Source organism: Actinoplanes subtropicus (genome assembly GCF_000721705.1).
Taxonomy (GTDB): Bacteria; Actinomycetota; Actinomycetes; order Mycobacteriales; family Micromonosporaceae; genus Actinoplanes; species Actinoplanes subtropicus.
The window spans coordinates 113496-226839 of the sequence record NZ_JOJL01000042.1 but is presented as its reverse complement, the minus strand read 5'-3'; the positions used below and the strand labels follow the sequence as shown (position 1 = coordinate 226839).

Sequence of the window (113344 nt, the reverse complement as noted above, 5' to 3'; positions counted from 1 at the left end):
GCAGAAACGGTCGGGGGTGAAACACCGCGCGCCCGTCCGGCGTGGCGAAGGTGAGCGCCGGCCGGGTGCCGTCCTCGTTCACCCGCAGCGCCTGGCTGACCCCGTCGTTGCGATACCGGATCGGATTGCGCGCCTCGGCATCGAGCGGGAACGGCCACTGCACCGGGCCCTCGGCAAGCCGGTCGTAAGTGACCCCGCGCAGGTCATAGCCGGTCTGCGGGTTCCAGAACTGTTTGATCTCCTCGAGGATCTCCTCGGCCGTCTCGTACTGGAACTGCTCCGCGTAACCCATCTCGGCGGCGACCAGCGCGATCAGCTTCCAGTCCGGGAGCGCCTCGCCGGGCGGATCGACCGCCGGGTGCACGAGCGTCAGATTCCGCTCAGAATTGATCATCACGCCGTCGACCTCGGACCACATCGCCGCCGGCAGCACCACATCGGCGTACGCGTTGGTCTCGGTCTCGCCGAAGGCGTCCTGCGTGATGACCAACTCGGCGGCCTCCAGGCCGGCGATCACCGTGCGCCGGTTGCCGACCGACGCGACCGGGTTGGTGCAGATGATCCAGCAGGCCTTGATCTCGCCGGCCGCCATCCGCTCGAACATCTCGACCGTGCCCTTGCCGACCTCGGTGCGCAGCGCGCCGGCCGGCAGCCCCCAGGCGTTCTCCACGAACTCGCGATCGGCCGGGACCAGAACCGATCGCTGCCCGGGCAGGCCGGGACCCATGTAACCCATCTCCCGGCCGCCCATCGCGTTCGGCTGGCCGGTCAGCGACAGCGGCCCGCTGCCGGTGCGGCAGATCGCGCCGGTCGCGAGGTGCAGATTGCAGACCGCGTTCGTGTTCCAGGTGCCGTGCGTGCTTTGGTTCAGCCCCATCGTCCAGAGCGTCACCCAGTTGCCGGCCGCACCGATCCACTCCGCGGCCCGCCGGATGTCCTCCGCCGGCAACCCGGTCAGCTCCGCGACCCGGTCCGGCGGGTAGTCGGCCAGGAAATCGGGCATCGCCGGCCAGCCCGAGGTGTACGCGGCGATGAACTCCTCGTCGATGTCGCCGTTCGCGACCAGCAGGTGCAGCAGGCCGTTGAGCAGCGCCAGATCGGTCCCCGGCCGGATCGGCAGGAACAGGTCGGCCTTGTCGGCGGTCGCGCTGCGCCGGGGGTCGACAACGATCAGTTTCGCTCCCGCCTTGACCCGATCCATCATCCGCAGAAACAGGATCGGGTGGCAGTCGGCCATGTTCGCGCCGATCACGAAGAACACGTCGGCGTGGTCGAGGTCGTCGTAGGAGCCGGGCGGCCCGTCGGCGCCGAGCGACAGTTTGTAGCCGGTACCGGCGCTCGCCATGCACAGCCGGGAGTTCGACTCGATCTGATTCGTTCCGATGAAGCCCTTGGCGAGCTTGTTGGCCAGGTACTGCGCCTCGAGCGTCATCTGGCCCGACACGTACAGCGCCACGGCGTCCGGCCCGTGCTCGTCGACGATCGTCCGCAGTCGCCGGCCGGCGAGGCCGATCGCTTCGAGCACCCCGACGGGCGTCGGCGCGCCTTCCCGCTCGTGCCGGATCAGCGCCGTTTCCAGCCGGCCCGGCGCGGACAACATCTCCGCGCTGGTCGCGCCCTTGGTGCACAGCCGTCCCGCGTTGGCCGGATGATCACGATCGCCGCGCGCCTTGACCGCCACCCGCCGCCCGTCGGCCCGGCGCTCGACGTCCAGCACCATGCCGCAGCCCACGCCGCAGTACCCACAGACGGTCCTGACCCGCGCGGCCACCTTGTTCACCACACCCACGACGCTATGCGGGGGCGGTTTCGCGGCCGTCAATCTTCTGTGCGCGAGGCGTTACCCGGCTCTCACCAACGGCCGCCGCCGATTGTGATCGCCTGGCGCGACTGAGTCATGCTTACTACGTGAGGTTGATTCTGAACGTTCTGTGGTTCATCTTCGGCAGCGGCTTCCTGCTCGCGATCGCGTACGGGCTCGCCGCTCTGATCTGTTTCGTGCTCATCGTGACCATTCCGTTCGGCATTGCCTCGCTGCGCCTGGCGGTGTACTCACTGTGGCCGTTCGGCCGCACGGTGGTCTCCCGCCCGGGCGCGGGGGTCGCCTCCGGCATCGGCAACATCCTCTGGGTGGTCGTGGCCGGCTGGTGGCTGGCGCTCACCCACCTCGTGACCGGTATCGCCCAGTGCCTGACGATCATCGGCATCCCGTTCGGCATCGCCAACTTCAAGCTGGTCCCGGTGGCGTTCTGGCCGCTGGGGCGGGAAATCGTCGACCTCGAGTAGGCCGCCATCCGGGCCGGCCTCGGCAAACGGGAGGACGTCATGGAAATCACCGGCATCTTCACGGCCATCATCGTCGGCCTCATCATCGGGGCGCTGGGCCGCCTCGTGCTCCCCGGCAAACAGAAGATCGGCTTCTGGCTGACCCTCCTGATCGGTGTCGTGGCGGCCCTGATCGGCACGTTCATCGCCGCCGCCTTCGGCGTCGCCAAGACCCCCGGTGTCGACTGGATCGAACTGATCCTGCAGGTGGCGCTCGCGGCCGGCGGCGTCGCGATCGCCGAGGGCGTGATGCGGGGCCGTCGTCCCTGATCCAGGCGGGCATGTTACGGCGTGCGGGAGATTTTCCCGTACGCCGTGACGCCGTCACCAACCGCAGCCGATGCCGTCCAGCAGCGTCCCGCCTCGGAACGCCGCGCCATGGAACGCCGCGCCATGGAACGCCGCGCCACGGAACGGCGCGTCATGACCTCCGCGTAACCGACTAGATTGCTTTTGTCGTCGGCATGAGCGTTTCAGCCCACCTTTGCGCGAGAGCCGTACCGGTGCGGCGCCCGCCGACTATCCAGGTGGGGCGCTGACCGATCTCGATCGCCTCGGCCGACCGTGACGCGGCCGATCGAGTGGTCCACTTGCGACCCGGCCGTGAACGGTCACGAGCGTTCCCGACCGGTCGACCACATCGAACGGAGCGCATCCGATCGGGTACCGATGGTGACCGTCCGTGAGCGCCGATCGAAGGTGAGCGCGGCACCCTCATGGTGCGCAAAGGAGACGATGTGCAAAGCTGCGCGCTACATCCGCAGTTCTCATTGTCCGGAGGCCCTTCATGGCTTCGTTTCTTTCTTTGGTCGCCGGGGTCGTGATCGGCCTGGTCGGCGGCTGGTTCCTGCGTGGCATGCGCACCGGCTCGACGCGGCCGGCCGACTCCAGCACCCCCGCCACCACCACCGAGACCCCCGCGGTCCCCACCGCCACCACGTCCGCCCCCGAGGCGACGATGGATGAGTCGCCGGCGGAGACCACGTCTGCTGCCGACGCCCACACGACAGCAGAAGCCGAGCCGGTCGCCGAGGCCGAGCCGACCCTCGACGAGGCGGAGGCTGAGCCGGTGGCCGAGCCGGTCGTCGTGGCGGAGGCCGAGCCCGTTGCCGTGGTCGCCGAGCCCGAACCGGTCGCCGCGATCGCGGAGCCCGAGCCGGTGTCCACCGCGCCCAGCCAGTGGCGGCCGCCGAGGCCGAGCCAGTGGCGGCCGCCGAGCCCGAGCCAGTGGCGGCCGCCGAGCCCGCGGCCGTCGCCGCCGCTGCGCCCGCCTCGGCCGTGGCCACCGCGACCAAGGGCGACAACCTCACGAAGATCGCCGGCATCGGCCCCAAGATGGCCACGGCCCTGGCCGCCGCCGGGATCACCACCTACCGGCAGCTCGCCGACTCCGACGAGACCGCGCTCCGTGCGGCCCTCGCCGGCGCCGGCGTTCGCGCGGCGCCCAGCATCGCGACCTGGCCGGAGCGGGCCAAGCAGCTGGTCGACGCCACCGCCTGAGCCACCGCGCCCCACCCCGGCCCGGGCTGCCACCGGTTCCACGGCGGCCCGGGTCGACCACTTTCGGGTTTCGAATGATCTCGAACGAGTGGTTTTCCGGGAGTTGGCAGCCGCTACAGGGCGGCGACCGCCTCGGCCACCTTCGCCCGCAGGTCCTCGGGCAACGGCGCGTACCCGAGCTGCGTCGCGGCTTCCTGCCCGGCGGGGCTCGACGCGTACGTCAGGAAGCTTTTGACCAGGGCCGGTGTCCCGGTCTTGCAGACGATCTCGTAGGTGACCAGAACGATCGGGTACGCCTCGGCCGAGACCGCCTTGTAGTCGATCGCGAGTTGCAGGTCGCCGCCGGTGCCGGTGATGCGGGCGGAACCGATCATCCGGCCCGCCGCCTCGTCGGTCAGCGCGGTGAAGGTGCCGGCGCCGGTGCCCACGGCCGCGATCGGCAGGTTATGGAAGCGCGCGTAGGACGCCTCGACGTAACCGATCGCACCGTCCGAGCGTTCGATCGTCGAGACGACCTGGTTGCTGCCCTTCTCGGCGAGCCCGCTCGACGCCTTCCACGTGCTGCCCGAGCCGTAACTCCAGTCCTGGCCGGCGGTCCCGGCGAGGAACTTGGTGAAGTTGTCGGTGGTGCCGGAGCTGTCCGAGCGGTGCACGGTTCTGATCGGCGTGGCCGGTAGGGCGATGCCGGGGTTGTCGCGCTTGATCCCCGGATCGTTCCAGGCCGCGATCCGGCCGTCGAAGATGCGCGCGATCGTGTCCGGTTGCAGGCGCAGCGAGGAGACGCCGGCGACGTTGTAGGCGAGCGCGATCGGCCCGACCACCATCGGCAGGTGGATCGCCGCGCCCTTGCAGCGCGCCGCCACCTTCGGCTGGTCGGCGGCCGACACCGGCGAGTCGCTGCCCGCGAAGTCGCCGGTTCTGCCGATGAACGCGGCCACTCCCGCTCCCGACCCGATGCTGGAGTACGAGACGGTCGCGTCGGCGCAGCTCACCTGGTAGTTCTTGATCCAGGCGCTGACGGCGTTGGCCTGGGCGGACGACCCCTGCCCGGTGACCTCTCCGGAGGCGCAGGAGATCGGCTGGGCGATCGGAGTCGACGGCGTGCCCGAGCATGCGCCGATCAGCAGGGCCGGCGCGATCAGTCCAACTATCCGAAGTCGCACGACTCTCCCAGAACGCGTCATCGGTACTCCGCGAAACGCTTGCGCACCGCGAGCGGCATCAGCAGGATGACCAGCCCCATCACGACCAGCGGAAGGACCGCCCAGCCCCGCATCAGCACCGACACGTCGTGCATGGACTGATCGAAGGCGCTCTTGCGGGCGTCCGCGATCTGCCCGACCGCCGCGTCGTAGTAGGAGAAGTCGAAGGCCGCGTCGCCGCGCCGGATTCCGGTCAACGCCCCGATCGCGTCGTCGTTCCGGCCCGCGGCCGCGAGCCCGATGATCTTCTGGTGGTCGCGGACGTACGCCTGCCAGCGCGTGATCACCTGATCGGTCTGGTACGGGCTGACAGCCGGTCCCCCGGCCACCGCCGGCAGCGGCGTGTCGCAACCGCCCCCGGTGAGGCAGGCCGACTTGCGCTTGAAGTCGTCGTCGTAGAAGGGCAGGTTCGAACTGATCAGGTAGCGACTCGTGTCGGCCGCCGCGTCATAACTGATCGCCCGCGCCTGGGACAGCCGCAGGAACGGGGTGAGGCTCTCCGACCGGGCCGATCCCAATCGCTCACCCTGGAGCAGGAGCACGGCGATCGCCGGCAGCACCAGAGCGATCGTCAGCACGGTCGCCGTGAGCAGCGCCGGGTTGAGGACCCGGCGGAACCGGCGGGCGAGCCACACCTGCAGGGCGAGGAGCAGGACCAGCAACGCGCCGCCGAGCGCGATCGCGAGTGTCACCGCCCAGACTTCCGTCGCTTGCTTCTCGGCGTACGCCCGGGAAAGCCTTTCCTCGCTAGCGGAGCGAAGCGATTGTGCCGCCGGCAGCAGGCCGAGGTGCATGGTGTTGGTCGCCTGGGTGTAGTAGCCCTGCGCCGAGTCCCCGGCGGTGAGCGTCTGCCAGACCCGCTCGCGGTAGACCGCCAGTTGGTCGAGCAGCGTCAGCACGGTGTCCGTGTCGGCCGAACTGGCCAGCGACTTCTGCAGATCGGCGTCGACCTGCCGGCTGCGCGCCTGGTACGTGCCGAGCGCGTCGATCTGGCTGCCGGCGAGCGCGTCGTTTCCGGCGGTGAGCACCAGGCGCGCGACCTGGGCGTCCATGTCGCTGAGGGCGAAGTAGAGATCGGCGGCGGTCGCGGCCTGCGGCGCGGCCTGGTCCCCGATGATCCGGATCTGGTCCTGCACGCGCGCCATGAGCAGGCTCAGGCTCGCGAGCAGCGTGGCGGCGGTGAGGACGGTGGCCGCGACCCAGAGGCGCAGCCGGGCGGGAGTCTCGGGCTGAACGGCCCGGCGAGCCATGGTTCGCGTCGCCTCGATAACTGCGGGCACGCCGTCACGGTAATGCACACCCGCAATTCCGGAATCGGCGGGAGATCCAATTCCGTATCGTTAACCGGGCGGCAATTTGTCGTTCAGTTAATGGACATCGACGTGCGGAGTCGCTGGTGCGGGACGCCGGCCGCGGTGAGCTGTTCGGCGAGCAATGGTGGCGGATTGTGCACGAATACCGCCACCTGATGGTCGTCGCCGAGATCGCACGCGGCGGCCACCGAACCGACATTGATCGGATCCAACTCCGGGACATCGGTCAGATCGAGGATCAGGCGCAGCGGCCGCACCCGCCGAACCGTGTGCACCAGGACCTGCCGCAGCTCGACCGCCTTGTCCAGGCCGACGACGCCGTGCGGAGCGATCACGACGCTCCCGTCGGCACTCGTCCGCACTTCCAGCACAGAGCCGCGCATCGGATCACCCTTCGCTACCGTGCGTTCAGCCGCCGGACCACCTTACGACGCGAATCATCCCCCGGGAAGGAGGTGTGTCGTTCGCGGTCCCAGAAAACTGAGACCTCCTCCTTACCGGGGAGTCTTGCACGAAGATGGGTTGGTCGCCGCTCGTGACTCACGAGAATGGCGCGGTACGCATGCACCTGACCGGAGTGTGATCATGACGCTCGAAGCCGAACCCGCCGCACAGGCCGACCTGTCGGCGTACGTGCTGAACCTGCTCGACGACCATCTGGCAGCGATGCGCGACATACGGGAACGGCTCCGCACCGGCGGACGGGTCAGTCCGGGCGGCCGGCGCGCGATCGCACTGGACAGCGTCGAGGCGGCGCGACATTACGCCGATCGGATGACCCGGGCGCTGAGCGCTCCGCAGCTCACGCTGGGCCAGCCGTACGTGGAGCACGAGCACCCGATGCTCTGAACCGCTCGAATTCGTGCACCAGGATCGCGAAGAGGTCGGAGTCGCGCCAGCCGTCCCGGATCAGGACGGTCTCCCGCATCCGGCCCTCGTGCGTCATTCCGATCTTGGTGAGGACCCGGGCCGAGGCGACGTTGCGCGGGTCGCAGGTGGCGTAGACGCGGTGCAGGCCGTGCTCCTCGAAGGCGATCCGCAACAGCTCACGGGCGGTGGCCGTGGCCAGTCCCCGCCCCCAGGCGCGCGGGTGGATGCCGTAGCCGATCTCGCCCTGGCCGCTCCCGCGGAGGTGCAGGTCGCCCACGCCGATCACGCCGGGGCCGGCGAGGACCACGTGGGGGAAGCTGGTCTGCGGCCGCTGGTGCCACAGCCGGGCGGCCTCCCGTACGTACGCCTGGGTCTCGGCCTCGGTGTTGGGTCCCCAGTCCTGGTAGCGGCAGGAGTCGAGCCGGCGCGCCCAGTCGTGCACGGCCGGCCAGTCCTCGTACTCGAGCGGCCGCAAGGTGATCCCCACCGATCCGATCCTGCCACTTTCGCTCAGAACGGGATCTCCAACATGGCCCGGTACGTCGGCGGATCGATCGCGACGGCGGCCACGGCCACGGTGTACGCGACGGCGATCGCGAACCACAAGGCGGCCGGGGCGCCGGCCGCCGGGCGTCCCGATCGGCGATCCCGCTGGCGCTGACGGCCCTGGGCACGGTCGTGGTCGCCGTGCTGCTCGGCCGGCACCGGCCGGTTCGGACCGACGCGGGGATCGGCGCGGCCGCGCACGCGCACACGCTTTGCGGTCACCACCCCGAGCGATTGACCGACCAGCGGTGCCCCGGCGAAGGTGACGGCGGCGGCCGGGCCGGTGAGTCCCGGCCGCCGGGCGGATCGGTACCTTCGGAGGGGGTGTGCGCATGGTGGAGACGGGGTTCGCCGACGAGGCCGGGCCGCTTCGGCGGGAGATTCTGGCGCACTGCTATCGGATGCTCGGGTCGGCGGCCGACGCCGAGGACGCGGTCCAGGAGACCTACCTGCGGGCGTGGCGCGGATTCGATCGGTTCGAGCGCCGGGCGTCGATGCGGACGTGGCTGCACCAGATCGCCACGAACGTCTGCCTGCGCTCGCTCGAACAGCGCGAGCGACGCTTCCTGCCCGCCGCGCTGGACGGCCCGGAATCCGACTGGCACTCCCCCGCCCGGCCGGCGCCGGCCGGGACGCCCTGGCTGGGACCGCTTCCGATCGATCCGGCGGAGGCGGCCGGCACGCACGAGCAGGTCCGGCTCGCCTTCGTCGCCGCGCTGCAGCATCTCCCGGCCCGGCAGCGAGCGGTTCTGATCCTGCGGGACGTCGCCGACCTGCCGGCCGACGAGGTGGCGACCGTGCTCGACACCACGACGGTGGCGGTGAACAGCGCGCTGCTGCGCGCCCGCGAGCGGATGTCGCGGGAGGCGCCCGACCCGGCCGAGATGAGCGAGCCCACCACGCCGGAGATGCAGAACCGGCTGCTGCGGTACGTCGACGCGTGGACCCGCGCCGACGTGGGCGCCCTCGCGGCGGTGCTCCGGGAGGACGTCACCCTGGAGATGCCGCCGCACGCCACCTGGTTCGCCGGGCGCGATTCGGTGCTCGGCTTCCTCGGCACGCACGTGCTGCTCGAACCGGGCTTGTTCGCGATGCACCCGGTCACGCCGCAGGCCAACGGCCAGCCCACGTACGCGCTGTATGTGCACGACGAGGCGCACGCGCTGCAGGTGCTCGATCTCGCCGACGGTGGCGTCCGGAGGATCCACGTCTTCCTGCAGCCCGCGCTCTTCCCGATGTTCGGGCTGCCGGTGAATCGGGGCGCCGGCCGGGATCTCCATAGCTGAACCCGACGCATGGAGGAACCGATGACAGCAATGACGGGAAGGTCCGTGGTGGTGGTCGGCGGCGGCCGCGGCCTCGGGCTGGGCGTGTCGAGAGCGGCGAGCGACGCGGGCGCGCACGTGACGGTCGTGTCCCGCTCGCCGGTGACCGGATTCGCGCACGAACGGGGCGACGCCGCGGACGAGGCGTTCGCCGACAAGGTGCTGGCCGCCCACCGGCCGGACCTGCTGGTGATCACGGCGGGGGCGGTCCCGGTGATGGGGCCGCTCAACGAGCACACCTGGGAGACGTTCTCGACCAACTGGCAGGCCGACGTGCGGATCGTCTTTGGCTGGTTGCGAGCGGTGTTGCGGCTGCCGCTCGCGGCCGGGTCGCGGGTGATCGTGTTCGGCAGCGGGGCCGAACTGCGCGGCTCACCGCTCAGCGGCGGCTACGCGGGGGCGAAGGCGACCGTCCGGCTGATCACGGGCTACGCGGCGGGCGACGCCCGGGAGCTCGGCATCACGATGACGACGGTGCTGCCGGTCGTCACGCCCGGCACGGTGATCGGCAACACCGCGATCCGGGCGTACGGCGGAACCCCCGGTCCCTCGCCGCTGACACCGCAGCTCGCCGGCGACCGCATCGTCCGCCTGGCGCAGGAACCGGCCATGGCGGCCGCGTACGTCCTGAACGGGGAAGGGCTGACTCCGCTCGACAAGTAGCGGTGCGCCGCCGCCGGCCAGGTCCTCGGTCGCGGGCCGGCGGCCGGTCATCGCCAGGACCAGCGCGGTGTCCACCGCCCACATCATGTCAAGCCGAGCGGTCGTGAGCGGCGACATCACCCGGTCGCGGCCGGCGTGCCGAACGTGAGACGGCGTCTCACCGGCCGCCGTCGCCGGTCGGATCATGGACTTGTGCTTCTGCGATCGCCGAGCCCGCCCGTTTACTTGTGGAGTCAAGGAACGCCCCGCCCAGGGGGGAACGAGGCGGCAACGGCCGAAGGCGACATCCGGGGTCAATCGTATTTCGACGAGTAACGATTCTGACACGGGTCTGGAAATTGGCTGTGAAACCAGTACCGTCGCGGGGCGCTCACCAACGCATAACGGGATGGGATTCATAGTGTCGATCAACGAGCAGCTTCCGCCGCAGCCTGGCCAGAACTTCAACTACGGGGCTCCGCCGCCCCCGATGGCCCCTCAGCCGCAGGGCCGCAGCGGCCTGGCTGTCGCCGGATTCATCCTCGCCTTCTTCGTTCCGGCGGTCGGGTTCATCCTCAGCCTGATCGCGATCTTCAAGACCGGCGCGGGCAAGGCGAAGGGTCGTGGCCTGGCGGTCGCCGGCGTCATCATCTCGGTGGTCATCATGGCCGGCATCATCATCGGCATCGCGACTCTCGCGAACTCGACCGTCGCCGACCCCGGCTGCACCGACGGCAAGGCCGCGATCATCAACAACTCGACCAACGTCGACGCCGCCTCGCTGCAGAAGACCATCGACGAGCTGAACGCGGCCGCCGCCAAGGCCAAGCACGACGACGTCAAGGTCGCCGTGCAGGCGATGGCCAACGACTACAAGCAGATGCTGACCGCGGTGAAGACCGGCAACGTCCCGCCCGGCCTGATGGACCAGATCACCAAGGACGGCAACAAGCTGGACTCGCTCTGCACCATCGGCAGCTGACCAGACAAGCGCAATGGCAGCACCGGCGAGCGCCGGTGCTGCCATTTTCGATCCGGTTCGATCAGCTGAGCTCGGCGAAGAACGCGCGGACGTCGTTCGCGTACGCCTCCGGCTGTTCCGCGGAGAGGAAGTTTCCGCCGGCCGGAAGCTCCGTCCAGTGCGTGACCGGGGTGTCCCGCTCGGCGAAGCGGCGGACCGTGATGTCCGTGACGCCGAGCGCCACGCCCAGCGGGACCTGGGACTTCTCCTTGGGCGCCCAGGCCGACGGGTCGTGCGCCACCTCCCAGTAGACGTTCGCCGACGAGCCGGCGGTCGCGGTGAACCAGTAGAGGCTCACGTTGGTGAGCAGCAGGTCGCGATCGAACGGGACCGACGGATCGGTCCACTCCACGAACTTCTCGGCGATCCAGGCCAGCTGGCCGGCCGGTGAGTCGGTGAGGCCGAACGCGAGCGTCTGCGGCCGGGTGACTGGATCGCGTTGAAGCCCATCTTGTCGTCGCGGAACTCCTGCAACCGCCGCAGCCGCTCCTGCTCGGCCTCGGTCAGCCCGTCGAAGTCGCCCGGGTCGCCGGACGGGACCGTGATGTGGCCGTTCACGTGCACGCCGATGACGCTTTTCGGCGCCTGGCGGCCCATCTCGACCGCGATCCCGGCGCCGCCGCCGGTGCCCTGCACGCCGTAGCGGTCGTAGCCGAGCCGGCCCATCAGCTCGTTGAGCGCGGCGGCGCTGCGCGCCGTGTTCCAGCCGGCCGAGGTCAGCGGGCCGGAGAAGACCATCCCCGGGTTGCTGACCAGCACCAGGTGGAAGTGGTCGCGAAGGGCCTCGACGACCGGCAGATAGAGCGCGAACGACCCGGGCCAGTCGTGACTGATCAGCAGCGGGGTCGCGGCGGGGTCGGCCGAGCGGACATGCGCGAAGTGGATCGTCTGCCCGTCGAGCTCGGTCAGGAACTGCGGCAGCTCGTTGAGCCGCGCCTCGGCCGCCCGCCAGTCGAACTCGCGCCCCCAGTACTCGGCGAGGTCGCGCAGGTAGGCGACCGGGACGCCGCGCCGCCAGCCCTGACCCGGGATCTCGGCACCCCACCGCGTGCGGGACAGCCGGTGGCGGAGGTCGTCGACGTCGGCCTGGGGAATCTCGATGCGGAACTCGCGGATCATCGTCTCGCCTCTCTCGTCGAACGGAACGGAATGCTTCGTTCCGTCTTTCACTGTACCAGAGCGGAACGATCCGTTCCACTGTTAATCTGAGCCGCATGACGAGCAGCTCGGGCCGCGCCCGCCAGGCCGCGCGCAACGACGAGACGATCCTGCGAGCCGCCCATGAGGTGTTCCTCGAGGACCACCGGGCCCCGATCTCCGCGGTCGCCGAGCGGGCCGGCGTGGGTATCAGCGCGCTCTACCGGCGCTACGCCGGCAAGGAGGACCTGCTGCGCACGCTCTGCCACGACGGCCTGCGGCGGTTCATCGCGGAGGCGGAGCAGGCCCAGCAGCAACCCGACGACTGGACGGCGTTCGAGACCTTCGTCCGCGGGGTGGTCCACGCCGATGTGCACTCGCTCACCGTCCACCTGGCCGGCACGTTCGCGCCCAGCGAGGAGATGAACGCGGACGCGATCCGGGCCAACCAGCTGGCCATGGCGCTTTTCGAGCGAGCCCGGCCGCTGCTGCGCCCGGGCGCCGTCCCCGCCGACATGACCATGCTGCTGGAGATGTGCGCGGCCGTCCGCGTTCCCGACCCGGACCGCACGAGCGAGCTGCGCGTCCGCTACGTCGACGTCCTCCTGGATGGCATGCGCGCCGGCGACGAGTTACCCGGCCCGGCCCCCACCGTCGAGGAGCTGAGCTGGCGCTGGAACCGGTAGACCTCAGCCGCGCCACAGCGGCGGGGTGATAGAACGCCGACCATGCGCATCCTCTTCGTCGCCGCTCCCCTGCAGGGCCACCTGCTGCCGTTGGTCCCGCTCGCCGCGGCCTGTCGCGACGCCGGGCACGACGTGCTCCTCGCCGCCGGCGGTTTCCCGGTCGACGTGCTCGGGTTGCGCACCGCCGACATCGGCGCCGGCTTCAGCCTGCCGCGCGCCGCGATCCGGGTGGCGCTGCGCCGGCCGGGTCTCGCCCGCGCCGAGATGCGCGGGGAGGCCGGCCTGGGCATGGCCGGCGAGCTGTTCGGCCGGGCGAACCTGACGCTGGTCGAGCCGTTGCGGGCGCTCGCCGAGCGGGAACGACCGGATCTGATCGTCTTCGAGTCGCTCGCGGAGGCCGGGGCGATCGTTGCCGGTCGCCTGTCGATCCCGTCGGTGTTGCAGGAGAACACACTGTGGCCGGCCACCGAGTTGTTCCGCGCGGTGCGCACCAGTTCGGTGATGGCCAAGATGGACATTCCCAACCCCGAACTGACCATTTCGTGTACGCCGGGGAGTCTGCGCGGCGGGCCGCTGCCGGGAGCGTCGCCGATGCGCCCGGTGCCGTTCTCCGGCGGCGGCCCGGTGCCCGGCTGGTTGCGCGAGCCCGGGTCGAGGCCACGGGTCCTGGTCAGCCGCAGCACTCTGAACGGCCCGAACGACGGCGATCCGGGACCGGCCGTGATCGCCGCGGCGGCCGCGGTGGACGCCGAGTTCGTGCTGGTCCGGCCGGCCACGACCCGCACGCTGCCGCCGAATGTGCGGGCGGTGGATCGCGTACCGCTGAACGAGGTCCTGCCGTTTGCCTCGGCCTTCGTGCACCATGCGGGCGCCGGGAGTGTGCTCGGCGGCCTGGCCGCCGGCGTGCCCCAGCTGGCCACGAGGGGCGCGGGCGATCGCCGCTACAACGCCGAGATGCTGGCCCGCCGCGGCGCGGGCCTTGCGGCCGACGCCAAAGCGATCACCGCCGCCGACCTGACCCGTCTGCTGAGCGACGAGCGCCTGACGGCCGCGGCGCGCGAGGTCGCGGCCGAGATCGCCGGCCTGCCCGCGCCGGAGACGCTCGTCCCGGCCCTGGAAAAACTGGTCGGCTCCTGAGATCCGGCCCGGCGTTTCAGGAGACGAAGATGCAGAACGGGTGGCCGGCCGGGTCGGCGTAGACGCGCAGCGGCTCGTCCGGATCGGTGCTGCGGTCGTAAACCATCTTGGCGCCGAGGGCGAGGGCCCGCTCGTGCTGGGCGTCCAGTTCGGAAACGCTCTCCACCGTGGTGTCCAGGTGCAGCTGCATCGGCACGGTGTCGTCCGGCCAGGTGGTCGGAATCAGCCGGTCCACCTGCTGGAAGGCCAGCTGCGGGCCGCCCTGCGGGTTCTGCAGGACCAGCCAGTCCGTGCCGCGCTCGTCGGGGTCGCCGGCGGCCGGCGGCTCGTCGCCGGGGCGGTACTGCAGACCGAACAGCTTGCGGTAGAACTCGGCGAGCTCCCGGATGTTGGTGCCGTCCAGGACCACCTGAAGAATCATCGGGTATCGCGTCATATGCCTCAGCAAACCACGACCCGGTTCCGTCCGCTCTCCTTGGCGCGGTACAGGGCGTGGTCGGCGCGGGCCAGCATCTGATCGAGGGTGGCGTCGGCCGGGTCGAGCTGGGTGAGGCCGACGCTGATCGTGACCGGCAGCGGCCCGGCCGCGGTCGGGATCGGGGTGTCCGCGACCGCTCGGCGCATCCGCTCGGCGAGCTCCGGCGCGGCGCCGTCGTGATCCGGCAGGACCACCGCGAACTCCTCGCCGCCGTACCGGCCGAGCACGTCCGAGTGCCGGACGCTCGCGCGGACCCGGGCGGCCACCGCACGGATGACCTCGTCGCCCACCCCATGACCGTACGTGTCGTTGACGCTCTTGAACTTGTCGATGTCGAGCATCACGGCGGCGAGGTCGCGGGAGCCCCGGGCGGCGGTGGAGACCAGCGCGGTGGCGATCGCGTAGAAGTGCCGGCGGTTGTGCTGGCCGGTGAGCTCGTCCGTGGTGGCCAGCTCCTGGACGCGACTGAACAGGCAGGCGTTCAGGTAGGCGCTCATGCCCTGGGTGGCGAGCGAGGAAGCGATCTGAATCGCGCTCTCGTTGAACGAGTCCGCGCCGAGGACGACCACGCCGCTGCGCCCGTCGCGGTGGTCGAGCGGCACCACCAGGAGCCGCTGGCTGCGCAGTTCGCCGATGTTCTCGGCGGGGATCACGGTCGGCTCCAGCACCGGCGGCAGCGCCACCGGGAACGGCCCGCCGACCGCGGCCGGATTCGCCTTGCCGGTCACCTCGAGCACCGTCGACCCGTCGGCGCCCAGCAGGCACCCGGCGGCCGCGTCCAACTGCGACGCGAGCATGCCGAAGAGCGTGCTCAGCAGCCGCGCCGGGTCGTGGATGCCGCTCAGTTCGGCCAGCGATGCGCGCAGCATCTCGGCGAACGCCTGCTGCTGCTGGGCCGCCGCGACCGCGAGGTGCAGCTGCGCGGCCCGAGCGGTCTCGAGCGAGACGGCGACATGACTGGTCACGCCGATCAGAACCTCGACATCGTCCTCGGTGAAGATGCCGCGGGCCATCCGGCTGTCCAGGTAGACGACGCCGAGGGTGTTCCCCTTGAACTGAACCGGAACGACCATGATGCTGCGCAGCCCGTGCACGACCGCGCTCCGCGAGCCCAGCGCGGCGCCCTGCTCGGTTCCGGTCAGCACCAGCGCCTCCCCGCCGGCGGCCACCCGCCGCACCAGCGTCGCGCCGTACGCGGTCGTCGCCTCGAGATCGGTCCCGCCGGCGCCGCGCCCGGCGAAATGCACCGGCTCCCCCGCCTCGTCGAGCAGGAAGAACAGCGCCCGCTCGGCGCCCAGGATGCGCAACATCTCGTCGAGCGCGACCCGGGCCAGCTCCTGCGGGTCGAGGACGGTGGCCGCGGCCGCGCCGACCTGCTGCAACGCCTCCAGGCGACGGTTGCGCGGCGCGTCCGAGCGGCCCACCACCGTACGCCGGTTGGTCGCCGCGCCCTCCTCGGCGCCGAACTCGGTGCGGGCCTGCCGGCGCCGGGACTCCCACCCGTGGACGTTCGCCAGCGACAGCGCGATCCGCGCCTGGCGATCGGATTCGTTCATCAGCCCGAGGGCCCGGAACGACCGCGCCCGGAACCGGGCGACCTCGAAGTGCACCAACGGCGCGTCGACCGCCCGCGCGATGTGTTCCGCCTTGTCGCTCCATTCGATCGCCTTGCGCGGCTCGCCGACCAGTTGGGCGAGAGCCGCCTCACCGATCAGGTAGGCGGCATCGAGCAGCGGCGAGCTCTTGCGTACCCGGCGCAGCTCGGCCACCGCCTCCCGGGCGGCCTGGATCCGGGCCGGCCGCTCCTGATCGGTCGCCATCCGCAGTCGCGCCATGCAGGCGTGCGACTGGTACGCGAAGAACCACTTGTGCTGCGTCATCATGCCGCGCGGGCGCAGCCCGAGCCCGCGGAACTCGGCGGCGATCGCCTCGAACGGCTCGCCGAACTCACCCTGCTCGATCGCCGCGCAGGCGGCCGCGACCAGCATGTTCGCCCTCTGCATGGGGGTGCCCTTGCCGGGCGGCAGGGCGGCGCGCAGCTCGGCCAGCGCGGCGGCGGCCTCCCCCGGCCGGCCCTGCATCGCCGGGATCATCACCGAGAGCATGCCGAACGAGGTGCCGAGCACGAGCTTGGGGTCGCCGAGCCGGCGGAGCCCGCGCTCGTACTCGGCCTGCGCCTCGACGGCGTAGCCGCGCAGGAGCAGCCGGAGGCCGACCGTGGCGTGGCCGGGAATGAGCTGGGCCGGGCCGAACCAGCGCGCGTCCCGGTTGATGGTCTCCTCCCAGGCGCTGCCGTCGTCGAAGCCGCCGAACAGCCACGCGCAGCCGCGCATCCACTCCACGTACGCCACCAGCGCCGGGTCACCGAGCTCGTGCGCGACCACGGCAGCGCGCTCGAGGCAACGACCGGCGGCGCCGCGCAGCTTCACCACGGCGGCGACGTAACCGATCAGCGCATAGACGCGCACGTACTCGGGGCACGGGCCGAGCCGGTTCACCGCGTACATCGCGCGCATCGCGAGCACGCCCGCCTCCCGCAGGCGAAAGCCGACCCCGGCCGCGTAACCGCCGGCGTCCAGGGCGGCGGCCAGGGTGGCGAGGTCGTCCCGCCGCCGGCCCTTCGCTGTCCCGGAACCCCATCCGGTACGTCGCACGGCGCCCCCGGCGAGCCCGGCGCCGATCGTGGAGGCGAGCAGGGCGATCGGCTTGCCCGGCAACGGCCGGCCCAGCTCGGCGAGCGCCCTCGCGGTCGCCGCCAGGGCGTTCTCCACGTCCCAGAGCGTGTGGTGCAGCTCGATCTCGGTGATGAGCAGTTGCGCGCGGGTCCGGCGGTCGGTCTCGGCGGCGAGGGCCCGCTCGATGGTGGCGGCCGCCTCGGCGTACCGGGACGCGCGCAGGTAGGCGAGCGCGAGCGGGTGCAGCACGGCCGTGGCCGGGGCGGGGTCGCCCTCCAGGGCGTCCTCGAGGTAACCGGCGGCCTCGGCCGGGGCCATGTCCGCCAGGGCGCGCAGGCCGGCGGCCAGCGCGCTGCGGCGGCGCTTGCCGGCCGGCACCTCGTCGCCGGCCCGCCGGTGGTGCCGGGCCACGGCGTACAGGTGATCGGGGTCCCGCAACGGCCCGGGCAGGCCGTCCAGAGCGTCCGCGATCGAGGCGTGCAGACGGCGCAGCCGCTGCTCGCCGACCCCGTCGAGCAGCGACTCGCGCAGCAGCGGGTGCAGGAAGACGTACCAGCCGCCGGGCCGCGCCTCGACGATCCGGCGCTCGACGGCGGCGCCGACCGCGGCCACCACCCGGTCGGCCGAACCGCCCGCGGCGATCAGCGTCTCGGTGCGGAAGCGCGGCCCCGCCACCGCGGCGGCGACCAGGAAGTCGCGATCGGCGCCGGCCAGGGTGGCCAGCCGGGAGGCGAGCAGCGCGCGCACGTCGTCGGCGGCCGGCAGCGCGTCGGCGCCGGCCACGTCGACGTACCACGCGCTCCACAGCGGGGTGAGCAGCCCGGCATCGAGCAGCTGCAGCAGGTACGCGACGACCGCGAGCGGCGAGCCGTCGGTACGCCCGGCCACGTGCCCGACCAGCTCGGCCCCGACGGTCGCGCCCGGCAGCCGGGAGGCGATCAGCTCCTCGACGGCGGCCGGCTCGAGCGGCGCGCAGTCGAGCTCGAGGTCGGCGTGCACGGCGTTCGGCGTGCCCGCGTCGTCCCGCTCGGTCAGCAGCACCAGCAGCGGCAGGCGCGGCAGATCGGGCGCCAGCCGGGCCAGCACCGCGCGGCTGCCCGCGTCGAGCCAGTGCGCGTCGTCGCAGAGCAGCATCAGTCCACTGTGGGCCCTGGCCAGCTCGGCCAGGAACGTGGCGACCGCCGGGAACAGGTGGTCGTCCCGGGGCTCGCCGGCGCCCGCCTCGCCGACCAGCGCCTCCAGCCGCGGGCTGAGCCGGGCGGCCAGCGCCGGGCCGGCGATCGTGGCGGCCGCCCGGACCAGCCGCTCGGCCTCGGCCCGGTCCGGGCCGTCGAGCAGCCCGACCGCCTGCAGGTAGCCGTCGATCGCGACACGCAGCGCGGCCAGCGGCAGCGCCTCGTCCTCGACACAGGCGGCGCGCAGCACCGGCACGCCGGCGGCGAGCGCGGCGGCCTCCTCGGCCAGCCGGGTGCGCCCGGAACCGGCCGGTCCACGAAGGACGACGATGCCGCCGTGCCCGCCGTGCGCCCGCCGCCAGCGCTCGGCGAGCCGGTCGCGCTCTTCGTCGCGCCCGCACAGCGGCCAGCCCGACGCCTTCGCCGCCCCGCCGGCGCCGCCCGGCAGGGCCGCCAGCAGCGCGGCGGCGTCCGGGTAGCGGTCGTCCGGGTCCTTGGCGAGCAGCCGGGTCACGACCGCGGCCACGGCCGGGTCGAGGCCGGGACAAAGCTCGATCAGATCCGGTACGGGCGCGGTCAGGTGCAGCCGCAGCAGCTCGCCGACGTCCTCGGCCTCGAACGGCAGGCGCCCGGTCAGGCACTCGAAGAGCACGACGCCGAGCGAGTACAGATCCGAGCGGCCGTCGACCGGGCGCTTGAGCATCCCGGACTGCTCGGGCGAGGTGTAGAGGAAGGTGCCGACCGCCCGGTCGTCGTCGTCCGGCTCCGCCCCGAGCAGCGCGAGACCGAAGTCGATCAGTTTGGCCTGGTGCCCGGCCGGCATCATGATGTTCCCCGGCTTCACGTCCCGGTGGACCAGGCCGACCCGGTGGGCGGCGGCCAGGCCGCGGCCGAGTTGGCCGGCCAGTTCGACGACCCGCTCCGCGGGGAGCGGACCGCGCGCCAGGGTGTCGGCCAGCGAGCCGCCGGGCAGGTATTCGAGGACCATGGCGGGCGCGCCGCCGAACCGGCCGGCGGCGTGGATGAGCGGCACGCCCGGGTCGTCGATGCAGGCGAGCAGCGCCGCCTCACGCTGGAAGGCGATGAGCAGGCCGGGATCGTCGGCGCTCTCCGCGATCGGCCGTTTCAGCGCGTACGTGCCGGCACCCCGCCGGGCCCGGTGCACGGTGGTGAACGCGCCCCGGCCCAGTTCGTCCTCCACCACGAGACCGGTCAGGTCCGCCGCCCGGCGCACGCTGTCCTCGTCACTCACTGGCACCCACTCCGCAGCTATCGGTTCGTAGCTACTGATCGGCAACCGTCGCGCGAAGTTGACCCGATATGTCAGGCACCACGTGCCCACGACAGCCGAACGGCGCCAACCCGCTCAGCAACGGCCGGAAGCTGCCGAACGGGCAGATGGGAGACATCCGGCGTGGCGGGGGCAGGAGCATGACACTGGTACGACGATTGCGGCTGGGCGCGCGCCTGGGCGCCTGTTTCACGCTGGTCCTCGTTCTGCTCGGCGTCGTGGTCGCGGTCGGCGCGATCGCCCTGCAGCGGCAGTCCGACACGGCCGGCGAGGTGCGTGACCTGCAGACCCTGCGCGGCCAGGTGGACCAGCAGAAGTACTACGACGGCGACATCTCCGGCTGGCAGGTCGCGTACGCCTGGGACGTCTACCGCCTCAGCCCGCAGAAGGCGGTCGACTCGAGCTCGGACAACCGCAAGGGCTTCCTCGCCGACGCGGAACTGCTCAAGAAACTCCTCACCGATACCCGGACCGACCTCATGACCGGCGCGGAGAAGGCCATCTTCGCCCGGCTCCAGCAGAGCTGGGCGTCGTTCTTCGACTACGACACCCGGATCGCCGCCGCCTTCGCCCAGGGCCAGGTCAGCAAGGGCAACGATCTCATCCTCGGCCCCAGTTACGACGTCTACTTCAAGATCGTCAACGACACGCAGGCGCTGGTCGACTCGGTCACCGCCCGGGCCGAGAAGGCGACCAGGGACGCGCAGAGCTCGGCCGCGACCGCACGCGACTGGATGCTGATCGCCTTCGCGGTGGCGGTGCTGGCCGCGATCGCCCTGACCCTGGTCGTCACCCGCAGCGTGGTGCGTCCCGCCGGCCGGGTCATCCAGGCGCTGCAAGGCATCGCCGGCGGCGACCTGGCCGTACGCCTGGGCGACACCGCGAACGACGAGATCGCCGACATGGCGCGCGCGGTGGACACCGCCGCCGCGGGGGTCCGCGAGGCGATGACCGAGATCAGCGACGAGGCCCGGGAGCTGTCCGCCGCCGCGGACACCATGTACCGGGTCAGCGGGCAGATCGACGGGGCGGTCAACAACGCGTACACCCAGGCGGATCTGGTCGCCGGCACGGCCGGCGGCGTCTCCGGCAACGTGCAGACGGTCGCGGCCGGCGCCGAACAGATGGGCGCCTCGATCTCCGAGATCTCCCGCAACGCCGCCGAGGCCGCCGGGGTCGCCTCCAGCGCGGTCACCGCCGCCCGCGACACCAGCGCCACCATCAACCGGCTCGGCGAGTCGTCCGCCCAGATCGGCACGGTGGTCACGACCATCCAGGCGATCGCGGCGCAGACCAACCTGCTCGCCCTGAACGCCACCATCGAGGCGGCGCGGGCCGGCGAGCTCGGCAAGGGCTTCGCGGTCGTGGCCAGCGAGGTGAAGGACCTTGCCCAGGAAACCGCGCGCGCCACCGAGGAGATCGCCCAGCGCATCCAGTCGATCCAGCAGGAGACCGGCGAGGCGGTCACCGCGATCGACGGGATCAGCCAGATCATCGAGCAGATCAGCGACTACCAGACCACGATCGCCTCGGCGGTCGAGGAGCAGAGCGCGACCACGGCCGAGATGAACCGCGGCGTCACCGAGGCGGCCGACGGCGCGAGCGAGATCGCTCAGGGCATCTCGTCGGTGGCGCAGAGCACGGCGAGCAGCCGCGACGCGGTCGGCGAGGCCACCCGCGCGGCCGGCGACGTGCACGACCTGGCCGGCCGGTTGCGAACGGCGGTGGAGCGCTTCCGGCTCTGACGCCGCCGCTCCCATCCCGCAGATCCGATATTCCTATCACGCCGCTAGGAATGATATGCTCGCGGCCCGTACCGGACCACCGCGAGGCGCCCCGTGACCACCCTGACCGAACAGGCCGCCGAGCAGCTGATCGCCGCCGGTGCCTTCGCCCCCGCCCCGCCCGGCTTCGTCGGCGCCGCGGTCGACGTGCCCGCGCCGCGACCGCTCACCCGCCACCCGCTCCGGCACGGCTTCCTGAAGGCCGGCTCGGCCGGGCCGGCGATCGTGAGCGGTCCGCCCTCCCCCGGCCTCGCGGTCTGCCTCGACCGGATGACCGACGACCTGCGCGCCGCCCGCCCGCTGATCGCCCCGCCCGGCGACCGGTTCTCTCCCGAGGCGGGCATCCGGGTCGGGCTCGAGGCGGGCCTGCCGGGCGGCGGCGTGCTCGGGCTCCGCCGCCGGTGGCGGCTGGCGCACCGCCTGGCCCCGGTCCTGGCCGCCGCCTTCGCGAACGCTCCGGCGCCGGGCTGGCGCAGCACCCGCCAGGCGAGCCGGCGAAACCTGCCGGTGGTTCCGCCCGGCGATCCGCGTTCGGCCTGGCTCGGGTACGCGATGAGCACCCCGGCGCCGGCCGGCCTGTCCCTTCGCGACCGCTTCCGCGCCGGCGACGCCCCCACGGCCGCGCAGCTGGCCGCCCACCTGGACGCCCTGCGCCCACCGGTGGCCGCCCGCGGTCACCTGGAGCTCGACGTGGCCGACGCCCAGCCGGGCGACGGGTGGCGTCTGCCGATCGCTCTGGCCGCCACCCTGCTGGACGACCCGCAGGCCGCCGAGGAGGCCGAGACCGCCACCGCCCACCTGTCCGCCGAGCCCGGCCTGTGGGAGCGGGCCGCCCGGGACGCCCTCACCGACCCGGTGCTGGCCGCCGTCGCCCGCGACTGCTTCCTGTCCGCCTACGCCGCGCTCGCTCGCCAGGGCGCGAGCCGGTCGCTGCGGGACGCGCTGGCCGACTACACCGAGCGCTACGTGCTGCGCGCCCGCACCCCGGCCGACGACATCCTCGACCGCTTGACCGCGCGCCCCTGACGCTCGCCGGCGCCGGTGCGCACCGTTGGGGCGGATGGCAGTCGGTGCGTTATTTGTTCGCGGCGACCACCAGCCCGGCCAGTGCGTCCGCGGTGAACGGGCTGCCCGGGAACATGGCCATCCGGGAGAGCGGGAAGCCCATTGCCATCTGGAGCGTCGCCGGGTCCAGGGTCATCCCGGCCGCCATGCCGCCGCCCTCGGTGGGCATCCTGGTGAACACCTCCATGAGCAGCTCGGCGCCGCGCGGGTCGGCCAGCCACTCGGCGAGCGTGGAGTCGGCGCTCAGCGGGTGGCGGGCCTCGTCGCCGGCGACCTCGACAGCCGTCGTGGCGCGGATGTCGCGCGACGAGGCGCCGACCTCGATCGTGTACGTGCCGTCCTCGACCACCCAGCGCTGGAGCACGACGTCCCAGTAGGCCAGATCCGATCGGTCGGCGTGCAGCACGACCTCGGCGGTCTCGCCCGCGCGGATCTCGACGCCGGCGAAGGCCTTCAGCTCGCGCGGGGCCCGCCGGACCCGGGAGGACGGCAGGCTCACGTACGCCTGGACCACCTCGCGGCCGTCCCGCGGGCCGGTGTTGGTCACCCGGAGGCGGATGTCGACGCCCGTCTCGGTCGCGGTGGCGGTCGCCTCCCCGTACGAGAACGTGGTGTAGGAAAGGCCGAAGCCGAACGGGTACGCGACCTCCTGCCGGCGCGCATCGAAGCCGCGATAGCCGACGTGGATGCCCTCGCCGTAGCGGACGTGCCCGGCCTCGCCCGGGAAGTCCAGATAGGACGGGTGGTCCTCGAGCCGCAGCGGGATCGTCTCGGTCAGCCGGCCGGAGGGGTTGACCCGGCCGAAGAGGACGTCGGCGACGGCGCTGCCGCCGGCCTGGCCGAGCAGCCAGCCCTCCAGGAGGGCGCCCACGTCGCGGTCCCACGGCGTGGTGAGCACGACCCCGCCGTTGGCCAGGACCACGACCGTGCGCGGGTTGGCCGCCGCGACGGCCGCGATCAGTTTCCGCTGGTCGGCGGGGAGGTCGAGGCTCTCCCGGTCGGATCCCTCGGTCTCCTGCTCGGTGCCGGCGAAGACGACCGCCGCATCGCTGCCCTGGGCCAGTTCCACCGCCTCGGCCGGGTCGGCGGTGAACCGGACCCGGCCGGGGGCCGACTCCGCGATCGCGGTCAGCGCGTCGTCGAGGCGGGTCGGGGTCATCTGCGAGCTGCCGCCGCCCTGGTAGCGCGGGGTCCGGGCGAGCTCGCCGACGACCGCGATCGTCCCGCCGGGGTCGAGCGGCAGCAGATCACCCTCGTTCTTGAGCAGGACGATGCCACGCGCCGCGATCTCCCGGGCCAGGGCGTGGTGCCGATCGGCGTCGTAGCCGTCGGTCCGGCCCACCGCGGTCGTCTTCGCCACGAGCGAGCGAACCCGATCGGCGGACCGCGCGAGCGCATCGGCCGGGAGGCGCCCGTCGCCGACCGCCTCGACCAGGGCCCGGTCGCCGGTCGGGTCCGGCCCCGGCATGGTCAGGTCGAGACCGGCCCGGACCGCCTCGACCCGATCGACGACGGCGCCCCAGTCGGAGACGACCAGGCCCTCGAAGCCCCACTCGTCGCGCAGCACCTCGGTCAGCAGCCACCGGTTCTGGCTGGCGTACACCCCGTTGACCCGGTTGTAGGAGCACATCACCGTCCACGGCTGAGCGGTCGTGACCACCCGCTGGAAGGCACGCAGATACAGCTCGCGCAGCGACCGCTCGTCGACGTCGGCGCTGACCCGCATGCGATCGGTCTCCTGCGAGTTGACCGCGAAGTGCTTGAGCGACGCGCCGACCCCGCCGCTCTGCAGCCCCCGCACCCAGGCGGCCCCGAGCACCCCGGCGACCAGCGGGTCCTCGCTGAAGTACTCGAAATTCCGCCCGCCCAGCGGTGTCCGCTTGAGGTTGATGCCGGGGCCGAGCAACACCTGGACGCCCATCGCCCGGCACTCCTCGGCGAGCGCCTCGCCCATCCGGCGCAGCAGGTCGGGGTCCCAGGTCGAGCCGGACGCCACGGCCGGCGGGAAGCACGTCGCCGGCTGACCGGCGAGCAGGTCCTCGGAGTCCGGCACCCGCAGGCGTACGCCGTGCGGCCCATCGGTCAGCGTGATCGCCGGGACGTCGCCGGCGGCCGTGCTCGCCCAGAAGTCGCTGCCGCTCGTGATGGCGGCCTGATCGTTCAGTTCCATGTCCGGCTTCCCTTTCAGCGGACGGACCGGCGCTCGCCCCGGCGCCTTACTGAGTACCTAGTAGGTGCTAGCTTCTGCAACATAGGCTGGCCCGGGTCCCCGGGCAAGACGCGATCCGCCGGGAAGGAGCATCGACCGTGATCCAGCCCTACCGCCGGTCGCGTCCACGCCTGCCCGCCGCCGAGCGACGCCGGCAGATCGTCGACGTGACCACCCGGCTGATCGCCGAGCGCGGGTTCTGGGGCCTGTCGATGCAGGACGTCGCGGACGGCTGCGGGCTGACCGTGCCCGGCCTGCTGCACCACGTCGGGTCGAAGGACGGGCTGCTGCTCGCCGTGCTCGACCACCGCGACGAACAGGACACCCGCGCGCTGCTCGCCGAGATCGCCGGCGCGGCGACGGTGTCGCCCCGCGAGATCTGCTCGGCACTGGTCCGGCGCAATGCCGGACAACCCGAGATCGTACGGCTGTTCGCCGTACTCGAGGCGGAATCGCTCACCCCCGATCACCCCGCGCACGACTACTTCGAGGCGCGGCAGCGGCGCACGCTCGAAGCGCTCACGGCGGTGCTCAAGGAGCGCACCCCCGAGCCGGAGGCCCTCGCCGTGCGGATCGTCGCGGTGATGGACGGTCTGCAGATCCAGTGGCTGCGCAACCCGGGCGAGATCGATCTGATCGCGCAGTGGGAGGCGTCCGCGGCGGTGCTCTTCGCGGGCGTCGGCTGATCCGCCCGCCATCTGGCGGGGAGATTCCGCCGGATGGCGCTCGGCCGCGGTCAACGGCCGGTTACATGCTGGTGACAGCGGTCACATCGCGATCACCTGGAGGCCCCCGTGACGACCACCCTGCCCCCGCCGCCGTTCGACCCCGAGCTCGGGGCGGCGCTCACCGCCCTCGCCGATCTGATCCCGCCCTCGCTCGACGGCGACCTGCTGACCGCCATGCGGTCCGGCTCGGCGCTGGCCGTGCCGACCGAGGAGGAGCTGAGCCGGGGCGGAACCTTCCGGGTCGAGGAGCGGACCGTGCCGGGCCTCGGCGACGACCCCGACATCACCCTGCTCATCTGCACGCCGGCGGCGCCGACCGGCACGCTCGGCTGTGTCTACCACACGCACGGCGGCGGCATGGTGCTCGGCGACCGCCGGCTCGGGGTGGTCGAGATGCTCGACTGGGCGGAACAGTTCGATCTGGTCGTCGTCTCGGTCGAATACCGCCTCGCGCCGGAGACGCCGCATCCGGGACCGATCGACGACTGCTACGCCGGGCTGCTCTGGACCGCCGAGCACGCCGACGAGCTCGGGTTCGATCGATCACGGATGATCGTGGCCGGGGGCAGCGCGGGTGGCGGGCTGACGGCCGCGCTCGCCCTGCGCGCTCGCGATCAGAACGGACCGGAGCTGCTCGGGCAGATGCTGATCTACCCGATGCTGGACGATCGCAACGACACCCCGTCCGCCCGGCAGATGGCCGGACTGGGCGTCTGGGACCGCAACGCGAACGAGTTCGGCTGGACCGCGCTGCTCGGCGACGCCCGCGGCGGCCCGGACGTCTCGCCCTACGCCGCACCGGCCCGCGCGACCGACCTCGGTGGCCTGCCGCCGGCCTTCATCGACGTCGGCTCGGCCGAGACGTTCCGCGACGAGGACGTGGCCTACGCGAGCCGCATCTGGCAGGCCGGCGGCCGCGCGGAACTGCACGTCTGGCCGGGCGGATTCCACGGGTTCGACGGCCTGGCGCCGACCGCGCAGCTGAGCCACGACGCCCGCGAGGCCCGGGTACGCTGGCTCAACCGCCTGTTCAACGGCTGATTCCCGGGGGCGACGTGAAAGATCTCGCGGTGCGGCTGGCGGCGCTCGACGCGGACGCCGGGGCCGCGCTGCGGGTGATCGCCTACTTCGACGGCCTCGTGGAGAACAAGGCCGGACTGCAAGCGATCGTACGCGGGGCGGCCGTGCTCGCCGGTTGCCCCGCGCGCCTCGACGACCGATCGCGCCGCGTCCACGTCCGCGTCGACCCGGCCGGTCACGCGGCGCCCGACCCGTCGGCCGCGGACGAGCGCTGGATGCGCACCCCGGTGGTCCCGGACGCCTCGGCCACCCTCTGGCTGGAGCGGATCGGCGAGCCCGGCCCGGTCGAGGCGATGATTCTGGAGCGCGCCGCGGGCGCGGCCCGCGCGGTCCTCGACCGCACGCGCGGCCGTGCGCCCGCCGCGGACCCGGCGCTGGCCGAGCTGATCGTCGACGCGTCGGCTCCCGCGGAGGTACGTCGCCAGGCGGCCACGTCGATGCGGCTGAGCGAATCCGATCGTTTCCGCGCCGTCGCCCTGCCGTCCGGCCCGCGGGTGCTCCCGGCCGAGACCACCCCCGAGACCGCCGGCCGCGCCGGGGTCGGTCCCGCGGTCGGGCCGCTCGACCTGCCGGCCTCCTATGCCGCCGCGCGGGTGGCGCTGCGGTTCGCCGCGGACGGCACGGCCGAGGACCCGGGGCCGCAGGTCGTGCGCCACGAGGATCTGGGCGGGCTGGCGCTGCTCGCCGACCTGCCCGAGTCGGCGGAGATGCCCGACCTGCGCGCGCTCGAGCACGCCGCGGCGGCCGGGCCCTGGGTGCTGTCCACGCTGCACGCCTTCGCGGAGGCGAGCAGCCTGCGCGCGGCGGCGACCGCGCTGCGCCTGCACCACTCGAGCTTTCAGGACCGGATCACCCAGGCCGAGCATCTGCTGGGCTGGCCGATCCGCGACCCGCACGGCCGGCTGCGGCTGCAGCTGGCGCTGGCCCTGCGGCGACTCCGCCGCCATCCGCCGGTCTAGGGCCTGTCCTGCTGGTCACGGGGGAGCGAGTCGAGGACCAGGTGGTGGCTGGCGTCGGCCGCGAAGCGGTCGCATCCCGGTGTTGGATGTGGCCGTTTCGCGGACGCCGTCAGGCGCCGCCTGGGCCACGCCGCAGCCCCGCGTGACCGGCAGGACAGGCCCTCGGGCTCAGCGGCGGAGGTCGTGGCGGCGGTGGGTGGCCTTCTCGACCAGGGCGGCGGGCAGGGCTCGCCGGAGAGCGAACACGATCGGCGCGTTGCTGCCCACGGCGTACAGCTGCCTGGGTTTGCCGGTCTCGATCGCTCGGACGATGGTGGCGGCCACGCGATCGGCGGAGACGCCGGAGCGCTCGTTGCGATCGAGAGCGCTCAGCATCGTCTCGAAGTCCCGGCGATGGGGCGAGTCGGCCGCGATGTGTTTGGTGCGGCGCTGGCTGATCCCGGTGTTGATGGAACCGGGTTCGACCGTGGTCAGCCAGACGCCGAACGGCGACAACTCGTGGCGGGCGGCGTTGCTGAAGCCCTTGAGCGCGGCCTTCGCGGCGACGTAGGACGACCGGTACGACAGCGGGAACGAGGCGAGCATCGATCCGACCATGACGATCCGGCCGTAGCCGCGCTCGCGCATCCCGGGGATCGCCAGCTGGGCCAGCCGCACCGGGCCGAAGACGTTCACCTGGAACAGCCGGCGCAGGTCGTCCGGCGGCAGCTCCTCGAACGGTCCGGAATGGCTCTCGCCGGCGTTGTTGACCAGCACGTCCACGGCGGCCAGGCGATCGGCGAGCGCCTCGATCGATCGCTCGTCGGCGAGGTCGAGCGCCAGGTATTCGACGTCGTCCAACGGGTCGGTCAGCTTCGCCGGGGCGCGGCAGGTGCCCAGCACCCGATACCCGCGGGCGGCGAGCGCGGCGGCGGTGGACCGCCCGATGCCCGAGGAAGCTCCGGTGACCAACGCCGTCCTGTTCATCGATGCACCTTAGCGGGTCCGCTACCTGGGTGGACTTGACATCTCGATGCTCTTGACAACAAGACGTGATTGACTGCATCTAAGGCATATGCACGCAACGCGGCGTGGCCACCCCGTCATCGGACGGCCCGCCCGGCGGCTTCCGGGGATCGGCACGAGATGGGGAGCAACGATGCGTATCAGCGACATACTCCGCGTCAAGGGCAACAAGGTCGTTACCGTGACACCCGGGTCCGACGTGACCCGGCTCCTGGCGCTCCTGGCCGAGCACCGGATCGGTGCGGTGGTCGTGTCGGCGGACGGATCGCGGGTGGACGGGATCGTCAGTGAGCGCGACGTGGTGCGGGCGCTCGCCGCACGCGGCGCGGTCGTGCTGAGCGAGCCGGTCACCGCGATCTACACCGCTCAGGTCCGATCGGTCTCGCCGGACGCCGCCGTCGACGACGTCGAGCGGCTGATGACCGAACATCGGTTCCGGCACGTCCCGGTGATCGAGGACGGGGCGCTGCGCGGCCTGGTCAGCATCGGCGACGTGGTCAAGCACCGGATCGACGAGCTGGAGCACGAGCGCAGCAGCCTCGAGGGCTACATCACCGGCGAGCGCATCTGATCGGTCGCGATCACCGCCGGCGAGGCTTTCGCTCGCCGGCGGTGATCGCGCCAGAGATCGGAGTACATGCGCACGCGATATTTGCTACCGTGTCGGGCAGGTCATGAGTGTCAGCGCACAGCCCCGGCTTGCTGACCGGCAACCCTTGCGTTCGCGATGGGGTGCCCCGGGTGAGGACCGGGCCGGCGTCGATCGACGCGGGCAAGCGCGGACCCGGCCGGGTCCTCGACCCACGCGGAGGCTCAATCATGTCCGTTGCCGTGCACACCGATGATGACCTGGCCGTGATCGGCGCCGGGTTCGTCCACCTCGACTACGCGGCGACCGCGCCGTGCGTACGCGCCGCCGCCGACGCGGTCAATGCGCTGCTGCCCAGCTACGGCAGCGTCCACCGGGGCACCGGCCCGCGGTCGCAGACCTCCACCCTCGAGTACGAGCGGGCCCGCGACGTGCTCGCCGACTTCCTCGGCTGCCATCCCGGCGACCAGGTCGTCTTCACCCGCAACACCACCGACGCGCTGAACCTGCTGGCCCGGGCGCTGCCGCCGGGCACCACCACGGTCGTCTTCGACGGCGAGCACCACGCGAACCTGCTGCCCTGGCCGAACGCTCTGCGCCTGCCCGCGCCGTCCTCCCCGGACGAGGCGGTGACGGCGGCCGACCGTGCGCTGCGTAACCTGCGCGGCCCGGTGTTGCTGACGGTCACCGGCGCGAGCAACGTGACCGGCGAGGTGTGGCCGATCGCCCGGCTGGCCGAGGTCGCCCATCGGCACGGCGCCCGGATCGCGGTCGACGCCGCTCAACTCGCCCCGCACGTGCCGATCTCCGTGGCCGAGATCGGCGCCGACTACGTGGCGCTCTCCGGGCACAAGCTCTATGCGCCGTTCGGCTCGGGTGTGCTCGCCGGGCGCGCCGACTGGCTCGACGCGGCCGAGCCCTACCTGGCCGGCGGCGGCGCGAGCGCGGCGGTCGGCGATCGGATCGGCGACGTGCGCTGGGCGACCGGCCCGGCGCGGCACGAGGGTGGCACGCCCAACCTGCTCGGCGCGGTGTCGCTCGCCGCGGTGTGCTCGGCGTTGGCCGAAGCCGACCGTTCCGCCCTGCGCGCGCACGAACAGGAACTGCTCGCGCAACTCCGGGCGGGCTTGCGGCGGGTGCCGGGCGTGACCGAGGTGTCGCTCTTCGGCGCGCACAGCGAGCGGGTGGGCATCGTCTCGGTGACCCTGACCGGTCGCGACCCGTCGGAGGTGGCCACCCGGCTGGCCGACGACCACGGCATCGGGGTGCGGGCGGGCAAGTTCTGCGCCCATCCGCTCGTGCGGCGGCTCACCGCCGAGGCCGGCGACGCGGGTTGCGCGGGCGGCCTGCTGCGGGTCAGCTTCGGCCTGGGCACCACGGCGGCCGACATCGACTGCCTGCTGGCGGCGCTCGGATCGGTCTGACCGTGGCGGCGGTCACCCGGGGAATCGCTCAGGTCGCGGCACGATCGTCCGACCTTGACGCTTACCCCTGGCCGAACCGAACCGCAGGACACGCCGTTGACTCGTACGTCAGCCCCAACTCGCGCAAGAATCGTCCACCGGAGTATCGCCGCCGGTCTCGCCGCCGCAGTCCTCTGCGCCGGCCTGACCGGTTGCGGCAGCCTGAAGGAGATAACCAGCAGTAGCAAGCCGCTGCTCGACGGCGGATCCACCAGCACGCCGAGCGCCTCGCCTTCGCCGGCCGCGACGGCGATCGTCCAGCCGGCCGTGCTGCCCACCCGGGCCAGCGGTCCCTTGGACACCGGAACGGTCACTCACCGCCTCACCCAAGGCAACTTCTCGGTCCGGCTGACCTATTGGACGGCCGACAACGCCAAGCTCTACACCGCCGGATCGCTCAAGACGATCAATGTCGCCGCCCATGTCGAGGACGCCGACAGCACCCACCGGGTGGCCGTCAGCACCTTCCAGGTGACCCAGGACGACGGCACCAAGCGGGTGATCGTGAGCACCGACACCGGCAAGTTCGACGTCACCCCGCCGTATCCGTACAACACCGTGGTGACGCTGCCGGCAGCGACGACCGGAGCGACGAAGCTCACGCTGACGATCCGGCTCGATCTCCTCGTGGAGACCGCCCCGAAGTCGAACAGCTACTACCGCTCGACCGCTCTGGACACCCTGACCCTGCCGCTGCTGACGAATGGTGCCACTCCGTGACCGAGACGAGCCCCGGCCTGCGCCGGGCGACCGACCGCCAGATCCTGCTGCCGCGCAGCACCAAAGCCGGACCGCTGGCACTGCCGCAATTCGCCGACCTGGACGCCGTCGAGACCATCTCCGGCCAGCTCGCCCTGGCCGCGAGCACGGCCGCCGCGCCCCGGCACGCCACGATCAGTTGCATCATCCCCTGCTACAACGAGCAGGACACGATCGCCGAGGTGCTCAAAAGCATCCTCGCGCAGACCCGGCTGCCGGACGTCATCCACGTCATCATCAACAACACCGACGACGACACCCCCGAGATCGCCCGTACGTTCGCGGGCCCGCACCGGCGGGTCGTGAAGGGCGAGGAGTTCGTCACCACCGTCCACGTCCACGACATGGGCGTGAACCCCGACAAGAAAGTCGGCGCGCTCAACTACGGCTACTTCCTGTCCCGCGGCTTCGACTACATCCTCGGCGTCGACGGCGACACCACGCTCGCCCGGGACACCGTCGAACGGCTCGAGCTGGAGATGACCGACGACCCGCGGATCGGCGGGCTCAGCGCCATCTACAGCATCGACAAGAGCCGGTTCAAAGGTTTGATGGCCCGGTTCCTGATCGCCGGCCAGCGGGCCCAGTTCGCCGCCTTCAACATGGACAACCTGCTGCGCGGCCGCAACATGGCGGTGCTCGGCGGCCAGTGCAGCCTGTTCAACATGCGCGCCCTCGAAACCGTCATGATCCGTCACCACCAGCAGGCGCCGTGGGTCCGCGACAGCGAGGTCGAGGACAGCAAGCTGTCCCTGCAGATCAAGGACGCCGGATTCAGCACGAAGATCAGCGCCACCGCTCGGGCGTACGTGGGCCCGATGACCAACCTTCGCGCCCTGCACGGCCAGCAGGTCAAGTGGAACTTCGGCGCGATCGACCTGTTCTGGCCCGGCCAGCGCGGCGACAACAAGGGCCAGCCGCTGCACCCGAACCTGCGGCTGCGCTGGTACGAGAACATCTCGATGGCGTTCAACATCGCGTCCCGGCTCGGCTTCATGCTGCTGCTGATCGCGGCGCTGTCCATCCACGCCTTCGTGTTCAACCCGATCTGGCTGATCCCGCCGGCCGTGGCGATGCTGCTCAACCTGCGCCTCGCGCTCGCGATGAAGGACACCAGCGCCTCGGACATCCTGTACGCGGCCCTGGCCGTCCCCGCCGAGCTGTACATGTTCATCCGGATGGGCCACTTCGTATCGGCGTGGACCCAGTTCCTGGCCCAGTCGGACAAGGACAACTGGGCCGCCCAGGCGAACGCCGAGAAGGGCAAGGGCTCCGCGTACGTGATGCCGCTGGTGGTACTGGTCGCCGTGATGGGCGGGGCGATCTACGCGTGGAGCCAGCAGAGCGTCGGCGTGCAGTCGGCGATCCTGTCGCTCGGCTGGCCGGTGCTGTACCTGGCCACCATCGCGCAGACCGTCTTCATGCTGCGCAAGCTGGTGCGTCGGCACCGCGGTTTCCGCGTCTGACCCCGGCGGCCCCGGCCGGTCATTGTCGATCGGCCGGGGCGGCCAGGGCGGAGATGTCGATGCGGTGGACGCGATCGCCGGCGATCGCCAGCAGGACGGCGCCGGCACCGCTGAGGGCGCGCGGCTCGACACCGAGCTCGATCACGTCCAGGACACGCGTCGTACGCAGGTCGAAGATCCTGATCGTCTGATCGGGGTGTGGACGGAGTGCCAACTCGGCACCAGCTCGTGCAGCCGCGCGTAGACCAGGGACAGCGCCTCCCCCGCCAGCGCCGACGCCATCACCGCGTGCCGCAGCCGGAAGACCACTACTCCGTCCGCCGAGTGATCGCGCCAGACCAGCAGGCGGCAACCGCGCAACGCCTCGTGCGTCGCAACGGGATCGAGCGCCGCGATCACCTCGATCGGCGCCCCGTCGCCGCCGGTGTGGGCCAGCGCCACCAGCACCCGCCGCGCCACGCCGCGCGGCACCGCCAACTCGATCGCCGTGTCGAGGTCGCTCGGGACGATCGGCGGTTTCCGTTGCCACCGCGCGTGGAGCGACGCCGCGGTCGCCTCGGCCGGCGCCCAGCGGTTCAGGATCTGCGCCGCGAACAGCGTCGCGTGCAGGAACGATCCGGGGTCGAAGGCGGTCACCAAGTCCCACCGCAGCGCGAAAGTGTCCGCGTCGGCGAACCGCGGATCCTCCGTGAGCAGGTCGTCGAGCAGCCCCCGCGCGTCGTCCGGGGCGTCGACCAGCCGCACGATCCGGGCCTGGCGGGCCAGCTCGGTACCGCCGGCGACCGCCTGCGGATGGTTCAGGCCGATCAGAAGCGCCAGTTCCGGCCGACGTTCTCCCGGATCATCGGCAGCAGCACCTCGGCGATCAGCCGATCGGGCCGCGCCGCCTGATCCACCCCGTCGACCACGACGGTGAACGCGTTCGCCCGCTCCCCGATCTGCCGGGCCAGCGCCGCCGCGACGATCACAGTGAGCACGGAAGCGACCGTCAACGACGACGTCGCGGTGCAGGACTCGCTCTACACGGTCGGCCGCCGGGGCGTGGCCGGCAACTTCTTCATCATCAAGGCGGTCGGCGCGGCCGCGGAACGCGGCGCCGAGCTCGACGAACTGCTCAGAATCGGTCGCAAGGTGAACGACGTGACCCGCACGAGGTCGCCATCCGGGTGTTCTAGCGGATTCCGGTCCAAGACCTGAGCGTTTCCGTTCCGCGCCTTTACCGTACGAGCTCCGGATGAGCCCCCGGCGTGCCGGGGCCGCCGGCTGCATGCGACAGCCCCGACCCCGGCCCCCGGGCGGGCCCGGCCCAAGACCTCCTAAAGGACCGGATACACCGCGGTCGACGCCCTCGGCACCAGGCGACCCGGTAGCGCGTGGCGTCCGTGGGCCGGTTCCCCGTTGATGGCGGCGAGCAGCAACTCGGCGGCGGTTCGGCCGATGCCCTCGAGGTCCATGTCGATGCTGGTCAGGGCGGGGCGGCAGCCGTCGACCATGACGTCCCAGTTGTCGAAACCGATCAGGGCGATGTCGGCCGGGACGCGGCGGCCGGCCTCCTGCAGCGCCTCGGCCAGGCCGCGGGCGATCTGGTCGCTGCCGCAGAAGACGGCGTCGACCGGTGCCTCGGTGGAGAGCAGGATGCCGGCGGCCTGGCGGCCCCACGCCTCGCTCCACTCGCCGAACAGGATCGGGGCGACCGGCTCCAGGCCTGCCGAAGCAAGCGTTTGCATGGTGGCCGAGGCCCGGACCGTGGCCGAGTGGTGGTGCTCGGGACCGGTCACGTGGGCTATCCGGCGGCGGCCGATCGCGAGCAGGTGGTCGATCGCCCGGCGGGCGCCGTCGGCCTCGTCCGGCACCACCGAGCAGTCCGCCGGATCGGTCGAGCTGATGAACGCGTAGACGACCGGGACGGGCAGCGACGGCCCGATCGGATGGCGCGCCTGGGTGCGGCGGCCGGTCACGATGATGCCGTCGACCTGGCGGCCCAGCAGCGTACGCAGGTAGTACTGCTCGCGGATCGGGTCGTCGCGGGCGTCGCAGAGGAACACCGAGACCTGGCCGGCGCCGAGGGCGTCCTCCGCGCCGATCAGCAGCGGGATGCTGAACCGGCCGATACTGTCGGTAGTGATCATGCCTACCGTGTACGTGCGGCCGGCCTGCAGGCTGCGCGCGGCCGCGTTGGCCACGAAACCCAGCTGCTCGGCCGCCTCCTGCACGCGCTGCCGGGTCTCCGGGCGCAGCGCTCCCCGCCCGTTCAGAGCCTTCGAGGCCGTCCCCGGGGAAACTCCGGCAAGGGCCGCCACCTCACTGATGGTCGCGGCGCGGTCGATGGTTCCCAGCGTTTCCTCCCCGTTTCCCAAACTTGGCCATCAGACCGTAACTCCCCCCTTGACATGGGCGCAAGCGTCTCCCTAGCGTCTAGGCAATCGTTTTCCTTCCGTTTCTTCGTCCTCGGAAACCAAGGGGTACCGAATATGACCCTCTCCGGCCGGATGTGGCGCGGCCTGGGCGCCGTCGCCGCCCTCTCGCTCGCCGTCGGCGTGACCGCCTGTTCGAACAACGACTCCTCCTCGTCGTCGAAGGCCGGCGGTTCCAGTCAAGGCACCTACACCATCTGGGACCCGTACCCGCAGTTCGACGACAGCTCGGACTGGGTGAAGCTGCTGCAGAAGTGCGGCACCGACGCCGGGGTCACGGTCAAGCGCACCGGCTTCGACACCACCGACCTGACCAACAAGGCGCTGCTCGCCGCGCAGCAGGGCAACTCCCCTGACGTGCTGATCGTCGACAACCCGGTCGTCTCCACGCTCGCCGAGGCCGGCGTGCTCACCACCACCGACGACACCAAGATCGACACCTCGGCGGTCGAGCCCAACCTGCTCGCAGCCGGGCAGCTCGACGGTAAGACGTACGGCATTCCGATCGGCGCCAACACGCTCGCGCTGTACTACAACAAGAAGGTGCTCGACGGCGCGAAGGTCGATCCGGCCACGGTCAAGGACTGGGCGTCACTGACCGCCGCGCTGCAGAAGGTGAAGGCGGCCGGCAAGAAGGGCATCACGTTCTCGGCGATCGGCACCGAGGAGGGCTCGTTCCAGTTCCTGCCTTGGTTCTGGGGCTCGGGCGCGAACCTGACCCAGCTCGACTCGGCGCAGGGCGTCGCCTCGCTGCAGCTGTGGACCGACTGGCTGAAGAAGGGCTACGCGCCCAACTCGGTGCTCAACAACACGCAGACCACCAGCTGGCAGGAGTTCGCGACCGGCGACTTCGCGTTCAGCGAGAACGGCACCTGGCAGCTGGCCAATGCGAAGAAGACCGGTTTCGAGTACGGGATCATCCCGATCCCGTCGCAGGCCGGCGGCACCGCACCGGCTCCCACCGGCGGCGAGTTCGTGACCGCCCCGGTGCAGAACGACAAGGCCCGGTACGCCACCACCGAGAAGATCATGGGCTGCCTGAGCAGCGCGGACAACGCGCTGACCACCGACACCACGCTGTCCTATGTGGCCGCCACCAAGGCGGTCCAGGAGAAGCAGGTCGCCGCCAACCCGGAGCTGAAGGTGTGGGTCGAGGCGGTCGGCGCCGCGAAGGGCCGCACCAGCGACAACCTGGGCACCAAGTACCCGAAGATCTCCGAGCAGATGTGGACCGCCTTCCAGGCCGCGCTCTCCGGATCCAAGTCCCCGCAGGACGCGCTCAAGGCCGCCCAGACCGCCGCCGCCGCGGCGACCAAGTGACCGACGTGCTGGCCCGCGCCGAGGTGGCGAACGCCGCCCCGGCGCGGGCACCCCGCCGACGGAGTGGCCAGTGGGCAGCCTGGGGGTTCCTGTTTCCGGTCGTGGTCTACCTGGTCGCCTTCTACGCCTGGCCGCTCTACCGCAACCTCGACCTCAGTCTGCACAAGTACACGGTGCGGTCGTTCGTCCAGGGCGGGGCGCCGTTCAGCGGGCTGGACAACTACCAGGCCGTGGTCGACAACCCGACGTTCTGGCCGGCACTCACCCATACGGTCGTGTTCACCGGGGTCTCGCTGCTCTTCCAGTTCAGCATCGGGATGGCGCTGGCGGTGTTCTTCGCCCAGAACTTCCGGCTCTCGGCGGTCCTGCGGGCGTTGTTCCTCGTACCGTGGCTGCTGCCGTTGATCGTCTCGGCCTCGACCTGGTCCTGGATGATGAACAGCGACTCCGGGCGGATGGCAACGCTTCTGGCGGGTCACCTTCCCGCTCCTACGGCCGGTCTCCGCCATCACCCTGCTGCTCGGGCTGGTCTACACCCTCAAGGTCTTCGATCTGATCTGGATCATGACGAAGGGCGGCCCGACCGACTCGTCGACCACCTTCGCCACCTGGTCGTACCGGCTGAGCTTCGGGAATCTGCTGCCCCAGTTCGGGCCGGGCGCGGCGGTCGGGAACCTGCTGATCGTCATGGCGTTGATCTTCGGGCTGCTCTACATCCGGACGCAGCGGAAGGCCATCTCATGAAAAGTCGCGTCAAAACCGGCGTCGCCCTGGTGCTGACGGCGATCATGCTCTTCCCGGTCTACTGGATGATCAACGTGTCCTTCACCAGGGACACGGACATGCGGCACGATCCGCCGTATCTGTTCCCGGTGCACGGCACGCTGGAGGGTTACTCCGCCGTTCTGCACCAGCAAATCCCCTATCTGGGTACGAGCTTCCTCGTCGGCCTCGGCACGGTCGCGCTGACGCTGATCATCTCGGCGCCGGCCGGCTACTCCCTCGCCAAACTGCGGCCCCGCGGCGGCGGCGTGCTGAGCTTCGTCCTCCTGATGGCGCAGATGATTCCCGGGATCATCATGGCGATGGGCTTCTACGCCATCTACCTGAAGCTCGGCGTCCTCAACAGCGCCGCCGGCCTGGTGCTGGCCGACTCGACCATCGCCGTGCCGTTCGGCGTGCTGATCTTCACGGCCTTCATGTCCGGGCTGCCCGGCGAGCTGCTCAACGCCGCGGAGATCGACGGCGCCGGGCGGTTCCGCACCTTCTGGTCGGTCGTTCTGCCGGTCAGCCGCAACGCCGTCGTCACCGTCTCGCTGTTCGCGTTCCTGTGGGCGTGGTCCGACTTCGTCTTCGCCACCACGCTCGACGGCGGCGGCACCCAGCAGCCCATCACCCTCGGCATCTACCACTACATCGGCAACAACAACCAGCAATGGAACGCCATCATGGCCACCGCCGTGATCGCCTCCATCCCCGCAACGCTGCTGCTCATCCTGGCGCAGCGCTACGTGGCCGCCGGCGTCACCGCCGGCGCCGTGAAAGATTGAGGAACCATCATGAACGGCCCCGCCGCGCCCACCCCGTCGGCGCTCGCCGCGCTGCGCCCGCTTCCGCTCACGGCCGTCCGGCTCGATCCCGCCGGCCTGCTCGGCGGATGGCAGGAGCGCAACGCGTCGGCCACCCTGCCGCACTGCATCGACCAGCTGACCACCTACGGCAACCTCGCCAACCTGCGCCGGGTGACCGGTGACTCGGACGCGGCGTTCGCCGGCATGTGGTTCGCCGACACCGACGTCTACAAGACGCTCGAGGCGATCGCCTGGGAGGCCGGGCGGACGGGGGAGACGCCGGAGTTCTTTGTGGACACGGCCGCGTTGGTCGAGAAGGCACAGGACGAGGACGGCTACGTCAACTCGTACTACCAGGTCGACCACCGCGACGAGCAGTGGACCGATCTGGGCTTCAGCCACGAGATGTACAGCGCCGGGCACCTGATCCAGGCCGCCGTCGCCGCCGCGCGGGCCGCCGACGCGCCACAACTGGTCACGGTCGCCCGGAAGTTCGCGGATCTGCTCGTCCGCAAGTTCGGGCCCGGCGGCACGGACGTGATCGACGGTCATCCCGAGGTGGAGACGGCGCTCGTCGAGCTGTACCGGCTGACCGGGCACCGGCCGTACCTCGATCTCGCGAAGCGGTTCCTGGATCTCCGCGGTTACGGGCGGCTCGGCCAGGGCCGGTTCGGGTCACGGTACTGGCAGGACCACCAGCCGCTGCTCGAGACGGACGAGGCGGCCGGGCACGCGGTCCGGCAGATGTACCTGCTCGCCGGCGCCGTCGATGTGGCGGTCGAGCTGCATGACGCCGAACTGCTCGCGGCGGCCGAGCGGCTGTGGGAGTCGGCGCTGGCGAGCAAGACCTACCTGACCGGCGGGCAGGGGTCGCGGCACAAGGACGAGGGCTTCGGCGACCCGTACGAGCTGTCGCCGGATCGCGCCTACGCGGAGACGTGCGCGGCGATCGGCAGCTTCCAGCTCGCCTGGCGACTGCTGCTGGCGACCGGCAAGGCCCGCTACGCCGACGAGATGGAACGCCTGCTGTACAACGGGATCGCGGGCAGCACGGCGGTGGACGGGCGCTCGTTCTTCTACTCCAACCCCCTGCAATTGCGTACGGGTCATGACGGGTCCCACGAGGACACCCCCTCGCAGCGGCTCACCTGGTACTCGTGCGCGTGCTGCCCGCCGAATCTGGCGCGGTTCTTCGCCTCGGTGCAGAACTGCGTGGCGACCGGCTCATCGTCCTCATTGGAGCTGCACCTCTACGCTCCCGGCGCCTACGCGGCCGGTGCCGTCAAACTCGACGTACGGACCGCGTACCCGTGGGACGAGCGGATCGACATCCGGGTCACCGGCGCGCCCGACGAGCAGTGGACGCTGGCGCTGCGGGTGCCGGCCTGGTGCCAGGACGCCCGGCTGACGGTCAACGGGAGCGTCGTGCGCGGCGGCGCGGAGGACGGGTACCTGCGGATCAGCCGTACCTGGAAGGCGGGCGACACGGTCTCGCTGGTGCTCGCCATGCCCGCGCGCACCGTCGCGGCGCACCCGCGGGTCGACGCGGTCCGGGGCAGCGCGGCCCTCGCCCGGGGACCGGTCGTCTACTGCCTCGAGCACTCGGACCTGCCCGGCGACCTGCCCTTCGAGGATCTGGAGCTCGACGCCGCGGCGCCGCTCTCGGTGGTCGAGCACTCGCTCGCACCCGTCGCGATCCTGACCACGCTGCGGCTCCGCGCGGAGACCTCGGACGCGCTCTATCGGCCGCTCACTCCCGACCGGCCCGGCACCACCGCGGTGACGGTGCCGGCCATCCCCTACTTCCTGTGGGCGAACCGGGCCCCCGGGCCCATGCGGGTCTGGATCCCGCTCGCCGCACGGGAGGAGTAAATCCATCCCCGTCCCCGAAGGTGCCCAGTGAAGAATCAGCGAAGAGCCGCGTCCGCGGCCACCCTGACCGTCCTCACACTAATCACCGCCGGTGCGCTCCCCAGCCCGGCACAGGCGGCAGGCACCACCCTCACCATCAACGCCGGAACGGCGATCCGGCCCGTCACCCACGTCGCGTCCGGCGGGCTCTACGCCCTCGCCGAGAACAGCAGGCCCGCCGACTCGACCCTCCTGCCGATCAAGATGAACACGCTCACCCAGCCGGCTCCCGGCGTCGGGCAGAAGCCGAACGGGCAGCCGCCCGGCGGCGACTCGCTGCTGGTCGCGCCGCAGGCCGACCGGGTCGGCGCCGCGGAGATCATCCGGATGCCGGACATCTACCCGGACTTCCCGTACAAGTGGGTGAGCTGGAACGACTGGCTGTCCAAGGTGGACACCATGGTCAAGGCCCGGCTCGCGGCGACCGGGGTGAGCAACATCCAGGCCTGGGAGATCTGGAACGAGCCGGACTGGACGTGGAACACCTCGGCGGCCGGTTCGTGGAACGACGGGTGGGTCCGCACGTACCAGCGGATCCGGTCGCTGGACACGGTGACGCCGATCGCCGGGCCCGGCTTCTCCACCTGGAACCAGAGCCTGATGAGCTCGTTCCTGTCGAATGCGAAGGCGAACAACGCGCTGCCGGACATCGTGGTCTGGCACGAGCTGTCCGGCCCGTCCGGGATCGCCGCGCACGTGGCGGCCTACCGGGCGCTGGAGAGCTCGCTCGGGATCAGCGCCCGGCCGATCGTCATCAACGAGTACGCGACGACCGGCGAGGTGGACGTCCCCGGCGCGGTGACCAGTTACATCGCCAAGTTCGAGCGGGCCGGCGTGCAGGCGGCGGACCGGGCCTTCTGGTACGAGTACGGCACGGTCAACGGGCTGGTCGTGAACAACAACCAGCCGACCGGGACGTGGTGGCCGTACAAGTGGTACGGCGACATGGCCGGGAACATGGTGCAGACCGTGCCGGCCACCCAGACCGGGCTGGACGGATTCGCGGCCTACGACGGGACCCGGAAGATCGTGAACGCGGTGGTCGGAAACGAGTCGGGCACCAACTCCGTGAAGGTGACCGGGCTCTCGGCGCTCGGCAGTTCGGTCTCGGTCACGCTCGAGTCGGCGCCCAACTCGGGCCGGTTCACCGCGGTCACCGCGCCTACGGCGATCTCCACCTCGACGTACGCGGTGAGCGGCGGGACGATCACCGTCACCGTGCCGAACATGGACGCCGGCCGGGCCTATCACCTCGTCGTTCAGCCGACCAGCGGGGTGCCGTCGTACCAGCAGCGGTACGAGGCGGAGAACGCCTCGGTGTTCCGGGCCTCGCGGCTGTCGTCGTCGAGCGCGTCCAACGGCGGCTACGTGGGCCGGATCGACAACACGGGTGACCCGCGGTCGGACAGCTACGTCGACTTCGTGGTGAACGTGCCGACCGCCCGGTCGTACACGATGACGGTCGGGTACGCCAACGCGACCGGCGCCACCGCCACCCAGGGGCTGGCCTACAACGGCGGCGCCTGGTCGACGATCAGTTATCCGCCGACCGCCGCCTGGGGCGTTTTCGGATCGACCGTGAGCGTTTCGGTCACTCTGAAGGCCGGTTACAACGTGATCCGGCTGGCCAAGGGAGCGCCGTTCTTCGCGGGCGGCACGGGTTACGCCGAGCTCGACTACATCCAGCTGACGTGATCGGTTGCGGCCGGGGCTGTGCTTCCTTCCGGCGCCTGGACCTCCGGTCGGCGCGGAGAACCCGGGCAATGGGGTTCATGGTTCCGGCCGCAACGCACGGTACGTTGCAGGCATGCACCGGCCGCGCACCGCTACCATCCGCGACGTGGCTGCCCTGGCAGGCGTCTCGGTGGGCACCGCATCCAAGGCCCTCAACGGCCGCGGCTCGCTGCGCGCCGACACCGTGGCCCGCGTCCGCCAGGCAGCCGAACAGCTGGACTTCCACCCCAACCCGGCGGCCCGCAGCCTGCACGCCGGCCGCACCTACACGGTCGGCATGATCACGACCGACACGATCGGCCGCTTCAGCATCCCGCTGCTGATCGGCGCCGAGGACACGCTGGGCGCCGGCGAGATGTCCGTGCTCCTCTGCGACGCCCGCGACGATCCGATCAGGGAACAACACCATTTGCGTACGCTTCTGGGCCGTCGTGTGGACGGCATCATCGTCACCGGCCGGCGGGCCGGCAGCCGCCCGCCGCTGGCGGCCACGGTCCCGGTCGTCTACGCCTTCCTGGCGTCGTCCGCGCCGTCCGACTGCTCGGTCGTCCCGGACGAGGCCGGCGGCGCCCGCCTGGCCGCCGATCACCTGCTCACGGTGGGCCGCCGGCGGGTCGCGATCGTGACCGGGCCGGAACACCACCAGTCCGCCCGGGTGCGGGCGGCCGCCACGATCGGGCGACTGGCCGAGGCGGGCCTGGAGCCGGTGGCCGCGCCGCTGCACGGCGAGTGGAGCGAGGCATGGGGCCGCCAGGCGGTCGGCGTGCTGCTGGCCCGGCAGATCGCGTTCGACGCGGTGGTGTGCGGAAGCGATCAGATCGCGCGCGGCGCCGCCGACACGCTGCGCGAGGCCGGCCGGCGGGTGCCGCAGGACGTGGCGCTGGTCGGTTTCGACAACTGGGACGTGATCGCCCTGGCCAGCCGGCCGCCGCTGACCAGCATCGACATGGACCTGGAGGGGCTGGGCCGGGCGGCCGCCGAGCTGCTGCTGAAGGCGATCGAGGGCGACCACTCGCCCGGCGTCCACGCGCACCCGGCCAAGCTCGTGATCCGCGACTCGACCATCCCCACATAACTCGCCGCCCCGTCAAAACCGGACAGACTCCCCCTACGTCAGGGGACGGCCGAACGCCCCTACGTCAGGGGACGGCCGAACGCCCCTACGTCAGGGGACGGCCGAACGCCCCTACGTCAGAGGACGGCCGAACGCCCCTACGTGGGGGTTTGGGGGCTCGGCCCCCAAGCCAGCATGCGGAACGCATCGGCGAGGCCCCGTAGGGGCCGAGCAGAGAGAGGCGAAGTGGAGCGGACGACGGGATTCGAACCCGCGACCCTCACCTTGGCAAGGTGATGCGCTACCAGCTGCGCTACGTCCGCGTTGGCTAAACCATACCGGAGGAGGTGTTGAGGTTTGCGCGCACCCCCTGCGACGATTCCCCGGTGGTGTCGTCCTTTCCCGAACTCGGCGAGCGGCCCGACGAGCTGAGCGCCGCCGCGTTCCACGTGCTCGATCCCGATCAGTTCGCCCGCGCGGCGGCCTACGGCACGCGGCATGAGGTGGTCGCCGGGGACGTGCTGTACGACGTCGGCGACGAGAACGGCGACCTGATCCTGATCGAGTCGGCCACCGCCGAGGTGGTCCGGACGCCGACCGCGAGCGCGCCCGAGGAGCTGTTCCTGACCGCCGGGCCCGGCCAGTACCTCGGCGAGATGAACCTGCTCACCGGGCAGAGCCGGATCCTCGCCGCCCGGGTGGCCGCGCCCGGCGTCATCCACCGGATCGATGCTGAGCGGTTCCGCCGGCTGATGGCGCAGGACACCGAGATCAGCGATCTGCTGCTGCGATCGTTCCTGGCGCGCCGGCTGCTGCTCGCCGACCGCTCGGGTCGCAACCTCGAGCTGATCGGCGACGCCGCGAGCGGCACGGGCCTGGCGCTGCAGACGTACCTGTCCCGGCAGGAACTGCCGCACCGGTGGCTGTCCGGCACGTCGGAGGAGGGCCGCCGGGCGATGGCCGAGTCCGGCCTGACGGAGGACGATCTGCCGGCCGCGGTCACCCCGCGGGAGACGCTGCGGCGGGTCGACCCGGGCCTGCTCAGCCAGCATCTGGGCCTGACCTACCGGCGTACGCCCAAGGGAGTCGCCGACCTCACGATCGTGGGCGCCGGCCCGGCCGGCCTGGCCGCCGCGGTCTACGGCGCGTCCGAGGGCCTGGAGACGGTCCTGCTGGACGCGGTGGCGACCGGCGGGCAGGCGGCCGCGAGCTCCCGGATCGAGAACTACATGGGGTTCCCGTTCGGCCTCAGCGGCAAGGCGCTGACCGGCCGGGCGGCCGTGCAGGCGCTCAAGTTCGGTGCGCATCTGGCCAGCCCGTGCGGGGTGCGCGGGCTGCGGTCGTACCCGGACGGGCACGTGATCACCCTGGTCGACGGCACCGAGATCGAGACGCGCACGGTGCTGATCGCGACCGGCGCCGCGTACCGGAACCTGCCGCTGAAGCGGTGGCCGGATTTCGTCGGCTCGGGCATCTACTACGCGGCGACCGATCTGGAGGCCCAGGCGGTCGCCGGGCTGCCGGTCACCGTGGTCGGCGGCGCGAACTCGGCCGGCCAGGCGGCGCTCTACCTGGCCCGGCGGGCCGGGAAGGTCACTCTGGCCATCCGCGGCGCGGACCTTTACGCGAAGATGTCCAGCTACCTGGTGAACCGGATCCTCGCCGACCCGGCGATCGAGGTGCAGACCGCCACCGAGGTGACGGCCCTGCGGGGCGGCGCCCGCCTGGAGCAGATAACGCTCACCTCGCGGTCGTCCGGCGAGTCCGACCCTTGTGGATGCTTCGGCCTGTTCTGCTTCATCGGCGCCATGCCGGCCACCGACTGGCTGACCGGGGTGGCCCTCGACCCGGCCGGCTTCGTCCCGACCGACGTGCAGCTGGGCGAGCGGTGGACCGGGGTGGGCCGCGACCCGATGCCGTTCGAGACCAGCGTGCCGGGGGTGTTCGCGGCCGGTGACGTGCGGCTCGACTCGATGAAGCGGGTGGCGGCGGCGGTCGGCGAGGGCGCGAGCGCGGTCCGATCGGTGCACCGGGCGATCGCCCTGCTCCCGGCGCGATGACTGCCGCGCCGGACCGCTGCGGGTAGCATCTGGCGAATGCCGAACGACCCTACGATCCGGTACGAACCGACCGATCCCGACGGCCTGGTGGTCGCCGAGCTCGCCGGGGAGCTCGATCTGGACCGAGCCGACGCCGTGCGGGACAGCCTGGCGCTCGCGGCCGGGCTGCCGGGCTGCCGTTACCTGCGGATCGACGTGAGCGATCTGGGCTTCATCGACTCGTACGGGCTCGGGGCGCTGGTCAGCGCCCGCAACAGCGCCGCCGCCAAGGGCGTGACGATGACCCTGGCCGAGCCGTCACCGCCGGTGCGCAAGGCGATCGAAGTGACCGGCCTCGGGCACGTCTTCGGCCTGTGAGCCCGGCTAGCTGGTGGCCATCCGGATGAGCGCGTTGCCGCCGAGCAGCAGCACGTCGGCGCCGGCCACCAGGCCCATGCTCAGGTGCAGGCGGCGGGCCGCGACCTCGGGGTCGTCGCCGGTCAGGCCCCGGAAGGCGGAGAAGGCCGCGGCCAGGATCAGCGGGATGCCGCCGATCAGCAGGATGCCGACCGAGCCGGGCGTGCGGCCCTTGGCCACCAGCAGGGCGACCATCACGGTCGGGACGATGCCGAAGACGACCAGGGCGAGCACGGCGTACCAGCGAAGTGACCTGAGGGCGCCCGTCGTGTTCTCCACGCGGTAGAGGATAGCTATCGGCGCGGGCGGCGGCCCAGGCGTACTCCGGCATGGGTCCGCATCGCCGCCTGGCGGCGGAGACGGCGCCGCGCGGCGGACGGAATGGCTCGGCCCGGGCCGGTGCGCGCCAACTCGACGGTGATGCGCGGCTCGGCCTCTTCGCCGGCGTCCTCGGTGAAGACCTCACCCCCGGTGAAGACCTCGTCCTCGAGGAAGGCGTCGGCGTCCTCCATGAAGACGATCTCCGGCCCTTCCGCCGCCGGGTCGGCCTCGCCGGGACGGGTGAGCGCCAGCGCGGCGCCGCCGTTCGCGATCGCCAGCAGCGCGCCGACCGCGGCGAGCAGCGGCGCCCGCTCGACGCTCACGGCGATCAGGACGCCCACCGCGACCACCGTGGCGATCGCCGAGACGACCCCGATCCGGCCGGCCCCCGTGCCGCCGCGGCGGAACGAGCGGACGACCGCGGTGGCGCAGGCCGCGCCGAGCAGGGCCGCGGCCACCCACCAGGTGAGCAGCGGGGCCATGTGCGGCCAGGTCCCGGTGTCGTCGTCGCCGAAGACGAACAGCAGGAACGGCACCCCGACCACGGCCACCACCAGGAAGAGCGCGGCGTCCACGGTCAGCACGACGGTGGCCGCGGCGGCCGCGTCGAACCGGCGCCGTGCGGTGAACTCGCCCACCTCGAAGTCGACCATGCGCCCCCGCCCTCGTTGACCTTGATGGAGCACCGTAGCGCATCTATGCGAGGTGACGCCGCCCCTCGTCGCCGGCCAGCCAGTCGGCGAAGGACAGCGGGCCGATACGCACGGTGTGGTTGCCGGTCGGGACGAGCGACTCGTCGGTCATCGGCGCCCCGAAGTACTTGGCGGCCGGGTCGTCGACCACTCGCGCGGATCGTGGGTGGCCGCCAGGAACCGGCGCAGGAACTGGGTCATCGGCTGCTTCTCCGGGCCGGCCAGGTCGACGATACCGTTCGCGGGGGCGCCGGCCGCGTACGAGGCGAGCGCGGCGGCCACGTCTTCGACCGCGACCGGCTGGAAAGCGGTTGCCGGGGCGCGCACGACGCCCTCCACCGTCGTCGCGTCGGCGATCGTGCCGAGGAACGAGTAGAACTGGGTGGCCCGCAGGATCGTGTAGGGCACTCCGGAGGTCGCGACCACGTTCTCCTGGGCGACCTTGGCCCGCTGGTAACCGCTTTCCAGGTTGCGGTCGGCGCCGACGATGGTGAGCGGGATGTGGTGGCGCACCCCGGCGGCCCGGCCGGCCTCGAGCAGGTTCCGGCTCGAGGTGGTGAAGAAGGCGAGCACCTCGTCGTCGCCCCAGACCGGCGCGTTGGTCACGTCGACCACCGCCTGCGCCCCGGCGAGCGCCTCGGCCAGCCCCTCGCCGGTGACCGTGTCGACCCCGGTCGACCGCGACGCGGCGGTCGCCTCGTGCCCCTCGGCGGTCAGCACCCGGATGAGTTCGCGCCCGACCTGACCGGTGCCACCGACCACAACGACCTTCATGATGTACGCCTCCGCAACTCGGACAACTCTTGTCCGGAACTCTACTCGGACACGATCTGTCCGAGTCAAGTACCCTGGGCCCATGAAGATGTCCGGCGGGGTCGAGTGGGCCCTGCACTGCGCGTTCGCGCTCACCGCCGCGGATCACCCGGTCTCCGCCGCCCGGCTCGCGGAGATGCACGACGTGTCGGCGAGTTACCTGGCCAAGCAGTTGCAGGCGATGTCCCGGGCCGGGCTGGTGCGCTCGACGCAGGGCAACCTGGGCGGGTACGAACTGACCCGCCCGCCCTCACGGATCACCGTGCTGGACGTGGTGGAGGCCGTCGACGGGCCCACGCCGGCGTTCCTGTGCACGGACGTCCGGGCGCGCGGGCCGCTCGCCGCCTCGCCCGAGGCCTGCCGGACCCCGTGCGCCATCCACCGGGCGATGACCGCGGCGGACGAGGCGTGGCGCGCGTCGTTGCGATCGGTCACGATCGCCGACCTGGCGGCGCAGGTGACGGGCGAGCACGGGCGGGGCGTGCTGGACGGCGTGCGGAACTGGTTCAACGCGGCCCCCTGAGCGCACCGGAGGAGCGGTCCGGGGGGTGTGAGAGACCGAACCGCCCCTCCGGGCCCACGGACGCGCCCCTTGGGGGCAAGCGGCACGCCGGGAGCCTACTCCTACATCTTGTAGGTTTTGCGCCGGAACCCTCAACCGGCGACCGGCCCAGCCGATCCCAACGCTCGACCGATCGGGGGTCCGCCGACCGCAACCGGGTGGCACCCCCGCGGGCACTCGGCGTGCACCGGACGGCCCGCAATCTCTTTCCCATGCCCGGCCGAGATGCGGCCGGACGACCGGGGGAGATTGCATGCTTCGCAAGTCCGTGTACTCGCTTGCCGCCGTCCTGGCCGGATTGAGCGCCGCGCTCGGTGGGGTCGCTCAGGCCCACGCCGGCACCGACACTCAGCACCGCTGCGTGACCGACGCCAAGCTCGTGCCGAGCTGCGACGTGCTGTGGGGGGCCGCCGCCGGCGGGTTCACCGGGAAGCCCCGCGACGAGGAGCTGAAGACCTGGGAGCGGCTCAGCGGGCGCACCTCCACCATCTTCCACACGTACCACAAGGGCGACGACGTCTTCCCGACCGCCGCCGAGAAGGCGATGACCGGGGACCCGGCGCACCCGCGGGTGCTGCTCACGAACTGGCGGGTCGACTGGGACTCGACCTGGGCGAACGTGGCCGCGGGCAGGCTCGACCGCCGCATCGACACGTTCGCGGCCCGGGCCAAGGCGTACGGCAAGAAGTTCTTCCTCGTCCTGAACCACGAGCCGGAGGACGACGTGCGGCCGCGGGCCGGTTCGGGGATGACCGCCAAGGACTTCCGGGCGTCGTTCCGGCACGTCATCCAGCGGTTGCGCGCCGATGGCGTGACCAACGCGGTCAGCGTCGTGGCCTACATGGGCAACGAGAAGTGGATGGCGCAGTCCTGGTGGAAGGACCTCTACCCGGGTGACGACGTCGTCGACTGGATCGGTCTCGACTCGTACGTGTCGGCCGAGCGGAACTACTACCACAACGGCCTGTTCGGCGACCTGGTCGACCGGCGCGCGCCGGGCGGCGAGGGCTTCTACGACTGGGCCACCCGCAACCACCCGGCCAAGCCGGTGATGCTGGCCGAGTGGGGCGTCTACCACCGGGTCGGCCAGGTGGTGGACAAGTCGGCGCAGTTCAACAGCGTTCTGCCGGCGCTGGCCCAGCGCCCGGCGATCAAGGCGATCGTCTACTTCGACACCAAGAAGGACGCTTTCGGCGACCGCGACATCAGCATCAACAGCTCGGCCCGCAGCCTCGCCTCCTTCCGGAAGCTGGCCGCGAACCCGCTCTTCAACGTTCAGGTCCGATGAGTTCCGAGCCGCCCGGCGCCAGCGCCGGGCGGCTCGTTCGTCATTGGCCGGTGCGGCCGTCGATGCACTCGCGCAGCAGATCGGCGTGCCCGCAGTGCCGCGCGTACTCCTCGACCATGTGGATCAGGATGTCGCGGACGCTCGCCTCGTCGTCGCCGCGCGGCACCCGCACCATGGCGCCGAGATCGATCGGTCCGTCCAGCCACTCGTCGGCCAGTGCGATCTGCTCCTTCCAGGCCGCGAAGGCGTCGTCGACCACCGCCTGGTCGCCGACCGCGCCGGTGAAGTCGAGGTCGTTGTCCTCCGCCGACCAGTAGAGCCGCGGAAGCTCCGGCCGGCCCCGCAGGGATCGCTGGAACCAGTTGTGCTCGACCCGGGCCATGTGCCGGACCAGGCCGAGCAGGCTCATCGTGGACGGCGGCACCGATCGGGTGGCCAGCTGCCCGGGCGACAGGCCCTCGCACTTCATGCCCAGGGTGAGGCGGTAGTTGGTCAGATACCCGCGGATGGTCGCCAGCTCGCCCACCGGCGACTGATCCGTCCGCGGGTCCTCGCCGGGCTTCGCCCACATACCGTCGTAACCGACCACATGTTCGCTCGTCATGGCGCCATTCTGGCGGAACGGCGATCAGCCCAGGGTCACCGGCAGCGACTCGAGACCGAACACGATCGACGCCCGCCGGAACCGGAGCTCGGCCGGGGGCACTGCCGGAGCCAGCTCCGGGAAGCGGCGGACCAGCGCCGGGTACGCCGTGCGCAGCTCCATCCGGGCCAGTTCCGCGCCGATGCAGCGGTGCAGGCCGTAGCCGAAGGCCATGTGCGATCGGTTCGGCGCGCGGGACGGGTCGATCGCGTCCGGATCGGGCCCGATCAGGTCGTCGCGGTTGGCGCCGCTCAGCGAGCACATCACCACGTCGCCGGCGCGGATGTCGGCGTCCCCGACCCGGACGTCCTTGATCGCGACCCGCGGGAAGGCGACCTGCACGACGGTGAGATAGCGCAGCAACTCCTCGACGATCTGGTCGACGCCCTCGCCGGCGCGCATCTGATCGGCCATCCGCGGGTTGGTCATCAGCACCAGCGCGCCCAGCGCCAGCATGCTGGCCGACGTCTCCAGACCGCCGGTGAGCACGCCGTCGGCCAGGCCGGCCAGCTCCCGGTCGTCGATCTCGTCGCCGTGCGTGCGGATCAGCGAGCCGAGCAGCCCGTCGCCGGGGCTGCGCCGCTGCTCGTCGACCAGGCCGCCGATGTAGCTGAGCGCGTCGCCGATCGCCCCGAGCGCGGCGCCGCCGCCCTCGGCGAGGTCGAAGCGGGCCGTGCTCAGCTTCTGGAAGTGGTCGCGATCGGCGTACGGGACCCCGAGCAGCTCGCAGATCGTGAGCGCCGGGATCGGCAGCGCGAAGTCGTGCCACAGGTCCGCCGTGCCGCCGGCCGAGGCCATCGCGTCGAGCCGGCCGGCCACGATCGCGTCGATCCGCGGCTGCAGCCGGGCCAGCCGGCGCATGGTGAACTCGGGAGTGAGCACTTTGCGCAACCGGGTGTGCACCGGCGGGTCGGCGAACCCGAGGCCGCCCGGATCCTGCGCGACCTTGATGCCGACCCGGCCGGCGAACTTGCCGAAGTCGTTGCTGTAGCCGTCGACGCTGCCCAGCACCTGCCGGACCGGTTCATACCCGGTCACCAGCCAGGCCCGCATGCCGAACGGCAGCGGCATCCGGCTGACCGGCCGCTGCTCCCGGAATTCCGCCATCCGGGGGATCGGGTCGAGCGCCTCGCGGTGCAGCGGCCACAAAATCCGATCGGGCAGCATGGACAGCGTGAACCGGCGGCTGACCAGCCCCACCGCCCGCGATCGCAACCCGGACACCATCGACGTCATGCCCACCGATTCCTCCACCGCTCCCGCCGGATTGCTCGGAGCATGATCACACGACCGCGCAACAAACGACGATGAAAATCCTCACATACTCAGCGCGACCTCAGCGAGGGCGCGGCCGGCACCAGAAAGGCATGAAGCGGCCGTCCAGGAGGCCTGGACGGTAGCTCAGAGTGCTGAAAGTATCGACGCATGGTAGCCGCCGATGGCTGACATGCCGCTCGCCGGGCCGGGGCACGACCCGTGGACCGTGGCGTTGTTCGCCGCGGTGGGCCCGCGTGTGGCCGTCGGCTGCGGTGTCCTCGTCGATCGGCAGCGGGTGCTGACCTGCTGGCACGTCGTCGAGGGCAAGAGCGGGCTGATCGTCACCTTCCCCAAGGCGGGCGTGTCGCGCCAGGTGCATCGCCTGGTTTCGGCCGTACGGGGCAACGCCGACTCGGACGTGGCCGTCCTGGAACTCGACGAGCTCGCGCCGCCCGAGGCGACCCCGGCGCCGTTGCGCAGCCCGCTCCCCCGGGCGCTGCACGGCGATCAGTGGTGGGCGTTCGGCTTCCCCCGCGACTCACCGCTGGGCGCCGAGGCGCACGGCCGGGTCGGCGGTCCCCTCGCGTACGGCTGGGTGGGTCTGGAAACCCGATCGCGGTACGTGGTGAAGCCCGGCTTCAGCGGCGCCGGCCTGTGGTCGCGCGACTTCAACGCGGTGGTCGGCCTGATCGGTCAGGCCCGCGCGGGCGGACCGCACTCCGGCGACGCCCAGGCGATCACGTTGCACCAGATCGACCAGGACCTGCCCGAGGAGAAGCTGCGCGAGCTGACCGCCTGGTCGGTCGCCGCGGCCGGCGACACCGCCCTGGAGGCCTGGGGCTGGTCGCTGCGCGAGGACGTCGAGGCGGTACGGCACTGGCGTCCCCGGGCGCGCGGCGTCTCGATCGACACCGAGGGCGGCTACCGGTTCCGCGGCCGGGCCACCGCCCTGGCCGAGATCGTCGACTGGCTCGAGCGGCCGCGACCGGACGCGCGCGTGCTGGTCGTGACCGGCTCCCCCGGCGTCGGCAAGTCGGCCGTGCTCGGCCGGATCGTGACCACCGCCGACAAGGACGTGCGGGCCGCGCTGCCGGCCGACGACCCGAACGTGGCCGCGCCGATCGGCACGGTCGCCGGCGCGGTGCACGTGAAGGGCAAGACCGCGCTGGACGTGGCGGTCGAGGTCGCCCGGGCCGCGTCGGTGCGCATCCCGCACACGGTGGACGAGCTGGTCCCGGCGCTGCGCGACCGGCTGGCCCGGGAGCACGGCCGGCGCCACTTCAACCTGGTCTTCGACGCGCTGGACGAGGCGGTCAACCCGCGCCAGGCCCGGCTCGTGGTCTCCTCGCTGCTGCTGCCGATCGCCCGGCAGTGCTCCCGCTACGGCGCCCAGGTGATCGTCGGCAGCCGCCGCGTCGACGACCTCGGCGACCTGCTCAGGGTTTTCGGCCGCGGCACCCATCTGATCGATCTCGATCGGCAGGAGTACTTCGCTCCCGAGGACCTCGAGGCGTACGCGGAGGCGACGCTCGCCCTGCTCGGCGCCGAGCGGCCCGGCAACCCGTACGCCGAACACGTGGCCGCCGCCCCGGTGGCCCGCCGGATCGCCGCGCTCGCCGACCGGAACTTCCTGATCGCCGGCCTGATCGCCCGCTCGCACGGGCTCTACGACACGGTCGCGGTGTCCCCGTCGGACCTGTCGTTCACGGCGACCGTCGACGAGGCGCTCGCCGCCTACCTCCGGCGCCTGCAACCGGTCGAGGGCGTGCCGGCCACCTCGGTGCTCACCGCCCTCGCGTACGCGCAGGCCCCGGGTCTCTCCCTCGAGGTGTGGCAGGTCGCGCTGGACGCGCTCGGGGTGACCATCGCGCGCGAGGCGCTCGCCGGGTTCGTGGCCTCGTCGGCGGCGAACTTCCTGGTCGAGTCCAGCACCGACGCCGGCACGTCCCGGTACCGGCTGTTCCACCAGGCGCTCAACGACGCCCTGCTGCGCGGGCGGGAGAGCGGCGGGTTGCGCCGGGGCGACGAGCGCGCGCTGGCCGCCCAGCTGATCGCGTACGGCCGGAGTACGGGCTGGGCCCGGTCCGACCCGTATCTGGTGCGATCGCTGCCGACGGTCGCCGCGCGGGCCGGGATGATCGACGCGCTGCTCACCGACGACCTGTACCTGCTGCACGGCGACCTGCCCCGGCTGACCCAGCTGGCCGAGTACGCGACCACCGAGGAGGGCCGCGCCCGGGCCCGGCTGCTGCGGCTCACCCCGCATGCGATCCGGGCCGGCCCGGCCGAGCGGGCCGCGATGTTCGGCGTCACCGCCGAGGTCGAGCGGCTCGGCGCGGCGTTCCCCACCTGGCGCGGGCTGCCCTACCGGATCCGCTGGGCGTCGGTGCCCAGCCGGGCCGAGCGCACCGCGCTGGAGGGGCATGCCGGCGCGATCCGGGCGATCTGCGCGGTCGCGATCGATCGGAGCCCGCACCTGGCCACGGCCGGCGACTACCCGTACGTCCGGCTCTGGAACCCGGCGAGCGGACGGCACTGGGAGATGCCGTTGCGGGTGGCCGCCGACGAACGGTTCCTGTCGCTGTGCGCGGTCCAGGTGGACGGCCGCACCCTGCTCGCGGCCGGCGTGTCGAGCGGACGGATCTGCTTCGTCGACCCGGTCGAGCGACGGCCGGCCGGGACGCTGACCGGTCCGGCGGTGCCGGTGCGGTCGCTGTGCACGGTCACCATCGGCGGGCAGCCGCATCTGGTCGCGGGCGGCGAGGACGGCATGGTGCGGATGTGGAGCCTGGCCGACGGGCGGTCCCGGTCGTACCACGGCCACGACGGCGCGGTCCGGTCGCTGAGCGCGGTGCGCCGCGGCGATCGCCAGCTGCTGCTGAGCGCCGGCGACGACTACACGGCCCGGATCTGGGACCCGGTCACCTGGCGGCCGCTGTACACGCTGGACCAGCACGTCGACGTGGTCCGGGCGGCGTGTGCGCTCACCGCCGACGGCCGGCGCCTGATCGCGACCACCAACTACACCGACGCGCGGCTGTGGAGCCTCGGGCCGGGGCGGCCGCACGCCGAGACGCTCACCGGACACCGCAAGGCGATCCGCGGCATGGTCCCGATCGGCGTCGGCGGACGGACGCTGCTGGCCACCGCGGGCGCGGACGGCGACGTGCGGATCTGGGACCCGGTCGACGGGCAGTGCCTGCGGGTACTGAGCGGGCACACCGACGCGGTCAGCGCGATCTGCCGGGTCACGGTGGGCGGGCACGCCCTGCTCGCGACCGGCAGCCGGGACCGGACGGCCCGGCTCTGGGACCTCACCGCCGACGACATCCGGCAGGGCCCGGAGGTACGCGGCGGCCGGGTCAGCGCGGCCTGCCCGGTGCGGGTCGGCAACCGCGAACTGGTGGCGGCGGTGGACGGGAACAGCGGGGCGATCCGGGTGCAGGACGCGGAGACCGGCGCGGAGACCCGTACGCTCGGCCGGGATCTCGCCGAGGTGACCGGGATGTGCGCCGTCTCCGGGCTGATCGCCTCGGCCACCGACAGCGGAACGCTGCACACCTGGAACCCGATGTCCGGCCCGGGGCAGCAGAACAAGTCGCGCCGCTTCGAGACGCTGCAGGCGATCTGCCCGTTCCGCGACGGCGACGGAACGGAACTGCTCGCGATCGTCGGCAACCGGCGCATCCACTACTACCGGCCGGACACCGATCGCGTGCTCACCCGGCACCGGATGGGCGGCTTCCTGCCGGCCGACGACGTCTTCGGCCACCTGCTCGGCATCCACCTGGCCTGCCAGGTGCTCGACCGGCCGGCGACGGTGCTGGCGACGGCCGGCGACGACGAGGCCATCATGCTGTGGAGCACGGGCGGCCGGCTGATCGGCGCGCTGCGCGGGCACCGGCGGGCGGTGCGCTCGCTGGCCCGGGTCACGGTGGACGGGCACGATCTGCTCGCGAGCGGCAGCGACGATCAGACCGTACGGCTGTGGGACCCGGCCGAGCTGGAGTGCGTGGCGACGCTGACCGGCCACCTCGACGGGGTCGACGCCGTGTGCCCGGTGACCGTCGACGACCGGCCGATGCTCGCCTCCGGCAGCCGGGACCGGACGGTCCGGCTGTGGGATCTCACCACCCGATCGCTCGCCCTGGCCATCCCGGTGCACCACCCGGTGCTGACCTGCCTCGAGGTGTCCGGGCTGCTCTACGTCGGGCTGGCCGCCGGGTCGCTGGCGCTGGACCTCAACACCCGGCACAACGAGCTCGCCCTGTTCCGGGAGATCTGACCGGCCGGTAATTCGGTGGCCACGGTCCCTACCATGGAGAGATGCACGGCAGCATCCGACTGATCGCAACCGCGCGAGCTACCCGCTCGTCGGTTGCCGCTGCCTGAGCTCTTCTCCTCCGCCGGCGACCGGAAACGGTCACGCCGGCATTTTTGTGCGCGGTGCCCTTTCCGGTCCCTTCTTTCCCGAAAGGTGCACGATCATGAACGTCGACCAGACCGTCCGAACGTTCCTCGACTTCTACCGGGAGCGCGGCCATCTGCTCATCTCCGAGCACTCGCTCGTCCCGCCGCCGGGCGATCCGGTGCTGTTCACCACCTCGGGCATGCACCCACTGACGCCATATCTCTCCGGGCGGCCGCACCCGCGAGGGCCGCGCCTGGTCAATCTTCAGCGGTGCCTGCGCACGACCGATCTCGACGAGGTCGGCGACGACACCCACCTGACCGTGTTCCGGATGCTCGGCTCCTGGTCGCTCGGCTCGTATCCCGGCGTACAGAGCCTGACCTGGGGTCACGAGCTGATCCGGGACGGCTTCGGGATCGATTCCGATCGGTTGCACGTCACCGTGCACGAGGACGACCTCGAATCGCTGCGCACCTGGGAGCGGATCGGCGTGCCGGTGGAGCTCACCCGGGACGAGAACTGGTGGTCGAACGGCCCGACCGGCCCGTGCGGCCCGGACTCGGAGATCTTCGTGTGGACCGGGGACACGCCGCCGGAGGGCACGCCGACCACCGACCCGCGCTGGGTGGAGGTGTGGAACCACGTGATGATGCGCTACCTGCGGCACGAGGACGGCCGCCTCGAACCGGTCACGCCGGAGCGGGTGGACACCGGCATGGGCCTCGAGCGGATGCTCACCATTCTCCAACGGAAGCGATCGGTTTACGACACCGACGTCTTCCGGCCGTGGCGGCTCGACGGCCTCTGGCCGCTGGACGAACGGTCCCAGCGGGTCGTGACCGATCACCTTCGATCGAGCGTGGTCGTGATCGGCGACGGGGTCCGGCCGTCGCCGAACGGGCGCGGCTACGTGCTCCGCCGGCTGGTGCGCCGAGTGCTGACCCGATTGTGGCGGGTCGACCCGGAGTGGACGCTGGGCGACCTGCCGACCGGACCGATCGAGTCCACGATCGATCACTTCGGGCAGCCGACCGGCGTCGGGCAGGTGCGGGAGGTGCTGCTGAGCGAAGAGGACCGGTTCCGCCGACTGATGACGCGCGGCCGGCCGGTGGTGACCCGGCGGCGATCCCGGGGGCCGCTCACCGACGACGACTTCCGGTACCTGCATGACACGTACGGGCTGCCTCGCGAGCTTGTCGTCGACCTGCTCGAGGAGCGCTAGCTCGACAGGAGTCCGCCGCGCGCGGCCATCGCGGTCACCGCGGCGGCCCGGTCCGCGTCCGCCACGCCGATCGGGTCGCCGGTGATGTACATGCGGGCGTAGTAGGGCGCGCCCAGCTGCCTGATCACCTCGGCCGCATCCGTGTCCGCCGGGATCTCCCCCCGCTCCACCGCCCGCGACACGATCGGCGCGGCATTGGCGACCCGCCCGGCGAAGAACCCGGTCAGCGCCGCCCGCGCCGCCGGGTCGTGCACCGCCTCGCGCACCACCACGTCGAAGATGGCCCGGCTGCGCGGGTGCGTCAGCACGGCCACCGCGCTGCGGGCCAGCGCCCGCAGGTCGCCTTCGAACGACCCGGTGTCCGGCACCGGGATCTGGGTGCCGGCGGCCTCGGCGAACAGCTCCACCACCAGCTGCCCGACGCTCCCCCACCGGCGATACACCGTCGTCTTCGCGACACCGGCCCGGCGGGCGATCCGGTCCATCGTGGTGCCGCCGTAGCCGACCTCCAGCAGCTCTTCCTGCAGCGCGACGGCCACCGCCGCCCGGGTCCGGGCGGTGCGTCCGCCGGGCCGCGCCGAGCCCACGCCGTCCGCATTCAAACGAAACTCCAGTTGCGTTAATGAGGTGAAGCCCCTACTCTATCCTAACGCTACTGTAGTTCACTTAAGGAAGGCCAGCATGTCGTTCATCCTGGGCACGATCCTGTTCACCGCCCTGGTCGGGGTCCTCGACGCCAAGCTCATCCCCTGGCGGTCGCGATGATCACCGGTCACTTCGGGCTCGCCGCCGCGGTCAAGTCGGCCGAGAAGCCGGTGCCGCTCTGGGCGCTGATGCTCGCCACGGTCTGGCTCGACGTCCTGTTCACGCCGCTGTACCTGGCCGGCATCGAGACCATCCAGAACGCGCCGGGCACCAACGGCGGCTACGGCGACGGCATCATCCACGCCGACTACACGCACTCGCTGGCCGGCGCGCTGATCATCGCGGCCCTGACCGGCTGGCTCTGCGCGTACCGCTGGAACCGCCGGGCCGGCGTGGTGCTCGGCGCGGTCGTCTTCTCGCACTGGCTGCTCGACCTGCTCGTGCACCGGGCCGACCTGCCGCTCCTCCCCGGCAACCTCGGCCACCTGCCGCGGCTGGGCTTCGGCCTGTGGCAGTACCACGCGCTGACCGCGACCATCGAGGCCCTGCTGTTGCTCGGCGGCGCGGCCCTCTACTGGCGCGCGTCGCGCACCACCGGCGCGCCGGCCGGCCGCAGCGCCCAGCTGACCGCGCTGATCGTCGCGTGCGGCGGGCTCACCCTCGGGCTCGACCTGGCCGGGCTCTGATCGACCATGACGGGCAAATGGACGGTGGTGCCGCACCGGACGCCGGCGGACGTGGCCGAGGCCGAACAGATCCAGGCGCGCCTGCGTGAGCGGGTGGTGCTGCCGGCGGAACCGATCGAGCCGCCCGTCACCGTCACCGGCCTGGACATCTCCTACGCCGTCGGCAGCGAGCGAGCCGTCGCCGCCGCGGTCACCATCGAGGTGAGCAGCCGGGACATTCTCGAGGTGGGGACCGCGGCGGGCGTCGTTTCCTTCCCGTACGTGCCGGGTCTGCTCGCCTTCCGCGAGATCCCGCTGCTGCTGGCGGCCCTCGACCGCCTGGACCGCCCGCCCGAGGTGCTGGTCTGCGACGGCTTCGGCATCGCGCACCCGAGGCGGTTCGGCCTGGCCAGCCACCTCGGCGTGCTGCTGGACCGGCCCTCGTTCGGCGTCGCCAAGAACGAATTCATCGGGACGTACGCCGAGCCGGGCACCCGCCGCGGCGAGTGGTCCGAGCTGCGCGAGGGCGACGAGGTGCTCGGCCGGGCGGTCCGCACCCGGACCGGGGTCAAACCGGTGTACGTCTCGGCCGGCCACCGGATCGGCCTGGCCGACGCGACCGGCCTGACCGTCCGGTTGAGCACCCGCTTCCGCGTCCCCGAGCCGACCCGCCAGGCCGACATCATCTCCCGCCGGGTTCTGCGCGAAAGCTGAGCCCGATCAGCGCGGCGCGGGAAGGGCGATCGAGTTCTGCTTCCCGTACGCCTGGAAGAACTTGTCCCGGAACTGGTCCATCCGCCAGACCGGGGTGCTCGCGGTCGGCTGCAGCCCGTCCGCCCAGTTCCAGTCGGCGATCCGGTCGAGCACCGACTTGTCGCGCGCGATGACGGTTATCGGGATGTCGTGCGACGCCCCGTTGCCGCTCACGACCGACATCGGCTGGTGGTCGCCGAACATGATGAGCACCAGGTTCTTGTCGCCGTACTTCTGCGCCCAGGAGATCAGGTTGTCCACCGAGTAGGCGATCGTCTTCGCGTACTGCGTCTGGGTACGGGCCGGCGAGCTCCACAGCGAGCTACGGCTCTCCGCGCCCTTGACCATCGGGCCGTAGATGCTGCCGTCGCCGACGGCGTCCCAGTCGACCGTCTTCGGGATCGGCGTCCACGGCTCGTGGCTGGAGGTCAGGGTGAGCTCGGCCATCAGCGGGCCGGTCTTCTTCGCGTACACGTCCTTCTGGAAGGTCGCGAGGGTGTACTGGTCGGGCATGCTCGACCAGCCGAACTTCGGGCCCTTGTAGCCCATGTTCCGCGAGTCGTAGACCTGGTCGTAGCCGTAGAACGACGCCTCCGGCCAGGCCACGGTGTTACCCGGCTCCATGCCCACGGTGTGCCAGCCGGCCTGGTGGAAGGTGCTGGTCAGGGTGATCCGGTCGCTGCCGGTGAGCTGCGTGTAGCGCTGCTGGTTGGTGATCCACAGCCCGGACTGGAGGGAGGCGTGGGCGAACCAGCTGCCGCCGCCGTACGTCGACGAGGTCAGCCAGCCGGTCCTGGCGGCGAACCCGGCCGCGGTCAGCTTCTGCTCGTCCGACTTCAGGACCGGCTCGACGATCGCCTTCATCCCGGGGTCGGTCAGCGCCGAGCGGCCGTAGCTCTCCACCACGCCGATCACCACGTCCTTGCCGGTCAGCCCGCTGACCAGGTCCTTCGGGGCGATGGTGTGGTAGGGATCGTGCTCCGACGCGTACGCGAACTGGTGCTGGTCCCGGATCGCCGCCGGCACCTGGGTGACGGTCGACTTGAGCAGGGCGGCCGCGGTGTCCGAGGCGGCCGGCGCCCCCGGGAACCAGGTGAGCCCGCTGATCGCCAGGGCGATCCAGGCCGCGCTGAGGGCGACCAGGGTGCGCCGGGCCGGCCCGGGATAGCGGGCGGTCAGCTTGCTCAGCCGCAGCACCGCGAGCGTGCACAGGACCAGCGCCAGCAGGGCCAGCACCACCGCACCGACCGCCGCGGCGATCGCTTCCGTCCGCCCGTCGGACTCGGCGAGCGCGTTGTAGCCGTCCCGGAACAGCGGATAGTCGAGCACCGGGTTGAAGGCGCGCCCGAGGACGATCCGGAAGCCGATGTTGGCGACCTTGAGGATCACCACGACGCCGAGGCCGAGCCCGGCGAGCATGGCCGCCCACCTGCGCCAGCGCGGGGCGAGGACGAGCAGGACCGCCCCGCCGACGATCAGCTCCATCGGCAGGCGGACGAACGCGGCCTCGACGTACGAGCCGTTCTTGGGCCGCCCGATGGTGTCGGGGACGACCAGCGCGAGATACACGAACACGGCGGCCAGGACAGTGAGCACCCAGCCGGCGAGGGTGCGGGTTCGGCGCAGCAACACAGACAAACGTCCTTCGCGGAGACAACCCGTCGCGTCTGGGTACGGATCAAGTCCGCCCCGCGGTTCAAAAGCAGAAGCGGTTCACAGTCAGAACGGGAAGTCGCGCGCGGCGTCCCGCATGGTGATCCACTGCAGCTCGGTGAAGTCCTCGCTCGCGAACGGCAGCCCGAACCGGCCCCAGCCGCTCTCCTTCAGGCCGCCGAAGGGCATCTGCGGCTCGTCGTTGACCGTCTGGTCGTTGATGTGCACGATCCCGACCTCGAGCCGCCGGGCCAGATCGAGCGCCGCGTACGTGTCCGCCGAGATGATCCCGCCGGTCAGCCCGAAGCGGGACGCGTTCGCCCGCCGGATCGCCTCGTCCGCCCCGTCGACCGTCTCCAGCAGCGCGACCGGCCCGAACGTCTCCTCGAACGCGATCTCGGCCTCGGCCGGCACGTCGGTCAGGACGGTGGGCGGGTAGCAGGGCGGCTCGGCGGTGCCGCCGGTCAGCAACCGCGCCCCGAGCGAGACCGCCTCGTCGACCCGGCGCGAGACCAGGCTCAGCGCCCACTCGTTGATCAGCGGCCCGACCACCGTGGCCGGGTCGCGCGGGTCGCCGACCGGCAGGTGCGCGACCTTGGCGACGAACCGGTCGGTGAACTCCCGCGCCACCGCCCGGTCGACGAAGATCCGCCGGACGCACATGCAGACCTCGCCCTGGTGCACGAACGCGCCGTACGCGGCCGCGTCGACGGCGAGCGCCAGGTCGGCGTCGGCCAGCACGATCAGCGCGTTGTGGCCGCTCAGCTGCAGGACCGGCCGCTTGAGGTGGCGGGCCGCGAGCTCGGCCAGCCGCCGCCCGGTGACCGTCGAGCCGGTGAAGCTGATCCGCCGCACCAGCGGGTGGGTGACCAGCTCCTCGGCGATCATCCCGGCGTCCCCGGGCGCGTGCGTGACCACGTTGAGCGCCCCGGCCGGCAGCCCGGCCTCGGCGAACACCTCCGCCCACACCGTGCCGCCGGTGATCGGCGACTCCTCGCTGGGCTTGAGCACGACCGTGTTGCCGAGCGCGAGCGGCCCGGCGATCGCCCGCCCGGCCAGGGTGAGCGCGGCGTTCCAGGGCGCGATCGCGCCGACCACGCCGACCGGCCGCCGTACCGCGAGGGCCCGCGAGCCGGGCAGGTCGGTGGGCAGGATCTGGCCGGTCGGGGCGTGCGCGAGCCCGGCCGCCTGGCGCAGCATGGCCAGCGAGAAGTCGAGCTGGAGGGTGGCGAAGTACGGCCCGCAGCCGGTCTCGGCGGCGAGCAGGCCGATCAGTTCCGATCGCCGGCGCTCGAGGGCGTCGGCGGCCCGGAGGAAGACCAGCTGGCGATCGCTGGGCGCCATCGCCGACCAGGCCGGGAACGCGGCGTGCGCGGCCTCGATCGCCCGCCGGGTGTCCTCGTCGTCGCCCGACGCCACCTCGGCGAGGACCTTCCGGCTCCACGGGTCGTGGTCGGGGTGCCGGCGCCCGCTGATCGACGCGACCTGGCGGCCGCCGATGTGGTGGAGAACCGACTTGATCATGACGCGATGCTAACCGGCTGGGCGCAAGGTGTAGCCGACCGGCAGCAATCGGAACGGCAGCCGGTCGTCGGCGAGGCTCCACAGCCCGCGGGGCAGGAAGAGAGCGAACGCGATCGCCACCGCGCCCAGCCCGATCAGGTACCAGGCGCCGTACTGCGCGAACCAGTCCTGCAGCAGGAAGAACAGGATCGCGCCGAGGATCGGGCCCTCGTAGGTGCCGATCCCGCCGACCAGCACCATGAACAGCATGTAGGCCGACCACTGCACGCCGAAGATGGACTGCGGCTGGATGAACAGCGTGTTGGCCAGGGTGAGCGCGCCGGCCGCGCCGCAGCCGAAGCCGGCCAGGACGAAGAGCATGAACTTCAACGGCATGATGCGTACGCCGAGGGACGCGGCCGCCTCCTCGTCGTCGCGGATCGCCTGGATCGCCGCGCCGCTGCGCCGCCGGAGCAGCAGGAAGACCAGGACCAGGAGCAGAACCGCAAAACCCAAGGTCAACCAATAGGTGTACGCGCGACGCCAGTCCGGGGCGATCGTGTTCAGCCCGCGCAGCGAGACGCCGGTGCCGCCGCCCAACTCGTGGTCGAGCGCCACCAGCAGTGCGAGCGCCTCGGCGACCACCCAGGTGCCGACCGCGAATTGCCCGCCGCGCAGCCGCAGCAGCAGCGGGGCCAGCGCCACCGCGAGCACCGCCGAGGCCAGGGCGGCCAGCACGACCGCAAGATAGGCGGGGACGCCGAGCTGGGCGAGGTAGACCGTCGCGTACGCGCCGAAGCCGATGAACGCCTGCTGCCCGACCGACACCAGCCCGCCGTAGCCGGCCAGGACGTTCCACATCACCGCCATGATGAGCAGCGTGCACAGCGTGGTGAGCTGCTGCACCACGTCGGCCCGGAAGCCGAGCGGCACGGTGAACAGGACGATCCCGATCAGGACGAACACCCCCGAGGAGATCCGGGTGGCGCGTCCCGATCGCTTCACGGTCCACTGCTCGCTCATGTGGTACGCCCTTCGCGTCGGAGCGCCAGAAGCGATCGCCCGTGCGGGCTGGCCAGCACGATCAGGAAGACCAGGTGACCGGCGAGGATCGAGTACTGCGGGTCGATCGTGGCGCCGATCGTTTGCGCGACGCCGAGCACCATGCCGCCCCAGAGCGTGCCCCAGAGTGATCCCAGTCCGCCGATCACGACCGCCTCGAAGGCGAAGATGAGCTGGGTCGGGCCGCTGGACGCGTCGAAGATCGAGCGGACCGCCAGGAACACGCCGGCCAGCGTCGCGGTGGCGACCGCGATCGCCGTGGCCCGCGCGTACACCGACGAGGCCGGCACCCCGACCAGCGTGGCGGTGTCCGCGTCCTGGGCGGTCGCCCGCATCTCCCGGCCGAAGGCGGTCCGGCGCAGCATCAGTTGGAGGCCGCCGAGCACGAGCACCGCGGTCGCCAGGATCAGCGCGCCGAGGTAGGACAGCGACAACTGATCGGTGATGCGCCAACTGCCGGTCGCGATCCCGCCGGCCGCCCCGCCGAGCGATCGGACATCCGGGTTGTAGGCCTGCAGCAGCGCGTTCTGGATGACGATGGCCAGGCCGAAGGTGGTGAGCAGCGGGGTGAGCGGCCCGCCGCGCAGGCTGCGGGCGAGCACCGTGCGGTGCAGCACGTAACCGAGGATCAGCATGACCGGCAAGGCGGGGACGAGCGCCCAGAACGGGTTCATGCCGAAGCGGGTGGTGAGCGACCAGACCAGGAACGCGCCCAGCACGGCGATGTCCCCGTGGGCCAGGTTGATGATGCGCATGACGCCGAACATGAGTGACAGCCCGCAGGCGAACAGCGCGTAGAGGCCGCCGAGCAGGATGCCCTGAACGATGGCGTTGACCCAGTTCATGCCCGCCCCGCCCTCATGACCGCCTCGCCTGGTGGAACCCGAAATACGCGGTGACCACTTCCTCGCGGGACAGCCCCTCGGTGTCGGCGTCCAGCACGATCCGGCCCTCGAGCAGGCAGACGACCCGATCGGAAGTGCTCAGCGCACGGCCGAGATCCTGCTCCACGAGCACCACCGTGGCGCCGCTGTCGCGCAGGACGGTCATGCAGGCGTACACCTCCTCGACGGCCTTGGGGGAAAGGCCCAGCGAGACCTCGTCGATCATCAGGAGTCGCGGGTTGGTCATCAGTGCCCGGGCGATCGCGGTGGCCTGCTGCTGGCCGCCGGAGAGCTTGGCCGCCGGGCGGTCGCGCAGCGGGCCGAGCGCCGGGAACGCGGCCAGCACCGACTCGAGGTGCCACGGTCCGGGCTGGGCGCGGCGGCCCGCGACGAGGAGGTTCTCCTCCACCGTGAGCTCGGGGAACAGGCGGCGGCCCTCGGGCACGTAGGCGATGCCGCGGCGCACCCGCTGGTGGGCGGGAATGCCGGCGAGGTCGCTTCCGTCGTACGTGATCTGCCCGTTCGTGAGCGGATGCGCGCCGGCCAGCGTGCGCAGCAACGTGGTCTTGCCGGCGCCGTTGGCGCCGATCAGCGCGAGCACCTCGCCCTCGGCGATGCCGAAGGAGATGCCGCGGACCGCCGGCAGCAGGCCGTGCCGGGCCTCGACGTTCTCCGCGCGCAGCAGCGTCATGAGGCCGCCTTCCCGAGGTAGGCGTCGATGACCACCGCGTCGCCGAGCACCGCCTGCGGTTCGCCGTCGGCGATGACCCGGCCGGTGTCCATGCAGACCAGCCGGTCGACCACCTGCACCAGCACGTGCACGATGTGCTCGATCCAGACGATCGCGATGTCGCCCGATCGCACCTGCCGGACAGCGCTTACCAGCTCGGCCGCCTCGGCGTCGGTCAGCCCGGCGCCGATCTCGTCGAGCAGCACCACCCGCGGCCCGGTCGCCAGGCAGCGGGCCAGCTCCAGGCGCTTGCGGTGCAGCAGGCCCAGGCTCTCGGCCCGCCGGTTGGCCAGTTCGGTCAGCCCGCACTCCTCGAGGACGTCGGCAGCCTGCCGGGAAAGTGCCGGACCGCGCAGGCCGGCCCCGTAGCTGGCCGCCACCACCACGTTCTCCAGCACGGTCATGCCGCCGAACGGGCGCGGCACCTGGAACGCCCGGCCCACGCCCAGCCGGCACCGCTGGTCGGGCCGGGCGCGGGTGACGTCGCGCCCGGCGATGCGCACCGTCCCGGCCGTCGGGCGGACCGCGCCGGCCAGGACGTTCAGCAGCGTGGTCTTGCCGGCGCCGTTCGGGCCGACGATGCCGACCGCCTCGCCCTCGCCGACCGTGAAGTCGACCCCGGTCAGCACCTGGAGGTCGCCGTAGCGCATCGACAAGCCGCTGCCCTCGAGGATCGGGCTCACGCGGTGTATTCCTGGAGCTTCGCGGCGACCGGCACGTTCGGGTCGGACGAGTTCTCCACGAGCACGAAGTCCACCTTGTACTTCGGATCGGCCGACTTGATCCACTGACCGCCGAGGATCGGGGTGGCGACCACGTTCGCGTTCGGTCCCTTGCCCCACTCCAGCTTGCCGATCGGCGTGTCCACCGACAGCGTCTTCATCGCGTTCGCCACGCCGGTCTTGTCCTTGGGGTTGCCGGCCGCCTTGAGCACGGCGGCGGCCACGTCGAACAGCGCGAGGCTCGGGCCCAGCTGCTGGTTCCACTGCTTGCCGGTGGCCTGGTAGCCGTCGCCGAGGGCCTTGCTGTCGACGCCGGTCAGCGACGACTTGTACGGGAAGGTGGGCGTCCAGTACGCGCCGCCGGCGATCCCGACCCCGATCGGCCCGAGCGCCTCCACCTGGGACGGGAAGAGGCCGGTCTTGGCGATCTGCGCGATCTTCGGCCGGTACCCCTGCTGCGCGGCCTGCCGCCAGAACGTGGCGAAGTCCGGCGGGATCGGGAAGGCGTTGAAGATCTCGCAGTTCTCCGCCTTGAACTTGGCGATCTGCGCCGAGAAGTCGTTGGTCCCGTCGGTGTACGCGCCGGGGTCCACAATGGTGTAGCCGGCCTGCTTGAGCAGCGGCCCGAGCGCGGCCCGGATCGCGTTGCCGTCCGAGTCGTTCGGCCACATCACGCCGACCTTCTTGTTCGTCGGCACCTGCGGCCACTCGTGCGTGTACATGTTGTCGAACTGCTCGACGCCGAAGCAGAAGTGATAGGTGAACTTGTACGCGTCCTTGTCGGCCGGCTTGGCGCCCCGGCCGAAGTACCACGCCTCCCACGGGACCACAGTGGACACGCACGGCACGCCGGCGGCCTCGCAGGCGTCGCTGACCGGGTTGACCGTCTCCGGCGTACTCGTGGTCAGCATCAGATCGACCTGATCACTGTTGATCAAATCGTTGGCCACCTGGGCGGATCGCTGCGGGTTGGACTGGCTGTCCCGGTCGAGGATCTGGACGTCGTACACCGTTCCGTTGATCGTCAGCCCACTCCCCAGCGACTTCTTCGCCAGGCCGAGGACGTAGGCATCCGGCTCGCCGAAGCCGGCCGCCGGGCCCGTACGCGGGCTCACGAAGCCGATCTTGAGCGCCGACTTAGCCTGATTTTTCGTCTTATTGTCGCTGCTGGCGAGGCCGCCGCAGGCACTGAGAAGGGGGAAGGTCAGTCCGAGGCCGGCCGCGCGGAGCAGATCGCGCCGGGTCGTTCCAGTCTTGCTTTCCATGTACGCCTCCTGGGCGAGGACTGGTGCCGAGGAAGTTAGAAGTGGGCCGCGTCACACGTCAATCGCGTGTTCAAATATCCGGAACACTTGTCGAAAGGATGCAACCGTGACGCAGCCGTCGTTCTCCCAATCCCTCGAACGCGGCCTGCGCATCCTCAGCGAGTTCGCCGCCAACGGCCCGGTCCTCGGGATCGCCGACCTGTCCCGCGCGGTCGACCTCAACCGCAGCACCACGCACCGCTACGTGGCCACCCTCGCCAACCTCGGCTTCCTCCAGCAGGACCCGGACACCCGCAAGTACTCGCTCGGCCCGCGGGTGGTCGACCTCGGGTTCGCCGCAATCAGCTCGATGGAGATCACCGGGGTCGCCGCGAGCCACCTGCAAGCGCTTTCCGACGAGACCGGGTGCGCCGCGAGCATGGCCGTCCTGGACGGGGCGGACATCGTCTACGTGGAACGACGGCGGTCCCGGCGTACGGCCGGAGTTGCCGTTGATCTTAATTTGCACGTCGGGTCGCGGCTGCCCGCCTACTGCACGTCGATGGGCAAGGTGCTGCTCGCCTACCGTGAGCCGGCCGCGCTGCGCGCGCTGCTCGACCGGATGGATCTCGCCCGCCGCGGTCCCAAGACGATCACCGTACGCGAGCAGCTGGTCGCCGCCCTGGGCAAGGTCCGGCAGGCCGGCTTCGCGGTGAACGACGAGGAACTGGCCCCCGGCCTGCGCTCGATCGCCGCCCCGATCCGGGACCGCTCCGGCCACGTGGTCGCCGCGATCAACGTGGCCGTGCACCTGACCACCTGGACGGCCTCGGTCGAGTCGGTGATCGGCCGGCTGGGTGGCCCGCTGCGGCGCACGGCCGCCGAGATCTCGCACCAACTGGGCTACCGTTCGAACATGTGAAACAGGCCGTTGTTTCACTGTTGTTTCGGGCCTAGGTTCGGGCGCACCCGGTGTGATGGAGGCGCGAACCATGGCTCTGCTCGACCAGTCCCGATGGAATGACCAGATCTTCGAGGGCGGCAGTTGGCGGCCCGGCAGCGGCGCCACCACCGACGTGATCGAGCCGGCCACCGGCAACTCGCTCGGCCAGGTCACCCTCGCCACCCCCGACGACGTGACCCGGGCCGCCCAGGTCGCGGCCGCCGCCCAGCGCGAATGGGCCGCACTCCCCCACCCGGCGCGCGCCGCCGTTCTCCGCAAGGCCGCCGCGCTGTGGGCCGAGCACGCCGAGGAGATCAGCTGGTGGAATGTCCGCGAGGTAGGCGCTGTCCCGGGCCTGGCCGGCTTCGCCCTGCACGTCGCCGAGCAGGAGTGCTGGGAGGCCGCGGCGCTGCCCAGCCTGCCCTATGGGTCGCTGATCCCGAGCGAGGAGCCCCGGCTGTCCATGGTGCGCCGCTACCCGGTCGGGGTGGTCGGCGTGATCTCGCCGTTCAACGTGCCGATCATCCTGGGCATCCGCTCGGTCGCCCCCGCGCTCGCCCTCGGCAACGCGGTGCTGCTCAAGCCCGACCCGCGCACCGCGGTCACCGGCGGCCTGGTGCTCGCCCGCATCTTCCAGGAGGCGGGCCTGCCCGACGGCCTGCTGCAGGTGCTGATCGGCGGCGCCGACGTCGGCGAGGCGCTGCTCACCGACCCGCGGGTGCCGGTCATCTCGTTCACCGGCTCCACCGAGGCCGGCCGCCGGGTCGGCGCGCTGGCCGGCAGTCACCTCAAGCGCGCCCACCTCGAGTTGGGCGGCAACTCGGCGATGCTGGTGCTGGACGACGCCGATGTGGACGCCGCGGTCAACCTCGCCGCCTGGGGCAGCTTCTTCCACCAGGGCCAGATCTGCATGACCACCGGCCGGCACCTGGTGCACGAGCGCCTCTACGACGACTTCGTCGAACGCCTGGCGGACAAGGCGGCCAAGCTCCCGGTCGGCGACCCGGCCCGCGACCAGGTCGCGCTCGGCCCGGTCATCGACGTCGGCCAGCGCGACAAAATCCACGACCTGGTGACGGCCTCGGTCGGCGACGGCGCCCGCCTGGCCGCCGGCGGCTCCTACGAGAGCCTGTTCTACCAGCCGACGGTGATCGCCGGCGTCGGCACCTCCACCCCGGCCTTCGCCAAGGAGATCTTCGGCCCGGTCGCCCCGGTCGCCCGCTACAGCAGCCTCGAGGAGGCGGTCGCGCTGGCCACCGCCACCGAGTACGGCCTTTCCTTGGGCATCGTCACCCGCGACGCGATGCGCGCCGTCGAACTCGCCGACAAAATCCCGACCGGCATCGTGCACATCAACGACCAGACCGTGAACGACGAGGCGAACGCCCCCTTCGGCGGCACCGGCGCGTCCGGCACGGGCTCCCGCTTCGGCGGCGCCCAGGCGAACATCGACGCCTTCACCGACACCCGCTGGCTGACCGTCCGCAGCCAGCCGGCCCAATTCCCGTTCTGACCTCACCTTCAACTTCCTTCGACCGTACGGTTCAGACGAGTCCCCGGTGCGGCGCCGCGCGCCGTCGTCGGTCACCCTCCGCGCGCGGCCGCCGGGCTGTCCCGCGTGGCCGCCGCACCGGGTCGGCCGAGCTCGCCGGTCCGTGCGGTGACCGCTTTCCGGAGGGCGCTCCCCGCCGTCGGCCCGGGTCGGCCGGCCGCGGTGACCGGTGGCTGTCCGGGTGGCACGAGGCCCCGCTGGGTGGCCTCGACGATGGCCTGTCCGCGGCGGGTGACGCCGAGCTTGCGGAGGATCGCCGAGACGTGGTGGTGCACGGTCCGCTCGGAGAGGTGCAGCCGGGTGGCGATCTCGGCGTTCGACTCGCCCTGCTGGACGTGCGCCAGCACTTCAGCCTCGCGGCGGGTCAGCCGGGCCGGGTGGCGCTCGGTCGCGGGCCGGGGTCCGCGCGGAAGGCGCCGCACGCCCTGTTCCCGGAGGCGGCGGGCGACGATCTCGGCGGCCGGCCGGGCGCCCAGCCGCTGAAACTCCGCCAATGCGCGGCGGAGGCTCGGCTCGTCGCGGGAGCCGACCAGCGCGAGCGCGGCGTCGTAGGGGCAGCCGAGGCGAGTCCACCGGGCGGCGGCCGCGGTTCCGGCGCCGGACAGTTGGTCCGAGTAGGGCTCGATCGCGCCGGGCACGGTCTCGTGGATTCCCGCGAGCCGGCGCAACCAGGCCAACTCGCCGATCACCCAGGATGAGCGCCGGTCCACCGCGGTCGCGAGGACGTCCCGGGTCATGGCGTCGACCACCTCCGCGCCGCGGCCGCTCAGCCAGGCGGCCTCCGCGGCGGCGGCGATCACCGGCGCCCGGTACCGCAGCTCCTCGTGCCCCTCCAGCAGCTCGAGTGCCTCGGCCAGCGGACCTTCCTGGCGCGGGTCGCCCCGGCGGGCGCGCAGCAGCCCCAGGACCGTGAGGGCGAGCAGCCGCAGCAGTGGTACGGAACGCGCCGAGCGGAGCACCGACTCGGCGTCGGCGGCGGCGTCGTTCCAGCGGCCGAGATCGAGGTTCAGCCGAGCCCGGTACGCCACGCAGTAGCGCTCCCACGCCTCCAGCCCGAGCTCGGCGCAGACCGTCACGCCGCGGTTCAGCCGGTCTTCGAGCTCGTACGCGCGAAGGCGGGTCATCGCCCAGCCGAGATGCAGGAAAGGCCCGGCCCACGTGCTCGTCCAGCCCGGCCGACCCGGCCAGCGCGAGGCTGCGCTCGAGCTTCTCCCGTCCCCCCGGCTGCCCGGCGAGCAGTTGCATGGTGCCGACGGTGTTGAGGCTGTGCACGATCCCGGCCTGGTCGCCGCAGGACTCGGCGGCCGCAAGGGCCCGGGCCCCCCACGAGATGGTTTCGTCGAGCCGCTCGTCGTCCATGTGGACGGCGGCCAGAATCGCGTACGCCTGCGCCAGTTCCCGGCCCGGCGGGCGCCCTTCTATCGCCTCGTTGCTGCGGCGGCCATCGCCGGCTGGGCGGCGGCCGTCGTCGCCGGTGGCGTGCTGGGCGGGGCGGCGCCGGTGCGGTACGACCCGCCACAGGAGACCATCGACCCCGCCACGCAGCGGGTCGAGGTGCGGTTGGTGCGGGTGCCGGTGCCCACCCGCGACTGGGCCGCCGAAACGGTGCAGATGAGCGTCGCCGCGGCGCTCGGCGCCATCGTCGCCGCCCGGGCGACCGCGGCACGACAGCGACGCCGTAAGCCGCCCCCGCCCGGTCCCGGCTTGATCGACATCACCGACGTGGTGCGATCGGGAACGGGTGAGCCGCCGGCCGCCGGATTCCGCTAGCCGGCCCGGTCGATCTCGGCGCAGGCATGGAACGAAGGTGCGTGACACCTTCGTCCTCCGCGACCTTGACACGCCCTTGATGCCCTGGCTGCCGGAGGTCGGGTCCGATCGAAGGGCTGGAAGCCCGGCCCGCCGAAGGCATGGGCTCTGGTGCCGACGAATCCCAGAGGCCCGTCAGCGATGTCGTACATTGACCGTCATGTCGATCAGCCACGGAGACGTCCAGGGCCTGCGGCGCTCGTTGACGTACCACGCGGCGTTATGGGTGGCCCGTCTGGGCTATGTGTGGATGTTCGCCTACCCGGTGGTCGCGTGGGTTTGGGGTTACACCTGGCGGCTGTTCATGCTCTACGTCGCCGGTGCCGCACTGGTGCTGTCTTTGCTCGTGCTGTTGCGCCGGGCGCGCGTCCCTGTCGCTCGCCCGGCGAAGTGGAACGTGCCTGCCCGGGAGCGTTACCGGCAGTTCTGGCGGGACACGCTGTGGTGGTCTCGCGGCAGGTGACCGAGCGGGAAGTCCTCGTTCGATGGATCCGGGATGGCCGTCGGCGCGGCGGCGCGCCGGATTCGCGTTCGCGCCGTTGGATCGATTGTTGGCCGCTTACTTCAGGGCGTTCGCTTCGAGCCGCAGGTCGTTGAAAGCCCGGTCGAGGTGGGTGCGCAGGTCGTCGCTGCGATCGGACGCCCACCGGCGGATGGCGATCGAGTAGGTGTCCATGCCGACCTGGGCGCACAGGGCCGCGAGCGGCTCGGCGACGCCGCGGGCCCGGAGGGCGTCGGTGAGCGCGGCGACCAGGGCCGCGTTCTTGGCCAGCGCCCGCTCCTGCAGGGCCGGCGTGGCGACGATGACCGGATGGCGGCGCTCGGTGACCGGGAGGTTGCGCTCGATCAGCGGCACGGCCTGGTGGAAAGCGGTCCGCAGGGTGGGCAACGGCCTGGTGCCGGCCGGCACCGCCGCGACCGCGCCGGTCAGCAGCTCCCGCAGCTGCGTCTCGCCGTCGAAGAAGACCTCACGCTTGTCGGCGAAGTGGCGGAAGAAGGTCCGCTCGGTGACGCCGGCGCGGGCGGCGATGTCCCCGGCCGTGGTCTTGTCGTAGCCACGCTCCAGATACAACTCGAGCGCGGCCTCCTGCAGCAGCCGGCGCACTTCGTCCCCGTTCCGTGGCACAGCTTCGACCCTACCAGAAACGGCAGTTACTGACACAGGTTGCGTCATTGACTGACGCATAATAACGTCGGTTTCTGACACGTTTATCGTCAGTAACTGACGAAAGTGCGGCCCAGGGAGACCTAGATGACCGACCACGACCCCACGACCGGCACCATGCGCACCGTGCGCTTCCACGAGTACGGCGATCCTGGCGATGTCCTGCACCTGGAGACCGTGCCCGTGCCGGACCCGGGGCCGGGCCGCATCCGCGTCGTCGTGCACGCGTGCGGGCTGGCCCCGGCCGACTGGGCGCTGTGCCGCGGACTGTTCCCCGGCGACCTGCCCAGGGGCATCGGGTGCGATGTCTGCGGCACGGTCGACGCGGTCGGCGAGGACGTCACCGACGTCAAGACCGGTGACGCCGTGTTCGGGACTGCGGACTGGGCGCACTGCTCATCCGCGGGCGCGTCCGACCGAGCTGTCATGAACCGATGGTTCCGGGTCCCCGATGGCCTTGACCTCGTGCGGGCGGCCGCGCTGCCGATGACGGTCGACACCGCCTTCTTCCACCTCAATGCCCTGGGCTTCGACCCGGACAAGACGATCCTGATCCACGGCGCGGGAACCACCATCGGCTTCGCGGCGGCGCAGATCGCGCTCCTGCGCGGGATGCGGGTCATCGCCACCGCCGGGGACACGTACGCACCGCGGTTGCGTGCCCTGGGCGCCAAGGTCACCGCGTACGGAGACGGCATGATCGAACGCGTCACGGAGATCAACGGCGGCCCGGCCGACCTTGTTCTCGACACCGCTCCGGTCGGCGGATCCCTACCGGATCTGATCCAGATCGCCGGGGGCGACCCGAAGCGGGTACTGACCATCACCGACTTCGCCGCCGCCGCTGAGCTCGGTGTCCGCGACACGTTCCACGAGGACCGCAGCAACCCCGTGGAGGCGCTGCCGGAGTTCGGGCAACTCGCCGCCGACGGCCTGTTCACCGTCCCGATCGCGGGCACGTTTCCCCTGGACCAATGGAAGACCGCACTCGAGATCAGCCAGAGCCACCACGCCCGGGGGAAGCTCCTCCTGCTTCCCGGACAACCCGGCACCGATGGATGAGACGCGGCACGGCACACCCAACCTGGCCGGCGCGACGCTGTCGTACCGCGTACGCAGCGGTGACAACCCCACCGTGGTCGGTCTTCACGGAACTCAGGGACATGATGCCGGCTGGAACTGCGCATCAATTGCTGATGGCGGGGGCTTGGTGCAGGTACGTCAGGTTAGCGACCTGATCAAGCAGGAAGGTGGCCATGTCGGCGCGGGTGATGGACAGTCCGACGATGCCGTGTCCGTAGTACCCGACCTTGATCTGGCCGGTTGCTTCCTTGTTGTTGAGCTAGGCCACGCGGACAAGCCTCCAGTCCAGGGCGGAGGCGCGCACGATCTCGGCCGCGCGGCGCACCTCTCGGTAGGGCGTCGGAGCGGCGGTCTTGACGAACTGGACGAGGGCCTTGAACTTGGCGTCGGGTCGGTCCTGCGGGGCGGGGACGCTGCAGGTGGAGACGACGACGAACCGCCGGACGCCGCTGTTGTCCATCGCTGCGAGGATGCGGCGGGTGCCGTCGCTGACCGCTCCGACGCCTTCGATTACCGCGTCGGCGTTCTGTACGGCGGCAAGGATGGCCTTGTCGTCGTCGAGTTGCCCGGCGACGACGGACAGTTTCGGGTGGTCGACATGGAGTCGGTCCGGGTTACGGGCGTAGGCGGTGATGGTGTGGCCGGCGTCGAGGGCTTGGCGCACCAGCAGGTGCCCCGTCCGGCCGGTCGCCCCCGAACAGTGTGATCCTCGAGGTGCTCTCCTGTCCGCATGAACCAGCCGGTGCGCGGCGACGACCTCGTTCATTTCGGTGAACTGGGCACGACTGCCGACGGCCAGCGCCCGAACCGTCGCCGGGCCCAGTCTCGGCGCCGGGTTGGTCACACTGGTCGGCGCGGCGGGGGCGATGGCCGCCGACGCCCTCTCCTTCGCAGTGTCGGCGAGCGCGTTGAGCGCGATCCGTACCCGCGAGCCGCGCCGGCCCCCGGCCGAAGCCGGTCCGCGGCCCTCTCTCCGGTCGCGGATCCGGGTGGGGCTCGGCTACGTCACCCGCGACCCCATTCTGCGGAACTCGATGGCCTTCAACGGCACGCCAACTTCTTCGTCATCATGGTGGAGACCCTCGGCCCGGTGTTCCTGATCCGCACCCTTCACCTACGGCCCGGCCTGGTCGGGCTGCTGCTGGCGCTCGGGGCCGGCGGCGGGGTGGCCGGCGGGGTGGCCGCGCGGTACCTCGCCCGCACCGTCGGCTCGGCGCGGATCAGCTGGATCGCGATGACCGCGCTGTCGCTGCCGGGGCTGCTGATCCCGGCGGCCGGGCACGGCTGGTGGGTGCTGCTGTTCGGCATCGGCTGGATCTCCTGGACCTTCTCCTCCACCGTCGCCGGTATCTCGCTGACCAGCTACCGCCACGCCGCCTGCCCGCCGGAGGTACTCGGCCGGGTCAGCGCCGCCGCCCGCTGGATCAACTGGGGCACGCTTCCGCTGGGCAGCCTGATCGGCGGCGCCCTCGCCGGCATCCTTGGCGTCCACACCACCCTTTGGATCGCCGTCTGCGGGGGCTGCTGCGCGGGGCTATGGCTGTTCTTCTCACCACTGCGCGGCCTGCGCGACATCCCGATCGGTGAACCGGAGAAGATCACCAAGACAAGGCCTGAAGCCGTCCTCCTGGACGTCGCCGCCGAAGCACCCGGTGACTGACGGACGGCTCCGACTCAGTGGTGGCGACGGTCGCTCGGAAGCCCGCTCACGCTGCGTGCAGGCGATCATGGGACCACTCGGGGCGCGAGTGCGGGGATCTGCTCAGAAGAGGATGGTCCTGTTACCGAGAAGGTGCCGACTGTTCGGCTGCCCACGCGGCGGCGACCGCAACATGACGGAGTCCGCCAGACTCCGCGATGTGGCGAAACCATGCCGCACACTCGGGCACCGTGTTGACGTGACGGGCAGCCTCCTCGGCCTCTTCTCTGCTGCGCCACAGCAGCACATCGAGCCAGCTGCCGTCGTCTTCTTTGGTGAGGTAAGCAGCCAGGCAGCCGGGAAATCGGGTACGCAGCGCCGCCACCATTGCCGGGCGCTCCGCGATCAGCCGGCTCTCGGCGTCCTCGTGGATCTTGAAGTGGGCCAGCTCCATGGTCATCACGAGGGTCAAAGCTAGCCGTTGCGGTGCGGCCGGTCACCCGACGGGTCCAGGTGGTGCAGCAGCCCCTCGATGAACGGCGCTTTGCCCGCTCGATAGCGCGGACGGTCGTGGGCGTCGGCCGTGGCGAGGGCTGTCTTGATCCGGCCGTACTCGGTTGCGTCGTCGGGGTGGGTTCGCAGGTGGTCGCGGAACGTCAGCAGGGACTGCCAGTTCTCGGGCGCGGCCTCGAAGCTGTGCAGGTGATGGGTGCGCCAGCCGATGCCGGGAAAGCAGAATGACCACTTCCTCGCCGGCTCGTCACCCGGCTCCGGCGCATACGCCCAGCCGACGCCGGACATCGCTTCGATGATGTCACCGGTTTGGTGGTCGGGAATCCTGGCGAGCATGTCGATGATCGGTTTGGCTGCCAGGCCCGGCACCGAGGTGCTTCCGATGTGCTCGACCGGACCGACGAGCCAGGGACGCAGGGCCGACTCCACCCGCGACCGTTGCTCTTCAAACGCGGCGGGCCAGTTCGGGTCGTAGGGAACTATGTGGATCGGATCCCGGCGCTGCGCATCCATATGAGACTGGCTGGTCACCCGGTCAGCCTAAGGGAGTGGCCGCGTCGAGGCCGCCGGCCGGGCGTCGGCGGTCAGCCGGCTCAGCCCGGTGATCTCCGCGCGCCGGTTGACGAAGCTCGTGAACGGCGCGGGGAGGTTACCGGTCACGCACGCTCACCGCGGCGGGGCCCCAGGGGACCGGCACCCGGGCGCGACCGGCGGAGAGCAGAACCACCGCCACGGTCACCCCGACGAGTGTCATCCCGGCGAGGTACCACGCGGGGGCCGAGGCGCTGCCGGTGCGGGCGATCAACCAGGTCGAGACGAGCGGCGCGGTGCTACCGAACAGGGTCACCGTCACGTTGTGCGCGACCCCGGACGCGGTGAACCGCACCTCCGCCGGGAACAGCGAGAGGCTCAGCGTGGCGCCGAAGGTGGCCGCGACGCCCAGGCAGGCGGCGATCGGGATCTGGCCGAGGACGGCCGAGGCCACGGTGCCGCGCTGGATGAGCAGGAAGCACGGGACGACCAGGACGCCGATGCCGATCGCACTGATCAGCCCGACCGTGGCGGGCCGGTACCGGTCCACGAGGAACCCGCCGGTCACCGCACCGACCGCGAGGGTCAGCACCGCCACCAGGTTGGCGCCGAACGCCTGGGCCGGGCTCAGCCCCACCACCTTGATGAGGTAGCTGGCCAGGTACCCGTGCAGCAGGTAGCCGCCGAGCCCCACCACGGCGAACCAGCCGCCGTAGAGCAGGATCCCCCGCGGAACCCGGCGCAGGGCCGCGGCCAGCGGGAACGCGGGCGTGCGGACCTCGCCGGCCGCGTACACCGGGCTGTCCGGCACCCGCCACCGCAGGTAGAGGCCGAGGAGGCCGAGCGGTACGGCGGCGAAGAACGGGATCCGCCACCCCCAAGCGGTCAGGTCGGCCGTGCCGAGGGCGCGGGCCAGCAGCAGGCTGGTCGCGCCCGCCGCGGAGATGCCCACGTAGCCGGCCACCTGGTTGCTGGACACCCACCGGCCGGACCGGCCGACCCTGGCGTGTTCGAGGATGAACACATTGGCGCCGACGTACTCGCCGCCGACCGAGAAGCCCTGGACCAGGCGGCAGGCCAGCAGCAGGGCGGGCGCGAGCGCGCCGGCCGTGGCGTACGTGGGCAGCAGGCCGATGCCGAGCGTGGCCACGGCCATGAGCAGGATCGAGCCGGCGAGGGCGGAGCGCCGGCCCAGCCGGTCGCCGACGTGGCCGAAGACGATCCCGCCCAGCGGCCGGATCACGTACCCGACCGCGAAGATGGCGAACGTGTTCAGCAGGGCGGCGGTCGGATCGCCGGGCGGGAAGAAGTGGAGAGCCAGGATGCTGGCGAAGTAGCCGTACAGCAGGGAGTCGTATCCCTCGATGAAGGTGCCGATGGCCGCGGCGAGCGCCACGCGACGTGACCGCGCTCCGGATCGGACGGGTGCGGGCTCTGGCATCAGGCGAGCATCGCAGTGGTCACGAACGGTGTCGACACACCAACCGACGGTGATAACCCGAAGGGGGGAACCGGTTCAGGTTCCCTTGACGCCGGCCTTCCACGCGGCGACCTGGGCCCGGGAGGCGAAGCCCAGCTTGGCGAGAATGCGCTCGACGTGGCTCTCGGCGGTACGCGTGGAGATCACCAGGGCGGCGGCGATCTCCTTGTTGGAGAGGCCCTCGGCGACGAGGTCGGCCACCTCCCGTTCGCGGCGGGTCAGCGGCGCCGGTTCCTCCGGCGCGGGCGCCGCGGGCCGGCGGGGCGGTTCGTTCAGGGCGTACGCGATGGCGTCGTGGTAGGACAGCGCTCGGCCGCGGGCGCTCGCCTCGTCGAAGCTCTTGTCGTTCAGGTGCTCCCGCGTCTGCCGCTCGCAGGTCTCGTGGTGGCCGGCCATGTCGCTGCGCCGCGGGCCGCGGATGCCGATCTCGGTCCACAGCGCGTCGGCGGCGCCGAGCAGGGTGGCGGCGCGCGCGTACTGCCCCGCGCCGGCGGCCACCCACGCCGTGGTCTCCATGAACCGGGCGAGGCTGAACCGGTCGGGCAGTTCCTCGGTCTGCCGCAGCCGCAGGCCCGCCGCGAGGGCCGCGACGGTCGCGTCGACCCGGCCCTGCCGCCAGGCCGACAGCGCCTGGCCCCACAGGGCGCAGGCCCGGATGTGGGTGTCCCCGCACGCCTCGGAGATCGCCACGACCTCCGCGAGGCAGGCGTCGGACCGCTGGTGGTCGCCCGCCATGCCCATGGTCAGGCCGAGGCCGATCAGCTGGCAGAGCCGTAGCTCCAGCTCGCGCCCCGACTCGGATCGCGCGGCGGTGGCCAGGATGGCGAGCGTCGACTCCTGGGCCTCGATCGTGGCGAGCAGGTCGCCGCGGTGCAGCGACACCACTCCCCGTACGTAGGAGGCGTAGGCGGCCTCGACGGGCTCGCCGTACCGCCGGGTGAGGTCCTCGCCCTCCCGCAGCAAGCGCGTCGCGGCCTCGGTGTCGCCCTGCGTCATCGCATTGTGGCTGGCGAACAGCAACGCCCGGGCCCGGAGCGCGGGGGTCGTGCTGGTGTGCGCGAGGGTCCGGGCCAGCCATTGCCGGACCTCGCTGAACAGCCCGCGGCGGGACCAGTAGGACAGCGGCGCGGTCATCGCCAGCAGCAACGCCGAGTCGGCCAGGCCGGGCTCGTCCAGGCAGTACTCGATCGCCGCCCGCAGGTTGGGGTGCTCGCGGGTCAGCCGGGCGTACCAGTACCCCTGCCGGTGGCTGATCCACTTTCCCGCGGCCTGCGTGACCAGGTCCTGGCACCAGTCGGCGTGCCGCCGGTGGAGCAGGTCGTACTCGCCGTCCTCGCGCAACTCCTGGTGGCCGTAGTCGCGAATCGTCTCGAGCATCCGGTAGCGCGCCGCCTCGGCGTCGCCGGCGGGCGGGTCGTCGCGGATCAGGATCGATCGGTTCACCAGCCCGGCCACCAGGTCCAGCAGCTCGTCGGCGGGCAGCGACTCGTCGGCGCACACGCTCTCGGCCGCGTCGAGCTCGAACCCGCCGACGAACACCGACAGGCGCGCCCACAGCAGTCGTTCGGGTTTGCTGCACAGGTCGTACGACCAGTCGACGCAGGCCCGCAGCGTCTGCTGCCGGGCCGGCGCGGTCCGGCTGCCCCGGCCGAGCAGGGCGAACCGGTCGGTGAGCCGGTCCAGGATCTGCCGCGGCGACAGCACCCGAATGCGGGCGGCGGCCAGCTCGACCGCCAGCGGCAGCCCGTCCAGGCGGTGGCAGATCTCGGCCACCGCGCCGGCGTTCTCGCCGGTGAGCTGGAAGGTGGAGGCGACGGTCCGGGCCCGGCTGACGAACAGGGTCACCGACTCGTAGCTCTCCAGGCCGGCCGGGCTCGGCCGGCCGGGCGGCGGCGCCGGCAGCGGGGAGACCGGGTAGATCGTCTCGCCGGCGATCCCGAGCGGCTCCCGGCTGGTGGCGATGACCCGCAGCCGCGGACAGGACCGGAGCAGGCGGTCGGCCAGGACCGCGGCCGCCGCCGACAGGTGTTCGCAGTTGTCCAGCACGAGCATCGCGTGCCGGCCGGCCAGATGGTCGGCGAGCCGGCGCAGCGGCGGCACGCCGGGCCGGTCGTGCAGCCCCAGCGCCGCCGCCACCAGATGCGCCAGCGCGTCCGGATCCTCCACCTCGCCGGCGGACACCCCGAAGGTGCGCAGCTCGGTCAGGTCGACGAACCAGCCCCCGTCCGGCAGGGCACGACGCACGTCGGCGGCCACCCGCAACGCCAGCCGGGTCTTGCCGGTCCCGCCGATGCCGGTCAGGGTCACCAGCCGGGCATCGCCGAGCAGCCGTTTGACCTCGCCAATGTCGCGGCGTCGCCCGACAAAGCTCGTCAACTCGGCGGGAAGCTCGCCCGGTCCCATCCGACCCGTCACCGGCATCGTCCCATGGCACTGGAGCACACGGCCCGAGTCAACTCACTCGGCCGAGGTTCGGCCGAACGTGAACACGACCATCAGGAAGACCCGGTGGCGCCCGGGCGGGGGCGCCACCGGGAATCCATGCACGCCCGGACGGTCAGGCGTGCAGCACCGCCACTCCCCTGGCGGTGAGAATGGGTTCGGCCGGGGACAACGCGGAGATGTCCACCGGCTCGCCGGTGCGGTTGAAGACGAAGCGGAAGTCGCCACGCCGGGCCACCTCGACCCGGCCGCGCAGCTCCGCGGGCAGGTCGCTGGTCACCCCGGCGCGCGCGGCCAGCTCGGCGAGGAGCACCCCGAGCCCTTCGGGCCCGAGACGCGTCGAGACGTACGAGGCGGAGCCGGCCCCGACCGGTCGCCGGGTCACCGCCGCGCGGCCGTCGAGATCCCCGGTCTTGTACGAGGCGAGCACCTCGACCTCGGCGGCGGTCACCTCGAGGCGATCGGTCCACAGCGATCCGGTCAGGCCGTTGTCGAGCTCGGCCCGCTCGTCGTCCAGCAGCGGGGCGAACTCCTCGATCCGGATGCCGAGCAGGTCGCGCAGCGCGCCCGGGTAGCCGCCGAGCCACACGTGGTCGTTCTCGTCCACGATCCCGGAGAAGTACGTGGTGACCAGGTGACCGCCGGCCTCGACGTAGCCGGTCAGGCGCGCGGTGAGGGCGGCCGGGACGACGTGCAGGATCGGGGCGATGACCAGCTCGTACCCGGAAAGGTCGGCCGCGAGCGGGACCACGTCGGCGCGGATGCCCAGGTCGAGGAAGGCGGTGTACCAGTCGAACGCCTCCTGCCGGTACCGCAGGCGATCGGTCGGGTGCGAGTCGAGCTCGGCGGCCCACCACGACTCCCAGTCGAAAACGATCGCGGCGCGGGCCGGGGTGCGCGGCGTGCCGGCGAGCGGGGCGAGCTCCCCGAGGCGGGAGCCGAGCGCCACGACCGATCGGAACAGGTCGCTGTCGGCGCCGGCGTGCGGGAGCATCGCCGAGTGGTACTTCTCGGCGCCGCCCTTGGACTGCCGCCACTGGAAGAAGCAGACCGCGTCGGCGCCGTGCGCCACGTGCAGCAGCGAGTCGCGTTCGATCTCACCCGGGCGCTTGGCCAGGTTGATCGGCTGCCAGTTGACCGCGCTCGTCGAGTGCTCCAGCAGGAACCACGGCCGGCCGCCGGCGATGTTCCCGGTCAGGTTGGCCGAGAAGGACAGCTCGTCGGCGGAGCGTGCCCCGGGCGTACGGTAATGGTCGTTGGAAATGAAATCGACCTCGGCCGCCCAGTCGGCGTAATTCATCGCGCTCGTCTCGCCCATCACCATGAAGTTGGTGGTGATCGGCACCTCGGGGGTGATCTCGCGCAGCACCTCCCGCTCGGCGATCAGGTAGTCCTTGAGCGCGTCCGAGGAGAACCGCTTGAAATCGAGCTGCTGGCCGGGGTTCGGGTAGGTGGCGGCCAGCCGCGGCGGGAGGATCTCGTCCCACGCGGTGTAGCGCTGCGACCAGAAGGCGGTCGCCCAGGCGTCGTTGAGCGCTTCGATCGTTTGATAGCGATCGCGCAGCCACGATCGGAAAGCGGTCGCGGCGTCGTCGGAGTAGTCGTAGACGTTGTGGCAGCCGAGCTCGTTGTTGACGTGCCAGGCGGTCAGCGCGGGATGGTCGCGGTAGCGATCGGCGATCGCCCGGACCAGGCGCAGGGCGTACGTCCGGAACACCGGCGAGGTCGGCCGCCAGTGCTGCCGGCCGCCCGGCCAGATGGTCTCGCCGACCCGGTCGACCGGCAGGATCTCCGGGTGCGCGGCGGTCAGCCACGGCGGCGGCGAAGCGGTCGCGGTGGCCAGGTCGACCAGGATCCCGTTGGCGTGCAGCAGATCCATTGCGTCGTCGAGCCACGCGAAGTCGAACACACCGTCGGCGGGCTCGAGCCGGGCCCAGGAGAAGATCGCGAGCGACACGATGGTGACGCCGGCCTCGCGCATGTGCCGGACGTCGTCGTCCCACACCGCACGCGGCCACTGGTCGGGGTTGTAGTCGGCGCCGAACTCGAGGCGGGGTGTGCCGGCACGGCGCAGCCAACGGGGGGTACTCACACGATCTCCCTGGTGCGAAAGGAGGAGGCCCGCGGCGAGGAGAAGCCGCGGGCCTCCGCGTGTCACTTGACGGTGAAGCCCTGCTCGCCGCCGTACTTGGCGGACTGCTCCTGCCAGGCCTTCAGGCCGTCGGCGAGCGTGGTGCTCGACACGTACGCCTTGCCGACGGTGTCGTTGAAGATGCTGTTCGCGTACACCTGGAACGGCAGGTAGGTCCAGCCGGGGACGACGTTCTGCGCCGACTTCGCGAAGATCTCGTTGGCCTTCTGGCCGCCGAAGTACGGGAACGGCGTGTCGAGGAACGTCTGCGAGCTGAGGTCGGCCGTGGTGGACGGGAACGCGCCGGCCTTGATCCGGATGTCCTTGCCCTCCTCCGCCGACGCGTACTTGACGAACGCGTAGGCCAGCGCCTTGTTGGCGGCCTTGTCCATCACGCCGAGCGAGCTGCCGCCGTTCTCGGCGGTGGCGGTGCCGCCGGCGTCCCACTGCGGCATCGGGGCGACGCGCCACTTGCCGGACGCGGCGGCGGCGTTCGAGGAGAGGTTGCCGGGCATCCACGCGCCGGTCACCAGGCTGGCGATGGTACCGTCGCCGAGCGCCTTGAACCACTGGTCGGTCCACGGGGCGATCGGGGCGAGCAACTTCTCGGTGATCATCGGCTGCCAGGCGGTGGCGAACTTCTGCGAACCGGCGTCCGAGGTGAAGTTGATGCCCACGTTGGTGCCGTCGACGGTGTACGGCTTGCCGCCGGCCTGCCAGATCATGCTGGTGGTGAAGCCGGCGTCGCCGGAGTCCGCGGTGAGGTACGCCTTCGCGTTGGCCTTGTGCAGCTTGCGGGCGGCGTCGACGTACTCGGCCCAGGTGGTCGGGACCGTGATCTTGTACTTGTCGAACACCTCCTTGTTGTAGAACATCGCCATCGGGCCGGAGTCGAGCGGCAGGCCGTAGACGCCACCGTTCGGGGTGACCGCGTTCCACGGGCCCGGGGTGTAGTTGCTCTTCAGGTCGGCGGCGCCGAAGCTGGAGATGTTGGCCAGCGACTTGGAGAGCGCGAACTGCAGGACCGCGAAGTACTCGATCTGCGCGACGTCGGGAACGCCCTTGCCGGCCGCGACCACGTTCTGCAGCGCCGTGTACTGCTTGTCGCCGGTGCCCGCGTTGACCAGGTTGACCTTGACGTTCGGGTACTTCTTCTCGAAGCCCGCGGCCACGTCCTTGATCGTGCCGTCCCACGCCCAGACCGTGATGCTGCCGCCCTTGCTGAGCGCGGCCGTCACGTCGGCGGCCGAGGTGCCGCCGCCGCTGCTGGAGGAGTTGGAGGACTTGTCGTCGCTGTTGCCGCCACAGGCGGCCAGTGCGAGCATCGCGGCGGTCGCGGCAGCGGCCACCTTGAGCATTCTGGACATTAGTTTCCTTTCGGGAATTGCAATCATTCTTTGACGCTGCCGGCGGCAAGACCGGACTGCCAGTAGCGCTGGAGGAAGAGGAAAGCCGCGAGCAACGGCAGGATCGTCAGGAGCGATCCGGTGATGACGAGGTTGAACACGGCCTGCCCGTCCACCGTCGCCGCCTGGTCGTTCCAGGAGTTGATGCCGATGGTGAGCGGGTACCAGTTCGGGTCCTTCAGCATGATCAGCGGCAGGAAGTAGTTGTTCCAGGTCGCGACCATCGTGAAGAGCAGGACCGTGACGATGCCGGGGCCGAGCAGCGGCACGGAGACGCGGAAGAACGTCCGGAACTCGCCCGCGCCGTCGATCCGGGCGGCCTCGAGCATCTCGTCCGGGATCGCCTGGGCGGAGAAGGTCCACATCAGGTACAGCCCGAACGGCGAGATCAGCGACGGGATGATCACCGACCACGGGGTGTTGGTGAGGCCCAGCTTGCTGAACATGAGGAAGGTCGGGACGGCCAGCGCGGTGCCGGGCACCGCCACCGCGCCGATCACGGTGGCGAAGACGCCGCGCTTGCCGGGGAAGTTGAACTTGGCCAGCCCGTACCCGGCCAGGGTGGCGAGGAAGGTCGCACCGCCGGCGCCGACCACCACGTACAGCACGGTGTTGGCGAACCAGCGGAGGAACACCCCGTCCTGGTACGTGAACGTGTCCCGGATGTTGTCGAAGAGGGCGAACTTGCCGTGCGCGAACCAGAGGCCGAACGAGTTCTGCAACCCGTTCTGCGTCTTGGTCGCGTTGATCACCAGCCAGGCCAGCGGGATCAGGCTGTAGATCGCGACGAGCGAGGTGAGCAGCGTGAGCGTCTTGCTGCGCCGTTTGCTGCGGCGATAGGGCTTGTGGGCGATCGCGGACGGACGCGTGCGCCGGGACGGTTGCACCGCGGTGGTCATCAGATCTCCCTCGCGCCGCGCAGCTGCACGACGTAGGCGATGACCATGGTGATGACACCCATGATGATCGCCACGGTGGCGGCGTAGTTGTACTGCTGACCGGCGAACGACAGCGAGTAGGCGTACATGTTGGGGGTGTAGCCGGTGGTCAGCACGTTCTTCGCGAGCGGGCGCAGGATGGCCGGCTCGTTGAACAGCTGGAAGCTGCCGATCACCGAGAAGATCGTGGCGATCGCCAGGGCGCCGCGGATGGCCGGCAGCTTGATCGCCCGGATGATCCGGAACTGCCCGGCGCCGTCGATCTCGGCCGACTCGTAGAGCGAGGTCGGCACCACGCGCAGCGCGGAGTAGAAGATCAGCATGTTGTAGCCGACGAACTCCCAGGTCACGATGTTGCCGATCGACGTCAGCATCAGGTGCGAGCCGAGCGGATCGGGCAGCGAGGTGTGCAGCGCGTCGTTGATGTTGCCGACCAGGCCGAACTGGGAGCCGTACATGAAGCCCCACATCAGCGTCGCGACGACGGCCGGCACCGCGTACGGCAGGAAGATCGTCACCCGGAAGAACGCCTTGCCGTGCAGCCGGCCGCTGTCGATGGCGAGCGCCACCATCAGCGCCAGCACCAGCATGATGGGCACCTGCACGGCCAGGAACAGCGCCACCCGGCCGAACGCCGCCCAGAACACCGAGTCGTGCAGCGCCTGCTGGTAGTTGTCCAGCCCGACGAACGAGTTCCCGCCGATCAGCCGGTTCTTGTACAGGCTCAGGTAGATCGAGTACGCGATCGGAGCGAGGAACACCAGGGCGAAGACCACCATGAACGGGCCGACGAACTGCCAGCCCTTCCAGGAGCGGCGGCGGCGCCGTACGCCCAGCGGCGCCGCGGCCTGCGTTGTTGCCATGACCTCACCCTTCCGGTTGCACCGTGGCGCGTGGTCGTTCCACGGGATGTTTACGTAAACATCGGGTCCGCCGGGACGGTTGTTCGCTCGTGTTGCTTTGTGTTTCGCGGCGTTGGCCCTTGTGATGTTTGCGTAAACATCGAGGTGATAGTTTCACCACGTGCACGGATCGTCAAGAAACGAATCGGCATCGCCCCGCCGGACCCGCGGCGTGTCGATGGCCGACGTCGCGCGCCTGGCCGGAGTGTCTTCGCAGACGGTCTCCCGGGTCTCCACCGGCCACCCCGGCGTGGTCGAGTCGACCCGCCGGCAGGTGCTCGCGGCGATGCGGGAGCTCGGCTACCGACCGAACAGCGCCGCACGTGCCCTGAAACGGGGGACATTTCATACTATCGGCGTCATTTTGTTCACGTTGTCGACGACCGGCAACAGCCGGACGGTGGAGGCGATCGCCGCCCAGGCCGCCCAGGAGGGGTACGCGATCACCCTGTTCCCGGTGGCGGCGCCGACCCAGGACGGCGTGCTCGGGGCGTTCACCCGGCTCGGCGAGCTGGCCGTCGACGGGATCATCGTGATCATGGAGGTGCACCTGCTGGACGCGGTCAACCTGACGCTGCCGCCCGGGGTGCAGGTGGTCGTGGTCGACTCGGACGCCGGCGATCGCTATCCGGTGGTCGACACCGATCAGGCGGACGGGGCGCGGCAGGCGGTGCGGCACCTGCTGGATCTCGGGCACGCCACGGTCTGGCACGTGACCGGGCCGGCCGAGTCGTTCTCGTCCGAGCGGCGGGCCATGGCCTGGCGGACGGTGCTCGAGGAGGCCGGCCGGGTGGTGCCGCCGGTCGAGCGCGGCGACTGGTCGGCGGAATCGGGCTACCGGGCCGGGCTGCGGCTCGCGGCGGAGCCGTCGTGCACGGCGATCTTCGCGGCCAACGACCAGATGGCGCTGGGCGTGTTGCGGGCGCTGCACGAGCGGGGGCGGCGGGTGCCGGCCGAGGTCAGCGTGGTCGGGTTCGACGACCTCCCGGATGCCACCGCGTACCTGCCGCCGCTCACCACCGTGCATCAGGACTTCGCCGAGGTGGGGCGGCGGTGCGTGCACGGGCTGCTGGAGCAGATCCGGGACGAGCGGGCCGAGCCGGGAACCGTGCTGGTGCCGACGACGCTGGTGGTGCGGGAGAGCACCGCTCCCCCGCCCGCGCCGCCGGCTCATCCGGACAGCAGGCGGTAGGGCTTGGGGAACCAGGCCCAGTGGTCGTCGCACCAGGCCAGGCCGTCGTAGAACAGGCCGGCCGTGCGCCCGGGGGTGACGTATCGCCAGGACGCCCAGACGCGGCCCGGCAGCAGGATCGCGGCGACCTCACGATGCCGGCCCGGGAACAGCTCGTGATCGTCGCCGAGCGCCGCCACGTGCACCTCGACGTGGGCGCCGGGATCGGGGTGCCGGAAGTCGAGCGGGCCTGCCCACAACTCCTCGTAGTGTTGCCGCGCCCGGTCGACGACGGGCGCGCCGAACGTCTTGGCGTAGTCCTCGTCCCGCGGCCGTAACTCGCGCAGCGCCACCCCGGTGCGATCGGAGGCGATCGCCTGGAGCATCGGCTCGAGCCGGAGCCGCAGCACGGTGGTGGACACATCCGCCGCGGAATCGGCCATTTCCCGCCACGCGCTCTCGACGGCGGCGAGCCGCTCGGGATCGAATCTGCTCGGTTCCGCGCGGTAGGCGGCCCAGCCGCGCTCGTGCGTGAAGCGCGGTTCCGATCGGCCACGCGCGGCGGCCAGGCAGTCGGCGGCCTCGGTGAGCCAGGCTCGCCGCTGCCGATCGTCCCCGCTCCGGCCGGCCAGGAGGTCGGCGGCGAGAACCAGCTCGCCCACGTCCATCAGGTCACCCTCGGCCGACGCGGTCACTTCCAGGCACGCCTCCGGCAGGCCCGGCCCGTTGACCGCCGTGTAGGTCGCCCCCTCCGCGCGGCGGTCCTCGCGGGGGAAGCCCTCCAGGTCGAGGAACCAGTGCGCCTCCTCGGACCGGTGCCGCCGGCCCGGCGGGAAGTGGTAGCGCACCGGGCCGAGCGAGCGGAGACCGCCACGGATCAGATCGGCCGGCAACCGATCGGATGCGATCGCGGTGCGGAACCCGCGGTCGTGACCGTGCGCGGCGACCCCGAGCACCGGGAGCGCGAGCAGGCCGAGCGAGTCGTACTCCCACTCGTCGTGCCGGTAGAACTGGTCGTGATCCCGCACGGCGGTGGCGAGCGCGGCGTCGAACGCTGTCTGCTCGCCGGCGTGCAAAACCTCCAGGAGCGGGCGTACGCGGAGGGAAACGAACTCCGGTTCGGTCGCGGTCGCGCCGTGCTCGGCCAGCGCCGAGCGAGCGATTGCGATCGTTTCCGCGGTCGGCCCGGTCAGCGCCCGGCCGACCGGGGTCCAGAAATCGTCGCCGGTCTCGCCGAGCGCCTCGAGCAGCGGCGGATGGCCCAGCGCGGCGAGCCCGCCCTCGTCGCGCAGCAGCCGGCACACCCCGACCGCGGCCAGCCAGATGCTCGGTGCGATCGCGACGCCGCGGGCCGGGAAGAACCGCACCCCGCCGGGCACCGGAAGCTCGACCCGCCCACGGTCGCGTACCCCGGCGATGGCCGCGGCCGTGGCGGCCGCGCCGGCCGACGCCAGTGCCTCGTCGCGGCGCTCACGCTCGCCGAGCGCCCCGGTCAGGCACGCCCGGACCAGCTCGATCTCCAACAGGTCGGCGCCGTCCCGGCCGGTCCGATCGCGATCGAGCACCGCCCGGCGGCGCTCCTCGACGAACGCCAGCGTCTCGGCCCAGTGCGCCACGCTCACCGGCCCTCCCGCCGCCGTCCCACCATCGGTGTCATCGCGATCCCGTTCCGTCCGGCCGTCGGGCCTGACGAGGTAGTACACGACATCGGGTGGGGTCTTCAACAGCGTTGCGGCCGCCCTGTGTCCGTATTGCCGCTCAAGCCGAACGGAGCCTTGACAGACGTCAATGGCGCGCTTTGGATGTTACCGGGAGGTAACGCGATGACAACAAGCTGGAAGCGTGCGGCCCTCGTCCTGACCCTGGTGCTCCCGCTGGCGGCGGTGGGCGAACCGGCTTTTGCGGCTACTCCGGCCTGCGTCGCCCCGGTGCCGAGCAGCACGCAGCCGGGCTACACCGTTTTCGATCCGAATTGCGACACCGACGGGACGCCGTTCGTCGCCCTCCCGAACGCCCGCGCCTACACCGGGATCAGCGCCGGCGCGGCGTATCGCATCGAGGTCCCGGCCAAGTGGAACGGAAGCCTGGTCGTCTGGGCGCATGGCTACCGCGGTGCCGGCACGACCGTTTTCGTGAACAGTCCCGAGCTGCGGGCGCACTACATCGACGCGGGTTACGCCTGGGCCGCGTCGAGTTACGCCACCAACGGCTACGACGTCGGCCAGGGCGTCCGTGACTCGTACGCGACGATCGGTCTTTTCCGGCAGCTGACCGGTCACGCGCCGAAGAGCGTCATCATGAGCGGCGAGTCGATGGGCGGTCAGATCACCGCGGTCGCGATCGAAAGCTATCCGCGGACGTTCTCGGGCGCGATGCCCTACTGCGGCGTGCTCGGCGACGTGCAGCTGTTCGACTACTTCCTGGACGCTAACGTGACCGCCGCCGCGCTGGCCAAGGTGCCGATCGACTTCCCGCTCGCGCCGCCGGCCGACTACCCGGACCAGTGGCGGGCGAAGGTCGCGGCGATCCTGCCCGCTCTCGGCGTGCAGGTCGGACGGCCGCCCGCGCTGACCGCGGCCGGTCACACCTGGTCCGATGTGGTCGAGCGCCGCACCGGCGGCGCGCGGCCCGGCTTCGACGGCGCGTTCGCCTACTGGAACACCGCGACGTCGCTGGCGCCGCTGAACGACCTGCCGTTCCTGTTCGGCCTGTACCCGGGCCTGACCGGCGGCACGGAGAACATCGCGCCGGGGAACGTCACCGACAACCGGTTCACGTTCTACCGCAGCACCGATCGGTTCTGGCCGACGCCGGCCGAGTGGCAGCTGAACGCGTCGGTGCTGCGGGTGCGGCACACCGCCGGCGCGGACCCGGGCCTGTCCGGCATCCCGCGCGTCGACGGCGACCCGCGCATCCCGGTCCTGTCCCTGCACGACGTCGGCGACCTGTTCGTGCCGTTCTCGATGGAGCAGGTGTACGCGCAGCGGGTGGCCGCCCACCGCCAGTCGGACCTGTTCGTCTCCCGGGCGATCCGGGGCGTCGGGCACTGCGACTTCAACCAGCAGGAGCTGACCGAGGGCTTCGACGATCTGACCACCTGGATCCACACCGGACACCGGCCGGCCGGGGACGCCATCCTGAACCCGAAGGTGGTCGCGTCGCCGGAGTTCGGGTGCCGCTTCACCCGCGGAACCCACCAGTACTTCGTCGCCCCGGCCTGTTCGTAGACGCCACGGTAAGGCCATTCCCCGGCCACCGACCTCGCCGTACCCTCGCCGTTGTTGTTGATGTGCACCGAATTCGGGCGGGGAGGGATCGTGCAACCGGGCCGCACCCTCCGGTACGACGAGCCGGCCGCCGACGGGGAGAGCCAGGCGCTCCCGATCGGCAACGGGACGCTCGGCGCGATGGTGTTCGGCCGGATCGGGTCGGAAACGATCCAGTTCGACGAGAAGACGCTGTGGACGGGCGGCCCGGGCTCGGCGGGCTACGACTTCGGGAACTGGCGGGCGCCGCGACCGGGCGCAATCGCCGGGCGTGCAGCACGCGATCAATGAGTGGGAGCGGGTGGCGCCGGAGGAGGTCGCGGCGGCGCTCGGGCAGGCACGGTACGGCTACGGCAGCTACCACAGCTTCGGCGATCTCACCCTCGCGACGGCGGCCGGGAGCGCGACCGGGCTATCGGCGCGAGCTCGATCTGCCCACCGCGGTGGCGGAGGTTTCGTACACCGCCGACGGCGTGCGGCACGTGCGTGAGCACTTCGTCAGCCACCCGGATCGGGTGATCGTCGTCCGGCTCGGCGCCTCGCGACCGGGACAGGTGGCATTCACCGCGGCCATGGCGTTACCCGCCCATCGCACCGCGACGACGATCGCCGCGAACGGCCGGATCACCGTGGCCGGCAGGCTCACCGACAACGGGCTTCGTTTCGAGGCGCCGGGCCCGCGGCGACGGCGGCACCGGCTGGAGCAGGGCCTGAGAAATCAATTTCTGGGCCTGGCCGCTCGACGGCGACCACGCCCACAGGATGCTCGCGAACAGCTCAGGACGAGCACGCTCGGCAACCTCTGGGACACCCACCCGCCGTTCCAGATCTACGGCAAATTCGGCGCGACGGCCGGCGTCATCGAAATGCTGCTGCAAAGCCACGGCGACGAGGTGCACATCCTGCCCGCGCTGCCGGCGCTGTGGCCGAGCGGGCGGGTGAGCGGATTACGCGCCCGCGGCGATCTGACCGTCGGCATCGCGTGGGAGTCGGGCGCGGCTCGGGAGATCTCGGTGACGGCCGGACAGGCCCGGCCGGATCACCCTGCGAAACCCGTTGTTCGGTGCGGCTTTCCGATTGGTCGAGACCAATTCCGATCGTACGGTCGAAATCGCCCGCGCCGGCGAGACCGTCACGTTCGACGCCCGCCCGGGAAAGGGTTACCTGGCCGCCGGGGCGTAGGGGCGGGTTCTTGCGGCCGCCGGCCCGCGTGCAGCGCCCTGCCGCGCCGGCGCGTGGGAACACCGGCGCGGCAGGTGGTCTTCGCGAGCGGGGTGGCACGCCGGCCCAGAGCCGGGCTGATGGCCCTGGGCCGGTGCGCCGGGGTCGTGGAGCTCCGCCGCGCCCCACGACCGGTCCTGATTGAGCGTGCTGCCGGCGCCCCATGCGTACGTGACCTAGTGGCCCGGAACGGCCGGGAGGTTGCTCGGAAGTCCGGAAAGTTCTGCCCTTGAACCTGACCCGGCGTCAGGGCCTAGCGTTCGGGACGCACCGCGAAGGGGGGAACAGATGACCGGGCAGCGGGAATGGCGGATCGGGGAACTCGCCCGGGCGACCAGGGTGACCGTGCGCGCGCTGCACCATTACGACCGTTTGGGTCTGCTGGTGCCGTCGTCGCGGACGACCGGCGGGCATCGGTGCTACACCGGCGACGACGTGCGCCGGCTGCACACGATTCTCGCGCTGCGCGGCTTCGGCCTCCCGTTGCGGGACATCGCGGCGGCGCTGGCGGCCGGCGGCGAGGATCCCCGGGAGATCCTGCGCCGTCAGCTGGCCGAGACCGAGGAGCGCATCCGGCAGGCACAGCAGGTACGCACCAGCCTGCTGGGCCTGCTGTCCCGATTGGACCAGCCGAAGCCGTCGCAATTCGTCACGTTGATCGAGGAGATGGTCACGATGAGCCAGCCCCTGACGGCCGAGCAGCTCGAGGAGATGGACCGGACCCGCCGCGAGTGGGCGAGTCAGCTCAGCGAGCAGGAGCTCGCCGAGATGAGCCGGAAGCGATCGGAGGCGATGGCCGCCATGACGGACGACGAGATCGCCGAGATGCAGCGCGCCCGCCTGATGGGCGGCACGGCCGAGTAGCAGAAACGGCGCCCGGCCGTGGAGCCGGACGCCATTTGCACGCTGGGCGAGATACTAGCCGAACTAGTATCTCGCCCAGCTAGTATCTCGCTCAGTTAGTATCTCGCCCGGCGAGCATCTTGCTCGGCTAGTATCTTGCTCGGCTAGTATCTTGCTCGGCTAGTATCTTGCTCGGCTAGTATCTTGCTCGGCGTGGTATGTGGTCAGCGGGAGGCGCCCGCCCGGCGCTTCGTCCACACGTCGAAGGCGACCGCGGCCAGCAGCACGATGCCCTTCACGAGCATGACCCGCTCGGACGGTGCGCCGATCAGGCTCATGCCGTTGTTGATGACACCCATGATGAGGCCGCCGGTGATCGCGCCGACCACCTTGCCCACGCCGCCCTGGACCGCCGCGCCGCCGATGAAGGCCGCCGCGATCGCGTCCAGCTCGAACTGGTTGCCGGCGGTCGGGCCGGCCTGGTTGAGCCGGCCGGCGAAGATGATGCCGGCCAGGGCGGACAGCACGCCCATGTTCACGAAGATCCAGAAAATGATCGACTTGACCTTCACGCCGGACAGCGTCGCCGCCTGCAGGTTGCCGCCGACCGCGTAGATCTGCCGGCCGAAGACGGACCGGTTCGCGAGCAGCGAGTAGCCGAGCACCAGCCCGGCCAGCAGCACGAGCACCCACGGCAGATTCCGGAACCGGGCCAGCTGCACGACCACGAACATGATCAGGATCGTGAAGACCGCGATCTTGGTGACGAACAGCCAGATCGGGTCGACCGCCTGGCCGTAGCGGGCCCGCCCGGCGCGCGAGCGCCACTGGGTCACGATCAGCCCGGCCACCGCGATGACGCCGATCAGCAGACTGAACAGGTCGGCGCCGCCGAGGTACGTGCCGAGCCCGATGTTGCCGAAGTAGCCGTCGGTGAAGCCGTTGGAGAGCGTCCGCACCGCGTCCGGGAACGGGCCGATGCCCTGGTTGCCCAGGATCATCAGGGTGATCGCCCGGAACAGCAGCATGCCGGCCAGCGTGACGATGAAGGCCGGGATCCCGAAATAGGCGACCCAGTAGCCCTGCCACGCCCCGATCACCGCGCCGAAGACCAGCGTGATGACGAGCGCGAGCGGCCAGGCCATGTGGTGGTTGACCATCAGCACGCCGGAGATCGCGCCGCAGGCGGCCACCACCGAGCCGACCGAGAGGTCGATGTGGCCGGCGATGATCACCAGGATCATGCCGATCGCGAGGATCAGGATGTACGAGTTCTGGACGATGATGTTGCTGATGTTCTGCGGGGCGAGCAGGTCGCCGCCGGTGAGGAACGTGAACAGCACCACGATCAGGGCGAAGGCGATGTAGATGCCGCTCTGCCGCAGATTGATGGAGAAGCGCCCGCGGCCGGCGGACGGGGTCGGCGCCTCCGCGGAGGCGTCGACGGCGAGGTCGGCATTGGTGGGTGCGAGGCTCACTTGCCTGCCTCCTGTCCGGCGGTCATGAGGGTCATCAGGCCCTCCTGGGTGGCCTCGGCGCGCGGCACCTCACCGGTGATCCGCCCGGCCGAGAGCGTGTAGATACGATCGCAGATGCCCAGCAGCTCGGGCAGCTCGCTGGAGATGACCAGCACCGCCTTGCCCTGGTCGGCGAGGCTGTTGATGATCGTGTAGATCTCGTACTTGGCGCCGACGTCGATGCCCCTGGTCGGCTCGTCGAGGATCAGCACGTCCGGATCCGTGAAGATCCACTTGGAGAGGACGACCTTCTGCTGGTTGCCGCCGGAGAGCTTGCCGGTGATGCTCGAGACGCTGGGCGCCTTGATGTTCATCGACGTGCGGTATCCGTCGGCGACCCGGTACTCCTCGTTGTCGTCGACCCACCCGCGCCGGGACAGCCGGCCGAGGGCCGCCGCGGAGATGTTGCGCTTGATGTCCTCGATCAAGTTCAACCCGTAGCGTTTGCGATCCTCCGTGGCGTACGCAATGCCGTGTTTGATCGCCTCCTGCACGGACCGCAGGCGGATCTCCTGGCCGTCCTTGAAGATGCGGCCGCTGATGTTCGCGCCGTAGGCGCGGCCGAAGACGCTCATCGCCAATTCGGTACGCCCGGCGCCCATCAGCCCGGCGAGCCCGACGATCTCCCCGCGCCGGAGCGACAGATTCGCCCGATCGACGAGCAGCCGGCCGTGCTGGGTCGGGCTGTGCACGGTCCAGTCCTCGATCCGGAAGATCTCCTCGCCCACGGTGGACTCGTGCGGCGGGTACCGGTGGTCGAGATCGCGGCCGACCATGCCCGAGATGATTTTGTCCTCGGTCAGGTCCGACACCGGCGTACTGCTGATCGTCCTGCCGTCGCGCAGGATCGTGACGGTGTCGGCGATCGCGAGGACCTCGTTCAGCTTGTGCGAGATGATCACGCAGGTGATGCCCTCGTCGCGCAGGCCGCGCAGCAGGTCGAGCAGGTGCGCCGAGTCCTCGTCGTTGAGCGCCGCGGTCGGCTCGTCGAGGATCAGCAGGCGGACCTCCTTGGAGAGCGCCTTGGCGATCTCGACCAGCTGCTGCTTGCCGACGCCCAGATCGAGCACCTGGGTGACCGGGTTCTCCCGCAGTCCGACGCGGCGGAGCAGAACGTCGGCCGCCGCGTTCGTCTTGTTCCAGTCGATGAAGCCGCGGGTCGCCTGCTCGTTGCCGAGGAAGATGTTCTCGGCGATCGAGAGGTTGGAGGCGAGCGCGAGCTCCTGATGGATGATCACGATCCCGCGGTGCTCACTGTCGCGGATACCGCCGAACCGGCAGGGCTCGCCGTCGAAGGTGATCTCACCTTCGTAGTCGCCGTACGGGTAGACGCCGGAAAGCACCTTCATGAGGGTGGACTTTCCGGCGCCGTTCTCCCCGCAGATCGCGTGGATCTCGCCGCGGAGCACCTCCAAGTTCACGTCCGCCAGGGCCTTGACCCCGGGGAAGCTCTTGGAGATGCCCCGCATGCGGAGGATGGCCTCACTCATGAGCCGAGCTGGGCCTCGGTGTAGTAGCCGCCGTCGACGAGCACCTTCTTGTAGTTCGTCTTGTCGACGACGACCGACTGCAGCAGCATCGACGGAACGACCTTGATGCCGTTGTTGTAGTCGGTGGTGTTGTTCGTCTGCGGCGTCTGTCCCTTGAGGACGGCGTCGGCCATCGCGACCGTGGTCTTCGCCAGCTCGCGGGTGTCCTTGTAGACGGTCGAGTACTGCTCACCCGCGATGATCGACTTGACCGAGGCGAGCTCGGCGTCCTGACCGGTCACGACCGGGTAGGGCTGGGCCGCGGTGCCGTAACCGTTGCTCTTCAGCGCGGAGAGGATACCGATCGACAGGCCGTCGTACGGCGACAGCACGCCATCGACCTTCGCGCCGCTCTTGTACGTGGAGGTCAGCAGGTCCTCCATGCGCTTCTGGGCGGTCGCCGGGTCCCACCGCAGGATCGCGACGGTCTTGAAGTCGGTCTGCTTGCTCTTCACGACGATCGTGCCGGCGTCGATGTACGGCTTGAGCACGCTCATCGCGCCGTTGAAGAAGAACGTCGCGTTGTTGTCGTCCGGCGAACCGGCGAACAGCTCGACGTTGAACGGGCCCTTCGCGGTGCCCTTCGAGCCGTCCGCGTTCAGCAGCTTCAGACCGGTCAGCAGCGAGGTCGCCTGCTGCACGCCGACCTTGGCGTTGTCGAACGTGGCGTAGTAGTCCACGTTCGGGCTGTTGCGGATCAGGCGGTCGTACGCGATCACCGGGATCTTGTTGGACTTCGCGGTCTCCAGCTGGGTGGTGATCGCGGTGCCGTCGATCGAGGCGATGATCAGGAGCTTGGCGCCCTTGGTGATCTGGTTGTCGAGCTGCTGGGTCTGGGTCGGGATGTCGTTCTCCGCGTACTGGAGGTCGACCTTGTAGCCCAGGGCCTCGAGCTGCGTCTTCAGGTTGTTACCGTCACTGATCCACCGTTCCGAGGACTTGGTGGGCATGGTGACCCCGATCAGAGCGCCCTTGGTGTCGCCCCCGGAAGACGCCTTGTCGGCGTTCTTCGTGCTCGAGCCACAGGCGGTCAGGGCGGCGGTAAGGACAACGGCGGAGGCGACGGCCCCCATCCGGGAAAATCTCATTGCGCTTTACTCCTTCTTGGGGCAGCGGCGTGGCGTCGAGTGTGAACGCTAACAATGACCCTGTCAACAGTTCCCGCAACGTCACCGACATGTCGGAGAAACTTGTTTCCCAAACGTTGTCAGGCGCCACAGAGGCCAAATTGTTATCGATAACAGAGAGGTCACGGGAGCGGCCCGGCCGGAAGGGTGACGATCACCCGGCGACGGGCGGTGGCCCGTCGCCGGGGGGTGTGCCGCTAGCCGTGGAGCGCCGCGCGGAGGGTGGTGATCGCCTGGGTGATGGCCGCCTCGGCGGCGTTCGTCCCGCGCAGGGCGTTGAGCATCACGAAGTCGTGGATGATGCCCTGGTAGCGGGTGGCCACGACGGGGACGCCGGCCTCGCGGAGCCTGTTCGCATACGCCTCGCCCTCGTCGCGCAGCACGTCGGCCTCGGCGGTGATGACCAGGGCCGGGGGCAGGCCGGTCAGCTGGGCCGGCTCGGCGCGCAGCGGTGACGCGGTGAGCTGGGCGCGCTCGGCGGGGTCGGTCGTGTACTGGTCCCAGAACCACTGCATCGCGTCGCGCCGCAGGAAATAGCCGGTCGCGAAGTCGTGGTACGAGCCCGTGTCGAAGGCGGCGTCGGTCACCGGGTAGAACAGCACCTGCTGCACCAGCGGCACGGTGCCGCGCTCCTTGGCCATCAGGGTGAGGGCGGCGGCCATGTTGCCCCCGACCGAGTCGCCGGCCACGGCGATGCGGGTGGCGTCGAGGCCTTGGGCGGTGCCGTCGGTGACGACCCAGCGGGCGACGGCGTAGTTCTGCTCGATGGCGACGGGGTAGCGGGCCTCGGGCGACAGGTCGTACTCCGGGAAGACGACCGCCGCGCCGGCGCCGACGGCCAGCTCGCGCACGAGGCGGTCGTGGGTGTGCGCGTTGCCGAAGACCCAGCCGGCGCCGTGCAGGTAGACGATGACCGGCAGCACGCCCGTGGCGCCGGCGGGCCGGACGACGCGGGCGCGCACCGAGCCGGGCTCGACGGTGACCCACTCCTCGTCGACGGCGGGCCTGGCGATCTCGCCCGACTGCACCTCGTCGACGACCTTGCGGCCCTCGGCCGGCCCGAGATCGAACAGGTAGGGCGGGTTGGCCGTGGCGGCGGCGAACTCCGCGGCGGCGGGCTCGAGAACAACCTTCATGACAACCTCCTGAATCCGGTGACGACCGCTCACGCCTGAAGAACCTAGCGGGCGATTAACTCGTGCACAAGTTAATTGTTCGCGTGGTAGCGTGGCGGCATGCCCGAACGTGAGGAAGTCGCGCTGTCCTCGTCGTTGTTGCTGGAGGACCAGATCTGTTTCTCGCTGTATGCGGCTTCCCGCTCGGTGACCGCCGTCTACCGGCCGCTGCTCGACCGGATCGGCCTGACCTACCCGCAATACCTGGTGATGCTCGTGCTCTGGCAGGACGCCCCCCGAGCGATCAAGGACATCAGCGCGGCGCTGCACCTGGACTACGGCACGCTGACGCCGCTGCTCAAGCGCCTGGAGGCGCTGGGTCACATCGAGCGGCAGCGCCGCTTCGACGACGAACGCACCGTGACGATCCGGCTGACCGAGGGCGGGCTGACCCTGCGGTCGGAGGCGTTGGACGTGCCGATCGAGATCTCCCGGGCGCTGGGCCTGTCGGCGGCCGAGACGGCGACGCTGCAGGGCCTGCTGCGCCGCGTCACGGCCAGCACGACGGAGTACGCCGCCGGGCGCCGTTAGCGAAGCCGCCAGGCGCGCCGTCAGCGAAGCCGCCAGGCGCGCCGTCAACGAAGACGGCGGAGGGCCACCGCGGTGAGCGGGATCAGCCAGGCCAGCAGGCACGCGAAACCGCCCACCAGGTACGCCGGGCCGGTTCCGGGCCAGGCGCGGACGATCCAGTACGTCGGCAGCGGCGCGAGCAGCCACCCGGCCGGCCCGGTCAGCCACCACGCGGCGATCGGCAGGTAGAGCGGCAGCGCCAGGGCCTTGTCGGCGGTGGCGCCCTGCACCCGGGTGCGGGCCACCGCGATCGTCGCCACGGTGACCAGCGGGCCGGCCAGCGCCGCCAGCGCGAGCGCGCCCGCCGCCGGGCCCGGGACCAGGCCGGAGAGCGGCGCGGCCACGGCCAGGCCGGCCCCGCTGAGCAGCGTCACCAACCCGAGGCGGTAGGCCAGGTAGCCGGTCACGCCCACCGGGGAGACCCGCACCACCGAAAGGGTGCCGGCCTCCAGGTCGTCCAGGACGATCAGGGCGGCGGTCATCCCGAACGAGACCGGCACGTGGACGGCGACCGCCAGCAGCGCGAGCACGGGCGAGTACGGCGCCAGGTCCACCCCGCGGGTGTGCCGCAGCCAGGCGGCCAGCGGCGGATACCCGAGCCGCAACGCCAGCGCCAGCAGCAGAGGGCTCAGCGCCACGGCGGCGAGCATCGAGTCGCGGGTGACGTTGCGCAGGTCGGCCCGCGGGAAGACCAGCCACCGCGGCCGGGCCGGCAGCGGGCGCGCCGGGGGCACGGCCCGGCCGCTCGCCGTGGGGACGCCCGGGCGCAACCGCCGGCCGGCATAGACCAGCGCCGCGGCTGTCCACAGCCCCAGATAGGCGAGGAGCCCGGCGGCGGGATAGGGCGAATCCCCGCGCAGCAGGGCCAGCACGCCGGTGGTCGGCGCGAGGAACCACAGCGGCCCGGTCAGCAGGCCGAGGGACACCGCCAGCGGCACGGCGAGCAGCAGGGCCATCGGCGCCGAGAGGGCCACCATGAACCCGACGAACTCGTCCCGCCGCGCGGCCAGGCCGGTGGCCACGGCGAGCAGCAGAACCCCGCACAGCGTGACCGCCGCGAGCCCGGCGCCGAGCTGGGCCGCGTGCCGGCCGGCGAGCAGCACCGGCGCCGCGCCGAGCGTGGTGAGCGCGGCGAGCGGTCCGAGCCGGGCGGCGAGACGCGCAACGGGACCGGCCGGGCTGACGCCGAGCGCCGCGGCGGCCCCGGTGGCCCGGTCGGTGACGGTCAGGGCGCCGGCGAACAGCGTGCCGACGGTCATGACCTCGACGAACACGAGGTACGGCGAGGCGGCCCGGGCGACTCCGGCCGGCACCGAGGCCAGCACGCCGGCCCAGCAGACGCCGAGCCCGAGCATCGCCGCCGGAACCCCCTGCCGCCACTGGACCCGGGACTCGAGGACCACCAGCCGGGTCATGCTGTGCCCTCCTCAGGCATGCCCTTCTGGCCCTCGCCCGCGGCCTGGGCGCGCAACTCGCGCAGGTGCCGCTCGGTGCAGGCGGTCATGCCGCTGCCGTGACCGCGATGAAGACGTCGCTCAGGGCGGCCTCGCGCGTGTGCACCGTCTGCACCCGCCCGGTGGCCAGCAGCGCCAGCAGCGCGGGATCGTCGGTCGCCGGGAACTCCCGGCGCTGGGGAACGCCGTCCACCAGGGACTCCGCCACCACCGACGGCCGGCCGTAGGCGAGCCGGAGATTCCGGGGCGTGTCGATGGCGACGATCCGGCCCGCGCGCAGGAAGGCGACCCGCGCGCACAACTCCTCGACCGCCGGCATGTCGTGGGTGGTGAGAAAGACCGTCCGGCCGTCGTCGGCCTGCGCGCGGATCACCGCCCGGACCGCCGCCGCGTTCGCCGGGTCCAGCCCCGAGGTCGGCTCGTCGAGAAACAGCACGTCGGGCCGGTGCAGCACCGCCCGCGCGAGGTTGAGCCGCATCTTCATGCCCTTGGACAGCGCCGCCGCCCGCCGATCGGCCGCGTCGGCCAGGCCCACCAGGTCGAGCGCCTGGTCGGGCGACGACGGCGTCCGATAAAGCGCCGCGAAGGCCGCCAGGTTTTCCCGGACGGTGAGTTTCGGAAAGTACGCCGGCAGCTCGAAGCCGACCCCGATGCGCTCGTAGAGCCGCCGCCCCCACGAAGCGACCGGCCGCCCGAGCACGGACACCGAACCGGTGAAGTCGCGATGCTGCCCGGTGAGCACGCGCTGGGTCGTCGACTTGCCGGCCCCGTTCGGCCCGAGCAGGCCGAACACCTCCCCCGCCCGGACCGTGAAGCCGATGCCGGCCACCGCGTCGCGGGCGCTACCCGGATACCGCACCCGAAGATCCGCCACCGTCAGAACAGAATCTTGCATCATGATGCAACTTTACATCGAAGTGTAAGATCAAGCCATGGGCCTGCGGGAGGAGAAAAAGGCACGCACCCGGGCCGCGCTCGTCGGTGCGGCCGAGCGCCTGTTCGCCGAGAAGGGCTACGACGGGACCACGGTCGCCGACATCGCCGCGGCGGCGGGCGTCTCCACCCGCACGTTCTTCGGTTACTTCCGGGCCAAGGAGGACGTGCTCTTCGCGGGCGCGGACGAGCGGCTGGCCGCGCTGGCCCGCGAGCTGGCCGCCGGCGCCGAGGGCACCGCCGCCGTGCACGTCATCGTGGAACGGGTGCTCGCCGCCTCCGACGACCTGGCCGGGCCCGATCGGCTGGCTGTCCTCTTCGAGCGGCCCGAACTGCGCGCCCAGGCCATGCAGCGCCTGATCGCCGCCCAGCGCCTGATCGCCGAGTGGCTCCGCCGCACCTACCCGGACCGGATGGACGCGACGCTGTCCGCGGCGGCGGCCGGCGCCGTCGTGGGCGCGCTGGTCGGCGCGGTCCTGGCCACCGATTCCCCGGAAGAGCCGAGCGATCGCGTACGCCGGGCGCTAGCCCTGATCGGCGCCGTCCTCGCCTGACGCCAGGTACCGCCCGGGCGTGGTGCCGAACGTCGCGCGGAACGCCTCGATGAACGCGCTCGGGCTGCGATAGCCGCAATCCGCCGCGACCCGGGTGACCGGCAGTCCTCCGGCCAGCAGCTTGAGGGCGTGATGCAGGCGCAGCTGGCCCCGCCACTGGGGAAACGAGATGCCGGTCTGCTCGCGGAAGAGCCGGGACAGCGTACGGTCGGCCGCGCCCACCTCTCGCCCCAGCTCGCGCAACGTGCGCGCGTCGGCCGGATCGGCCGCGAGCAGGTCGCAGAGCGCGACCAGCCGGGGGTCGCCCGGCGCCGGCAGGCACAGCGGCAGCGCCCGCACCGCCCGCAGCTCGTGCAGCGCGACCTGCTCGAGGTGATAGCGGTGCGACTCGACCATCGAGCCGGGACCGGAGAGCGCCCGGATCACCTCGCGCAGCAGCGGCCCCACCGTCAGCACGGTGGGTTGCTCGGCGGCGAGCGGATTCACCCCCACCTGGAAGATCAGCGAGCGCATCTCGGTGGGGCCGTGCGCCTGGTGCGCGTGCGCCACGCCGGCCGGAATCCACACCGCGCGATTCGGCGGCACCACCCAGGCGCCGCGACTCGTGGAGACCTGCAGGACGCCGCGGAGCGGATGGGCCAGCTGGTGCACGTCGTGGTAGTGCCAGTCGATCCGCTCGCGGTGGGCCAGCGACCGGAACGTCGGGCGGTCCAGGACTCGGCGGGTTACCGACACAAGTCGGCAGAATATCGGAAGCCCGCTCGGCCCGTACGCGGAAACCTGCTGGACATGCGCAGAAGGATCTGGCTGTGGGGGGCCGCGCACGCGGTCGACGACCTCTATCAGGGGCTGGTGCCCGCGACGGTGCCGTACTTCGTCCTCGACCACCGGTACAGCTATGTCGCCGCGTCGGGCCTGACGCTCGCGGCGGCGCTCGGCAGTTCGGTGCCGCAGCCGCTGGTCGGCGTGCTGGTCGATCGCTATCGGCTGGGCTGGATGGCGGCGGCCGGGGTGGGGCTGGCCGGCGCCGGGCTGGGGCTTTCGGGGCTGGTGCCCGAGACGTACGCCATCGTCTGGACTTTGATTTTGTTGTCGGGGCTCGGGGTGGCGATGTTCCATCCGGCGGCGGGCAAGGCGGCGCGGGAGGCGGCCGGGGACAGCACCGCCGCGATGAGCATCTTCGCGGCCGGTGGGAGTGTCGGGTTCTTCCTCGCTCCGGTGCTGGCCACGCCGGCCCTGGTCGCGTGGGGTGTGCCGGCGACCGTGCTGTTCCTGCCGCCGGCGCTGGTGATCGCGTTGATCCTGTTGCGGAACAAGAGTCCCAGGAGCGCGCTCCGGGCGGCGAGGAGCGGAACCGAGCAGTGGCGGCCCTTCCTCGCCCTGACCGGGATCGCGGTGGTGCGATCGGCGGCGTTCTTCGGCGTCAACACCTTCATCGAGCTCTACTGGATCGAGCAGCTCGGCGCCGGCCGGGAGGTCGCCGGGGCAGCGCTCGCCGTCTTCCTGGTCGGCGGTGTCGCGGGCACGCTGACCGGCGGAAGGATTGCCGACCGGATCGGCGCGGTTCGCACGGTTCGGTTCGGCGCGCTGGCCGCCGTGCCACCGCTGATCGCGCTGCGGCTGGCCGGGGGCCCGATCGCGCCGCTGGTCTTCGCGGCGCTCGCCGGGGTGGCGCTGAACATCCCGTTCGCGGTGCTGGTCAAGCTCGGCCAGGACTACCTGCCGGGGCGGCCGGGCACCGCGGCCGGCGTCACCCTCGGGCTCGGCGTGAGCATCGGCGGCCTGTTCGCGCCGCTGCTCGGCCTGACCGCTCAGCACCTCGGGCCGCAGGGGGTCTTCGCCGTCGATCGGCGGGATCGGCGGGATCGGCGGGATCGGCGGGATCGGCGGGATCGGCGGGATCGGCGGGATCGGCGGGATCGGCCTCAGGTCAGCAGCATCTGCAGCCGGACGCTCGTCCCCTCCGGGCCGGACCGCAGCCGCACCAGGTCGCACAGCTGGTTGACCAGCAGCAGGCCGCGCCCGCTCGGGCCGGACGGCGGCGGCAGGCGCCGCCCGGCCAGCGGATCCCCGATGTGCCCGCCGTCGTCGACCTGGCAGACGAGCAGGCCCGGCTCGGTCCACACGGTGATCGTCCCGGGGCCGCCGGCGTGCCGGATCGTGTTGGTGGCCAACTCGTGCACGGCCAGCACCAGCTCGCGCGAGCGCTCGTCGCCGAGCAGCACGCCGGCGCGCCGGCGGACGAAGGCCCGGACTTCGGCAAGATCTTTCGAGCGGGCGTACGCGAGGACCGCGGCCCCGGCCGGGGGCGGCGGCAGCGGCACGTTGACCGCCTCCGCCACCAGCAGCGGATCCCGGTAGTCCCCGCTCGGCACCCGCTCGCCGCCGTCGATCATCTCGGGGTGGGTGCGCCAGGCCTCGGCGACCGTCGCCGGGTCGAGGCGGGCCGCGTCGTAGGGGCACAGCACCGACGCCTCCCGCCCCTCGAAGGCCGCGTTGATCAGCGCCTCGTGCACCGCGCAGGCCGCCCGCTCGGTCGCGGTGCGGCCCGGCCAGAGCGGCTCGCCGACGATCGCCACGCGCCGGCCGGGGTGCGCCGCGGCGAACGGCAGCAGCACGGCCGGCAGGATGCGGCCCGGGTTGCGCCCGTTCACCGCCATGTCGGCGAACTCGACCCGGTCGCCGGCCCCGGCCAGCGCCTCCCGGATCAGGCCGTGCTTCTCCCCCGGCACGGCGACCAGCACCGGGTCGCCGGCGTCGACCGCGGCCCGGACGAACGGGACGGTGGCCGCGAGGAACTCGTCCACGTCGCGGTACAGCAGGCCGGGGTGGTCGAACGGCCTCATCACGGCACCACCGCCAGGCACGCGACCCACCAGGAGGGCCTCATCACGGCACCACCGCCAGGCGCGCGACCCCACCGCGACGGCCTCATCACGGCACCGCCGCCAAGCGCGCGACCCCACCAGGACGGCGTCATCGCGGCACCACCGTCAGGCGCGGGACCCGCCGGGCGCCGTGGAAGTCGAGCAGCCGCCGCAGCGGCGCCGACACCCCGACCAGCCGCAGCGCACCGTGCCCGGCGGCGTCGACCAGGATGCGGGAGGCGGCGGTGTCGGCGAAGGTCAGCTCGGAGACGTCCACGGTCGCCGCCGGCTCCTCGTCGAACAGGTGCTCGATCACCGCCCGCAGCGCGTCCCGGTTCGACAGGTCGACCTCGCCGGCCAGCCGCAGGCCGTACGGGTCGCGGATCCGCCGGGCCCGCAGCGCCGACCCCGGCTCGAACGGGACCCGGGTGGCCGCCGCGCCCGGGTGCGCCCAGCTCAGCCGGCGCAGGTCGAGCGGGTCGAAGCGGCGCCGGTCGTACGCGCAGACGCCGGCCACGTACCCGTCCAGGAAGAAGGTGTTGACCTGCGCCTCGTACCACGGCAGCCGCTCGGCCCCGGGCACCCGCCGGCTCGCCCAGGTCATGTCGCCGACCACCCGGATGCCGGGGCAGCCGGCCGAGCGGGCCCGGGCGATCTCGCCGCGCCACAGCTCGAGGGTGGCCTCCGGGTCGAAGACGCCACCGGTCAGGTAGCTCGCCTCGGCGGTGGTCGCGTGCAGCAGGCCCTGGTCGATCGCCGAGCGGGTGCCGATGCCGTGGCGTTCCAGCCCGGCCAGCACCGCCCCGGGGTCGTCGCCGGCGTAGATCACCCGGTGCCGGGCGCCGAGGCCGGCGCGCACGAACCCGGCGATCGCCTCCAGCCGGGTGGCGTCGTCGTCGACGGTCCAGCAGACGTGGTCGCCGAGGGTGACCTGGTCAAGGAGCGGTAACCCGCCCACGGTCCTCCCCTGTCCATCGCGGGTGGCGGGGTGCGGAACCACGGTACCCACAACACTGTGCGACGGCGCTACCCCGCGAGGGTGACATCCTCGGCAAGGAACACCCGATCCCGGCCGGCGTCCTTCGCCAGGTACAGCGCCTGGTCGGCGCGGTGGACCAGCTCCTCGGCCGACTCGTGGCCGTCCCACGCGGCCAGCCCGGCGGAGAAGGTCTGCCCGCGCGGGGTGGCCGGGCGCAGCCGCGAGACGATGGCCAGGGCGTCGGCGGCGGCGAGCCCGGCGATGACCACGCCGAACTCCTCGCCGCCGTACCGGGCGAGCACGTCCGGGTCGCGCAGCTGCGCCCGCCAGCCGGCCGCCGCCTCCTTGAGCAGCAGGTCACCGGCCTGGTGCCCGTACGCATCGTTGAATTTCTTGAAGAAGTCCAGGTCGAGGAGGCCGACCACGACGGGTTCGCCGGACCGGCGGGCCCGGGCGAGCTCCCGGGTCAGCGCGTCGTCCCAGGAGCGGCGGTTCGGCACGCCGGTCAGCCCGTCCAGGTGGGCCAGCTGCTCGAGCTGCCGGGCCTGCCGGTGCACCCGGTTGAGCAGCAGCTTCATCCGTGCCACCACCAGCAGGAACAGGATGGTGCTGCCGATCGCCACGGCCACCCAGTCGATCTTGTGAGCGTTCCGCAGGCCCTCCACCACGAGCACCGCCGGCGCCAGCAGCGAGGCCGCCGCGAGCAGGGTGAGTCGCGGGGTGGAGAGCACGCCGGCGTCGCGCTGCGGGCCGGGCTCGTCGATCCGCCCGGCCGCCGGATGCAGCAGCGCCGCCGTGGTGAGCAGGTAGGTGAGGACCCAGCCGGGATTCAGCCACGGGAAGTCGCCGCCGACGATCGAGGTGGCGCTGAACGAGATGTCCGACAGCATCCGGGTGACCTGGGCGATGACCAGCATCAGGAACGGGACGGGCAGGCGGCGGGACCCGGGCGTGGTGACCAGCCGGGCGGTCATCACCACCAGGAGCACATCGAAGACGGGGTACGCCAGGGAGACGAGCTGGTCGCCGAGCCCCGCGTGGTCCAGCTCGCTGATCGGCCGGATCACGAACGTCCAGGCCGGCAGGGCCAGGGCGGTCGAGACGATCGCGGCGTCGAGCAGCCCGACCCGGTCGCGGCCCCGGGTACGCCCGCGGACCAGCAGGCCGAGCCCGCCCACCGTCACCGGGTAGGACAGCAGGTAGAAGACGTCGGCGACGCTGGGATACGCGTCCACGTGCAGGATGTTGAGCAGCACGTCGTACACGAGGTCGCCGAGCACCGAGAAGATCGAGCCGGCCGCCAGCAGCCACCACATCCGGGCGCTCGGCGGTCGCAGCCGGCCGAGCGCGACCACCATCACGACGCAGCTGACCACGCCGAGGCCGTCGTAGCAGATCCAGGAGGCCAGCCCGCCGCCGGGCAGCCAGGCGTTGCTGAGGGCCACCGGCACGCTCAACAGGAGCCACCAGATCCCGGCACGCCTCGGCATGCCGGTGAGATCGGCACGCCGGGCGCGCGGTTGAGGGATCAGGTGGCGGACACCCAGGTGGGGTGCTCGGCGGCGAACCGGGCGACGGTGTCGTCCTTGGCCGATTCCAGCAGTTGCAGGCTGTCCGGGCTGAGGATCTCGACCTCCCCGATGCCGGCGATCGACCTCGGGTTGAACTTGCCCTCGTTCGTCTTGATCGTGACCAGGTCGCTCGGGTTGATCCCCTTCATCGCGAACACCCAGTCCTCGAGGGAGATGCGGCCGGAGTCGACCGTCATGGTCGAGCCGATCGCCTTGATCAGGCCGGGCAGCTTGGTCGGCGAGGAGAGGCCGTCCTTCACCGCCTGGTTGACGATGGCCTTGAAGAACTGCTGCTGGTGCCGCTGGCGGCCGTAGTCGAAGTCCTTGTTCGCCAGCAGGTCGCGCTGGCGGACGAAGTCGAGCGCCTCGGCCGGGGTGAAGCAGTGGTTGCCCTTGGCGTAGAACTTCGCGGTCACCCCGCGGATCTTCGACTTCAGCGTGCCGTCCGGATTGATCACGTACGGCGCGGCCGGCTTGCCGGTCTTGTCGTTGATCCCGGCGTGGATCGAGGTGGTGTCCTCGTCCACGTACATGCAGACCTTGCCGAGCACGTTCACCACGTTCTTGAAGCCCTCGAAGTCGATGATCGCGCCGGCGTCCGGGGTGATCCCGGTCAGCTGTTTGATCGTCAGGGTGAGCAGCTCGAAGCCGTGCGACAGCGCGGCCGGCCCGGTCAGCCCCCGGCTGCCGAAGAAGAACGCCGAGTTGATCTTGTTTTTCCCGCCGGCCCACTTCTGCACGCCGTTGTCGTACGCCGGGATCGGCACGTAGCTGTCCCTGGGAAGTGAGATCATGTAGCCCGAGTCGTGGCCGGACGGGATGTGCAGCAGGATGATCGAGTCGGATCGGGTGCCGGCCGTGGGCAGCGCGTCCTTCCGGGCGTCGATCCCGACCAGCAGGACGTTCTTCGCCCCGGTGACGGAGACGTGCTTCGCCTCGGAGGCCCCGGCGCCCAGCAGGTTCTGCTGCGCCACCGTCCGGGTCGCGGCGCCGACCGTCGCGCGGAGGGCCACCGCCCCGCCGCCGCCGACGATCGCCAGCAGGGCGCCGAGACTGATGCACCAGAGGGCCCAGCGGGGACTGCGGCGGCGTCGTGCGCGGGCGGTCCGTCGGGTGGCCCGTCGGGCGGTCCGTCTCAAGATCATCTCCTTCTCCGCGACATCCTTGCGTACTAGCTACGGACGTCGGGTGATAACGGATGGGTTACCCGAGGTGGGAGTTTCGTGAGAAATCTCGGTCAAGGTCCTGTGCATTCCGTCCGCTTCGTCCCCCGGCAGCCTGTCGTTAACCCGCCGTCCGCCTGCCTCTCTTATCTTGCGACCGGCTCTCCGTCCCCATCGCGTTAGCAGGTCACCCATGTCGACACCGCCGGACGTCAGCGTCGTCATCCCGACGCTCAACCGCCCGGACCTGGCCGTCCGCGCCGTCCGGAGCGCGCTCGCGCAGACCCACACCGCGCTCGAGGTGATCGTCGTGGTGGACGGGCCCGACCCGGCGACCGAGGCGGCCCTCGCCCAGGTCGGCGACCCGCGGCTGCGCGTGCTGGTGCTGGCCGAGCGGGGCAAGGCGCCGAACGCGCGGAACCAGGGCGCGCTGGCCGCCACCGGCAAGTGGACCGCGCTGCTCGACGACGACGACGAGTGGCTGCCCCACAAGATCGAGACCCAGCTGAAGCTCGCGGCGACCGCCGGCAAGGCGTCCCCGGTGGTGGCGACGCGCATGATCAGCCGCACGCCCCGCGCCGACAACGTGATGCCGCGCCGGCTGCCGGCCCCGGGCGAGCCGCTCAGCGAGTACTTCACCGTCCGCCGCGGCCTGTTCTACGGCGAGGGGTTCATCCAGACCTCGACGATCATGGCGCCCACCGAGCTGCTGCGCCGGGTGCCGTTCACCGTGGGGCTGCGCCGCCAGCAGGAGCTGGACTGGGCGCTGCGGGCGGTGCGGGAGCCGGATGTCGAGCTGCTCTACGCCGGCGAGCCGCTCGTCCTCTGGCACCAGGACGAGGACCGCGACCGGATCAGCCTGCAGAACCCGTGGGAGGAGCAGCTCGCCTGGCTGCGGGCCAACCGGGAGCTGTTCACGCCGCGCGCCTATGCTGCGTTCACGATGAGTGTGCTCAGTTCGATGGCCGCGCCCACCCGCAGCGGCAAGGTGTTCCGGTCGCTGCTGTCCGAGGCGCGTCGGCACGGCCGCCCCGGGATGCTCGACTACGTGACGTTCCTGCAGATCTGGGCGCTGCCGCCCACGCTGCGGGCGCGGGTGCGCGACCTGATCGTCGGCCGCCGCGCCGCTGACCGGCCGGAAGAGCCGGAAAAGCCGGAAACGGTCGATGCCTGAGCCGCGGGTCGCTATCTGGCGCAGCGCGATGCTCGGCGGCTCCGAGACGTTCGTCCGTAACCAGGGCGACGCGCTCACCCGCTGGCAGCCAGTCTACCTCGGGGCCACCAAGGTCGACTCGGCGGTGGCCCGGGAGAGCGACCTGATCGCCTACCCGTCGCCGCGTGATCGCAAATCCTTCCTCCGGCTGCGCCTGACCGGCGGCTCGCCGCGCCTGCGCCGGCTGCTCGAGGAGGTCTCCCCCGGCCTGGTGCACGCCCACTTCGGCGGCGACGGCTGGCTGGTCAGCGGCGAGGCCAAGCGCCTGCGGCTGCCGCTGATCGTCACCGTGCACGGCCACGACGTGACCCGCCAGCCGGCCAGCACCGGCGCGCACGGCGTCCGCTACCGCCGAAACCTGCGTACGGTGTTCTCCCGCGCCGCGGTCGTGCTGGCCGTCTCCGAGGTGATCCGCTCGAAGGCGATCGGCTGGGGCGCCGACCCGGCCAAGGTCCGGGTGCACTACTCGGGCGTGCCGATCCCGCCGGCGCCCGACCCGGCGCCGAAGCAGTGGGACGTGGTCTTCATCGGCCGCTTCGTCGAGAAGAAGGGCGTCGACGACCTGCTGGCCGCCCTCGCGGGACTGGCGCCCCGCCGCCCGCGGGCCGTGCTCATCGGCTCCGGGCCATTGCTTGCGGGCATGCGGGCGTACGCAAGGGAATTGGGGGTCGATGCCACCTTCCTCGGCATGCAGAGCCCCGGCGACGTGCGCCAGGTGCTGCTCGCCTCGCGACTGCTGGCCGCACCGTCGCGCACGGCGGCGGACGGCGACACCGAGGGCCTGCCGACGACCGTGATGGAGGCGGCCGCGCTGGGCCTTCCGGTGGTCTCCACCCACCACAGCGGCATCCCCGAGGCGGTAGTGGACGGCGAGACCGGGCTGCTCTCCGCCGAGGGCGACCGGGTGGGCCTGGCCGCCAACCTGTCCCGCCTGCTCGACGACGAGGGGCTGCGGGAGAAGCTGGGTCAGCAGGCCCGGACCCTGATGACCAGCAAGTTCGACCTGGTGAAGCAGACCGCCCGCCTCGAGGACATCTACGACGAGGTGACGGCCGGCCGCTCAGGGTGAGGTGCCGGCCGCGTTTGAGGCGAACCCCCAGATGAAGAACGCGGCGGTCACAACCAGACCCACATAGCCGAGGACCAGGCCGGCGATCGCCATGCCCCGGCCGGACTTGGCGCCGAGCTTGGTCTCGTTCAGGCCGAGGTGGCCGAAGATCACGGCGAGCACGCACGGGATGCCGAGGGTGCACCAGGCGAAGGCCCCGAGGATGCCCAGCACCAGCGCGGCCACCGACCAGCTGGAGGTGGGCGTGGTGGCCACGGCCGTCGGCGGGAACGGCGGCGGATAGCCACCGGCCGCCGGGAAGAACGGCTGCGACGCGTAGGCCGGCGGCGGCGCATAGGACGGCTGGTACGGCGCCGGCGCGACCGGCGGGTACGGCGGCTGGTACGGCGAGGCCGGCGGCGGCGCGACCGGCGGGTAGGGCACGGGCGGCGGCTGGTAGGCCGGGATCGGCGGTGCGGACACCGGCGGCGGGAGCGGCGGCGCCGGCGGCAGATACGGATCGGCCGGCGGCGGCGGGTCGAAGCTGCGGGTGTAACCGTCCCGATTGGAGCCGAGGCCGGCGGTGGGGTCCTCCGAGGACGGTGGCACTGCGGGGTAGGACATGACTCTCCGTGACTCGGGGCCGATGGGCGGCCACACCGAAGGGTGATGCTGTCTTATCCGACCGGTTCGGACCAGCCCCCGAACGGGTAGGAAGATCAGCTGCGGGTCCGCTTCACGACCGCGCGGACCGCGCGCCGACCCGCCTTCAGCCCGTCCACGACGGTGTTCGCCGCCCGGCCGGGAACAGTCGCGGACAGCAGGGCGTTCACCTGGCGGACCCGCTTGAGCTCCGCATCCCGGCTCGCGACGGTCCGCTCGTAGAACTCATGCCTCGCCCGCGCGTCGGCCAGCTCCTGCTCCAACCGGTCGCGTTCGACCCGCAGCTCGCGGAGCGACCCCCCGTCCGGGCGGCCCGGACCGGCCGGCACCGCGTGCGGGTCGAGCTCCCGCCCGGTCATCCCGGCCAGCAGCGCCGTCAGCTCCGCCTCGTCGGCCGGGCTCGGCCACAGGTGGGCGTACCCGCCCCCGATCAGCCAGGCGGCCAGCGAGCGGAGGGCCGCGACCGGGGTGCCCGGGGCGGCGAGGCCGTGGCAGCCGCCGGCCGCGTCGACCACGACCTGATCGGCCGGCACGCCGGCGGCCGGGCTCTCCTGCCAGGCGGTGAGCAGTTCCCGTACGGCCGGCAGCGCCCGCCGCCCGCAGGCGGCCAGTATCAGGTCCGCAAGCGTGCGCCCGGCCGGGATCGGCGTGCCGTCGCCCTGGAACCACGCGCCGCCGTCCAGCCGGACCGCGCCGGTCGGCAGCACCGCGGCCGGGCCGGCGGCGATGTCCCCGGCGAGCAGGATCCAGCCGGGCGCGAGCTGGGCGGCCAGGCCGTGCCGCAGCGCACCGGCGATGAGCCGGCCCGGGTCGGCGAGCCGCCCCTCGGCGGGCGCGGCGGCGGTCAGCGTCGCCCCGAGGAAGCCGCGCAGCCCCGGGTCGGCCAGCACCTCGGCGCCGAGCAGGGCGCCCGGGTACGCCGCGTACTCGCGGACCACCGGGAAGCCGGCCGCGGCCAGCCGCGGGTGCAGGTCGGCCGAGGTGACCGGGCCGTCCGGGGCCACCCAGTCGGTGTCGGCCGGCGACGGCGGGAGCGCGATGAGCCGGTCGAGCCCGAAGTCGTTCGGCACGCCGAGCAGCAGCCGCCCGCCCGGCCTGAGCACGGCGAGCAGCAGCCCGAGCGTCTCCTCCCAGCCCAGGTCGGGCGCCTCGGGGGTGCAGAGCCGCTCGAGCCCGTCGAGCGCGACCACGGTGTCGAACGCCGGCTCGGCCGCCTGCTTCTCCAGGCTCCCGCACAGTACGGACGCGCCCCGGCCGGCGAGCGCCTCGGCGTCGGCCACGCCGCGCACCAGCACCGTCGCGCCGGCCGGCAGCCCGGCCGGGTCGTGCGGCCCGGCCACCAGCACGCGGCCCGGCAGGCCGGCCAGCAGCGGCGCCGCCAGCGCGGCGCTCAACGGCCTCGGGCCGTGCGTGCCGGACAGGTCGGACCAGTGCAGCATCTCGCCGCCGATCATCTGGACGGTCATCGGGGCAGCACTCCGGTCAGTTCGGCGTCCTCGACGCTACGGGGCATCGGCCAGCCGAGCAGCCGGCGCAGTTCGGGCGGGGCGAGCAGCCGGTCGGCGCCGAGTTCCTCGACCGCGATCGAGCGGGCCAGCGCCGGGTCGACCTGGGCGCCGTGCAGGGCGGCCCACTCGCGCAGGATGCGCTCGTGGCCGCCGAACGCCGGCTTCTCGTTCCGCAGGTGCATCGGGTCGCCGTAGACGGCCGGCGCGCAGCCGGCGAGCGCGCCGTAGAACACCGCGCTGCACAGCCGGTTGGAGGCGACCCGGGCGTGCCGGCGCAGCTCGCCGAGCTGGCGGTAGAGGAAGCCGGGGTCGAGATCCTTCCACCAGCCGCCGCGGTAGCCGTGGCAGATCACCCGGAAGCCGGCCGCCTCGTACTGCCGGCGCAGCTTGGTGGAGCGGTACTCCTGCCAGTACAGGCAGACCGTGACCGGGCCGGGCTCCGTCGCCCGGATCTCGGCCATCAGCGCGGCGTGGTCGCCCTCGACGTGCTGCCCCTCCCAGCCGTGGAAGGGATACCAGATGGTGCCCTCGCGCGGCGTCGCCGGATCGATGGGTTCCATCATGAGCAGGTACGCGAAGGGCGAGCCGGTCACGTACAGCTGGCGGCGGCCCAGCGACCAGGCCCGCCGGCGGGTGCGCTCGGACCACAGGAAGCTCGGCACGCCGGGCACGAACTCGTGGTCGGGGGCGAGACCGTCGCCGATGTTCCAGCCGTGCTGCAGGTAGCCGCGCAGGCGGGGCGGGTCGGTGTCGTCGAGCCCGCAGTAGCGAGCCAGGACATGGCTGTGCCCGTAGTAGTGATTCGCGTGATGCACGACCCGGCTCAGACTCCCTGCCCAGTTCTACGAGGCCCCATCCCACACCGGCGAGGCGAAGCGCTGGGGAACATCATGTGTCACCAAGTTGAACGCTACCGCGGCGGGGGCCGTGTGCTATCTTTGCCGCAATCGGATCGCGCGGATGTCGGCGAGAGCCCCCGCAGATCCCAAGGCCGAAGGTTCTGTATCCCGGCCGCTTTCCATTCATTTTGCCGTAGGCGTCTGCCTGTGCGATGGCGACGCGCGGTTTCTCCAGGAGTCCCTCGATGACAACTGTTGCTACCCGTACACCCAAGAACCCCACCACCGAGGCAGCCGACGTCGCCGTCGACGCGCTCCTCGACATCGTCGACGACCGGGCCTGGCTGCGCGCCGACGGCTACCTGCCGGGCCCGGGCGACATCCCGGTCGCCCGCCAGCAGGTCCGCCAGCTCGGGCTGCGCCGCGGCGACCGGGTCACCGGGTTCGCCCGCACGCCGGGCGAACCCCGCAAGCCGGTCACCCTGCAGGTGGAGGCGGTCAACGGCCGCCCGCCCGGGCAGCGCCGGCCCGACTTCTACGAGCTGACCGCCCTCTACCCGCAGGAGCGGCTGCGCCTGGAGACCGGACCCGTTCCCCTGGAAACCCGGATCATCGATCTGGTCATGCCGATCGGCAAGGGCCAGCGGGCGCTGATCGTCGCCCCGCCGATGGCCGGCAAGACCATCGTGCTGCAACAGATCGCCAACGCGATCGAGCGCAACAACCCGGAGGTCCACCTCATGGTCGTGCTGATCGACGAGCGGCCCGAGGAGGTGACCGACATGCAGCGCACGGTCAAGGGCGAGGTGATCGCGGCGACCTTCGACCGGCCGCCGCAGGAGCACACCGCGCTGGCCGAGCTGGCGATCGAGCAGGCCAAGCGCCGCGTCGAGCTGGGCGAGGACGTGGTGGTCCTGCTGGACTCGATCACGCGACTCGGCCGCGCCTACAACCTCGTCGCGCCCGGCCGTGGGCGTACGCTATCGGGGGGTTTGGATTCTTCCGCCCTTTATCCGCCGAAGCGGTTCCTCGGCGCCGCCCGCAACATCGAGGGCGGCGGGTCGCTCACCATCATCGCGACCGCGCTCGTCGAGAACGGCTCGGCGATGGACACGCTGATCTTCGAGGAGTTCAAGAGCACCGGGAACGCCGAGCTCAAGCTGGACCGGTCGCTCGCCGAGGCGCGCGTCTACCCGGCCATCGACATCGCCGCGACCGGCACCCGGCACGACGAGACCGTGGTCGGCCGGGCGGAGCTGGCGGTGGTCGGCCAGCTGCGGCGCGCCCTGAACGGCCAGGACCGGCGGGACGCCATGCGCCAGCTGCTCGACCAGTTGCGGACGACGCCGAGCAACGCCGACTTCCTGCGCCGCGTGGCGCTCTCCCTCAACCAGTGAGGGTCAGGGCGAGATCCGTAGCCGGCCGGGCTGGTAGGTGACGATGCCCTCGGCGTCCAGGTCGTAGGCGACCGCCGGGCCGTCCCCGGTCACCCGCAGCTTGGCGTCGCCGACCCGGTGGAACGTCGACTCGCCGGCGGCCACCGCCAGCCAGGGCATCCGGACCCGGACCACCGGCGCCCGCACCGGGCCGGCCCCGGCGCTCAGCCGCAGCGTGCGCATGGCCCAGGTCAGGAAGATCG

103 protein-coding genes, 1 tRNA gene, 2 pseudogenes and 1 riboswitch (2 of these 107 only partly in view) are annotated in these 113344 nt (G+C 71.6%); of the genes and pseudogenes, 49 read left to right on the top strand and 57 right to left on the bottom strand.

All coding sequences use genetic code 11. From position 1 onward, the window contains the following. Positions 1-1783 carry the 5' portion of a bifunctional nitrate reductase/sulfite reductase flavoprotein subunit alpha gene (locus tag IH26_RS0144315; RefSeq protein WP_030442316.1) on the bottom strand. The gene continues 2459 nt to the left of window position 1, outside the view, so the window shows 1783 of its 4242 coding nt (coding positions 1-1783); it begins with the start codon at positions 1781-1783; the stop codon falls past the left edge of the window. Positions 1784-1908: 125 nt separating this feature from the next. On the opposite strand from IH26_RS0144315, the gene IH26_RS0144310 reads away from it, so the two are divergent. From IH26_RS0144310 to IH26_RS64120, 3 genes are all read left to right on the top strand, one after another. Further along, positions 1909-2286 carry a YccF domain-containing protein gene (locus IH26_RS0144310; protein WP_245665961.1) on the top strand — a complete coding sequence of 126 codons (378 nt, stop codon included), beginning with the start codon at positions 1909-1911 and terminating at the stop codon, positions 2284-2286. Between the two features lie 39 nt (positions 2287-2325). After that, positions 2326-2595 (top strand): GlsB/YeaQ/YmgE family stress response membrane protein, encoded by a 270-nt coding sequence (locus IH26_RS0144305; protein WP_030442314.1) that lies wholly within the window; start codon positions 2326-2328, stop codon positions 2593-2595. Between the two features lie 933 nt (positions 2596-3528). After that, positions 3529-3825 carry a helix-hairpin-helix domain-containing protein gene (locus IH26_RS64120; RefSeq protein ID WP_281179840.1) on the top strand — a complete coding sequence of 99 codons (297 nt, stop codon included), beginning with the start codon at positions 3529-3531 and terminating at the stop codon, positions 3823-3825. A gap of 113 nt (positions 3826-3938) precedes the next feature. On the opposite strand, the gene pstS is transcribed toward IH26_RS64120, so the two are convergent. The 3 genes from pstS to IH26_RS0144285 all read right to left on the bottom strand — a co-directional run bounded on the left by pstS (position 3939) and on the right by IH26_RS0144285 (position 6723). Then, positions 3939-4988, bottom strand: a complete 1050-nt coding sequence (pstS, locus tag IH26_RS0144295) for a phosphate ABC transporter substrate-binding protein PstS (RefSeq protein WP_051809639.1) — start codon at positions 4986-4988, stop codon at positions 3939-3941. A gap of 17 nt (positions 4989-5005) precedes the next feature. Then, positions 5006-6307 (bottom strand): hypothetical protein, encoded by a 1302-nt coding sequence (locus tag IH26_RS0144290; protein WP_245665960.1) that lies wholly within the window; start codon positions 6305-6307, stop codon positions 5006-5008. A gap of 83 nt (positions 6308-6390) precedes the next feature. Beyond that, positions 6391-6723 carry an STAS domain-containing protein gene (locus IH26_RS0144285; protein WP_030442310.1) on the bottom strand — a complete coding sequence of 111 codons (333 nt, stop codon included), beginning with the start codon at positions 6721-6723 and terminating at the stop codon, positions 6391-6393. A 202-nt stretch (positions 6724-6925) separates the two neighbouring features. On the opposite strand from IH26_RS0144285, the gene IH26_RS0144280 reads away from it, so the two are divergent. Further along, positions 6926-7189 carry a hypothetical protein gene (locus IH26_RS0144280; protein ID WP_157437676.1) on the top strand — a complete coding sequence of 88 codons (264 nt, stop codon included), beginning with the start codon at positions 6926-6928 and terminating at the stop codon, positions 7187-7189. On the opposite strand, the gene IH26_RS0144275 is transcribed toward IH26_RS0144280, so the two are convergent. Together IH26_RS0144275 and IH26_RS0144270 are read right to left on the bottom strand one after the other, a co-directional pair. Next, positions 7143-7697 (bottom strand): GNAT family N-acetyltransferase, encoded by a 555-nt coding sequence (locus IH26_RS0144275; RefSeq protein WP_034217306.1) that lies wholly within the window; start codon positions 7695-7697, stop codon positions 7143-7145. The genes IH26_RS0144280 and IH26_RS0144275 overlap by 47 nt on opposite strands. Before the next feature lie 23 nt (positions 7698-7720). Beyond that, the gene (locus IH26_RS0144270; protein ID WP_157437674.1) at positions 7721-7957 is read right to left on the bottom strand and encodes a hypothetical protein; all 237 of its coding nucleotides are present in this window, start codon (positions 7955-7957) and stop codon (positions 7721-7723) included. A gap of 131 nt (positions 7958-8088) precedes the next feature. Between IH26_RS0144270 and IH26_RS0144265 the strand changes: the two genes are divergently transcribed. The 3 genes from IH26_RS0144265 to IH26_RS0144255 all read left to right on the top strand — a co-directional run bounded on the left by IH26_RS0144265 (position 8089) and on the right by IH26_RS0144255 (position 10705). Then, positions 8089-9042 (top strand): RNA polymerase subunit sigma-70, encoded by a 954-nt coding sequence (locus IH26_RS0144265; RefSeq protein WP_034217303.1) that lies wholly within the window; start codon positions 8089-8091, stop codon positions 9040-9042. 21 nt (positions 9043-9063) lie between these two features. Beyond that, positions 9064-9744, top strand: a complete 681-nt coding sequence (locus IH26_RS0144260) for an SDR family oxidoreductase (RefSeq protein ID WP_030442305.1) — start codon at positions 9064-9066, stop codon at positions 9742-9744. A 388-nt stretch (positions 9745-10132) separates the two neighbouring features. After that, on the top strand, positions 10133-10705 hold the full coding sequence (locus IH26_RS0144255) for a DUF4190 domain-containing protein (RefSeq protein WP_157437672.1): 573 nt from the start codon (positions 10133-10135) through the stop codon (positions 10703-10705). A gap of 61 nt (positions 10706-10766) precedes the next feature. Here the strand turns inward: IH26_RS0144255 and IH26_RS54790 are convergent. Next, positions 10767-11863 (bottom strand): annotated as a pseudogene (locus IH26_RS54790) (epoxide hydrolase family protein). A gap of 95 nt (positions 11864-11958) precedes the next feature. Between IH26_RS54790 and IH26_RS0144245 the strand changes: the two are divergent. Together IH26_RS0144245 and IH26_RS0144240 are read left to right on the top strand one after the other, a co-directional pair. Beyond that, positions 11959-12567, top strand: a complete 609-nt coding sequence (locus tag IH26_RS0144245) for a TetR/AcrR family transcriptional regulator (protein ID WP_030442303.1) — start codon at positions 11959-11961, stop codon at positions 12565-12567. A gap of 42 nt (positions 12568-12609) precedes the next feature. Continuing rightward, on the top strand, positions 12610-13704 hold the full coding sequence (locus tag IH26_RS0144240; RefSeq protein ID WP_030442302.1) for a nucleotide disphospho-sugar-binding domain-containing protein: 1095 nt from the start codon (positions 12610-12612) through the stop codon (positions 13702-13704). A 16-nt stretch (positions 13705-13720) separates the two neighbouring features. On the opposite strand, the gene IH26_RS0144235 is transcribed toward IH26_RS0144240, so the two are convergent. Further along, positions 13721-14140, bottom strand: a complete 420-nt coding sequence (locus IH26_RS0144235; RefSeq protein WP_030442301.1) for a VOC family protein — start codon at positions 14138-14140, stop codon at positions 13721-13723. Between the two features lie 5 nt (positions 14141-14145). Further along, the gene (locus IH26_RS0144230) at positions 14146-19284 is read right to left on the bottom strand and encodes a diguanylate cyclase (protein WP_030442300.1); all 5139 of its coding nucleotides are present in this window, start codon (positions 19282-19284) and stop codon (positions 14146-14148) included. A 179-nt stretch (positions 19285-19463) separates the two neighbouring features. On the opposite strand from IH26_RS0144230, the gene IH26_RS0144225 reads away from it, so the two are divergent. Continuing rightward, complete coding sequence (locus IH26_RS0144225) at positions 19464-21068, top strand: methyl-accepting chemotaxis protein (RefSeq protein ID WP_030442299.1); 1605 nt, start codon at positions 19464-19466, stop codon at positions 21066-21068. A gap of 93 nt (positions 21069-21161) precedes the next feature. Then, positions 21162-22133, top strand: a complete 972-nt coding sequence (locus IH26_RS0144220) for a glutamate-cysteine ligase family protein (RefSeq protein ID WP_051809637.1) — start codon at positions 21162-21164, stop codon at positions 22131-22133. A gap of 49 nt (positions 22134-22182) precedes the next feature. Here IH26_RS0144220 and IH26_RS0144215 read toward each other — a convergent pair whose 3' ends face one another. Then, positions 22183-24342, bottom strand: coding sequence for a glycoside hydrolase family 3 C-terminal domain-containing protein (locus tag IH26_RS0144215; protein WP_051809636.1), 2160 nt, complete (start codon positions 24340-24342; stop codon positions 22183-22185). Positions 24343-24479: 137 nt separating this feature from the next. Here IH26_RS0144215 and IH26_RS0144210 point away from each other — a divergent pair, with 137 nt between their 5' ends. The 3 genes from IH26_RS0144210 to IH26_RS0144200 all read left to right on the top strand — a co-directional run bounded on the left by IH26_RS0144210 (position 24480) and on the right by IH26_RS0144200 (position 27148). Beyond that, complete coding sequence (locus tag IH26_RS0144210; protein WP_030442296.1) at positions 24480-25067, top strand: TetR/AcrR family transcriptional regulator; 588 nt, start codon at positions 24480-24482, stop codon at positions 25065-25067. 108 nt (positions 25068-25175) lie between these two features. After that, complete coding sequence (locus tag IH26_RS0144205) at positions 25176-26150, top strand: alpha/beta hydrolase (RefSeq protein ID WP_030442295.1); 975 nt, start codon at positions 25176-25178, stop codon at positions 26148-26150. 14 nt (positions 26151-26164) lie between these two features. Next, a complete protein-coding gene (locus IH26_RS0144200; protein ID WP_030442294.1) occupies positions 26165-27148 on the top strand; it encodes a helix-turn-helix domain-containing protein in 984 nt (327 codons plus the stop codon). Positions 27149-27316: 168 nt separating this feature from the next. Here the strand turns inward: IH26_RS0144200 and IH26_RS0144195 are convergent, their stop codons facing one another. Next, positions 27317-28114, bottom strand: a complete 798-nt coding sequence (locus IH26_RS0144195) for an SDR family oxidoreductase (RefSeq protein WP_030442293.1) — start codon at positions 28112-28114, stop codon at positions 27317-27319. A 172-nt stretch (positions 28115-28286) separates the two neighbouring features. Here IH26_RS0144195 and IH26_RS0144190 point away from each other — a divergent pair, with 172 nt between their 5' ends. The 4 genes from IH26_RS0144190 (at position 28287) to IH26_RS0144175 (ending at position 32430) form a co-directional block, all read left to right on the top strand. Continuing rightward, positions 28287-28724 (top strand): CBS domain-containing protein, encoded by a 438-nt coding sequence (locus tag IH26_RS0144190; protein ID WP_030442292.1) that lies wholly within the window; start codon positions 28287-28289, stop codon positions 28722-28724. A gap of 99 nt (positions 28725-28823) precedes the next feature. Further along, positions 28824-28938: riboswitch (SAM riboswitch) on the top strand. 34 nt (positions 28939-28972) lie between these two features. Then, positions 28973-30166, top strand: a complete 1194-nt coding sequence (locus IH26_RS0144185; RefSeq protein WP_030442291.1) for an aminotransferase class V-fold PLP-dependent enzyme — start codon at positions 28973-28975, stop codon at positions 30164-30166. Positions 30167-30262: 96 nt separating this feature from the next. Further along, positions 30263-30925 carry a hypothetical protein gene (locus IH26_RS0144180; protein ID WP_245665959.1) on the top strand — a complete coding sequence of 221 codons (663 nt, stop codon included), beginning with the start codon at positions 30263-30265 and terminating at the stop codon, positions 30923-30925. Next, positions 30922-32430 (top strand): glycosyltransferase family 2 protein, encoded by a 1509-nt coding sequence (locus IH26_RS0144175; RefSeq protein WP_030442289.1) that lies wholly within the window; start codon positions 30922-30924, stop codon positions 32428-32430. The genes IH26_RS0144180 and IH26_RS0144175 overlap by 4 nt, the downstream gene beginning before the upstream one ends. A gap of 19 nt (positions 32431-32449) precedes the next feature. Here IH26_RS0144175 and IH26_RS64115 read toward each other — a convergent pair whose 3' ends face one another. The 3 genes from IH26_RS64115 to IH26_RS60545 all read right to left on the bottom strand — a co-directional run bounded on the left by IH26_RS64115 (position 32450) and on the right by IH26_RS60545 (position 33407). Continuing rightward, the gene (locus tag IH26_RS64115) at positions 32450-32575 is read right to left on the bottom strand and encodes a hypothetical protein (protein ID WP_281179839.1); all 126 of its coding nucleotides are present in this window, start codon (positions 32573-32575) and stop codon (positions 32450-32452) included. Then, positions 32572-33174 carry a hypothetical protein gene (locus IH26_RS0144165; protein ID WP_030442288.1) on the bottom strand — a complete coding sequence of 201 codons (603 nt, stop codon included), beginning with the start codon at positions 33172-33174 and terminating at the stop codon, positions 32572-32574. Before IH26_RS0144165 ends, IH26_RS64115 begins: the two co-directional genes overlap by 4 nt. A gap of 62 nt (positions 33175-33236) precedes the next feature. After that, positions 33237-33407: a hypothetical protein gene (locus tag IH26_RS60545; RefSeq protein ID WP_157437670.1), complete on the bottom strand. Its 171-nt coding sequence runs from the start codon at positions 33405-33407 to the stop codon at positions 33237-33239. Between IH26_RS60545 and IH26_RS62410 the strand changes: the two genes are divergently transcribed. After that, positions 33400-33627, top strand: a complete 228-nt coding sequence (locus IH26_RS62410) for a dihydroxyacetone kinase subunit DhaK (protein WP_030442287.1) — start codon at positions 33400-33402, stop codon at positions 33625-33627. The genes IH26_RS60545 and IH26_RS62410 overlap by 8 nt on opposite strands. A gap of 119 nt (positions 33628-33746) precedes the next feature. Here IH26_RS62410 and IH26_RS0144150 read toward each other — a convergent pair whose 3' ends face one another. Continuing rightward, positions 33747-34730, bottom strand: coding sequence for a LacI family DNA-binding transcriptional regulator (locus tag IH26_RS0144150; RefSeq protein WP_245665958.1), 984 nt, complete (start codon positions 34728-34730; stop codon positions 33747-33749). A gap of 171 nt (positions 34731-34901) precedes the next feature. Here IH26_RS0144150 and IH26_RS0144145 point away from each other — a divergent pair, with 171 nt between their 5' ends. From IH26_RS0144145 to IH26_RS0144120, 5 genes are all read left to right on the top strand, one after another. Continuing rightward, positions 34902-36164, top strand: coding sequence for a sugar ABC transporter substrate-binding protein (locus tag IH26_RS0144145; RefSeq protein ID WP_030442285.1), 1263 nt, complete (start codon positions 34902-34904; stop codon positions 36162-36164). Continuing rightward, positions 36161-37714: an ABC transporter permease gene (locus tag IH26_RS64800; RefSeq protein ID WP_425394458.1), complete on the top strand. Its 1554-nt coding sequence runs from the start codon at positions 36161-36163 to the stop codon at positions 37712-37714. The genes IH26_RS0144145 and IH26_RS64800 overlap by 4 nt, the downstream gene beginning before the upstream one ends. A gap of 9 nt (positions 37715-37723) precedes the next feature. Then, entirely contained in the window at positions 37724-39607 is a 1884-nt protein-coding gene (locus tag IH26_RS0144130; protein ID WP_030442283.1) for a glycoside hydrolase family 127 protein, read from the top strand. A gap of 27 nt (positions 39608-39634) precedes the next feature. Continuing rightward, positions 39635-41341 carry a carbohydrate-binding protein gene (locus tag IH26_RS0144125; RefSeq protein ID WP_030442282.1) on the top strand — a complete coding sequence of 569 codons (1707 nt, stop codon included), beginning with the start codon at positions 39635-39637 and terminating at the stop codon, positions 41339-41341. Between the two features lie 112 nt (positions 41342-41453). Beyond that, positions 41454-42455, top strand: coding sequence for a LacI family DNA-binding transcriptional regulator (locus tag IH26_RS0144120; protein WP_030442281.1), 1002 nt, complete (start codon positions 41454-41456; stop codon positions 42453-42455). A gap of 226 nt (positions 42456-42681) precedes the next feature. On the opposite strand, the gene IH26_RS0144115 is transcribed toward IH26_RS0144120, so the two are convergent. Further along, positions 42682-42757: transfer RNA gene (locus IH26_RS0144115), tRNA-Gly, on the bottom strand. A gap of 63 nt (positions 42758-42820) precedes the next feature. Between IH26_RS0144115 and IH26_RS0144110 the strand changes: the two genes are divergently transcribed. Continuing rightward, positions 42821-44494: an FAD-dependent oxidoreductase gene (locus IH26_RS0144110; RefSeq protein WP_030442280.1), complete on the top strand. Its 1674-nt coding sequence runs from the start codon at positions 42821-42823 to the stop codon at positions 44492-44494. A gap of 36 nt (positions 44495-44530) precedes the next feature. Then, on the top strand, positions 44531-44851 hold the full coding sequence (locus IH26_RS0144105; protein WP_030442279.1) for an STAS domain-containing protein: 321 nt from the start codon (positions 44531-44533) through the stop codon (positions 44849-44851). Between the two features lie 6 nt (positions 44852-44857). Here the strand turns inward: IH26_RS0144105 and IH26_RS0144100 are convergent, their stop codons facing one another. Genes IH26_RS0144100 through IH26_RS54780 form a run of 4 tightly spaced genes read right to left on the bottom strand, consistent with a single transcriptional unit; the run spans position 44858 to position 46677 of the window. After that, positions 44858-45169 carry a hypothetical protein gene (locus IH26_RS0144100; protein WP_034217284.1) on the bottom strand — a complete coding sequence of 104 codons (312 nt, stop codon included), beginning with the start codon at positions 45167-45169 and terminating at the stop codon, positions 44858-44860. Positions 45170-45183: 14 nt separating this feature from the next. Then, a complete protein-coding gene (locus IH26_RS60540) occupies positions 45184-45864 on the bottom strand; it encodes a hypothetical protein (RefSeq protein WP_030442277.1) in 681 nt (226 codons plus the stop codon). Between the two features lie 43 nt (positions 45865-45907). Further along, the gene (locus IH26_RS63545; protein WP_245665957.1) at positions 45908-46054 is read right to left on the bottom strand and encodes a hypothetical protein; all 147 of its coding nucleotides are present in this window, start codon (positions 46052-46054) and stop codon (positions 45908-45910) included. Then, positions 46012-46677, bottom strand: coding sequence for an SDR family oxidoreductase (locus IH26_RS54780; protein WP_245665956.1), 666 nt, complete (start codon positions 46675-46677; stop codon positions 46012-46014). The genes IH26_RS63545 and IH26_RS54780 overlap by 43 nt, the downstream gene beginning before the upstream one ends. 82 nt (positions 46678-46759) lie before the next feature. On the opposite strand from IH26_RS54780, the gene IH26_RS0144085 reads away from it, so the two are divergent. Together IH26_RS0144085 and IH26_RS0144080 are read left to right on the top strand one after the other, a co-directional pair. Beyond that, a complete protein-coding gene (locus tag IH26_RS0144085) occupies positions 46760-47239 on the top strand; it encodes an RrF2 family transcriptional regulator (RefSeq protein ID WP_030442276.1) in 480 nt (159 codons plus the stop codon). 292 nt (positions 47240-47531) lie between these two features. Beyond that, on the top strand, positions 47532-48566 hold the full coding sequence (locus IH26_RS0144080; RefSeq protein ID WP_030442275.1) for a glycoside hydrolase family 26 protein: 1035 nt from the start codon (positions 47532-47534) through the stop codon (positions 48564-48566). Between the two features lie 40 nt (positions 48567-48606). Here the strand turns inward: IH26_RS0144080 and IH26_RS0144075 are convergent, their stop codons facing one another. Beyond that, complete coding sequence (locus IH26_RS0144075; protein WP_030442274.1) at positions 48607-49170, bottom strand: DinB family protein; 564 nt, start codon at positions 49168-49170, stop codon at positions 48607-48609. 24 nt (positions 49171-49194) lie between these two features. After that, positions 49195-50445, bottom strand: coding sequence for a cytochrome P450 (locus IH26_RS0144070; RefSeq protein ID WP_030442273.1), 1251 nt, complete (start codon positions 50443-50445; stop codon positions 49195-49197). Between the two features lie 202 nt (positions 50446-50647). On the opposite strand from IH26_RS0144070, the gene IH26_RS0144065 reads away from it, so the two are divergent. Continuing rightward, positions 50648-54751, top strand: coding sequence for a trypsin-like peptidase domain-containing protein (locus IH26_RS0144065; protein WP_084599638.1), 4104 nt, complete (start codon positions 50648-50650; stop codon positions 54749-54751). 202 nt (positions 54752-54953) lie between these two features. Further along, on the top strand, positions 54954-56099 hold the full coding sequence (locus IH26_RS0144060; RefSeq protein WP_030442271.1) for an alanine--tRNA ligase-related protein: 1146 nt from the start codon (positions 54954-54956) through the stop codon (positions 56097-56099). Here IH26_RS0144060 and IH26_RS0144055 read toward each other — a convergent pair. Further along, the gene (locus tag IH26_RS0144055; RefSeq protein WP_034217282.1) at positions 56096-56701 is read right to left on the bottom strand and encodes a TetR/AcrR family transcriptional regulator; all 606 of its coding nucleotides are present in this window, start codon (positions 56699-56701) and stop codon (positions 56096-56098) included. The genes IH26_RS0144060 and IH26_RS0144055 overlap by 4 nt on opposite strands. A 159-nt stretch (positions 56702-56860) precedes the next feature. On the opposite strand from IH26_RS0144055, the gene IH26_RS0144045 reads away from it, so the two are divergent. Then, complete coding sequence (locus tag IH26_RS0144045) at positions 56861-57430, top strand: hypothetical protein (RefSeq protein ID WP_030442269.1); 570 nt, start codon at positions 56861-56863, stop codon at positions 57428-57430. Positions 57431-57436: 6 nt separating this feature from the next. Beyond that, positions 57437-58123 carry an endonuclease V gene (locus tag IH26_RS0144040; RefSeq protein ID WP_034217280.1) on the top strand — a complete coding sequence of 229 codons (687 nt, stop codon included), beginning with the start codon at positions 57437-57439 and terminating at the stop codon, positions 58121-58123. 6 nt (positions 58124-58129) lie between these two features. On the opposite strand, the gene IH26_RS0144035 is transcribed toward IH26_RS0144040, so the two are convergent. The 7 genes from IH26_RS0144035 to IH26_RS0144005 form a co-directional block, all read right to left on the bottom strand. Continuing rightward, positions 58130-59794, bottom strand: coding sequence for a sulfatase-like hydrolase/transferase (locus tag IH26_RS0144035; RefSeq protein WP_245665955.1), 1665 nt, complete (start codon positions 59792-59794; stop codon positions 58130-58132). Between the two features lie 87 nt (positions 59795-59881). Further along, entirely contained in the window at positions 59882-61339 is a 1458-nt protein-coding gene (locus IH26_RS0144030; protein ID WP_030442266.1) for an aldehyde dehydrogenase family protein, read from the bottom strand. A gap of 9 nt (positions 61340-61348) precedes the next feature. Continuing rightward, entirely contained in the window at positions 61349-62341 is a 993-nt protein-coding gene (locus IH26_RS0144025; RefSeq protein ID WP_030442265.1) for a branched-chain amino acid ABC transporter permease, read from the bottom strand. Then, positions 62338-63225 (bottom strand): branched-chain amino acid ABC transporter permease, encoded by an 888-nt coding sequence (locus tag IH26_RS0144020; RefSeq protein ID WP_030442264.1) that lies wholly within the window; start codon positions 63223-63225, stop codon positions 62338-62340. The genes IH26_RS0144025 and IH26_RS0144020 overlap by 4 nt, the downstream gene beginning before the upstream one ends. A gap of 13 nt (positions 63226-63238) precedes the next feature. After that, on the bottom strand, positions 63239-63955 hold the full coding sequence (locus tag IH26_RS0144015; protein WP_030442263.1) for an ABC transporter ATP-binding protein: 717 nt from the start codon (positions 63953-63955) through the stop codon (positions 63239-63241). Then, positions 63952-64677, bottom strand: a complete 726-nt coding sequence (locus IH26_RS0144010; protein ID WP_030442262.1) for an ABC transporter ATP-binding protein — start codon at positions 64675-64677, stop codon at positions 63952-63954. Before IH26_RS0144010 ends, IH26_RS0144015 begins: the two co-directional genes overlap by 4 nt. Next, entirely contained in the window at positions 64674-65981 is a 1308-nt protein-coding gene (locus IH26_RS0144005; RefSeq protein WP_051809631.1) for an ABC transporter substrate-binding protein, read from the bottom strand. Before IH26_RS0144005 ends, IH26_RS0144010 begins: the two co-directional genes overlap by 4 nt. A gap of 106 nt (positions 65982-66087) precedes the next feature. Here IH26_RS0144005 and IH26_RS0144000 point away from each other — a divergent pair, with 106 nt between their 5' ends. Continuing rightward, the gene (locus IH26_RS0144000) at positions 66088-66882 is read left to right on the top strand and encodes an IclR family transcriptional regulator (RefSeq protein WP_030442260.1); all 795 of its coding nucleotides are present in this window, start codon (positions 66088-66090) and stop codon (positions 66880-66882) included. Between the two features lie 70 nt (positions 66883-66952). Next, positions 66953-68416 (top strand): aldehyde dehydrogenase family protein, encoded by a 1464-nt coding sequence (locus IH26_RS0143995; protein WP_030442259.1) that lies wholly within the window; start codon positions 66953-66955, stop codon positions 68414-68416. 71 nt (positions 68417-68487) lie between these two features. On the opposite strand, the gene IH26_RS54775 is transcribed toward IH26_RS0143995, so the two are convergent. Further along, positions 68488-69579: a helix-turn-helix transcriptional regulator gene (locus IH26_RS54775; protein WP_051809629.1), complete on the bottom strand. Its 1092-nt coding sequence runs from the start codon at positions 69577-69579 to the stop codon at positions 68488-68490. Positions 69580-69721: 142 nt separating this feature from the next. On the opposite strand from IH26_RS54775, the gene IH26_RS63540 reads away from it, so the two are divergent. Then, positions 69722-70225, top strand: coding sequence for a hypothetical protein (locus IH26_RS63540; RefSeq protein WP_245665954.1), 504 nt, complete (start codon positions 69722-69724; stop codon positions 70223-70225). Between the two features lie 199 nt (positions 70226-70424). Beyond that, a complete protein-coding gene (locus IH26_RS0143985; protein ID WP_157437668.1) occupies positions 70425-70727 on the top strand; it encodes a hypothetical protein in 303 nt (100 codons plus the stop codon). A 96-nt stretch (positions 70728-70823) separates the two neighbouring features. On the opposite strand, the gene IH26_RS0143980 is transcribed toward IH26_RS0143985, so the two are convergent. Then, positions 70824-71390: a TetR/AcrR family transcriptional regulator gene (locus IH26_RS0143980; protein ID WP_030442257.1), complete on the bottom strand. Its 567-nt coding sequence runs from the start codon at positions 71388-71390 to the stop codon at positions 70824-70826. A 126-nt stretch (positions 71391-71516) separates the two neighbouring features. Here IH26_RS0143980 and IH26_RS0143975 point away from each other — a divergent pair, with 126 nt between their 5' ends. Continuing rightward, entirely contained in the window at positions 71517-72491 is a 975-nt protein-coding gene (locus IH26_RS0143975) for an NADP-dependent oxidoreductase (protein ID WP_030442256.1), read from the top strand. A 280-nt stretch (positions 72492-72771) separates the two neighbouring features. On the opposite strand, the gene IH26_RS57300 is transcribed toward IH26_RS0143975, so the two are convergent. Continuing rightward, entirely contained in the window at positions 72772-73278 is a 507-nt protein-coding gene (locus tag IH26_RS57300; protein ID WP_157437667.1) for an NAD(P)-dependent oxidoreductase, read from the bottom strand. Between the two features lie 303 nt (positions 73279-73581). On the opposite strand from IH26_RS57300, the gene IH26_RS54760 reads away from it, so the two are divergent. Then, positions 73582-74172 carry an MFS transporter gene (locus IH26_RS54760; RefSeq protein ID WP_051809624.1) on the top strand — a complete coding sequence of 197 codons (591 nt, stop codon included), beginning with the start codon at positions 73582-73584 and terminating at the stop codon, positions 74170-74172. A gap of 121 nt (positions 74173-74293) precedes the next feature. Here the strand turns inward: IH26_RS54760 and IH26_RS56685 are convergent, their stop codons facing one another. The 8 genes from IH26_RS56685 to IH26_RS0143920 form a co-directional block, all read right to left on the bottom strand. After that, positions 74294-74611, bottom strand: coding sequence for an antibiotic biosynthesis monooxygenase (locus IH26_RS56685; protein ID WP_245665963.1), 318 nt, complete (start codon positions 74609-74611; stop codon positions 74294-74296). 14 nt (positions 74612-74625) lie between these two features. Next, a complete protein-coding gene (locus IH26_RS54750; RefSeq protein ID WP_245665953.1) occupies positions 74626-75195 on the bottom strand; it encodes a GrpB family protein in 570 nt (189 codons plus the stop codon). Between the two features lie 118 nt (positions 75196-75313). Further along, positions 75314-76591, bottom strand: coding sequence for an MFS transporter (locus IH26_RS0143945; RefSeq protein ID WP_051809619.1), 1278 nt, complete (start codon positions 76589-76591; stop codon positions 75314-75316). Positions 76592-76711: 120 nt separating this feature from the next. After that, positions 76712-79096, bottom strand: coding sequence for an ATP-binding protein (locus IH26_RS64110; RefSeq protein ID WP_063763854.1), 2385 nt, complete (start codon positions 79094-79096; stop codon positions 76712-76714). Positions 79097-79232: 136 nt separating this feature from the next. Next, on the bottom strand, positions 79233-81209 hold the full coding sequence (locus IH26_RS0143935) for a beta-galactosidase (protein WP_051809615.1): 1977 nt from the start codon (positions 81207-81209) through the stop codon (positions 79233-79235). A 62-nt stretch (positions 81210-81271) separates the two neighbouring features. Beyond that, on the bottom strand, positions 81272-82615 hold the full coding sequence (locus IH26_RS0143930) for an ABC transporter substrate-binding protein (protein WP_211268867.1): 1344 nt from the start codon (positions 82613-82615) through the stop codon (positions 81272-81274). A gap of 23 nt (positions 82616-82638) precedes the next feature. Continuing rightward, entirely contained in the window at positions 82639-83553 is a 915-nt protein-coding gene (locus tag IH26_RS0143925; RefSeq protein ID WP_030442249.1) for a carbohydrate ABC transporter permease, read from the bottom strand. Then, a complete protein-coding gene (locus IH26_RS0143920; RefSeq protein ID WP_030442248.1) occupies positions 83553-84455 on the bottom strand; it encodes a carbohydrate ABC transporter permease in 903 nt (300 codons plus the stop codon). Before IH26_RS0143920 ends, IH26_RS0143925 begins: the two co-directional genes overlap by 1 nt. 217 nt (positions 84456-84672) lie before the next feature. Here IH26_RS0143920 and IH26_RS0143915 point away from each other — a divergent pair, with 217 nt between their 5' ends. Beyond that, entirely contained in the window at positions 84673-85686 is a 1014-nt protein-coding gene (locus IH26_RS0143915) for a LacI family DNA-binding transcriptional regulator (RefSeq protein ID WP_034217337.1), read from the top strand. Here IH26_RS0143915 and IH26_RS0143910 read toward each other — a convergent pair. Then, positions 85665-87287: an Imm49 family immunity protein gene (locus IH26_RS0143910; protein WP_030442246.1), complete on the bottom strand. Its 1623-nt coding sequence runs from the start codon at positions 87285-87287 to the stop codon at positions 85665-85667. The genes IH26_RS0143915 and IH26_RS0143910 overlap by 22 nt on opposite strands. Before the next feature lie 201 nt (positions 87288-87488). Between IH26_RS0143910 and IH26_RS0143905 the strand changes: the two genes are divergently transcribed. The 4 genes from IH26_RS0143905 to IH26_RS0143885 all read left to right on the top strand — a co-directional run bounded on the left by IH26_RS0143905 (position 87489) and on the right by IH26_RS0143885 (position 91016). Further along, positions 87489-88892: an alpha/beta hydrolase family protein gene (locus IH26_RS0143905; protein WP_030442245.1), complete on the top strand. Its 1404-nt coding sequence runs from the start codon at positions 87489-87491 to the stop codon at positions 88890-88892. Positions 88893-88982: 90 nt separating this feature from the next. Continuing rightward, a complete protein-coding gene (locus IH26_RS61685; protein ID WP_245665952.1) occupies positions 88983-89222 on the top strand; it encodes a glycoside hydrolase N-terminal domain-containing protein in 240 nt (79 codons plus the stop codon). Continuing rightward, on the top strand, positions 89219-90385 hold the full coding sequence (locus IH26_RS61680) for a glycoside hydrolase N-terminal domain-containing protein (RefSeq protein WP_245665951.1): 1167 nt from the start codon (positions 89219-89221) through the stop codon (positions 90383-90385). Before IH26_RS61685 ends, IH26_RS61680 begins: the two co-directional genes overlap by 4 nt. 55 nt (positions 90386-90440) lie before the next feature. Further along, positions 90441-91016 carry a MerR family transcriptional regulator gene (locus tag IH26_RS0143885; RefSeq protein ID WP_030442242.1) on the top strand — a complete coding sequence of 192 codons (576 nt, stop codon included), beginning with the start codon at positions 90441-90443 and terminating at the stop codon, positions 91014-91016. A gap of 203 nt (positions 91017-91219) precedes the next feature. On the opposite strand, the gene mmsB is transcribed toward IH26_RS0143885, so the two are convergent. The 4 genes from mmsB to IH26_RS0143865 form a co-directional block, all read right to left on the bottom strand. Then, positions 91220-92473, bottom strand: a complete 1254-nt coding sequence (mmsB, locus tag IH26_RS0143880; RefSeq protein ID WP_030442241.1) for a multiple monosaccharide ABC transporter permease — start codon at positions 92471-92473, stop codon at positions 91220-91222. Then, positions 92470-94002, bottom strand: a complete 1533-nt coding sequence (mmsA, locus tag IH26_RS0143875; protein ID WP_030442240.1) for a multiple monosaccharide ABC transporter ATP-binding protein — start codon at positions 94000-94002, stop codon at positions 92470-92472. Before mmsA ends, mmsB begins: the two co-directional genes overlap by 4 nt. Further along, entirely contained in the window at positions 93999-95129 is a 1131-nt protein-coding gene (chvE, locus tag IH26_RS0143870; protein ID WP_030442239.1) for a multiple monosaccharide ABC transporter substrate-binding protein, read from the bottom strand. The genes mmsA and chvE overlap by 4 nt, the downstream gene beginning before the upstream one ends. Positions 95130-95365: 236 nt before the next feature. Then, on the bottom strand, positions 95366-96304 hold the full coding sequence (locus IH26_RS0143865) for an alpha/beta hydrolase (protein ID WP_030442238.1): 939 nt from the start codon (positions 96302-96304) through the stop codon (positions 95366-95368). A 99-nt stretch (positions 96305-96403) separates the two neighbouring features. On the opposite strand from IH26_RS0143865, the gene IH26_RS0143860 reads away from it, so the two are divergent. Beyond that, on the top strand, positions 96404-96874 hold the full coding sequence (locus tag IH26_RS0143860; protein ID WP_030442237.1) for a MarR family winged helix-turn-helix transcriptional regulator: 471 nt from the start codon (positions 96404-96406) through the stop codon (positions 96872-96874). Between the two features lie 44 nt (positions 96875-96918). Here the strand turns inward: IH26_RS0143860 and IH26_RS0143855 are convergent, their stop codons facing one another. Continuing rightward, positions 96919-98328 carry a hypothetical protein gene (locus IH26_RS0143855; protein WP_030442236.1) on the bottom strand — a complete coding sequence of 470 codons (1410 nt, stop codon included), beginning with the start codon at positions 98326-98328 and terminating at the stop codon, positions 96919-96921. A gap of 85 nt (positions 98329-98413) precedes the next feature. Then, positions 98414-99265, bottom strand: coding sequence for an ABC transporter ATP-binding protein (locus tag IH26_RS0143845; RefSeq protein ID WP_245665950.1), 852 nt, complete (start codon positions 99263-99265; stop codon positions 98414-98416). 34 nt (positions 99266-99299) lie between these two features. Between IH26_RS0143845 and IH26_RS0143840 the strand changes: the two genes are divergently transcribed. Next, positions 99300-99854, top strand: a complete 555-nt coding sequence (locus IH26_RS0143840) for a TetR/AcrR family transcriptional regulator (RefSeq protein ID WP_030442234.1) — start codon at positions 99300-99302, stop codon at positions 99852-99854. Here the strand turns inward: IH26_RS0143840 and IH26_RS0143835 are convergent. Then, positions 99825-100589 carry an AraC family transcriptional regulator gene (locus IH26_RS0143835; protein WP_030442233.1) on the bottom strand — a complete coding sequence of 255 codons (765 nt, stop codon included), beginning with the start codon at positions 100587-100589 and terminating at the stop codon, positions 99825-99827. The genes IH26_RS0143840 and IH26_RS0143835 overlap by 30 nt on opposite strands. On the opposite strand from IH26_RS0143835, the pseudogene IH26_RS58915 reads away from it, so the two are divergent. Beyond that, a pseudogene (locus IH26_RS58915) lies at positions 100488-101588 on the top strand (MFS transporter); the annotation flags it as partial. The gene IH26_RS0143835 and the pseudogene IH26_RS58915 sit on opposite strands and share 102 nt — an antisense overlap. Positions 101589-101779: 191 nt before the next feature. Here IH26_RS58915 and IH26_RS0143820 read toward each other — a convergent pair. The 4 genes from IH26_RS0143820 to IH26_RS0143805 form a co-directional block, all read right to left on the bottom strand. Next, positions 101780-102700: a sensor histidine kinase gene (locus tag IH26_RS0143820; protein ID WP_030442230.1), complete on the bottom strand. Its 921-nt coding sequence runs from the start codon at positions 102698-102700 to the stop codon at positions 101780-101782. A gap of 130 nt (positions 102701-102830) precedes the next feature. Further along, complete coding sequence (locus tag IH26_RS56680; protein WP_051809613.1) at positions 102831-103679, bottom strand: MEDS domain-containing protein; 849 nt, start codon at positions 103677-103679, stop codon at positions 102831-102833. 68 nt (positions 103680-103747) lie between these two features. After that, complete coding sequence (locus tag IH26_RS0143810) at positions 103748-105190, bottom strand: GGDEF domain-containing protein (RefSeq protein WP_157437665.1); 1443 nt, start codon at positions 105188-105190, stop codon at positions 103748-103750. A gap of 38 nt (positions 105191-105228) precedes the next feature. Next, positions 105229-106410 (bottom strand): LCP family protein, encoded by a 1182-nt coding sequence (locus tag IH26_RS0143805; protein WP_245665949.1) that lies wholly within the window; start codon positions 106408-106410, stop codon positions 105229-105231. A 217-nt stretch (positions 106411-106627) separates the two neighbouring features. Between IH26_RS0143805 and IH26_RS0143800 the strand changes: the two genes are divergently transcribed. Then, complete coding sequence (locus IH26_RS0143800) at positions 106628-107608, top strand: glycosyltransferase family 2 protein (RefSeq protein WP_030442226.1); 981 nt, start codon at positions 106628-106630, stop codon at positions 107606-107608. Next, positions 107601-108716, top strand: a complete 1116-nt coding sequence (locus IH26_RS0143795) for a glycosyltransferase (RefSeq protein ID WP_030442225.1) — start codon at positions 107601-107603, stop codon at positions 108714-108716. Before IH26_RS0143800 ends, IH26_RS0143795 begins: the two co-directional genes overlap by 8 nt. On the opposite strand, the gene IH26_RS0143790 is transcribed toward IH26_RS0143795, so the two are convergent. From IH26_RS0143790 to IH26_RS0143780, 3 genes are all read right to left on the bottom strand, one after another. Next, positions 108708-109319 (bottom strand): DUF4190 domain-containing protein, encoded by a 612-nt coding sequence (locus IH26_RS0143790; protein ID WP_084599630.1) that lies wholly within the window; start codon positions 109317-109319, stop codon positions 108708-108710. The two genes, IH26_RS0143795 and IH26_RS0143790, sit on opposite strands and share 9 nt — an antisense overlap. Positions 109320-109414: 95 nt before the next feature. Continuing rightward, positions 109415-110824, bottom strand: coding sequence for a hypothetical protein (locus IH26_RS0143785; protein WP_051809604.1), 1410 nt, complete (start codon positions 110822-110824; stop codon positions 109415-109417). After that, positions 110821-111681: a hypothetical protein gene (locus tag IH26_RS0143780; protein WP_030442222.1), complete on the bottom strand. Its 861-nt coding sequence runs from the start codon at positions 111679-111681 to the stop codon at positions 110821-110823. The genes IH26_RS0143785 and IH26_RS0143780 overlap by 4 nt, the downstream gene beginning before the upstream one ends. Before the next feature lie 269 nt (positions 111682-111950). On the opposite strand from IH26_RS0143780, the gene rho reads away from it, so the two are divergent. Continuing rightward, positions 111951-113102, top strand: a complete 1152-nt coding sequence (gene rho, locus IH26_RS0143775) for a transcription termination factor Rho (RefSeq protein ID WP_030442221.1) — start codon at positions 111951-111953, stop codon at positions 113100-113102. Positions 113103-113105: 3 nt separating this feature from the next. On the opposite strand, the gene IH26_RS0143770 is transcribed toward rho, so the two are convergent. Then, positions 113106-113344, bottom strand: the 3' portion of a protein-coding gene (locus tag IH26_RS0143770) for a putative glycolipid-binding domain-containing protein (protein WP_030442220.1). Its footprint extends 391 nt past the window's final position; only the last 239 of its 630 coding nucleotides appear in the window; its start codon lies off the right edge, out of view; the stop codon is at positions 113106-113108.

What these genes read in the sequence shown, in the direction of transcription:
- IH26_RS0144305 (WP_030442314.1), top strand. Translation starts at nt 2,326, where the DNA reads ATGGAAATCACCGGCATCTTCACGGCCATCATCGTCGGCCTCATCATC.
- IH26_RS0144285 (WP_030442310.1), bottom strand. Translation starts at nt 6,723, where the DNA reads ATGCGCGGCTCTGTGCTGGAAGTGCGGACGAGTGCCGACGGGAGCGTC.
- IH26_RS0144280 (WP_157437676.1), top strand. Translation starts at nt 6,926, where the DNA reads ATGACGCTCGAAGCCGAACCCGCCGCACAGGCCGACCTGTCGGCGTAC.
- IH26_RS0144265 (WP_034217303.1), top strand. Translation starts at nt 8,089, where the DNA reads ATGGTGGAGACGGGGTTCGCCGACGAGGCCGGGCCGCTTCGGCGGGAG.
- IH26_RS0144260 (WP_030442305.1), top strand. Translation starts at nt 9,064, where the DNA reads ATGACAGCAATGACGGGAAGGTCCGTGGTGGTGGTCGGCGGCGGCCGC.
- IH26_RS0144255 (WP_157437672.1), top strand. Translation starts at nt 10,133, where the DNA reads ATGGGATTCATAGTGTCGATCAACGAGCAGCTTCCGCCGCAGCCTGGC.
- IH26_RS0144245 (WP_030442303.1), top strand. Translation starts at nt 11,959, where the DNA reads ATGACGAGCAGCTCGGGCCGCGCCCGCCAGGCCGCGCGCAACGACGAG.
- IH26_RS0144240 (WP_030442302.1), top strand. Translation starts at nt 12,610, where the DNA reads ATGCGCATCCTCTTCGTCGCCGCTCCCCTGCAGGGCCACCTGCTGCCG.
- IH26_RS0144235 (WP_030442301.1), bottom strand. Translation starts at nt 14,140, where the DNA reads ATGACGCGATACCCGATGATTCTTCAGGTGGTCCTGGACGGCACCAAC.
- IH26_RS0144225 (WP_030442299.1), top strand. Translation starts at nt 19,464, where the DNA reads ATGACACTGGTACGACGATTGCGGCTGGGCGCGCGCCTGGGCGCCTGT.
- IH26_RS0144215 (WP_051809636.1), bottom strand. Translation starts at nt 24,342, where the DNA reads ATGGAACTGAACGATCAGGCCGCCATCACGAGCGGCAGCGACTTCTGG.
- IH26_RS0144195 (WP_030442293.1), bottom strand. Translation starts at nt 28,114, where the DNA reads ATGAACAGGACGGCGTTGGTCACCGGAGCTTCCTCGGGCATCGGGCGG.
- IH26_RS0144190 (WP_030442292.1), top strand. Translation starts at nt 28,287, where the DNA reads ATGCGTATCAGCGACATACTCCGCGTCAAGGGCAACAAGGTCGTTACC.
- IH26_RS0144185 (WP_030442291.1), top strand. Translation starts at nt 28,973, where the DNA reads ATGTCCGTTGCCGTGCACACCGATGATGACCTGGCCGTGATCGGCGCC.
- IH26_RS0144145 (WP_030442285.1), top strand. Translation starts at nt 34,902, where the DNA reads ATGACCCTCTCCGGCCGGATGTGGCGCGGCCTGGGCGCCGTCGCCGCC.
- IH26_RS0144130 (WP_030442283.1), top strand. Translation starts at nt 37,724, where the DNA reads ATGAACGGCCCCGCCGCGCCCACCCCGTCGGCGCTCGCCGCGCTGCGC.
- IH26_RS0144120 (WP_030442281.1), top strand. Translation starts at nt 41,454, where the DNA reads ATGCACCGGCCGCGCACCGCTACCATCCGCGACGTGGCTGCCCTGGCA.
- IH26_RS0144105 (WP_030442279.1), top strand. Translation starts at nt 44,531, where the DNA reads ATGCCGAACGACCCTACGATCCGGTACGAACCGACCGATCCCGACGGC.
- IH26_RS60540 (WP_030442277.1), bottom strand. Translation starts at nt 45,864, where the DNA reads ATGGTCGACTTCGAGGTGGGCGAGTTCACCGCACGGCGCCGGTTCGAC.
- IH26_RS54780 (WP_245665956.1), bottom strand. Translation starts at nt 46,677, where the DNA reads ATGAAGGTCGTTGTGGTCGGTGGCACCGGTCAGGTCGGGCGCGAACTC.
- IH26_RS0144085 (WP_030442276.1), top strand. Translation starts at nt 46,760, where the DNA reads ATGAAGATGTCCGGCGGGGTCGAGTGGGCCCTGCACTGCGCGTTCGCG.
- IH26_RS0144080 (WP_030442275.1), top strand. Translation starts at nt 47,532, where the DNA reads ATGCTTCGCAAGTCCGTGTACTCGCTTGCCGCCGTCCTGGCCGGATTG.
- IH26_RS0144075 (WP_030442274.1), bottom strand. Translation starts at nt 49,170, where the DNA reads ATGACGAGCGAACATGTGGTCGGTTACGACGGTATGTGGGCGAAGCCC.
- IH26_RS0144070 (WP_030442273.1), bottom strand. Translation starts at nt 50,445, where the DNA reads ATGACGTCGATGGTGTCCGGGTTGCGATCGCGGGCGGTGGGGCTGGTC.
- IH26_RS0144065 (WP_084599638.1), top strand. Translation starts at nt 50,648, where the DNA reads ATGGCTGACATGCCGCTCGCCGGGCCGGGGCACGACCCGTGGACCGTG.
- IH26_RS0144060 (WP_030442271.1), top strand. Translation starts at nt 54,954, where the DNA reads ATGAACGTCGACCAGACCGTCCGAACGTTCCTCGACTTCTACCGGGAG.
- IH26_RS0144045 (WP_030442269.1), top strand. Translation starts at nt 56,861, where the DNA reads ATGATCACCGGTCACTTCGGGCTCGCCGCCGCGGTCAAGTCGGCCGAG.
- IH26_RS0144040 (WP_034217280.1), top strand. Translation starts at nt 57,437, where the DNA reads ATGACGGGCAAATGGACGGTGGTGCCGCACCGGACGCCGGCGGACGTG.
- IH26_RS0144030 (WP_030442266.1), bottom strand. Translation starts at nt 61,339, where the DNA reads ATGATCAAGTCGGTTCTCCACCACATCGGCGGCCGCCAGGTCGCGTCG.
- IH26_RS0144025 (WP_030442265.1), bottom strand. Translation starts at nt 62,341, where the DNA reads ATGAGCGAGCAGTGGACCGTGAAGCGATCGGGACGCGCCACCCGGATC.
- IH26_RS0144020 (WP_030442264.1), bottom strand. Translation starts at nt 63,225, where the DNA reads ATGAACTGGGTCAACGCCATCGTTCAGGGCATCCTGCTCGGCGGCCTC.
- IH26_RS0144015 (WP_030442263.1), bottom strand. Translation starts at nt 63,955, where the DNA reads ATGACGCTGCTGCGCGCGGAGAACGTCGAGGCCCGGCACGGCCTGCTG.
- IH26_RS0144005 (WP_051809631.1), bottom strand. Translation starts at nt 65,981, where the DNA reads ATGGAAAGCAAGACTGGAACGACCCGGCGCGATCTGCTCCGCGCGGCC.
- IH26_RS0143995 (WP_030442259.1), top strand. Translation starts at nt 66,953, where the DNA reads ATGGCTCTGCTCGACCAGTCCCGATGGAATGACCAGATCTTCGAGGGC.
- IH26_RS54775 (WP_051809629.1), bottom strand. Translation starts at nt 69,579, where the DNA reads ATGACCCGCCTTCGCGCGTACGAGCTCGAAGACCGGCTGAACCGCGGC.
- IH26_RS0143985 (WP_157437668.1), top strand. Translation starts at nt 70,425, where the DNA reads ATGTCGATCAGCCACGGAGACGTCCAGGGCCTGCGGCGCTCGTTGACG.
- IH26_RS0143975 (WP_030442256.1), top strand. Translation starts at nt 71,517, where the DNA reads ATGACCGACCACGACCCCACGACCGGCACCATGCGCACCGTGCGCTTC.
- IH26_RS57300 (WP_157437667.1), bottom strand. Translation starts at nt 73,278, where the DNA reads ATGAACGAGGTCGTCGCCGCGCACCGGCTGGTTCATGCGGACAGGAGA.
- IH26_RS54760 (WP_051809624.1), top strand. Translation starts at nt 73,582, where the DNA reads ATGGTGGAGACCCTCGGCCCGGTGTTCCTGATCCGCACCCTTCACCTA.
- IH26_RS56685 (WP_245665963.1), bottom strand. Translation starts at nt 74,611, where the DNA reads ATGACCATGGAGCTGGCCCACTTCAAGATCCACGAGGACGCCGAGAGC.
- IH26_RS64110 (WP_063763854.1), bottom strand. Translation starts at nt 79,096, where the DNA reads ATGCCGGTGACGGGTCGGATGGGACCGGGCGAGCTTCCCGCCGAGTTG.
- IH26_RS0143930 (WP_211268867.1), bottom strand. Translation starts at nt 82,615, where the DNA reads ATGTCCAGAATGCTCAAGGTGGCCGCTGCCGCGACCGCCGCGATGCTC.
- IH26_RS0143925 (WP_030442249.1), bottom strand. Translation starts at nt 83,553, where the DNA reads ATGACCACCGCGGTGCAACCGTCCCGGCGCACGCGTCCGTCCGCGATC.
- IH26_RS0143920 (WP_030442248.1), bottom strand. Translation starts at nt 84,455, where the DNA reads ATGGCAACAACGCAGGCCGCGGCGCCGCTGGGCGTACGGCGCCGCCGC.
- IH26_RS0143915 (WP_034217337.1), top strand. Translation starts at nt 84,673, where the DNA reads ATGGCCGACGTCGCGCGCCTGGCCGGAGTGTCTTCGCAGACGGTCTCC.
- IH26_RS0143905 (WP_030442245.1), top strand. Translation starts at nt 87,489, where the DNA reads ATGACAACAAGCTGGAAGCGTGCGGCCCTCGTCCTGACCCTGGTGCTC.
- IH26_RS61680 (WP_245665951.1), top strand. Translation starts at nt 89,219, where the DNA reads ATGAGTGGGAGCGGGTGGCGCCGGAGGAGGTCGCGGCGGCGCTCGGGC.
- IH26_RS0143885 (WP_030442242.1), top strand. Translation starts at nt 90,441, where the DNA reads ATGACCGGGCAGCGGGAATGGCGGATCGGGGAACTCGCCCGGGCGACC.
- mmsA (WP_030442240.1), bottom strand. Translation starts at nt 94,002, where the DNA reads ATGAGTGAGGCCATCCTCCGCATGCGGGGCATCTCCAAGAGCTTCCCC.
- chvE (WP_030442239.1), bottom strand. Translation starts at nt 95,129, where the DNA reads ATGAGATTTTCCCGGATGGGGGCCGTCGCCTCCGCCGTTGTCCTTACC.
- IH26_RS0143865 (WP_030442238.1), bottom strand. Translation starts at nt 96,304, where the DNA reads ATGAAGGTTGTTCTCGAGCCCGCCGCCGCGGAGTTCGCCGCCGCCACG.
- IH26_RS0143860 (WP_030442237.1), top strand. Translation starts at nt 96,404, where the DNA reads ATGCCCGAACGTGAGGAAGTCGCGCTGTCCTCGTCGTTGTTGCTGGAG.
- IH26_RS0143855 (WP_030442236.1), bottom strand. Translation starts at nt 98,328, where the DNA reads ATGACCCGGCTGGTGGTCCTCGAGTCCCGGGTCCAGTGGCGGCAGGGG.
- IH26_RS0143845 (WP_245665950.1), bottom strand. Translation starts at nt 99,265, where the DNA reads ATGATGCAAGATTCTGTTCTGACGGTGGCGGATCTTCGGGTGCGGTAT.
- IH26_RS0143840 (WP_030442234.1), top strand. Translation starts at nt 99,300, where the DNA reads ATGGGCCTGCGGGAGGAGAAAAAGGCACGCACCCGGGCCGCGCTCGTC.
- IH26_RS0143820 (WP_030442230.1), bottom strand. Translation starts at nt 102,700, where the DNA reads ATGAGGCCGTTCGACCACCCCGGCCTGCTGTACCGCGACGTGGACGAG.
- IH26_RS0143810 (WP_157437665.1), bottom strand. Translation starts at nt 105,190, where the DNA reads ATGCCGAGGCGTGCCGGGATCTGGTGGCTCCTGTTGAGCGTGCCGGTG.
- IH26_RS0143800 (WP_030442226.1), top strand. Translation starts at nt 106,628, where the DNA reads ATGTCGACACCGCCGGACGTCAGCGTCGTCATCCCGACGCTCAACCGC.
- IH26_RS0143795 (WP_030442225.1), top strand. Translation starts at nt 107,601, where the DNA reads ATGCCTGAGCCGCGGGTCGCTATCTGGCGCAGCGCGATGCTCGGCGGC.
- IH26_RS0143790 (WP_084599630.1), bottom strand. Translation starts at nt 109,319, where the DNA reads ATGTCCTACCCCGCAGTGCCACCGTCCTCGGAGGACCCCACCGCCGGC.
- IH26_RS0143785 (WP_051809604.1), bottom strand. Translation starts at nt 110,824, where the DNA reads ATGACCGTCCAGATGATCGGCGGCGAGATGCTGCACTGGTCCGACCTG.
- rho (WP_030442221.1), top strand. Translation starts at nt 111,951, where the DNA reads ATGACAACTGTTGCTACCCGTACACCCAAGAACCCCACCACCGAGGCA.